Annotated in this window: 89 protein-coding genes and 1 pseudogene (2 of these 90 only partly in view); 47 read left to right on the top strand and 43 right to left on the bottom strand. The window is 45.7% G+C overall.

The features are described from left to right. Both HQQ92_RS13370 and thiI read left to right on the top strand, forming a co-directional pair. Positions 1-621, top strand: partial view of a flagellar motor protein MotB gene (locus tag HQQ92_RS13370; protein ID WP_028760688.1) — the 3' portion only. The gene continues 312 nt to the left of window position 1, outside the view; the window shows 621 of its 933 coding nt (coding positions 313-933); its start codon lies beyond the left edge, outside the window; it ends in the stop codon at positions 619-621. 449 nt (positions 622-1070) lie between these two features. Next, complete coding sequence (gene thiI, locus HQQ92_RS13365) at positions 1071-2525, top strand: tRNA uracil 4-sulfurtransferase ThiI (protein WP_028760687.1); 1455 nt, start codon at positions 1071-1073, stop codon at positions 2523-2525. A gap of 135 nt (positions 2526-2660) precedes the next feature. Here the strand turns inward: thiI and HQQ92_RS13360 are convergent, their stop codons facing one another. Continuing rightward, on the bottom strand, positions 2661-2897 hold the full coding sequence (locus tag HQQ92_RS13360; RefSeq protein ID WP_028760686.1) for a hypothetical protein: 237 nt from the start codon (positions 2895-2897) through the stop codon (positions 2661-2663). Between the two features lie 227 nt (positions 2898-3124). Between HQQ92_RS13360 and HQQ92_RS13355 the strand changes: the two genes are divergently transcribed. The 4 genes from HQQ92_RS13355 to rlmM all read left to right on the top strand — a co-directional run bounded on the left by HQQ92_RS13355 (position 3125) and on the right by rlmM (position 6375). After that, a complete protein-coding gene (locus HQQ92_RS13355; protein WP_173245987.1) occupies positions 3125-4036 on the top strand; it encodes a transcriptional regulator GcvA in 912 nt (303 codons plus the stop codon). Then, positions 4017-4691, top strand: a complete 675-nt coding sequence (locus HQQ92_RS13350) for an alpha/beta family hydrolase (RefSeq protein ID WP_173245984.1) — start codon at positions 4017-4019, stop codon at positions 4689-4691. The genes HQQ92_RS13355 and HQQ92_RS13350 overlap by 20 nt, the downstream gene beginning before the upstream one ends. 28 nt (positions 4692-4719) lie before the next feature. Further along, positions 4720-5112 carry a DUF423 domain-containing protein gene (locus HQQ92_RS13345; protein ID WP_011918954.1) on the top strand — a complete coding sequence of 131 codons (393 nt, stop codon included), beginning with the start codon at positions 4720-4722 and terminating at the stop codon, positions 5110-5112. A 177-nt stretch (positions 5113-5289) separates the two neighbouring features. After that, positions 5290-6375, top strand: a complete 1086-nt coding sequence (gene rlmM / locus HQQ92_RS13340) for a 23S rRNA (cytidine(2498)-2'-O)-methyltransferase RlmM (RefSeq protein WP_028760683.1) — start codon at positions 5290-5292, stop codon at positions 6373-6375. 220 nt (positions 6376-6595) lie between these two features. On the opposite strand, the gene HQQ92_RS13335 is transcribed toward rlmM, so the two are convergent. After that, the gene (locus HQQ92_RS13335) at positions 6596-7603 is read right to left on the bottom strand and encodes an isocitrate dehydrogenase (protein WP_028760682.1); all 1008 of its coding nucleotides are present in this window, start codon (positions 7601-7603) and stop codon (positions 6596-6598) included. A gap of 254 nt (positions 7604-7857) precedes the next feature. Here HQQ92_RS13335 and HQQ92_RS13330 point away from each other — a divergent pair, with 254 nt between their 5' ends. Further along, positions 7858-10692: a prolyl oligopeptidase family serine peptidase gene (locus HQQ92_RS13330; RefSeq protein ID WP_173245981.1), complete on the top strand. Its 2835-nt coding sequence runs from the start codon at positions 7858-7860 to the stop codon at positions 10690-10692. Positions 10693-10791: 99 nt separating this feature from the next. On the opposite strand, the gene HQQ92_RS13325 is transcribed toward HQQ92_RS13330, so the two are convergent. The 5 genes from HQQ92_RS13325 to HQQ92_RS13305 form a co-directional block, all read right to left on the bottom strand. After that, complete coding sequence (locus HQQ92_RS13325; RefSeq protein WP_028760680.1) at positions 10792-11214, bottom strand: DUF3192 domain-containing protein; 423 nt, start codon at positions 11212-11214, stop codon at positions 10792-10794. 110 nt (positions 11215-11324) lie between these two features. Then, positions 11325-12131 carry a flap endonuclease Xni gene (xni, locus tag HQQ92_RS13320; RefSeq protein ID WP_049821740.1) on the bottom strand — a complete coding sequence of 269 codons (807 nt, stop codon included), beginning with the start codon at positions 12129-12131 and terminating at the stop codon, positions 11325-11327. Positions 12132-12152: 21 nt separating this feature from the next. Beyond that, entirely contained in the window at positions 12153-13508 is a 1356-nt protein-coding gene (ppnN, locus tag HQQ92_RS13315; protein ID WP_028760679.1) for a nucleotide 5'-monophosphate nucleosidase PpnN, read from the bottom strand. A 56-nt stretch (positions 13509-13564) separates the two neighbouring features. Next, complete coding sequence (locus tag HQQ92_RS13310; protein WP_173245978.1) at positions 13565-15121, bottom strand: GGDEF domain-containing protein; 1557 nt, start codon at positions 15119-15121, stop codon at positions 13565-13567. A gap of 151 nt (positions 15122-15272) precedes the next feature. Next, positions 15273-17435, bottom strand: a complete 2163-nt coding sequence (locus HQQ92_RS13305; protein WP_173245975.1) for a lipopolysaccharide assembly protein LapB — start codon at positions 17433-17435, stop codon at positions 15273-15275. 134 nt (positions 17436-17569) lie between these two features. Between HQQ92_RS13305 and HQQ92_RS13300 the strand changes: the two genes are divergently transcribed. Continuing rightward, positions 17570-19381, top strand: a complete 1812-nt coding sequence (locus HQQ92_RS13300) for a M61 family metallopeptidase (RefSeq protein ID WP_173245972.1) — start codon at positions 17570-17572, stop codon at positions 19379-19381. A gap of 170 nt (positions 19382-19551) precedes the next feature. Here HQQ92_RS13300 and rdgC read toward each other — a convergent pair whose 3' ends face one another. Then, positions 19552-20466 carry a recombination-associated protein RdgC gene (gene rdgC / locus HQQ92_RS13295; RefSeq protein ID WP_113941038.1) on the bottom strand — a complete coding sequence of 305 codons (915 nt, stop codon included), beginning with the start codon at positions 20464-20466 and terminating at the stop codon, positions 19552-19554. Between the two features lie 291 nt (positions 20467-20757). On the opposite strand from rdgC, the gene HQQ92_RS13290 reads away from it, so the two are divergent. From HQQ92_RS13290 to HQQ92_RS13270, 5 genes are all read left to right on the top strand, one after another. Further along, positions 20758-21726 (top strand): porin, encoded by a 969-nt coding sequence (locus HQQ92_RS13290; protein ID WP_168823290.1) that lies wholly within the window; start codon positions 20758-20760, stop codon positions 21724-21726. A gap of 186 nt (positions 21727-21912) precedes the next feature. Next, a complete protein-coding gene (gene phoB, locus HQQ92_RS13285; protein ID WP_006085167.1) occupies positions 21913-22602 on the top strand; it encodes a phosphate regulon transcriptional regulator PhoB in 690 nt (229 codons plus the stop codon). Between the two features lie 80 nt (positions 22603-22682). Beyond that, positions 22683-23981 carry a phosphate regulon sensor histidine kinase PhoR gene (phoR, locus tag HQQ92_RS13280; protein ID WP_173245969.1) on the top strand — a complete coding sequence of 433 codons (1299 nt, stop codon included), beginning with the start codon at positions 22683-22685 and terminating at the stop codon, positions 23979-23981. A gap of 481 nt (positions 23982-24462) precedes the next feature. After that, positions 24463-25434: a PstS family phosphate ABC transporter substrate-binding protein gene (locus tag HQQ92_RS13275; RefSeq protein ID WP_113941039.1), complete on the top strand. Its 972-nt coding sequence runs from the start codon at positions 24463-24465 to the stop codon at positions 25432-25434. 613 nt (positions 25435-26047) lie between these two features. Then, positions 26048-27901: a M1 family metallopeptidase gene (locus HQQ92_RS13270; protein ID WP_173245966.1), complete on the top strand. Its 1854-nt coding sequence runs from the start codon at positions 26048-26050 to the stop codon at positions 27899-27901. 1016 nt (positions 27902-28917) lie between these two features. On the opposite strand, the gene HQQ92_RS13265 is transcribed toward HQQ92_RS13270, so the two are convergent. After that, the gene (locus HQQ92_RS13265; RefSeq protein ID WP_028760673.1) at positions 28918-29403 is read right to left on the bottom strand and encodes a glutathione peroxidase; all 486 of its coding nucleotides are present in this window, start codon (positions 29401-29403) and stop codon (positions 28918-28920) included. Positions 29404-29555: 152 nt separating this feature from the next. Between HQQ92_RS13265 and HQQ92_RS13260 the strand changes: the two genes are divergently transcribed. The 3 genes from HQQ92_RS13260 to HQQ92_RS13250 all read left to right on the top strand — a co-directional run bounded on the left by HQQ92_RS13260 (position 29556) and on the right by HQQ92_RS13250 (position 32257). Continuing rightward, positions 29556-30926, top strand: a complete 1371-nt coding sequence (locus HQQ92_RS13260; RefSeq protein WP_028760672.1) for a magnesium transporter — start codon at positions 29556-29558, stop codon at positions 30924-30926. Positions 30927-31017: 91 nt separating this feature from the next. Further along, positions 31018-31551, top strand: coding sequence for a GNAT family N-acetyltransferase (locus HQQ92_RS13255; RefSeq protein WP_173245963.1), 534 nt, complete (start codon positions 31018-31020; stop codon positions 31549-31551). 166 nt (positions 31552-31717) lie between these two features. Then, positions 31718-32257 carry a YfaZ family outer membrane protein gene (locus tag HQQ92_RS13250; protein WP_028760670.1) on the top strand — a complete coding sequence of 180 codons (540 nt, stop codon included), beginning with the start codon at positions 31718-31720 and terminating at the stop codon, positions 32255-32257. Between the two features lie 62 nt (positions 32258-32319). Here HQQ92_RS13250 and HQQ92_RS13245 read toward each other — a convergent pair whose 3' ends face one another. Continuing rightward, complete coding sequence (locus tag HQQ92_RS13245) at positions 32320-33171, bottom strand: DMT family transporter (protein ID WP_105249758.1); 852 nt, start codon at positions 33169-33171, stop codon at positions 32320-32322. 245 nt (positions 33172-33416) lie between these two features. On the opposite strand from HQQ92_RS13245, the gene HQQ92_RS13240 reads away from it, so the two are divergent. Together HQQ92_RS13240 and HQQ92_RS23755 are read left to right on the top strand one after the other, a co-directional pair. After that, positions 33417-35090 (top strand): diguanylate cyclase, encoded by a 1674-nt coding sequence (locus tag HQQ92_RS13240; RefSeq protein ID WP_173245960.1) that lies wholly within the window; start codon positions 33417-33419, stop codon positions 35088-35090. Between the two features lie 181 nt (positions 35091-35271). Further along, the gene (locus tag HQQ92_RS23755) at positions 35272-35490 is read left to right on the top strand and encodes a hypothetical protein (protein ID WP_251071060.1); all 219 of its coding nucleotides are present in this window, start codon (positions 35272-35274) and stop codon (positions 35488-35490) included. A 42-nt stretch (positions 35491-35532) separates the two neighbouring features. Here the strand turns inward: HQQ92_RS23755 and HQQ92_RS13235 are convergent, their stop codons facing one another. After that, on the bottom strand, positions 35533-38655 hold the full coding sequence (locus tag HQQ92_RS13235; protein WP_173245957.1) for an NAD(P)-binding protein: 3123 nt from the start codon (positions 38653-38655) through the stop codon (positions 35533-35535). Between the two features lie 237 nt (positions 38656-38892). After that, positions 38893-39054, bottom strand: coding sequence for a hypothetical protein (locus tag HQQ92_RS13230; RefSeq protein WP_006080915.1), 162 nt, complete (start codon positions 39052-39054; stop codon positions 38893-38895). Between HQQ92_RS13230 and HQQ92_RS23870 the strand changes: the two genes are divergently transcribed. After that, a complete protein-coding gene (locus HQQ92_RS23870) occupies positions 39053-39187 on the top strand; it encodes a hypothetical protein (RefSeq protein WP_263180925.1) in 135 nt (44 codons plus the stop codon). The two genes, HQQ92_RS13230 and HQQ92_RS23870, sit on opposite strands and share 2 nt — an antisense overlap. 155 nt (positions 39188-39342) lie before the next feature. Here the strand turns inward: HQQ92_RS23870 and HQQ92_RS13225 are convergent, their stop codons facing one another. From HQQ92_RS13225 to HQQ92_RS13215, 3 genes are all read right to left on the bottom strand, one after another. Beyond that, entirely contained in the window at positions 39343-40734 is a 1392-nt protein-coding gene (locus HQQ92_RS13225) for an RsmB/NOP family class I SAM-dependent RNA methyltransferase (RefSeq protein WP_173245954.1), read from the bottom strand. Positions 40735-40972: 238 nt separating this feature from the next. Further along, on the bottom strand, positions 40973-41641 hold the full coding sequence (locus tag HQQ92_RS13220) for a glutathione S-transferase family protein (RefSeq protein ID WP_173245951.1): 669 nt from the start codon (positions 41639-41641) through the stop codon (positions 40973-40975). A gap of 78 nt (positions 41642-41719) precedes the next feature. Continuing rightward, the gene (locus HQQ92_RS13215) at positions 41720-42346 is read right to left on the bottom strand and encodes a glutathione S-transferase family protein (RefSeq protein WP_173245948.1); all 627 of its coding nucleotides are present in this window, start codon (positions 42344-42346) and stop codon (positions 41720-41722) included. Between the two features lie 211 nt (positions 42347-42557). Here HQQ92_RS13215 and HQQ92_RS13210 point away from each other — a divergent pair, with 211 nt between their 5' ends. After that, a complete protein-coding gene (locus tag HQQ92_RS13210; RefSeq protein WP_173245945.1) occupies positions 42558-43154 on the top strand; it encodes a TetR/AcrR family transcriptional regulator in 597 nt (198 codons plus the stop codon). A 92-nt stretch (positions 43155-43246) separates the two neighbouring features. Here the strand turns inward: HQQ92_RS13210 and HQQ92_RS13205 are convergent, their stop codons facing one another. Beyond that, the gene (locus HQQ92_RS13205; RefSeq protein WP_173245942.1) at positions 43247-43960 is read right to left on the bottom strand and encodes a DUF2461 domain-containing protein; all 714 of its coding nucleotides are present in this window, start codon (positions 43958-43960) and stop codon (positions 43247-43249) included. Positions 43961-44310: 350 nt separating this feature from the next. Between HQQ92_RS13205 and HQQ92_RS13200 the strand changes: the two genes are divergently transcribed. Beyond that, on the top strand, positions 44311-46530 hold the full coding sequence (locus HQQ92_RS13200; RefSeq protein ID WP_173245939.1) for a TonB-dependent receptor domain-containing protein: 2220 nt from the start codon (positions 44311-44313) through the stop codon (positions 46528-46530). A 134-nt stretch (positions 46531-46664) separates the two neighbouring features. Next, positions 46665-47228 carry an alkylphosphonate utilization protein gene (locus HQQ92_RS13195; RefSeq protein WP_011790067.1) on the top strand — a complete coding sequence of 188 codons (564 nt, stop codon included), beginning with the start codon at positions 46665-46667 and terminating at the stop codon, positions 47226-47228. A 99-nt stretch (positions 47229-47327) separates the two neighbouring features. On the opposite strand, the pseudogene HQQ92_RS13190 reads toward HQQ92_RS13195, so the two are convergent. Continuing rightward, positions 47328-48534: pseudogene (locus HQQ92_RS13190) on the bottom strand (MFS transporter). Between the two features lie 230 nt (positions 48535-48764). Here HQQ92_RS13190 and HQQ92_RS13185 point away from each other — a divergent pair. Beyond that, positions 48765-49343: a MarR family winged helix-turn-helix transcriptional regulator gene (locus HQQ92_RS13185; RefSeq protein ID WP_173245937.1), complete on the top strand. Its 579-nt coding sequence runs from the start codon at positions 48765-48767 to the stop codon at positions 49341-49343. 125 nt (positions 49344-49468) lie between these two features. After that, positions 49469-50482 carry a succinylglutamate desuccinylase/aspartoacylase family protein gene (locus tag HQQ92_RS13180; protein WP_028760658.1) on the top strand — a complete coding sequence of 338 codons (1014 nt, stop codon included), beginning with the start codon at positions 49469-49471 and terminating at the stop codon, positions 50480-50482. A gap of 19 nt (positions 50483-50501) precedes the next feature. Here the strand turns inward: HQQ92_RS13180 and HQQ92_RS13175 are convergent, their stop codons facing one another. Then, entirely contained in the window at positions 50502-52529 is a 2028-nt protein-coding gene (locus tag HQQ92_RS13175) for a methyl-accepting chemotaxis protein (protein WP_173245934.1), read from the bottom strand. A gap of 207 nt (positions 52530-52736) precedes the next feature. On the opposite strand from HQQ92_RS13175, the gene HQQ92_RS13170 reads away from it, so the two are divergent. The 3 genes from HQQ92_RS13170 (at position 52737) to HQQ92_RS13160 (ending at position 54647) form a co-directional block, all read left to right on the top strand. Then, positions 52737-53363: a fumarylacetoacetate hydrolase family protein gene (locus HQQ92_RS13170; RefSeq protein ID WP_173245931.1), complete on the top strand. Its 627-nt coding sequence runs from the start codon at positions 52737-52739 to the stop codon at positions 53361-53363. 23 nt (positions 53364-53386) lie between these two features. After that, positions 53387-53998 carry a Crp/Fnr family transcriptional regulator gene (locus tag HQQ92_RS13165; RefSeq protein ID WP_173245928.1) on the top strand — a complete coding sequence of 204 codons (612 nt, stop codon included), beginning with the start codon at positions 53387-53389 and terminating at the stop codon, positions 53996-53998. A gap of 139 nt (positions 53999-54137) precedes the next feature. Continuing rightward, entirely contained in the window at positions 54138-54647 is a 510-nt protein-coding gene (locus HQQ92_RS13160) for a YgjV family protein (RefSeq protein WP_028760654.1), read from the top strand. 129 nt (positions 54648-54776) lie between these two features. On the opposite strand, the gene HQQ92_RS13155 is transcribed toward HQQ92_RS13160, so the two are convergent. The 4 genes from HQQ92_RS13155 to HQQ92_RS13140 all read right to left on the bottom strand — a co-directional run bounded on the left by HQQ92_RS13155 (position 54777) and on the right by HQQ92_RS13140 (position 60083). Next, positions 54777-55019: a hypothetical protein gene (locus tag HQQ92_RS13155; protein ID WP_006080930.1), complete on the bottom strand. Its 243-nt coding sequence runs from the start codon at positions 55017-55019 to the stop codon at positions 54777-54779. Positions 55020-55213: 194 nt separating this feature from the next. After that, positions 55214-57955 (bottom strand): family 20 glycosylhydrolase, encoded by a 2742-nt coding sequence (locus HQQ92_RS13150; protein WP_173245925.1) that lies wholly within the window; start codon positions 57953-57955, stop codon positions 55214-55216. Then, the gene (locus HQQ92_RS13145) at positions 57952-58794 is read right to left on the bottom strand and encodes an ROK family protein (RefSeq protein WP_173245922.1); all 843 of its coding nucleotides are present in this window, start codon (positions 58792-58794) and stop codon (positions 57952-57954) included. Before HQQ92_RS13145 ends, HQQ92_RS13150 begins: the two co-directional genes overlap by 4 nt. Next, on the bottom strand, positions 58791-60083 hold the full coding sequence (locus HQQ92_RS13140; protein ID WP_173245919.1) for an MFS transporter: 1293 nt from the start codon (positions 60081-60083) through the stop codon (positions 58791-58793). Before HQQ92_RS13140 ends, HQQ92_RS13145 begins: the two co-directional genes overlap by 4 nt. Positions 60084-60588: 505 nt before the next feature. On the opposite strand from HQQ92_RS13140, the gene HQQ92_RS13135 reads away from it, so the two are divergent. Next, positions 60589-61518 (top strand): AraC family transcriptional regulator, encoded by a 930-nt coding sequence (locus tag HQQ92_RS13135; protein ID WP_173245916.1) that lies wholly within the window; start codon positions 60589-60591, stop codon positions 61516-61518. A 9-nt stretch (positions 61519-61527) separates the two neighbouring features. Here the strand turns inward: HQQ92_RS13135 and HQQ92_RS13130 are convergent, their stop codons facing one another. The 3 genes from HQQ92_RS13130 to HQQ92_RS23945 all read right to left on the bottom strand — a co-directional run bounded on the left by HQQ92_RS13130 (position 61528) and on the right by HQQ92_RS23945 (position 66072). Beyond that, positions 61528-63084, bottom strand: coding sequence for a tryptophan halogenase family protein (locus tag HQQ92_RS13130; protein WP_173245913.1), 1557 nt, complete (start codon positions 63082-63084; stop codon positions 61528-61530). Between the two features lie 67 nt (positions 63085-63151). After that, positions 63152-65788: a TonB-dependent receptor gene (locus HQQ92_RS13125; protein WP_173245910.1), complete on the bottom strand. Its 2637-nt coding sequence runs from the start codon at positions 65786-65788 to the stop codon at positions 63152-63154. A 104-nt stretch (positions 65789-65892) separates the two neighbouring features. Beyond that, the gene (locus tag HQQ92_RS23945) at positions 65893-66072 is read right to left on the bottom strand and encodes a hypothetical protein (protein WP_309247079.1); all 180 of its coding nucleotides are present in this window, start codon (positions 66070-66072) and stop codon (positions 65893-65895) included. A 324-nt stretch (positions 66073-66396) separates the two neighbouring features. On the opposite strand from HQQ92_RS23945, the gene HQQ92_RS13120 reads away from it, so the two are divergent. The 3 genes from HQQ92_RS13120 to HQQ92_RS13110 all read left to right on the top strand — a co-directional run bounded on the left by HQQ92_RS13120 (position 66397) and on the right by HQQ92_RS13110 (position 69060). Beyond that, entirely contained in the window at positions 66397-67536 is a 1140-nt protein-coding gene (locus tag HQQ92_RS13120; protein ID WP_173245907.1) for a polysaccharide deacetylase family protein, read from the top strand. 213 nt (positions 67537-67749) lie between these two features. Next, positions 67750-68526 (top strand): hypothetical protein, encoded by a 777-nt coding sequence (locus HQQ92_RS13115; protein WP_173245904.1) that lies wholly within the window; start codon positions 67750-67752, stop codon positions 68524-68526. A 129-nt stretch (positions 68527-68655) separates the two neighbouring features. Then, a complete protein-coding gene (locus HQQ92_RS13110; RefSeq protein WP_113941065.1) occupies positions 68656-69060 on the top strand; it encodes a DUF3224 domain-containing protein in 405 nt (134 codons plus the stop codon). Positions 69061-69328: 268 nt separating this feature from the next. Here HQQ92_RS13110 and HQQ92_RS13105 read toward each other — a convergent pair whose 3' ends face one another. Then, a complete protein-coding gene (locus HQQ92_RS13105) occupies positions 69329-69883 on the bottom strand; it encodes a BON domain-containing protein (RefSeq protein ID WP_105249747.1) in 555 nt (184 codons plus the stop codon). A 276-nt stretch (positions 69884-70159) separates the two neighbouring features. After that, positions 70160-70615, bottom strand: coding sequence for a hypothetical protein (locus HQQ92_RS13100; protein WP_028760642.1), 456 nt, complete (start codon positions 70613-70615; stop codon positions 70160-70162). A 246-nt stretch (positions 70616-70861) separates the two neighbouring features. On the opposite strand from HQQ92_RS13100, the gene HQQ92_RS13095 reads away from it, so the two are divergent. The 3 genes from HQQ92_RS13095 (at position 70862) to HQQ92_RS13085 (ending at position 74290) form a co-directional block, all read left to right on the top strand. Next, the gene (locus HQQ92_RS13095) at positions 70862-72232 is read left to right on the top strand and encodes a sigma-54-dependent Fis family transcriptional regulator (protein WP_028760641.1); all 1371 of its coding nucleotides are present in this window, start codon (positions 70862-70864) and stop codon (positions 72230-72232) included. Between the two features lie 109 nt (positions 72233-72341). After that, on the top strand, positions 72342-73418 hold the full coding sequence (locus HQQ92_RS13090) for an L-dopachrome tautomerase-related protein (RefSeq protein WP_173245901.1): 1077 nt from the start codon (positions 72342-72344) through the stop codon (positions 73416-73418). A 212-nt stretch (positions 73419-73630) separates the two neighbouring features. Beyond that, positions 73631-74290 (top strand): hypothetical protein, encoded by a 660-nt coding sequence (locus HQQ92_RS13085; protein WP_173245898.1) that lies wholly within the window; start codon positions 73631-73633, stop codon positions 74288-74290. A 50-nt stretch (positions 74291-74340) separates the two neighbouring features. On the opposite strand, the gene HQQ92_RS13080 is transcribed toward HQQ92_RS13085, so the two are convergent. From HQQ92_RS13080 to HQQ92_RS13045, 8 genes are all read right to left on the bottom strand, one after another. Continuing rightward, complete coding sequence (locus HQQ92_RS13080) at positions 74341-76020, bottom strand: diacylglycerol kinase family protein (protein WP_173245895.1); 1680 nt, start codon at positions 76018-76020, stop codon at positions 74341-74343. A gap of 144 nt (positions 76021-76164) precedes the next feature. Beyond that, the gene (locus HQQ92_RS13075; RefSeq protein ID WP_028760637.1) at positions 76165-76359 is read right to left on the bottom strand and encodes a hypothetical protein; all 195 of its coding nucleotides are present in this window, start codon (positions 76357-76359) and stop codon (positions 76165-76167) included. Between the two features lie 24 nt (positions 76360-76383). After that, positions 76384-76560 (bottom strand): DUF1328 family protein, encoded by a 177-nt coding sequence (locus tag HQQ92_RS13070; protein ID WP_028760636.1) that lies wholly within the window; start codon positions 76558-76560, stop codon positions 76384-76386. A gap of 356 nt (positions 76561-76916) precedes the next feature. Then, a complete protein-coding gene (pfaD, locus tag HQQ92_RS13065) occupies positions 76917-78563 on the bottom strand; it encodes an eicosapentaenoate synthase subunit PfaD (RefSeq protein ID WP_173245892.1) in 1647 nt (548 codons plus the stop codon). A 130-nt stretch (positions 78564-78693) separates the two neighbouring features. Further along, on the bottom strand, positions 78694-84669 hold the full coding sequence (locus HQQ92_RS13060) for a beta-ketoacyl synthase N-terminal-like domain-containing protein (protein ID WP_309247078.1): 5976 nt from the start codon (positions 84667-84669) through the stop codon (positions 78694-78696). Continuing rightward, positions 84666-86966, bottom strand: a complete 2301-nt coding sequence (locus HQQ92_RS13055) for a PfaB family protein (protein ID WP_173245890.1) — start codon at positions 86964-86966, stop codon at positions 84666-84668. Before HQQ92_RS13055 ends, HQQ92_RS13060 begins: the two co-directional genes overlap by 4 nt. Further along, positions 86963-95122 carry a type I polyketide synthase gene (locus HQQ92_RS13050; RefSeq protein ID WP_173245887.1) on the bottom strand — a complete coding sequence of 2720 codons (8160 nt, stop codon included), beginning with the start codon at positions 95120-95122 and terminating at the stop codon, positions 86963-86965. The genes HQQ92_RS13055 and HQQ92_RS13050 overlap by 4 nt, the downstream gene beginning before the upstream one ends. Further along, positions 95119-95988 carry a helix-turn-helix domain-containing protein gene (locus HQQ92_RS13045; protein WP_173245884.1) on the bottom strand — a complete coding sequence of 290 codons (870 nt, stop codon included), beginning with the start codon at positions 95986-95988 and terminating at the stop codon, positions 95119-95121. The genes HQQ92_RS13050 and HQQ92_RS13045 overlap by 4 nt, the downstream gene beginning before the upstream one ends. A 648-nt stretch (positions 95989-96636) precedes the next feature. Between HQQ92_RS13045 and HQQ92_RS13040 the strand changes: the two genes are divergently transcribed. Both HQQ92_RS13040 and HQQ92_RS13035 read left to right on the top strand, forming a co-directional pair. Then, a complete protein-coding gene (locus HQQ92_RS13040; RefSeq protein WP_173245881.1) occupies positions 96637-97506 on the top strand; it encodes a 4'-phosphopantetheinyl transferase superfamily protein in 870 nt (289 codons plus the stop codon). An 88-nt stretch (positions 97507-97594) separates the two neighbouring features. Further along, positions 97595-98140 carry a hypothetical protein gene (locus HQQ92_RS13035; RefSeq protein WP_173245878.1) on the top strand — a complete coding sequence of 182 codons (546 nt, stop codon included), beginning with the start codon at positions 97595-97597 and terminating at the stop codon, positions 98138-98140. Positions 98141-98313: 173 nt separating this feature from the next. Here HQQ92_RS13035 and HQQ92_RS13030 read toward each other — a convergent pair whose 3' ends face one another. Further along, positions 98314-100302, bottom strand: coding sequence for an alkyl/aryl-sulfatase (locus HQQ92_RS13030; RefSeq protein ID WP_173245875.1), 1989 nt, complete (start codon positions 100300-100302; stop codon positions 98314-98316). Between the two features lie 123 nt (positions 100303-100425). On the opposite strand from HQQ92_RS13030, the gene HQQ92_RS13025 reads away from it, so the two are divergent. Further along, a complete protein-coding gene (locus HQQ92_RS13025) occupies positions 100426-101367 on the top strand; it encodes a LysR family transcriptional regulator (RefSeq protein WP_173245870.1) in 942 nt (313 codons plus the stop codon). Between the two features lie 82 nt (positions 101368-101449). Here the strand turns inward: HQQ92_RS13025 and queF are convergent, their stop codons facing one another. Then, positions 101450-102307 (bottom strand): NADPH-dependent 7-cyano-7-deazaguanine reductase QueF, encoded by an 858-nt coding sequence (queF, locus tag HQQ92_RS13020; protein ID WP_105249734.1) that lies wholly within the window; start codon positions 102305-102307, stop codon positions 101450-101452. Positions 102308-102366: 59 nt separating this feature from the next. Here queF and syd point away from each other — a divergent pair, with 59 nt between their 5' ends. After that, on the top strand, positions 102367-103017 hold the full coding sequence (syd, locus tag HQQ92_RS13015; RefSeq protein ID WP_173245867.1) for a SecY-interacting protein: 651 nt from the start codon (positions 102367-102369) through the stop codon (positions 103015-103017). A 95-nt stretch (positions 103018-103112) separates the two neighbouring features. Here the strand turns inward: syd and HQQ92_RS13010 are convergent, their stop codons facing one another. Together HQQ92_RS13010 and HQQ92_RS13005 are read right to left on the bottom strand one after the other, a co-directional pair. Continuing rightward, a complete protein-coding gene (locus HQQ92_RS13010) occupies positions 103113-103886 on the bottom strand; it encodes a Zn-ribbon-containing protein (RefSeq protein ID WP_105249732.1) in 774 nt (257 codons plus the stop codon). Continuing rightward, positions 103886-104269 carry a hypothetical protein gene (locus tag HQQ92_RS13005; protein WP_173245864.1) on the bottom strand — a complete coding sequence of 128 codons (384 nt, stop codon included), beginning with the start codon at positions 104267-104269 and terminating at the stop codon, positions 103886-103888. Before HQQ92_RS13005 ends, HQQ92_RS13010 begins: the two co-directional genes overlap by 1 nt. A 165-nt stretch (positions 104270-104434) precedes the next feature. Here HQQ92_RS13005 and HQQ92_RS13000 point away from each other — a divergent pair, with 165 nt between their 5' ends. Continuing rightward, complete coding sequence (locus HQQ92_RS13000; protein WP_173245861.1) at positions 104435-104842, top strand: DUF3192 domain-containing protein; 408 nt, start codon at positions 104435-104437, stop codon at positions 104840-104842. 11 nt (positions 104843-104853) lie between these two features. Here the strand turns inward: HQQ92_RS13000 and HQQ92_RS12995 are convergent, their stop codons facing one another. Beyond that, positions 104854-105087, bottom strand: coding sequence for a DUF2789 domain-containing protein (locus tag HQQ92_RS12995; protein WP_028760620.1), 234 nt, complete (start codon positions 105085-105087; stop codon positions 104854-104856). 150 nt (positions 105088-105237) lie between these two features. Here HQQ92_RS12995 and HQQ92_RS12990 point away from each other — a divergent pair, with 150 nt between their 5' ends. Both HQQ92_RS12990 and HQQ92_RS12985 read left to right on the top strand, forming a co-directional pair. Beyond that, positions 105238-105876 (top strand): GNAT family N-acetyltransferase, encoded by a 639-nt coding sequence (locus HQQ92_RS12990; RefSeq protein ID WP_173245858.1) that lies wholly within the window; start codon positions 105238-105240, stop codon positions 105874-105876. After that, on the top strand, positions 105869-106174 hold the full coding sequence (locus HQQ92_RS12985) for a DUF962 domain-containing protein (protein ID WP_131523812.1): 306 nt from the start codon (positions 105869-105871) through the stop codon (positions 106172-106174). Before HQQ92_RS12990 ends, HQQ92_RS12985 begins: the two co-directional genes overlap by 8 nt. A 1730-nt stretch (positions 106175-107904) precedes the next feature. Here HQQ92_RS12985 and HQQ92_RS12980 read toward each other — a convergent pair. Together HQQ92_RS12980 and HQQ92_RS12975 are read right to left on the bottom strand one after the other, a co-directional pair. Then, positions 107905-108291 (bottom strand): DUF3301 domain-containing protein, encoded by a 387-nt coding sequence (locus tag HQQ92_RS12980; protein ID WP_105249728.1) that lies wholly within the window; start codon positions 108289-108291, stop codon positions 107905-107907. Further along, the gene (locus HQQ92_RS12975; RefSeq protein ID WP_107946951.1) at positions 108288-109301 is read right to left on the bottom strand and encodes a DUF3549 family protein; all 1014 of its coding nucleotides are present in this window, start codon (positions 109299-109301) and stop codon (positions 108288-108290) included. Before HQQ92_RS12975 ends, HQQ92_RS12980 begins: the two co-directional genes overlap by 4 nt. 163 nt (positions 109302-109464) lie before the next feature. Between HQQ92_RS12975 and HQQ92_RS12970 the strand changes: the two genes are divergently transcribed. Continuing rightward, entirely contained in the window at positions 109465-109785 is a 321-nt protein-coding gene (locus tag HQQ92_RS12970; protein ID WP_173245855.1) for a YqcC family protein, read from the top strand. Next, a complete protein-coding gene (gene truC / locus HQQ92_RS12965) occupies positions 109772-110617 on the top strand; it encodes a tRNA pseudouridine(65) synthase TruC (RefSeq protein WP_028760614.1) in 846 nt (281 codons plus the stop codon). The genes HQQ92_RS12970 and truC overlap by 14 nt, the downstream gene beginning before the upstream one ends. A 121-nt stretch (positions 110618-110738) precedes the next feature. Here truC and HQQ92_RS12960 read toward each other — a convergent pair whose 3' ends face one another. Next, positions 110739-110933, bottom strand: coding sequence for a hypothetical protein (locus tag HQQ92_RS12960; protein WP_081729053.1), 195 nt, complete (start codon positions 110931-110933; stop codon positions 110739-110741). A 121-nt stretch (positions 110934-111054) separates the two neighbouring features. Between HQQ92_RS12960 and HQQ92_RS12955 the strand changes: the two genes are divergently transcribed. The 4 genes from HQQ92_RS12955 to HQQ92_RS12940 form a co-directional block, all read left to right on the top strand. Beyond that, entirely contained in the window at positions 111055-111519 is a 465-nt protein-coding gene (locus HQQ92_RS12955; RefSeq protein WP_028760613.1) for a flavodoxin, read from the top strand. Beyond that, complete coding sequence (locus HQQ92_RS12950) at positions 111471-112952, top strand: PTS transporter subunit EIIC (RefSeq protein WP_173245852.1); 1482 nt, start codon at positions 111471-111473, stop codon at positions 112950-112952. The genes HQQ92_RS12955 and HQQ92_RS12950 overlap by 49 nt, the downstream gene beginning before the upstream one ends. Positions 112953-113117: 165 nt before the next feature. Continuing rightward, complete coding sequence (purU, locus tag HQQ92_RS12945; RefSeq protein ID WP_173248665.1) at positions 113118-113984, top strand: formyltetrahydrofolate deformylase; 867 nt, start codon at positions 113118-113120, stop codon at positions 113982-113984. A 172-nt stretch (positions 113985-114156) separates the two neighbouring features. Further along, on the top strand, positions 114157-115343 hold the 5' portion of the coding sequence (locus HQQ92_RS12940) for an HD domain-containing phosphohydrolase (RefSeq protein WP_168823188.1). Its footprint extends 745 nt past the window's final position; only the first 1187 of its 1932 coding nucleotides appear in the window; the start codon lies at positions 114157-114159; its stop codon lies off the right edge, out of view.

The following is a 115343-nucleotide window of genomic DNA, read 5'->3' as shown; positions in this document are numbered from 1 at the left end:
TTCCAAGCGGGTGAAGACGATAGTGCGGGCGGCGTGCAGCAGCAAAATGGTTCTCAGCGGGGGGGCGAAGCGAGTGCTACGGCTCAAGAAGTTGCCGATGCCGTTAAAGCGGAAGCGGCAGCGGCGCAAGAAAAGATCAATCAGCAAGTGAAGAAGATGGCGCAGGAGCTGAATAAAGAGATCACCGATGGATCGATTGAAATTGAGTCATTAGGTCAGCAGATTATTATTCGTATACGTGAGAAGGGGGCATTTGCTTCTGGCTCAGGTTTCCTGCAGCCTCGATTTAAACCTGTGGTACGCTCAGTCGGCGAATTGTTAAAAGATGTGCCAGGTGTCATCACAGTGTCAGGTTACACGGATGATATGCAAATAAGCGATGAGCTCTATAGTTCTAATTGGGATTTATCCAGCAAACGTGCCGTAGCAGTGGCCCATGAGTTAGTACAGGTCAGCGGCTTTGATTCTAATCGAATGAAAGTGGTTGGTATGGCGTCTAACAATCCGATTGTGCCTAACGATTCTCCGGAAAATCGTGCCCGTAACCGCAGGGTTGAAATTGCTATTGAGCAAGGTAAAGCGAAGGAGTCTGAAGAAATTCAGATCGGTAATTCGCCTTAAGTGTTTAGATACTCCCAATCAAAAGCCGCAATAATCTTGCGGCTTTTTTATCGAGCTAATGTGGGCTTTTCCCTTTTTAGTTAACGTGTTATGCATCAAATCGCTGTGGTTGATTTAAATCCATTTGGGCTTTACGTTAATCACATTGAGTGTGTAATCCCTAAGTTTCCTTAACTATCCCTCAACGACTTATTGTTAATGATTCATCTCAAATCACTTATTTTAAGCAGGGCAATTCAAACTTCTCGAATAGGTTTTAGTGACATTATTTCAGCCTAATTAGCTGCCGTGATTTAGTCATTAATACGCGATGAATACGCCACAAATGTGGCCTGTGTCGCTGTTGGCTATGTGCGCTGAAACTCGCCTTTTTAGGTTGCTTGGGTATATAATCCCCCGATTATTCTTTTAACCAATTTTGCTGTTTTAAAATTGCCCGCGGAAATCCCATGAAGTTTATTGTAAAGCTGTATCCAGAAATCATGATGAAGAGCAAGCCTGTACGCATGCGCTTCACCAAAATGCTCGAAACTAACATCCGTAATGTGCTTAAAAAAGTTGACGAAGATGCAAAAGTGCAGCGTCAATGGGACCGCATTATGGTGATGGTACCAAAGGATAAGCCTGAATTGGCGCAAGCTTTCGGTGAGCGTCTGGCGTGTATTCCTGGCATTGCACACGTAGTGCAAGTGGATGAGTACAGCTTTGAATCTGTTGATGATATTTATCAGCAAGTCTTGCCTGTTTACCGTGACCAACTCGCGGGTAAAACCTTCTGCGTGCGAGTAAAGCGTACTGGCGATCATGATTTTAATTCTATTGAAGTTGAGCGTTATGTCGGTGGTGGCTTAAACCAGTTTACTGATGCGCTGGGCGTGCGTTTAAAGAATCCGGACATTACCGTTAATTTAGAGATTGAGCGCGATAATCTTTATATGGTGACTAAGCGTATTGAAGGTCTAGGCGGTTTTCCGATGGCAACACAGGAAGATGTATTGTCCTTGATTTCGGGTGGTTTTGACTCTGGCGTCTCTAGCTATCAATTTATTAAAAAAGGCGCTCGTACCCACTACTGCTTCTTCAATCTGGGCGGCGCACAGCACGAAATTGGTGTTAAACAAGTGGCTTACCATTTGTGGAAAACCTACGGTGAATCCCACAAAGTGAAGTTTATCTCCGTGCCTTTTGAGCCTGTTGTTGCTGAGATTTTAGAGCGTATCGATAACGGTCAAATGGGCGTTGTATTGAAACGCATGATGATGCGTACCGCGGCGCGTATCGCCGAGCGTATGGGCATTCAAGCCTTAGTTACCGGTGAAAGTTTAGGCCAAGTGTCTAGCCAGACCCTGACCAACTTAAACGTCATCGACCGTTGTACTGAGTTATTGATTCTACGTCCCTTAATCGCCATGGATAAGCAAGACATTATCAACGAGAGCCGTAAAATCGGCACCGAAGATTTTGCTAAATCAATGCCTGAATATTGCGGCGTAATTTCGCAAAAGCCGACGGTAAAAGCGGTATTAGCTAAGGTTGAAGCGGAAGAGAAAAAGTTCTCTGAGGATTTGATTGATCAGATCATCGCCCAATCTGTCACTATCGATATCAGGGAGATCGCAGAACAAATGGATACTCGGATTACTGAGACAGAAACAGTTGCCAGTATCGATACCAACCAAGTGGTCATTGATATTCGTGCCCCTGAAGAAGAGGAAAGCAAACCGCTGCAAATTGAAGGTATTGAGATAAAGCGCATCCCATTCTTCAAGTTAGCGACTCAGTTTGCCGATCTCGATAAGCAAAAGACTTATTTGCTCTATTGTGAGCGTGGGGTGATGAGTAAATTGCAGGCATTGTATTTAATCGAGCAAGGTTACACGAACGTGAAAGTGTATCGTCCATAAGTCGGGCGAAAACCTGCCCATTGCCGTATATCGTCAGTGGGATTGATTTGCTATTTAAGTACAAAAAAGCCGCATATTAATGCGGCTTTTTCTTTGCTCTTACTGAGCGCGACCTGAGTTTCAGTGTCGTTTAGGTTATTCGGCTTTAACGACTTGCTGATGAGATGCGACATCGTCTGTGGCAATCAGCAGAGTGGCTTCTTGTAGCACTTCTTGGTGCATTTTATTCATTGCAGCGGTTAAATCTGCAGTGATATTGGCTTGCAAGTCGCTTGTGTCAATGACGATTTCGTCAACGAGTACATTTGCACTGGCATTAAAGCTGAGTGCTGAGACTAATATTAACGCAAATGCCGATTTTAAATTGAACATAGTCGCCTCCGGGCTGACAAATTAACGCTGTCAGACATTCCCATCATCAACTTTGAGATTGTCTAACTTAGGTATTTCATAGCTATGGATGTTTCATCGCTATTGGTGTTTCGTTGATAAGCTGTTTCATTGGCGCAAAATTTAACCAAAAACGCTGGCCTTTACAAACGATTAAATGTAACAATACGGATTAGAAAAACTAATTAAAAAACGAGACTGAGATCACTATGTCGAGACGATTACCACCGCTTAATGCGGTTAAAGCTTTTGAGGCAGCCGCGCGGCATTTGAGCTTTACGCGGGCAGCGGAAGAATTGTTTGTTACACAGGCTGCGGTGAGCCATCAAATAAAGGCATTAGAAGATTTCCTCGGATTAAAATTATTTCGTCGAAAGAACCGTTCTTTGCTATTAACCGAAGAAGGGCAAAGCTATTTTCTCGACATCAAAGATATCTTTATTCAGCTTGCCGATGCCACCGACAGATTACTCGCCCGCAGTGCGATTGGTTCGCTGACGGTCAGTATGTCCCCCAGTTTTGCGATTCAATGGCTAGTGCCACGTTTGGCTAAATTCAGTGAGAAAAATCCCGATATCGATGTGCGAATTAAGGCCGTTGATACCGAAGCGAGTTCATTAACCGATGATGTGGATGTGGCTATTTATTATGGCTTAGGTAATTGGCTTGGGCTACGTGCGGATAAGCTCAGAAACGAAGTGCTTATTCCCGTGTGTTCGCCCATGTTGCTCAACGGTCCTAAACCACTCTCAAAACCGAGCGATTTAAAGTATCACACGCTATTACATGATATGAATCGTCACGATTGGCAGGCGTGGTTTAGGCAATGTGGCATTACCGATATTAATGTGAATCAAGGACCTATTTTCAGTCATTCGTCTTTGGTATTGCAGGCGGCGGCCCACGGTCAAGGGGTTGCTCTGGGTTACAGCGTGCTGGCACGCCCCGATATCAAAGCTGGGCGGCTTGTGTGTCCATTCCAAGAAGTCTTGGTCAGTAAAGATGCTTATTACTTAGTTTGCCAGCAAAACCATGCTGAGCTGGGTAAAGTGGTGGCGTTTCGTGAATGGATGTTAGACATGTTTGCCGAGGAGTCTCGCAGTGAGTTGTTGCCCGGATAAGCCGAGTTATGTATTAGAAGGGGAGCCTGCGAGTACTTTGATTTTATTGGCCCACGGTGCGGGTGCTAACATGGATTCTGATTTTATGCAGGCCATGTCGGCGGGATTCGTTGCTCAGGGCTTCCGAGTGATGCGCTTTAATTTTCCTTATATGCAGGCGAATGCAGTCGATGGCAAACGGCGTCCACCGGACCGTGCGCCTAAATTGCTCGCGTGTTTTACACATATGCTCGATATCGCCCACTCACAACCACAAGTTGAACGTGTGGTGTTAATGGGGAAATCCATGGGCGGTCGTATGGCGGCCCTATTAGCCTGCGATCCTGCATCAGCGGCGCGCATCGATAGGGTGATTTGTTTAGGTTATCCTTTTGTGCCACTCAAAGGCGGCGAGCCTAGATTGGAACCTTTGAATGAATGCCAAGTCCCAGTATTAGTCGTACAGGGGGAGCGGGATAAGTTTGGTGGCAAAGCGCAGATCCCAAGCTGGCCCTTGAAAGCTGAGATAGGATTGGTTTGGATAACCGACGGCGATCATAGTTTTGTCCCAAGAAAGTCGTCAGGCACCAGTGAAGCCGCTAACCTTGCACGTGCTATTGATTTATCAAGTGATTTTATTCGTGAGCTTGATGTTGAGCGAATAAATGTTGAATGAGTTAATCCCATTCCAGCAGGAGCGTTAAATGCGTAAAGGTTTATTGTTACTCGCCGCCGTGAGCGGATTCTTAGCCGTCGCTTTAGGGGCTTTTGGTGCCCATGGTTTAAAAGCGGTCGCGCCACCAAACTTAATTGAAGTCTTTAACTTAGGTGTGCAATATCATTTCTACCATACCTTTGCCCTCATCATGGTTGCCTTCTCGGGCCAATGGTTAACCTCGCGTTTACTGGACTGGTCGGCATATCTCTTTGTCGCAGGCATAGTACTATTTTCGGGCTCACTATATGGACTGGCCTTGTTTGGGACTAAGTGGTTAGGTCCTATTACGCCTATGGGCGGTGGTTGTTTCTTACTCGGTTGGTTATTATTTGCCGCCGCGGTATGGCGTCACAAAGTTATCGACGGTCATGAGTCTTAATCGCTGATGCTTATGTGAGTTAACAGGCTTAGGGTGCACCTAAGCCTTTTTTATTTCTCTAATCGCAATTCAAGGTTCAGCAGTAGGCAAATAGGGCATTTGTGGATTGAAATTGGTATACTGGCGCCCAAATCGATAGTCAGCCAATGCTTTGGCTTGGATTTCTCAGGGATCCCCATGAAAAACCTATTTTTATTTTGCCGCGCAGGCTTTGAAAAAGAATGCGCTGCAGAAATCCAACAGCGAGCCGGTGAGCTCAATGTGGGTGGCTTTGTTAAGGCCAACAATAACGACGCTTATGTTGTATACCAATGTTTTGAAGACGACGCTGCTGATACGTTAGTCAAACAATTACCTTTAGATTCGCTCATTTTCGCCCGCCAGATGTTTGCTGCTAGCGACTTGTTAGTTGACTTGCCTGAAAATGACAGAATAAGCCCAATCGTTGCGGCGCTCAGTGACGTCAGCAAAGCGGGTGAAGTGCGGGTTGAAACACCTGACACTAACGAAGCGAAAGAGCTCTCGGCTTTTTGCCGTAAGTTCACAGTGCCTTTACGCCAGCATTTGAAAAAGTCGGGCAGTTTGCTCGCGCAGGAAAATTCCAAACGTCCGATTATCCACGTGTGTTTTATTGGACCCGGCCGTGCCTATGTGGGTTATTCCTACAGTAATAACAGTTCGCCACATTTTATGGGCATTCCACGCCTTAAAATGGCGGCGGATGCACCGAGTCGTTCAAGTCTGAAACTCGACGAAGCCTTTGGCCAATTCGTGCCTAAGGAAGAGCAAGAAGAGCGTATTCGCAGTGGCATGAACTCAGTGGATTTGGGCGCTTGCCCTGGTGGCTGGACTTATCAACTGGTGCGTCGCGGCATGTTTGTGTCGGCAGTTGATAATGGCCCTATGGATGAAAAACTGATGGAAACGGGCCAAGTGAAACATTACCGTGAAGACGGTTTCCGTTTCGAACCGCAACGTAAAAATATCTATTGGCTGGTGTGCGACATGGTTGAGAAACCTGCGCGTGTTGCCGAACTGATTGAAGCTTGGGCGATTAACGGTTGGTTTAAGGAAGCGATTTTTAACCTTAAATTACCGATGAAGAGCCGCTATAAAGAAGTGACTGCTATCCTTGAGACCATGCAGACGATTCTTAAAGAGAATGGTGTGACGGATTTTAAAGTGCAGTGTAAGCATCTTTATCACGACCGTGATGAAGTGACAGTGCATTTATGGCTACGCCCTAATACCGCTTGGAATTAATTCCAGTGCTAACCCTGCGGTGATCTTGTTGTCGCTAGAATGGTAATTGTCACGCGGGTATAAAACCACGCAGGTTTAAAAGCTAGATAACAAAAAGCCCCAAAGGAAACTTTGGGGCTTTTTCGTGTTTACTCATTTGAGTTTCAAGCGCTTGCTTCTTTTAAGCTTTTACTTGAAAACGCGCGTTATAGGCTTGTCTTAAACGCGCTTGGCATTGAGATCACAGACGCTCAAGCACAGCTTGCGTGAAGTCAGTCGTGCCGTGAGTGCCGCCTAAATCGCGAGTCGTACGGTCGCCTTCTGCGATCACTGCAGATACCGCTTTACGGATTTGCTCAGCTTTGTCAGCCATACCTAAGTATTCCAGCATTTGGATAGACGCTAAAATCACTGAGGTTGGGTTTGCGAGGTTTTTGCCAGCGATATCAGGCGCACTACCGTGAACGGCTTCGAAAATCGCAGCATCACGGCCAATGTTTGCGCCAGGTGCCATACCTAAACCACCCACTAAACCGGCACACAGGTCCGATAAAATGTCACCGAATAGGTTAGTCGTCACGATCACATCGAAGTTTTCTGGGTTCATCACTAACTTCATGCACGTTGCATCGACGATCATTTCTTCTGTCTTGATGTCTGGGTAACGTAGGCTCACTTCGCGGGCCACTTTCAGGAACAGGCCTGACGTTGACTTCATGATGTTAGCTTTGTGTACAATAGTGACTTTCTTACGGTTTTCTTTACGGGCCAGTTCATAGGCGAAAGTGGCGATTTGCTCGGCACCTTGGCGAGTCACGATACTGGTTGCTTCGGCTGTTAAACCATCTTCAGACACTTTTTGACCATGGCCAGAATACATGCCTTCGGTGTTTTCACGTACTGTGATGATATCGATATTTTCGTAACGGGCTTGGGTACCTTTGAAAGACAGTACTGGGCGTACGTTAGCATACAGACCGAATTTCTTACGCAAGGTTACGTTGATAGAAGTAAAGCCTTCACCAACGGGAGTCGTCAGCGGCCCTTTCAGCGTGATACGGTTTTTTTCAATGAGTTCTAAAGTGCGTGCTGGCAGTAACTCGCCTTGCTTTTCAAGTGCAGTCAGGCCGGCATCGGCAAATTCATATTCAAAATCACAGCCCGCTTTATCAAGAATTTTTAAGGCTGAATCAATAATACTTGGGCCAATTCCATCACCTGGAATTACGGTTATCGTTCTTTTTGACATGGAGAAGTCCTTCCACGGTTCGTCGTTACTGCAATTGTCTGCCCCAGTGCTAACTGGATAGCAGGACTATGAATTTGGTATTTTTTCTGCCTATTATTTTAACCATCTTTGGTCAAACTTCACAGGAAATAGTGAGCAATATCACGATTTTTTATGTGGTATAACTTGTAAAAATACTGGGTTCTCACCATGATGGAGAACCAATGGTTAAAAAAGTCTACTTTAGTCTAACAAATATATAAAAGAGGAAGACATTGAAGTTAATCCCTATCACATCTCTGGTTTTGTTATCCCTTGGAGTATTGCCAGCAGTGCAGGCTGAAACCAGCACTAAACCGCTCACCCTAACAGACATTATGCATTTTGAATCCCTTGAAAAGCCGGTTATCTCAGATAAGGGGCAAGTCATCGCGGTCGAGTCTGCGCCCGATCGCGGGGATAGTCACGTCATTGTGAAAAATGTCCTGTCGCAGCAAAGCTATCAAATCGCGGGGGGGTCAGATCCCTTGGTGAACCACGATGGTCGTTATGTAGCTGTGGTGGTTAAACCGAGTTTGCTCACGCGTGAAACGAGTGATGCCAAGGCGAAGAAAAAAATCAAATCCGACATGGTGTTGCTCGATACTCAAACTGGCACGCAAACTCGCTTCGAGCGTGTGAAGGAATTTGTGTTCAGTGATGACGGTAAGCATCTGGCGATTGGATTTGAGGCTGATGAAGAGTCCAAAAAAGATGCTGGGCCTAAAACTACCGAAAAACTCGCTAAAGCAGGCACACAAAGCCCTGCGAATATTGATAAGCCAAAGGTCGATAAGTTTGACCAAGGTCGACGTTTTACGTTGCTCAGTTTAGAAGACCAAATAAAGCGAATTGATGTCGAGCAGGTTACTGGCTATGTTTTTGATAAGGCAAGCCGTAGACTCGCGCTGGCAGTGAACGATATCACCAATAAGCAACATCAATTGCAGTTAGTCGATTTAAACACTCACAAAAAAATCGTTGTCTTTGATTCGCTTAGCCAACAGATTGGTGCGTTAGCGCTGGCTAAAAATGGTCGTTGGCTTGCATTTACGCAGGGCAAAGACAGCGAGTTACCTTATGGCCGCAGCTATCAGTTATCGCTGGTCGATTTGCAGTCTGGCAAAATCAGTCCCCCCCCTGAGTCACCCGAGTGGAAACTTAATCGCTACACAAGTTTAAGCTTCTCATTGGATAGCGAACGGCTGTTCTTTGGCCGCGTACCTGAGGTGAGTCAGCAGCTCAGTTTGCAGAAGATCACCGAAGAAAATGACCTGTTCGATACAAATATTGTCACCGGACAGCGTGGGCTTAAGGTATGGCATGGGGATGATCCTCGTATTAAGCCTAATGAAATCAAGCAATATGAGGATGAGCAAAAACGCACTTACCTTGCGGTATTGCATTTAGGTTCGAATAACGTGGTGCAGCTTGGCGATAAAGCTGTTCCTGATGTGACGATTTCACAACATAAACGTTTTATGTTGGCCAGTTCAGATTTGTCCTATCGCAAGATGGCGACGTGGGCAGGGTTCTACCAAGATTATTATCTGGTCGATATTAATACTGGCAGTAAAGTGCCATTTTTGACACAACAGCCGAGTGATGCCGAGCCTACGCTGTCGGGAAATGGCAAGTATGTGGCTTATTATCAGCAAGGTAATGTGTATCTATATGATATTGCAGAGGATCGTCGCACTAATCTCACCAAATCCCTAAAGGTCAGTTTTGCCGATGAAGACCACGATTATCCATCCAGTGCTCCAGGATATGGTTTTGGTCCTTGGCTTAAAAATGATGCGGGTTTCTTGGTTTACGACAAATACGATGTTTGGCAGTTTAATACCGAATCTAAGGCGGGTTTTGTCTTAACCGCAGGTAAAGGACGCACCCAGAAAATTCAATATCGCCTTGAGGGCTTAGTCGATAATCCCGATGAGCCGACAGAGCTTGCCTATAACGCCACTGTGTTACTCCACGGTTATAGTGATAAAACCAAGGCCGATGGTTTTTATCAAGCCACCTTGGGCGAAGCGGGCGTGAAAACGCTGATGCAAGGCGAGTATAAGCTGACAGTATTGGGACGCAGTAAAGACGGCGATACTATCGTTTTTTCTAAGGAACGTTTTGACTTATTCCCTGACTTGTATACGGCCAGCTATAGCGCACCGCAAAATGCAGTTAAGCAAACCGATTTAGATAAGCAGCGTCAAGCCTTTAACTGGAGCCAATCCGAGTTAGTTCACTGGACAAATGGCGATGGTAAACCGTTAGATGGCGTGCTGATCAAGCCGACGAATTATCAAGCGGGTAAGCGCTATCCTGTACTGGTTTATTACTATCGCTTTATGACGGATAGACTGCATGCCTTCCCGCAGATGAACATTAACCACAGACCTAACTTTGCTTGGTACATCAATAATGGCTATGCGGTGTTCCTACCGGATATTCGCTTTGAAATTGGTTACCCAGGTGCGAGTTCGGTGCAAGCGCTCACGTCTGGCGTGCAAAAGCTGATTGAGATAGGTATTGCCGAACCCGATGCTATTGGTTTGCAAGGTCATTCTTGGAGTGGTTATCAAACGGCGTTTGCCATTACTCAAACTAAGATGTTTAAGGCGGCGGTTGCAGGTGCTCCAGTATCGAACATGACCAGTGCCTATAGCGGTATTCGCCACGGCACAGGCATTGCGCGTCAGTTCCAATATGAAACCGGACAGAGTCGTATTGGCGCAAGTTTGTTTGCCGCGCCGCAAAAGTACATTGAAAACTCGCCAGTATTTTATGCTGACCGTATTCAAACGCCTTTGATGATCATGTTTGGTGATAAGGACGATGCAGTGCCTTGGGAACAAGGTGTTGAAATGTACTTAGCCATGCGCCGTGCGGGTAAAGATGTGGTGTTCTTGCAATACGAGGATGAGCCGCATCACTTGAAAAAGTACCCGAACAAGCTCGATTACAGCATTCGCATGATGCAATATTTCGACCATTATCTGAAGGGAAAACCTGCGCCAGAATGGCTCAGCAAAGGTGAAGCCTATGTTGAGTATAAGGCCGATGATGAATAGGAAATTGGCTTAGTTGTTTTACAATTGAGTCAATTCGTTGATTGTCAAAATAAAAACGCCACCGATTCGGTGGCGTTTTTATTTAACTGTCAGTCGTATTTATTTACTGGTTAATGTCTCTTGGGCAGAGCTGAGGGCTGTGTCAGTATCAGCATCGAGATATTGCTTATAGGTATCTTGGCCCCAAGCAATCAATTGATCATTTTCAAAAATAAGTGGGGTACATTCCTCTTTCGTGGTTACACCGTCTGATTTTTCATGGTGAGTGCGATAAAAGAGCACCTGTAGCTTGGTTTCTTTTACGGCTTTGGCCTCTGAAAAGTCAGCTTTACCTAGTAACTGTTTTACTGAAACGATATTTTGCCCTAGCGCTAACTCGTTCATTTTTTGGCTGTTATAGGATTGTCTGTCCTCCCAACTCATGTCATCTGGCGTAGGTTCATAAACGAGTACCACCACAGCGACAAAGGCGACGTAGGCGGCGAAAATGCTACCGATGATTACCGAAACTTTTGATTTCATTTACAGTTATTCCTTTACCTCATTAAATGAGTCACGTTATTACGTCCATAAAATACGCTTTTGTTGTTCTAAGGTAAATGCGTTAATTGCAACTTTATATTAACAGATGTTTAGGCAGGATTGATTGGGTTTTCAGGCAGACAGTTATTATCAGGCAAGGAGTTCATCACGCGAAAATCTTTTAAATTAATATTGAGTGGCAGGTCTGTTTGTAACTGTGCGAGCTTATAGCTGAGTCTTGCCATCTCCTTACCTTCGGCAAGTTTTTTGGCTTGTTTAGCGCCTAAGTTAGATAGCGATGAAAACAAGGTTGGTAAGCTTCTAAAGGTTTTCAATAATTCGGCAGCCGACTTAGGGCCTATGCCCGCAATACCAGGAATTTTATTACCGCTATCGCCAGCTAATGCCATCAAGTCGAGAAATTGACTGCGTTCGACACCGAGTTTTTGTTCCAATGCAGCGATATCTAAGTACTGCTGATTAAAGTGATCCCACTGGCTGATTTGGCGATGATTAAGCTGACTAAACCCTTTGTCGGTGGACACTATAATGGCTTCACCCTGCGCTTTGGCGGTTTTTATCGCTAGAGTGGCAATCACATCATCGGCTTCAGCCGCCGCATAAATAGAGCCAATGTTCATCATGGTTAAGTGATCTTGCAGTGCAGCAAGGCCTTTTGCCAGCGGCTCAGGCATAGGTTTACGGCCTTTCTTGTAATCGGGGTAAAGCTGTTTACGCCATGAAACTTCATCCCCATCCCACACGATAGCCACATGGGTAGGGCGATGCACCCGCAGCAGTTTAGTGCACGCCAAACTGACGCGCTCTGTGAGGCTTTGCATATCGGATTCATCGGGGATCGCCGCATAAATGCGGCGAACCAAGTTGAGACCATCGATGATTAAAAACTTGTTCATGGGGTGTTGTTGCTTCGCTCTCTATTTCACTATTTGATAGCAAGGAATATAGGCGCTTCCTGGAAGCTTCATTCTTTGTTGTTGTACAAATGCACTTAAAAGTTTATCCATCATATCCATGAGCTTAGGATCGCCTTTTAATTGGAAGGGGCCATCACGCTCTATGTGCTTGATTGTTTCTGACTTGACGTTACCCGCCACTATACCCGAAAACGCTTTACGCAGGTTGGCGGCAAGTTCGGCTTTATTGGTTTGGAAGTGTAGATCTAAGTTTGCCATCACTTCGTGGCTTGGGATAAAAGGTAACTGAAACTCAGACTCAATCTTCAGTGCCCACTGATATTGGTAAGCATCACCCGTTGAGCGGCGATAGGCTTTTACTTGCTCCATTCCTTGCTTCATGATGCGTGCCACTTCAGTGGGATTATCTATGATAATTTGGTACTTTTTCTGAGCTTCGGGTCCTAAGGTTGAGGCAATAAACTCATCAATCTTAATGAAGTAATCTGCGCTCTCCGTTGGGCCTGTGAGTATCAGCGGGAAAGGCGTTTGTTGGTTTTCTTCGTTAAGTAAAATACCCAATATATAGAGCAATTCTTCAGCTGTGCCAGCACCGCCAGGGAAGATAATAATACCATGGCCTAAGCGCACGAAAGCTTCGAGGCGCTTTTCAATATCGGGTAAGATCACCAGTTCATTGACAATTTGATTCGGTGGCTCGGCGGCAATAATACTTGGTTCAGTTAAACCAATATATCGTGCATTTTTAATCCGTTGTTTGGCATGACCTATCGCCGCACCTTTCATCGGACCTTCCATCGCGCCAGGACCACAGCCAGTGCAAATATCTAATTCTCTCAGGCCAAGTTGATAACCTACCTCACGTGTGTACTGGTATTCAATGGCATTAATACTGTGTCCGCCCCAACAGACGACCACATTAGGGTCTTTCATCGGTGCTATCGCCCTCGCATTACGCAGAATATCAAACACCACATTGGTGATATGGTGGGCATTGGTCAGATTAATGTGTTTTAGTGAGTCATATCTATCACTGATATAAAGGATATCGCGTAAGACAGAGAACAGATGTTCCTGAATTCCCGTGATAATTTGACCATCGACAAAGGCTTGTTCGGGGGGATTGATCAGTTCTAATTTTACACCGCGCTCCCGTTGTAGAACGTTGATGTCGAAATCATGGTATTGCTCGAATAGGGCTTTAGAGTTGTCGGTTTTTAAACCCGCGGCAAGCACTGCTAAGGAGCAGTTGCGGTACAGTTGGTATAGGGCACTTTTGGCACTATTTTTGAGTCGATCAACTTCAAGTTGCGAAAGCTGATCCATGCTGCCTTTTGGGCTGACTTTTACTATCATTTACCACTCCTTCGTCATGACAGGAGTGATTAGAGGAGGCGTATAGTGGGGCTTAATTATACGTCAATCACAACCCTGTCTCTGCTTTCGTGTTTCGCTTTGTAGAGTGCTGCATCGGCGCGTTCAAAGGTCTCATGTATGAGTTCACTTCCCATAACTTGCGCAGCCCCTATAGATACTGTAACTGTAATTCTCTGATTTTTAAATTTAAATGGAATATTTTTTACTTTCTCGCGCACTCTGTTTAAAAGTTGAGCGATATCAGCAGGGGCCACATCAGGTAATAGCAGTACAAATTCTTCGCCGCCATAGCGGGCTACAAATTCTGTATCTCGCAGGGAGTTTTTCAATGCCATTGCTATAACTTGCAAGGTTTTATCACCTGTGCTGTGGCCAAAACTGTCATTGATGGTTTTGAAGTGATCGATATCGGCAACGGCAACCCACAACGGGGACTTATGCCGTTGATAGTTACGGTATTCTAGCTCCATGCGCTCTTCTAATGCAGCACGGTTAGGCAATTGAGTTAAGCTGTCGAGTAAGTTGAGTTTTTGTTGTTCAAACAAACGCTCTTTGTAGGTGTTAGCCTCACTACTTAACTCATTAAGCTCTTTGCGCATTGTCTCCATCGACTTGCGCAGCAGAGCTTGCTCTCTTTGCTCTAGGGCTTCTTTACGGGCTAATGCCGAGCGGATAGAGTTAAGTTGCTCTGTTAGTTGAGCTTTAAGGTCAACGACGTCTTCCACATCGATAATGATTTCACCTGCATTATCGACGCGGGTGTTAATCTCACGATTCAGCTGGGTTTTTAATTGGAAGCTACGTTGATTGTGATTGTAAGATTCGCTCACCACTTCACGCACCGCGGCTAAGGCATCATTGAGTGCAAACAAAAACTCTTGGGATGCCGATTTCTCGCGGGCGATGTTATCAAGCAATAACGCTAAAATGGTTTGGTAGGCTTCGAGCAAGCTATCAACTTCAATCTCAGAAGAGAGTACTTCTTTGATCACTAATACTTGGTCACGTTGATCTTTACGAAACTCGATTTCCGAAATCATCTGCGCCAGCTCATGGGCTAGTTGCCTGTGTTTTGGTAAGACATCAAACTTTTCAGATTCGCTAAATTGTAGCTGTAATATGGTTTCGTAGAAGCCAATGATTTGCTTAACTTTAGGTATATATTCCCACACAGTATGAAAAGGTTTTGCCAGATCTTGCTTGAAGTAATTGACTTCTTTTTTGAGCTTTTCAGGTGCAGAGTTAACGCGTTGGATCTGACGGATCACCTGTGACAAACCAGTACGACTCTCTTCGAGTTGTACCATCACATGGTGATATTGGCCTTTTAGCAGGCGCTCGACATCAACTAATTCTGGCAATGCCTCATCGACTCGCTCAAACGTATTTAAGTTATGGCGAAGTTTGGCGAGTTTATTATCCAGCTCAAGATTTTGCCCTTTACAGGCGAGACTTAAGTGACCAATAAATTGGAGTAATGTCTGTAACTTTGCATTTCTATCTTCATTAACTTCATCAAGGGCAAGTTTGGCCGAATGGAGTTTCTGTTGCAGCAAGGCAAGTTGTGAAACTGTAGCGCTTGAATCCTTCATCCTGAGTATTGTCCTAACTCTGCAAGGCTAAAAAACATGACAATCCTATGTCCAGATTAGCTGTTAACTCATATGATACTAATGTTATAACACTGGGCGTAGAGTGCAAATGCGATTTGCCTGTGACTCTGTGATTAATTACCGATATTGATCAAATATTTTCCAATAATTGCCTATCTTGGTTATTTTCCCAGCAAGGCCAGCGAATATCTTCTTTATTGCCGTTGGTCTCTAATCTGATTAATCCACGCTCAATGCCTTTTTCAAGGTGTAAAAATAACGGATTTGCAAATAAGCTCAAAGGAACAAAGTCGAGGGCTCTGAGAGCGACATAATAGTCGTTATTTCCACCTAAACTACGGGCACAGGCAAGCGCCATCTGCACTGTTTCAAATTTTAATTTCGCGGCCATTTTAATTTCTGATTTCGCTAAAAGTGGCAAATGCGCAAAGCCAAGACGGAAATGATGTGTGATTTGCTGTTGATCGAGTTTCAGGCGTACTTGGCTGAGTATTTGTGTCGGCTCAATAGGTTGCGTGAAACGAACCGCAAATACCCCTTGGCGTACCACATAAACAGATGCTGCGAGTGCATCCGTTAGATGATTGGCAATTTGCGCTGTTACTGCATCACTAAAATATTGGCCATAGTCCAGATCCGCCGTAAGTTGGGTGGGGAAGGCGATAATCCCGAGTGCCGTTGTGGATTCCTGACTTTGATTATGGCTTAAGTGCGCTAATAATGCGGCATACCCTAAATTGTGAGTGAAGGGTTCCTGTAGCGTTAATTGAGTTAATGCCGCGTTTTTAGCCGTTATTTTGCGACGATTTTGTAGCATGAAAATAATCACGAGCAGCAAGAGTCCGGCAATAAGGCTGCAAATGAGCAGTAGCGTGTGAGTGTTGTTGCTTTCTTTCACTGTCTCAACGAGTTTTCCCTGTAGCATGTTGAGCTCAAGTTTAAGCTGTTGCTCTGCAAGGGCAGAGGCCGACACTGGGGAGTCTTTATCTGTCTCCGCTGGCTTTTTACCTAGCTCAATGATACGGGCTTGGGCATCGATGGTTTTTGCTAATTCACCTAATTTTTGCGCCGCCGAGGCGATAAGTGTGAGTGCGGATTTTTGTTCATCGACCAGTTTTAAATCGACCGCGAGTGCTAATGCGATATCGGCATGGGCCATCATCAGCGGCCAATCTTGGTTGGTTTGGGCGATTTCACCAATTAAGAGTTCGTTATAAACTTGATAGTGATGGCTTTGTTTTTCTTTGAATATTTGATTGGCCATCAGTAAATATTTTAGGGCGTTAACATTGTCTTTAATATTTGAGTAGGCTTGTCCTAAATTATGGAAATTAAGCCCTTGTGCGATGTAGTTACCGCGTTTTGCATCTAATTGCTGGGCATTTAGGTAGTAATCAATCGCTTTATGCCAATCCCCTTGTTCGCCATAGACCATAGCGATCACTGTCATACAACTTGAAAGATAAGTGTCATTGCCCATTTTTTTAAATCCAGCCGCGGCTTCATGAGCGTTTTTAAGCGCTTCATCCCACTGCTTTAAATCACGATATACCTTAGAAAGTTGTAATTGCAGATTGGTTTTCATTGAAGGGTAATTAGAACGATTGGAGATCCGAATCGCTTCACTATAATGCTGTAATGATTTTGTAAGCTGCTGGTTAAAATTGTAATAAAAGCCAAGCCTCGCTTCAGCCGCCGCGATTAAGTAATCGTTTCTGAGTTTATAGGCAATGTCGCGGTATGTGTGGAAGTGCATCAGTGCAGGCACTTCCTGGCGGATCAATAAATGTAAGCCACCTAGATGTTCATGAATATTGTGTTTAAGAATTAATGCTTCGATGTCATAGCTGTCGTTGATGCGGGTGAGCGCTTCATTATAAAGACCAATCGCTTCTTGATATTTCTGTTCCGTACGGCCAAGGTAACGGCCATTTAACATGGCGACCATGGCAAGTTCGTAGGGCGATTGCGCCGCAGTCGATAGGAGTTCAATCAAGCTTTTTGCGTTTTGAAAATCGACCTTGGTTTTAACGTTTGGCTCCATATTGAGGCGGGCCAGTAAATACAAAATCTGTTCAAATTCGAGTGGATTGTAGCCTTGCTCTTGGGCTGCGCGCTCAAATTGGTCACGGTTTTGAAATGCGAGGGGAAAGGAAATCGTTTTGTTGAGTGCATCATACATTTGCTGCGGTGATTCTCTTAACTCAACCTCATCCGCTTCGAGATCTCGGCTTTGGACTGTAAAAGGTAGTGACAGCAACAGAGTAAATAAAATAACCGTGAGTTTTTGCATTTGAACTGTGATTCCTCATTCCTTTAGTCAAGGAACTTATTTTGTTAGCTTTTGTTAGCGCCTAATGAGGATGCTACATCGACTTGTTATACTTGGAAAAATCATAAGAAGCATAATAACAGAAGGAAGCAAGAGTGAAACCCAACAGACTATCAATCTTGATATTGAGCGCATTATTTTCGGGTCAAGTATTGGCCGATGTGAAATACCAAATCGACCTTATTAAACCCGAACACCATATTGCCCAAGTGAGTGTCACTTTTCCTGAAGTGAAGACGAACGATTTTACGGTGAATCTCCCTGTGTGGCGGACGGGCAAATATCAAGTATTGCCTTTGGCCGATGGTGTGCGCTTATTTAGTGCTAAAGATAGTCAAGGTCATGAACTGCAATGGAAGCGCACCGCGAGCGGTGAATGGCAAGTGGCGCTCACGCAGCCAACCCGTGTTACCGTCAGTTATCAATTGTACGCTAATGAATTAGGCCAAAGGGTGCGCCATATTGACGCGAGCCATGCCTATTTGGATGCTAGCGGTGTGTTCATGTACAGTCCGCAATTTCGCTCTGAACCAATATCCGTAGAATTAAAAGTGCCTAAAAATTGGCAAAGTTACTCTGGGATGTCATCGGGTAAGGCCGCTCATTCCTTTATTGCCCCTAATTATGATGTGTTGATCGACTCCCCGATTGAAACTGGTGTGAGTACTCATAAACAATTTAGTGCTAATGGTAAAAACTATGAATTGGTGTTTTGGGGGGAAGGTAACTATGACACGGACAAAATAGTAAAAGATCTTAAAGCCTTAAGCGGTCAAGCTAAGGTGATTTGGGATGATTATCCTTTTGATCGTTACGTTTATATGGTGCATGCAACGAGTGGTGCCAGTGGCGCGACAGAACATTTAAACTCTACTGTCATTCAACTGCCGCGCTTTAGTTTCCGTGAACGCAAGGACTACCTGCGCTTTATTAGCACTGCATCCCATGAGTTTATCCATACCTGGAACGTGAAGGCTTATCGCCCCGAGGGATTAGTTCCCTATGATTATCAACATGAAAATATGACGGAATTACTGTGGATGGCTGAAGGTTCTACCAGTTATTTTCAAGATCAGTTGCTGTTGCGGGCTGGAGTGATAACAGTTAAAGAGTTCCTCGAAGATTTAGCCAAGCGCGTCGAGAAAAACCAACTCAATCCAGGTCGTGAAACTCAATCTGTGGCAGAGGCGAGTGCAGGGGAGTGGAGCAGTATCGGTGGCGATTATGCCATTAACCACAGTGTAAATATTTACTCAGAGGGCTACTTAACCTCTTTAGCCTTAGATTTTTCATTGCAGCAAGACTCCGAGCTTAAGTATTCATATCGCGATGTGCACCGTCGTTTATATCAAGATCATCGCGTACCAAAAGGCTATGGTGTTAGTGATGTTCAGTACATTCTTAAAGACTTATCTGGCAAAGATTATGCGTCTTGGTGGCAAGCCAATGTGAATAGTCCCATGAGTTTAGATTTCCCAGAATTATTATCACAGGCAGGGTTAAATCTGTCCTATGGTAAAGATTCAAAAGCTGAGGCATTTGCGGGAATGACCTTGAGCAGTACCCATGGCTCTTTAGTGTTAGACCAAGTGTTGCGTAATGGTCCTGCTTGGCAAGCGGGCATAGTTGCGGGGGATGAAGTATTAGCGATTAATGGTCTCAAGGTGACTGCTGCGGGTTTCTATAAGCGCATCAAAGACTTTAAGGTTGGCGATAGTGTAGAGGTGATATTATTTAGCAACGATAAAATCAAGCAAGTACAGCTCATCCTTGGCGAGCAGCAAAGCGGTAAGCTAGTGCTCAAGGGGGATGCAAAAGCGACTAAACAGCAAAAAGCTTTCTTCAAGACTTGGTTAGGCATTGATTGGCCGTTTGACAATAAAGGCGAGTTAGCGACTAAAGCTTAATGTGGTTAGGACTTCATATTTAGCATCTAAATGCCTTTGTCTTAAAGCCACCTAAAGTAAAATCGTCACAAAAAAGGCGCAACCATTATTTTGATGGGGCGCCTTTTCTTATCTTGTACGGCTCAGTCTAACAAGCGAATTGCAGATCTCGTCTGCTTAACGATTTCTGCTTAAACTTGTGCGTCTTCGAGTCCACCAAGGGCGGCCACGAGTGCATGCATCAAGGCGACTAACTCGCTGCCCATTAGGGCAAAGTCTGCATCTAAACGGGCCATAGGATCGTCAGTGCCGACTTCATCGTTCCCTGCTCTAAATTCTTCAGAGAATTTAAGGCGCTTCACGCTGGCATCTGATTGCAATAATAGTGCAATCGATTGGCCGAAATGCAGCGCTAACTTGTGTACTTGCTTACCTGTAGCTAAGTGAGCTAACACTTCGTCTTCTTTCAAATCCTGCTGCTTAAAGCGCACAATTCCGCCTTCATCAGCTTCAGATTTTAGCTCGGCTTCGTCTTGCATTTCAAAGGGTAATGGTGCGCTGCCAAGTTTTAACCATTCAGTTAAATTGGATTCGACTGGCGCTTTAAAGCTCAGTGGGATCACAGGTAAACTGCCGAGAGCTTTACGTAATAACGCTAATAATTCTTCGGCCTTAGTGGCACTTGAACTATCAACGAGGATCATTTCTAGCTCAGGCAAAATCAAGGCGTGGGTTTGGCTTCGACGCGAAAAAGCGCGTGGCAGTAGGCTAGTGATGATTTCATCTTTTAGCGCATCTTTTTCTTTTTTCGCCAGTTTACGATTTTCTTCATCTTCAATGAGAGCCACTTTTTCTTCTAAGGCTTCTTTGATGACTTGGCCTGGCAGAATTTTCTCTTCTTTAGTCACGCAGATCAGATGGCGATTGTCAGCGCTATGGACCAAAGAACTGCCTTTTTTGCCTAACGCATTTGAGAAACCAAATTTACTGACATCTTGGCTTGAGCAGGGGGAGAAAGTGAAATCGGCCAACGCAGTTTCTAGCGCTTCGGTTTCGACGGCAAAAGGTTTATTGAAACGATAAAGAGTAAGATTTTTAAACCACATAAGAGGCGCCCATTGAAAATTAAAGTGGCAGTTTACGGCATAGTTTGGACGGGGTAAACCTGTGTTCAATAGCTGATTTTTAACGGAAGATCAGAATTCATTAAACTGTAACATAATAATTAGCTTAGCTGCAGCCTGCATTTTTACTGGGTTTTGTGCCTGGCTTCACGTCAGCTTTTTTGCTCGCCAACGTTAATGGTCACAATTGAAATAAAATTGAAACACATTCATTGCAAACTTTCGGTCGTTCCAAACCAATAACCAAGACGAACATAACGTCGAAAGGATTAAATGATGAACGTTTTTTGTAAAACTCTACTTGCTTCTGCGCTAGCTTCTGCAACTCTGGCTTCAGCTAATGCCGCTGAGCCACTGACTGTTTATGGTAAGTTGAATGTCACTGCTCAATCAAATGATGAGAAAGGTGATGCTACAACAACTATTCAAAGTAATGCTTCTCGTTTTGGTGTGAAGGGTGATTTTGCGCTGTCTAGCTCGCTGGAAGCTTTCTACACAGTGGAATATCAAGTTGATACAGGTGCAGCATCAAGCGATAACTTTACTGCACGTAACCAATTTGTTGGTTTGAAAGGCGCATTTGGTTCGTTCTCTGTGGGTCGTAATGATACCTTGTTGAAAATTTCTCAAGGTGATGTTGATCAGTTTAACGACCTTTCAGGTGACTTAGGTAAGCTGTTCAAGGGTGAAGTTCGTGCTGCTCAAACGGCGACTTACCTTACGCCTTCCTTTGGTGATTTTGTATTTGGTGTTACCTATGTTGCCGAAGGAAATGATGTAAAAGGTCAATTTGCTCAAGATGGTTTTAGCTTAGCGGCCATGTATGGTGATGCGAAACTGAAGAAAACACCCGTTTATGCATCTCTTGCTTATGACTCTGATGTGTCTGGATATGAGATTGTTCGTGCCAGCTTACAAGCTAAGTTAGCCGGTATTAAACTGGGTGGTATGTACCAGCAACAAGAGCAAACCTATAAATTTGATTCTGCAACGTCGATGCCAGTTGAAGTCACTGCAGAAAGTGCTAACGGCTATCTATTAAGCGCTGCCTATGATATCGATGCTGTTACTTTAAAAGCTCAGTTCCAAGATATGGAAGAACTTGGTGATTCATGGTCGGTAGGTGCAGACTACAGTTTAGGTAAGCCAACTAAACTATTCGCTTTCTACACGAACCGCTCGTTAGAAGCGTCTACAGATGATGACAAATACATTGGTGTTGGCTTAGAACACAAATTCTAAATCCAGCATTAAAACTCAATTAAGGAGGCATATAGCCTCCTTTTTTATTGCTATAAACAAACAGTTATATAAACTTATTATGACAAATATTACTACTATATAGCTCAAGCGGCGTGCTTATTCATAAATCTGTAATAAAAATGACTAATAATAGCCGTGTTGACATTCACTGACAGAAAATCACTTATGACTGCAAGGATATTGATAGTAGAAGACGAGTTGGCCATCCGCGAGATGCTGACTTTTGTAATGGAACAGCATGGGTTTACAACCTCTGCGGCGGAAGATTTTGATTCGGCCATTGCGCTGCTAAAGGAGCCTTACCCCGATCTGATTTTATTGGATTGGATGTTTCCTGGCGGAAGTGGTATTCAATTGGCGAAACGCTTAAAGCAAGATGAGTTTACGCGCCAAATTCCGATCATTATGTTAACCGCCCGCGGTGAAGAGGAAGATAAAGTCAAAGGCCTCGAAGTTGGCGCCGATGATTACATCACTAAACCTTTTTCCCCTAAAGAGCTGGTCGCACGTATTAAAGCCGTATTGCGTCGCAGTGCACCGACTCGTTTAGAAGAAACCATTGATGTACAGGGCTTAATGCTCGATCCTGTGAGTCACAGGGTGAGTGTGGGTGAAACTGTATTAGATATGGGCCCAACCGAATTTCGTTTATTACACTTTTTCATGACCCATCCTGAGCGTGTTTACAGCCGTGAACAGCTGCTCGATAATGTGTGGGGCACCAATGTGTATGTTGAAGACAGAACCGTTGACGTGCATATCAGACGCCTTCGTAAAGCCGTTGAAGAGTCTGGTCATGATCGCTTGATCCAAACGGTTCGTGGCGCTGGTTATCGTTTCTCTACACGCATTTAGTGCTGAATAACTGTTAGGCACAAGTTAGCTTTTACGCTATCTTGTGCTCCTCTTATTTAGCCTGATGTTTGGGTTTATTTATGTCTGACTCTTATTCAGGGTATCGGTTGTTTACGCGCTTAGGTTTATATCTACTGCTTTGCGCGCTAATAGGTTTATTGGTAGGGAAACTTCTCTGGATACTCTTTATCGGCACGCTAGGGTTAGTTTGCTGGCATTACCGACAATTATCACGGCTTAACTTTTGGTTATGGCGGGATAGGAAACTCACGCCGCCGCAGGGCAGTGGGAGCTGGGAAGGTGTATTTAACGGTATTTATCGCCTTCAAGGGAAGAATCGTCGACGAGTCGGTCAACTGGCCGCACTGCTGGCACGATTTCGTCAAGGTGCTGAGGCGTTACCCGATGCCGCTGTCGTGCTTGATTCAGAGCATAATATTTTATGGTGTAACAAGTTAGCGCAACTCATTCTCGGTTTTGTGTGGCCACAGGATAATGGTCAACGAATCGATAATTTAATCCGTCATCCTGATTTTTCTGCTTACATTAAATCCGCACAATACAAAGAGCCGCTGGAGTTACCTTCGCCAGTATCGGATAGGCGTTTGCTTGAAATCCGTATCATGGCTTACGGTGACAGGCAGTTACTGTTAATTGCGCGGGATATCACTCGTATACGTCAGCTTGAGGGAATGCGTAAAGAGTTTGTCGCCAATGTGTCGCATGAATTAAAAACGCCGCTCACTGTGTTACAGGGTTACCTCGAAATGATGCAAAGCATGGCTGAGCCTGATTCGATGAACGTCAAGCCGTTAGCATTGATGCAGCAGCAGACGCGACGAATGCAATCTATGGTCGAACAGCTATTGATGTTATCGCGAATTGAAGATGCGGCTGATATTAACCTCGAAAACACTGTGAATATGACGCAGTTGATGGAGGTGCTCAAGGAGGAAGCTAAGGCGCTGGCACAAGAGAAGTATGAATTGAGTTTCTATTGTGAGCCTGGACTTGATTCTCACGGCAATGAATTACAGCTGAGAAGTGCCTGTTCTAACTTGATTTCTAATGCGATTCGTTACACAGAACCTGGCGGGAAAATTACAGTGCAGTGGTGCAGTGTGGCTACGGGTGCCATCTTTAGCGTAACGGATACGGGTGAAGGTATTGCGGCTCAGCATATTGGTCGATTAACGGAACGCTTTTATCGGGTAGACAGTGCGCGCTCAAGGCAAACTGGTGGTAGTGGTTTAGGTTTAGCGATAGTAAAACATGCGCTTAACCACCATCACAGTAAGCTTAAAATCAGCAGTGAAGTCGGTAAAGGCAGTACTTTTAGCTTTATTATCCCTTTGCATCTTATCGAACGTAAGAAATAGTATGTGTGAGTGAAACATTTACAATAAATAATAAAAACAGGCCATTAGGGCCTGTTTTTGTTTCTAGGTTTATTGAGTCTTTATTATACCAATAGTATTAAATATCTGTTCATTCAGCGGGGATTCAACGCGCTTTAGACAAGGCGAATGCTTGAAGGCATAGTGGTGCTCTGTCGAAAGCCTTTAACGCAGTATAAAGCGCGTTGAAATCCGCCCTTCGGGAGCCACACAGGCATCCCACTCCGGTGTTGCATGAATGACCATTTCTGCGTCAATGCGCCTTGGATTGAAATGCCTGTGAGGCTCTGAACTGATTAGATATTTAATGTGATTGGTATTAATGACAGAAAAAAGCGATAAATAGTGCATTGTCATTTAAGTGTCATATCACGGACATAGAATTGTCATTGTAGCGATTGATACTGGCTGCGTCTGAAGAAACTTAAGTTACAAATTAGTTAGCTTACTACTGGAGCACATAATGAAACTGAAAAAGCTTGTCGGCGCGATTACTCTAACAGCCGCTGGTGTATTCTCTGCCACTGCGATGGCATCGATTGATCCATCTCTGCCTACTTATGAAAAAGCGAGCGGTGTATCTGGCAACTTATCATCTGTAGGGTCAGATACCTTAGCCAACATGATGACACTTTGGGCAGAAGAATTTAAACAAATGTACCCTAACGTCAACATTCAGATCCAAGCGGCGGGTTCTTCTACTGCGCCACCAGCGTTGACTGAAGGCACTTCACAGTTCGGTCCTATGAGCCGTAAGATGAAGCCTAATGAAGTTGAAGCGTTCGAAAAGCATTTTGGTTATAAGCCAACTGCGATTCGTGTAGCTATCGATGCTTTAGCCGTATTCGTGCACAAAGATAACCCAATCAAAGGCTTAAGCGTTGAGCAAGTTGATGGCATTTTTTCTTCAACTCACAAATGTGGTAGCAGTGACATCCAACGTTGGGGCGATTTAGGCTTAGACGGTAACTGGTCTGCCAAAGACGTTCAACTTTACGGTCGCAACTCAGTATCGGGCACTTACGGTTACTTTAAAGAGCACGCGCTTTGTAAAGGTGACTTTAAAGCTAACGTAAACGAGCAACCTGGTTCAGCTTCTGTTGTGCAATCTGTTTCTCAATCTCTGAATGCGATTGGCTACTCAGGTATCGGTTACAAAACTGCAGGTGTTAAAGCTGTTGCCATCGCTAAGAAAGGCAATGAGTTTATCGAAGCTACAGCTGAAAACGCGGCTAATGGTACTTACCCACTATCACGTTACTTATACGTTTACGTGAACAAGCAACCAAACAAAGACTTAGCACCAATGGAAAAAGAATTCCTGCGTTATGTATTGTCTAAGCAAGGTCAGCAAGTGGTAGAGAAAGATGGCTATGTGCCAGTGCCTAATAGCGTAGTTGCTAAAGATTTAGAGCAAGTAGGTATTCGTTTGTAAGTCAAATGGCTTGTTAATCAAGGACCTCCCAGGAGGTCCTTTTTGTTTTTGTGGTTTTAAATGTGTAATGATGTCGGGTTTATACCAAATTAAAGACATAAAAAAAGCAACCTAAGTAGGTTGCTGTAAATTCCAATTCGGAATCTTGGGACGGTCGCGCTAGAAACCATCTAAAGGAGAATGATGATGAACGAAGAAACTCATTACAAAGATTCGGTTCATAATATCTGACTCAGCATCATCAAATTAGTTCAGGGAAAGTGCGAAATATTTTAAATAATTTTGCATTTTGTTTTTATAAAAAGAGGCTGACTCGATTTTTGCCAAGTTTGCACGTCTCAATTTTAGCTGCTTCTACTGTGACTACCGATAAATCCAGCAAGCTAGAGATAGCTTATTGCAAACTCGGTACCTACACCCAAAGATGAACTGTTACAAAAAACTTGTTCCTAAGGAGCTCTAGAGCTCAGTTACGATTTGCCTCTGAGTAAATTTGCAGTCGATAATACCTCCCAATGATTAGTGATAAGTTATCAAGCCCGTCACTACAGCAAGGTAACTCATAACTCACTATTTAGAACATACCGCTCAAAACTTGAATATCGAGGCGACAGTGTTGCAACCAACTAAGAGTACATTAGCTGATGTAGCCCCTTGGGATTTAACCCGAGATTACCATTCTTTTGCGAATACCGAACAAGTGCAAGTGACCCATGTCTCTTTGGATGTCATGGTGGATTTTGACGCGCAGCGTCTTTTCGCTAAAGCGACGCTGTCCTTGGATTTTCTTGAGTGTGATGTAACAGAGCTTTGGCTTGATAGTCGAGATCTAACCATACTTGCTGTGACTTGCTTTAATGCTACAGAGGGGGTGAATGCATTAACAGAAATGGATGAAGAACCGCTCGACTTTGTGCTTAATGAAGCTGACCCCATACTCGGGCAAAAATTGTGTATCACTTTACCTGCATTTCTTTGCAGGCAGGTTTGTATTCACTATCAAACTTCGCCGTCTGCCCAAGGATTACAGTGGCTAGCGCCTGAGCAAACCGCGGGTAAACAGTTACCTTACCTCTTTAGTCAATCGCAACCGATCAATGCCCGCAGTTGGATCCCATTACAAGATACGCCTAAGGCGCGGATCACTTTTGATGCTAAGGTGCAAGTGCCCAAAGGCATGCGCGCCGTTATGAGCGCGATGAATCATCCCGATACGCCACTTAATGGTGTGTTTCACTTTGAGATGGAACAGCCTATTCCGACCCATTTAATGGCCTTGGCTGTGGGTGATATTGCCTTTCAAGCGATAGGTCCAAGATGCGGCGTGTATACCGAGCCGAGCATGCTAGCGGCCGCCGCAAAAGAGTTTGAAGATACTGAACACATGCTCGACGTTGCCGAGTCATTGTTAGGTCCTTACGTATGGGGCCGCTATGACATGATTATCTTGCCGCCGAGTTTCCCATTCGGTGGAATGGAAAATCCGCGTTTAGCCTTTTTAACGCCCACACTCATTGCTGGTGATAAAAGCTTAGTGTCAACCGTTGCCCATGAGTTAGCGCATTCTTGGACGGGCAATTTGGTCAGTAATGCGACTTGGCGTGATCTCTGGTTAAACGAAGGTTTCACGACCTATTTTACTAACCGTATTGTCGAGGCTGTCTACGGCAAAGAACAGGCAGAATTAGAATGGGTAATAGAGTTTGGTCGCTTAAAAGAAGAAATAGCGTCTTTGCCTACGGGTAAGCAAACTTTACCCGCTAATGTGCAGCAGGACGATCCTAATCTTGCTTTTAATCGATTTACTTATGATAAGGCTTCGATGTTTGTCCATGATTTAGAGCGCAGGCTAGGGCGAGTAGAGTTTGATAAATTTTTACTCACTTATGTGAATCATTTTGCGTTTAAAGCCATTACCACCGAAGTGTTTGTCGAGTACGCAAAACAAACTTTACTGCAATTACACGCAGATAAAATCACTGAAGCTGAACTACTAACGTGGATTTATGGTGAAGGCTTACCTGAGGGCTATTGCGGACCAACATCCATGAGTTTAGATAAAGTCGATGATGCGCTGGCGTGTTTTTTACAGGGAACAGCAGCGGGCCGATTAAGCGTTAAAGATTGGCGAGTGCACCATTGGCAATATTTTCTGACCCAATTACCTGAAGTCGTTAGTCAAGTTCAATTGATGGATCTGGATGAAACCTTCCAATTAACCCAATCGACTAATGCAGAAATTGCCTGTGATTGGTTTCGAGTCGCGATTCGTAATCATTATGATCCTGTGTTGCCGGCATTAAGTGCCTATTTAGTGCGTATTGGACGCGGTAAATTTGTGCGGCCACTCTATGCTGAGTTACAAATTGCGGGATATCACTCTGAATTAAAAGACATCTATACAAAGGCGCGTGCAGGCTACCATCCTTCGATTCAAGTTCAATTGGACAAATCACTCAGCTTATAGAAATTTAGGTAAAAAAAATGGCAACCTAAGGTTGCCACAAAGAAATCAGTGTGGGATACAAATAGAATTCAGTGCGCTAGCGTGTTTTCTATTGTGCCCCAAAAGGGAGATGATGATGAACGACCAACCAATTCGACTCAATGCGATAAAACAGAAACTGTGTCATTTGAGTGCATGAAACTGCGACTTCACATATTTCATTCTCAAGGTGCATTTAATCTTATCCGTTAATCCTTACCTATACTCAGAGTCGCCATTTTTAATTAAGTTCACTGATATCAGAAAAAAATCCCAAAAAGTTTAAAAAAGATTTTCTGGGACATTTTTCTGGGAATACTGAGTACTCACACTTAAGTGTTACATTTTTTTACATTAAAATCATGGGGATAAAAAATTAAACGCGTGTCAGTTTATTAATCTATGAGCTAGCGTTAGCGCTTGTTGAAATTTGAGTAAAAAAAATGGCAACCTAAGGTTGCCACAAGGAAATCAGTACGGGATACAAATAGAATTCAATGCGCTAGCGTGTTTTCTATTGTGTCCCAAAAGGGAGATGATGATGAACGACCAACTAATTCGACTCAATGCGATAAAACAGAAACTGTGTCATTTGAGTGCATGAAACTGCGACTTCACATATTTCATTCTCAAGGTGCATTTAATCTTATCTGTTAATCCTTACCTATACTCAGAGTCGCCATTTTTAATTAAGTTCACTGATATCAGAAAAAAGATAAAAAAAGTTTTTGAGAGATATTGCGTGCTCATACTTGGTTGTTACATTTGTTTTACATCTAAATTGAAGGGATAAAAAAAGGCAACCTAATGGTTGCCTAATGACCTATTCCTAGGTCAAGGGGACTGCGCTAGAAGCCCCTGGGAGATGATGAACATGAAAAAGACATTCACTGTTCAATACATTTGAGGGGCCTTGTACGGTTAAAGTTCCATAAAAAAAATTAAAATAAATCTAAATTTTTTATAAACTGCAAGATTTCAAATAGATAGTGATTAAATTATTTTAGCAAAGCAGCAATTTTACTTTCTAATGCTTCGGGTTTTGTCGTTGATGCAAATCTTTCGATTGCTTCGCCTTGGCGATTAACTAAAAATTTAGTGAAATTCCATTTGATACCTTGAGTGCCTAATACGCCGGGAGCGGCTTTTTTAAGGTATTGATAAAGTGGATGGGTATGTTCGCCATTCACTTCTATTTTAGAAAATAGCGGAAACGTCACGCCAAAATTCAATTCACAAAAGGCTTGAATGCCTTGTTCATCGGCTTTTTCTTGGGCGCCAAATTGATTGCAAGGAAAGCCCAAAATCACTAATCCTTTATCTTTGTATTCTTGATATAGCGTTTCTAATCCTTTGTATTGCGGTGTAAATCCACATTCACTTGCGGTGTTGACGATTAAGAGTACTTTGCCTCGATACTGCTCTAAACTTACCGCGTTGCCTTGAATGTCTGTTGCTGATTGGCTGTATATATTCGTAGTCATGTTCACCTCCGTAGGATCTTAGCTAAACAGCATAAACCTTAAAATAATTTTCAGCAATATAATTGCGCGCAATTTATTTTTGTGGGTTTGCTAATTTACTTAATTATCAATATAGTTACAGCAATTTTGTGGCTAAAGAAAAGGGCATCTGTGTGATAGAAAATGACGCAGAATACGAAACAAACATGCAAGCGGATGTGGGGCAAGTAGTTCAACAACTCACTGAAGTTGAAGGCGAAGAACAGGCTGAAGTGTTTAGTGAAATTCTGAATGACTCAGAACCTGGAACCATAGCCTTAGCGCTTGAGTCCTTGCCCTTGGATGAGCGTTATGAGCGTTGGCAGCAAGTTGAATTTGCTGACAGAGTGACTGTGCTGAGCCTAATGCGTGCCGATCCACGCATGGGGATCCTGAAGCGGATGCCTGACAATGAAGTGGATCTGTTATTTGCGCAATTAAGCCCTGAAGATTTAATTGAGTGGAGTGATTATCTTCCTGAAAGTTTTACCGATCGTGCCTTGGCCCAGATGGGCGAGCGTCAGCGACAACGATTCGAACTCTACGATCAATACTCTGAGAATGAAATCGGCCGCTATACCGATCATCAAATGTTGGTGCTCAGTGATAAGGCGACAGTTGCTCAAGCGCAGCGCTTCTTTCGCCGTATAGAGCTCGATTGTAACGACAATTTGTTTATCGTGGATGATCTGGATAAGTATCAAGGTACTGTTCGTCGTTATGATATTTTTAAACATAATCCCGATGAGTTATTGATTTCACTTTTGTCTGAGGACTGCCGTGCGTTATCCGCCGATACGAGTCTTTTGGAAGCGGCCGAAGCGATAGAGCACAGCCGCGAAATTGAATTGCCTGTGATTGATGAGTCCGGAGAGTTAATCGGTCGTGTGACGCTACGAACCGCAACGGCATTAGTGCGTGAGCATTATGAGGCGCAGTTGATGGCAACTGCGGGTATGGATGAATCCGACGACTTGTTCGCCCCTATTATGAAAGGTGCTCAGCGCCGTGCTGTATGGCTTGGGATCAATTTACTGACGGCTTTCCTTGCCTCAGCGACCATTGGTTTATTTGAAAATGTCCTATCGCAAGTGGTTGCATTAGCGGTGTTGATGCCGATTGTCGCTTCTATGGGCGGCATCGCGGGGAGCCAATCTCTAACGCTAATGATCCGCGGCATGGCCATGGGACAGATTTCGGCGGGTAACTTGTTTTCGCTAATGAAAAACGAACTCGGCATTGGCATAGTTAACGGATTTTTGTGGGCGATAGTGATAGGTTTAGTCTCTGGCTGGTGGTTCGGTGAAGCGACGATAGGTATAGTGATTGGCTGTGCGATATTGATTAATATGGCCGTTGCCGCTATTGCTGGGGTGATAGTGCCTATGGTGTTACAGAAGTTTAATCAAGACGCGGCGTTATCGGGTTCAGTGATCTTAACGACTGTGACCGATGTGGTGGGTTTCTTTACTTTCTTAGGTATGGCGACGTTGTTATATCTGTAGCGTGGGTTCTTGGGTGAGTTTGGAAGATGAATGCACGGCAATTTGGTGTGCATTCACCGTATGTTGGGAACATTAACGGTTTAATCTGGATATGAATAACATTCAGTTTGTTATAGGTAAAAAGCCGGAAGAATTAGCGCTGGCGGCACAATTAATTGATGGGCGTGATGATAATGCTCATCCGTTGGATCATCAGGTCTTTTTCCATTCCCGTGCGGTGATCTTAGCGAAAACTATCGAGGGTGAGATAGTGGGTTGCGCCGCGATAAAAGCCGGTAAAGGCACTGTTGGTAAAGGCACTGTCGATAAAGGCACTGTCGGTGAACTGGGTTATCTGGTGGTGTCGCCCTATTATCGGCGTCAAGGCATAGCTCAAGGTTTAACGCAAAAACGTATCGAAGTGGCTAAGGCTTTAGGGATATTGATTTTATACGCCACAATTCGCGCCGAGAACACGTCGAGTCAAGCTAATTTATTGAAGGCAGGTTTTCAATTTTGGCGTAATTATTTGAGTATCCGTGGCACAGGAAATACTGTGGGTTGGTATTACTTAGCTTTAAGCGTTAATGTCGATGCTGAAGCGATAATGCAGTCTTTAGTTGGCGATCGTACCCCTGTGGTCTAATTGTGTTGTAAGTGAAAGGACTTAGATCTTAATGTGTTTTTATCTTGTTTTACATTTGTATATTCCTCGCAAATAATCCCTCTTTATACGCAAATAGGCTGATTTTCTTTATTTATTCGGTATGATCCGCGGCTATTACCCACAGTCATTATTGAGGTGTTTTTTTATGGCTAAGTTCAGAGTAGCAAGTGTCTTATTATTGAGTGCAGCAGCGCTGCAAGTGAATGCGTCAGAATTTAATCTTGGGTTGAACAACGATGTGGTTTCAACTGAGTTAGAACTGCAATTGAACAAAGATACTAACGCGGTTTTGGGTTATATCTATGCGGATGAAGGCGGCCATATCGCTCAAGGTGCAATGCACATGACCCATGATGCGGGTGTGCATCACTTTGAGGTCGGTGCTCAGTTAAGCCAGCTTTGGTCTGACTATTCACCCAATGGCAGTGCTGTTTCTGTTGGTGGTCGTTATGCACTATCAATGGGACCCAATATTTCACTGCACGCCGCGGCTTACTATGCACCGTCTGTATTGTCATTTGGCAATGTTGATGGTCATTATGAATTAGACTCAAAAGTGCAATACCGTATAACGCCAAACATGGCACTTTATGTTGGTTACCGCAAGATTGCCTTCGAATACGATGATGCTCGCAATTTTACTTTCGAAGACGGTGTGTATATTGGCGGTAAATTCCGTTTCTAAGCACAAGGCATATTGATTTAGCTATATTGCGATCGTGATATCGAATTAAAGAGCCGGCGAGGTTAACTTCGCCGGCTTTTCCATTTCGCCTTTAGCTCACTGTAGCTTGGTAATATGGATGAGAAAATGACTAATCCAATCCCGATTAAAATCACTAGGCTGAGTTCTTCATCGAGTATCCACCAGCCTAACAAGGCTGCAAAAATCAATCCTGTATATTCTACTGGTGCCATTTGGCTCGCATCGGCACGTCGATAGGCATGGATGATGAGATAGGTCATAGCAATGTAAAATAGTCCCAAAGTCAGTCCCACTTGCGCCACTGGTAAACTAAATTCGGCGCCTTCGTATAAGGTCGCAGGTATCAGAAATATCATCGCAAAGGCATTAGACCAAAAGAGCATGGAAAAAGGATGTTCATGGGTCGAATAGGCCTTTAAAATCAAACTATTCAACGCTGATGTCATGGCACCGAAAAAGGCTAAACCTATGTACAGGTTAAATTCTGTTGGTTGGCTGATAAGCAAAATGCCGCTAAAGCCGATAAGACCTGCGACCGTGCGTCGATAACCAATACGTTCATTTAAAAAAATGGCCGATAGCACTAGCAGTAACAAGGGTGAGGTATAAATCACGGCTGTTACTGTTGCGAGCGGAAGATGCAAAATAGCGAGCATAAAAATGGCGTTGCCCAGTCCAATCAATAGCGCGCGGGCGAGATGTACTTTGTAAAAAGGACTCAGTTTAAGATTACCTTGTAAGTGCCACACAAAAGGCAGTACAAGCAGGGTGGCAAATAATTGCCTGTAGAGCACCAGTTGAAAAACAGGCGCATTGGTTTCAAGCAACTTAACCAATAGGTTACCGCTGGCAATCAGTAGTTGTGCGGCTAAAATCATCAATAGAGGCTGCATAGGATCCCAGCAAAAATAAGTCAGTATTAAGGTGTATCTTGAATTTCATGCCGCAGTTTGGACTTTGAGACTAAAATAGCATCATAAGGCATGGTATATCCGACTAATTTAGCCTAACTGATTGTAAAAAACTAAATGTAGCCATAAAGTTAACCTACAAATCCAACTATCGACTAAGATTGACAGCATTAGCATTTTCTTCATAGCTGTAAAAATGATCTATGGCCCTTTAACTAAATAAGCCGATGAACAAACTTAAACAAACTCTATTTGGGTGTTTTTTACTTTTCTTGTGGACATTAAGTCCCTCTGTATTAAGCGCTGAAATTGCGTTGGACTCCCCGTATTTGTTCCATGCTAAAGCGGATCAACAGCCTCCTGAGCGGTTTGAAACCGTGCCCCATTGGATGGGACAACTCGACGAAGCTAGTTCGGTCAGCTTAACCGGTGGCGATTATTGGATGATTACACCTGTGATGGTCAATCAACGTCAATCAAACTGGGTAGTGGATGCAAGTAATTCGATTATTGAATCCGTAGATTATTGGATACTCGGCAGTGACGGCAGCGTACAACATGCCCACAGTGGCTACACTGCTCCATACCAGTTTTTATTCGATTATGGCCGTAAGGTCACCTTGAATATGGGCACGGATTATTGGTTGGTGGTGAAGCTGAGTAGCCGTTATTACTCATCTCCCCCTGAGATAGCATTGCAAAGTGTGGCGGATCATCAACTTATGTCTGACCGTCTCGCAATGGCAGTGCTGCTGTGTTTAGGCGGATTATTGTTTATCGCTTTATATAATATTTTGATTTATATCTCTATTCTTGATAAAGCGTTTCTCTACTATGGTCTTTACGTATTTGCCTATTTTGGTGGCTGGGCACTGACTTTCCATTTGCCTGCACACTTATTTAATTTCCATTACCTCGAGTTGCATCATCTGTTTTTCATCAGTTTGCCCATTTTTAATATCATGTTTTACAAGCACTTCCTGCAGTTACCTAGTTACTCTCCGCGGCTGTGGCGTCTTAGTCAGTATTTAATGTTTGCCTGCATTGTGGCTCTGCCGACCAGTATTTGGTTGTTATCCTATACGGCAATTATTGCTTCTGTACTGATTATGCTATGGATTGCTTTAGCGATTACTTGCGGTAATGTGTGCTTGATGAAAGGCTTTGCTCCTGCGCGTTATTTTATTCTTGCCTTTACTTGCTTGCTGTTGCCTGCGGTGATTATTTTACCCGGAAATATGGGGCTCACTCCTGATTTCATTGAACATGCAGAGCTTGCGACTCTGATGGGCGGCACGGCCGATGCGTTGCTGCTGTCCTTAGCGTTAGCGAATAAGCTGAAATTACTTGCTGAGGAACGTAAGGCGCATATTGAAGAGTTAGCGATTGCATGGGAAAAGGCACGTTTAGATGGATTAACGCGAGTCGGTAATCGTTATGCTTTTGACGAATATATGAACTCACAATTAGGATTTGCCGATAAAGTCGTGCAACCGATGGCGTTAGCACTATTGAATATCGATAGTCTGAAAAGTGTCAATGAAACACTCGGCCATCAAGAAGGCGATAGATTATTGCTGTTGATAGTGCAGTTATTGCAAGCAACAGACTTAGTGCACATGAAGGTTTATCGTATTAGTGGTGACGAGTTTGTGATTGTGACGCCTTCTGCTGGTATCCAGTTATTACAGAGTGCTTTGAGTGGCTTAGGTGAAGAATTAGCAAGCCATGGTTTTAAAGATTGCCAGTGTAGTTTTGGGATGTCGTTAAACACTGAGGTCGCAGATCCCCATGAGTGGTTGCGTTCTGCTGACACTCACTTATATCAATCGCGTATGGATAAGCGTCGTCAAGAGTATGCAGATACTCGCGGTGTCGATGTGAGGCTACATTTAAGCTAGCTATTGAAAATTTAAAATAATCGTTTTATACCAATCACATTAAATAGCTAATCAGTTCAGAGCCTCACAGGTATTTCAATCCAAGGCGCATTGACGCAGAAATGGTTATTCCCTTTTAAGTCAATGCAACACTGGAGTGGGATGCCTGTGTGGCTCCCGAAGGGCGGCTGATGTTTACTACATGGCAACGCGCTTTATACTGCGTTTAAGGCTTTCGACAGAGCACCACTATGCCTTCAAGCCTTCGCCTTGTCTAAAGCGCGTTGAACTCCCGCTGAATGAACAGATATTTAATACGATTGGTATTATTAGAACATTGGAAAACATAAACGGTGTAGAATTTATCTGCGCCGTTTATGTTTTTATCTTAGATTTATTAGCTTCATCTTGCTTGGACTGAGCAGTGTCCAAGTTTGCGACTTAGCTAGATTTAAGGACGAGCTTAGAAGTCTTTTTCGCCCTTAATCACCGCAGGATGACCCGATATCGCTTTTGAAGTGTGCATTCCCGCCATCGTCGCCGCTTCGACGCAGCCCGCATTAAGGCCTGTCTTTATCCAATCGCCCGTCATATACAGGTTATCTATCCCTGTGCCATCTGTCGTGATGCGATACTGCGAGCTGTCTTTAACCGATAAGACATAACGCTCGGATGGGTCTACATTTGCGCGCCAATATTGGCTATCGAAGCGGGCAACACCTTGGCGGTCTTGTTCATCGTGTAACCATTCCCAAGGGAAGCTATCACCGACATTTTGCCAAAGTTTATGGATTTCGGTATTGAGTTGATGGATAGCGCCCGCTTTTGCTTCTAAGGTTTTCTGTTGTAGGAAATCTACATCCGAGCTTGGTGGATAGGCTTCGACAGGCAATGCCGAGCAAAAGTAACTGGCATTTTTAGGTTCTAAGCCGCGCCAATCTTCTTTGTCTAGCAGTTGGTTCATCGATGCCCAAGTATCGAAGGGTTCGGTGAAGCCCGATAATACGGGTTCCTCGCCATCTTCAGAGTAATTAGGCCAGCCTATCCCATTCAGATCTTGGTTCATCCACAGTTGATAGGCTTGAGTGGCGACAGTTTGCACCTTATCAACGCAAAGCTTGAGGGCTGGGCTTTGTGCCATGACTTCACTCGCCACATGGGGCACAGAACCTATGGATAGACCGAAGATCACTTTGTCGAAATCTACGCCTTTGACTAAGCGCTTTTTCGGCAGGGCTTTGCCAAAGTGAGTTTCATACACGCTGTCCCAATCGCTCCAGAAGTGTTCAAGATTGATATTATGGGCTTTAAGCAGTGCCGCTTGTTCAGGCTCAAGCTGCTCATAATTGGGCGTACTCGGCCAGCAAGCGAGACCTTTCACATCGACTAAAGGATCGTAGTTTGTGACAGTCGGCGCCAGAGCTACTTGCTCAGTGATCTCAATCGCTTGAATACTTTGATTGTGACATTCGAGATTATCAACTCGATTGAAGTAGTGGAAATTGACTCCGCGGCGTTTGAGCACTTCGTAAAAAGGTGTAAACACAACATCCCCCATGCCCGCCTGCATTTTCCACATCACGCCACCTTGATAGCACAGGGCAATACGCAGCATAGCGCGGATAATTGTGCCCGCTTCGACATTGGGTTTGTCGAAGTTCCCTTTTTCATAGGCAAACACTAAGTCGTAAAAACCACGCACTGGCGCACTGTCGACAGTGTACTTAAGGCTGGCGCCGTGTTTGGTTAACCATTCGCGATAATCATAGCCATTGATGGCGTCAAAGCCTTTTTCAAATACATCGTCGGCAAACATGCCCTTGAGGATCGTGAGCCCCAGATCGGCGGCTATATATAAGTGGCGCAGTTCGTCATTATTATCTAAATGTCCGCTAAAACGTTTCACGAGTCTTTGATGCAGGGCATCGACAGCTGATTCTACAAGACCATCGTCACTTTCACTGTGTACATGCTCATCGCACTCGCGGCCAATCATTTGATTGAAATGGCATTCAAGCTTATCGCCGAGCGCGTCGAGTGATTCTTTGGCATCTTCGACCGAATCTTCTAACTTATCTTTTAAACGTTCAAACCAGCTGCTATCGAGCCAGTTTTTAGGTGTTCCCATGGCTTTTTCATCTGCATCGAGCAGGTCATCCATGTCTTTGAGCCATTCCTTTATCCACGCAAAGGCGACTTTAACGACTTTCCAGAAGGTGAGGGTTTCGGTGCCATCACCTGGGATGCCTGGTAGCATTGGGAAAGTGATTGGCCAACTCACAGAACGGCCATCAACTTCTTCCTGTAAGACGATGAAGTTATGGGGTTTAAAGGCATCAAAAAAAGTCGCAAGCGGCGCGTTTGCTGGCCTATCCAATTCCTCATACGCTTTACGCATTAGGGCAAACGCGTTTTGATAGAAACCAAACCAAATGTGTAAACCATGTTCTTCGATGCGTTGTCCCATAGCGGCATTGCGGCCACTAGCCCCTTTACCACCGATACGCCAGCCGAGTTGATAGACATCAATCTCATATTGATTCTGCCAGCCGGGTTTGTCGGTTAGATAACAGGCTGCTGTCATTGCCGCGACACCGCCACCGAGAATGGCTATTTTCTGTTTTTTGATTTCGGAGTTATCGACTAATACCTCGCCGGGCGGCACTTCAAAATCGAAGTTCACATGGTAAGGGAGTAAAACGTGCTGCTCACCAATCTCGACCCCGAGCGTATCCTTTAACGGGAAGCTGGCATTATCAAAAATGGTCGCGACAAAATCATTTTTTAGCAGGGCAACACTGTGCACTTTATTCACTTGGGCTGGCGCGGCAACGATGGCTTGATAAATGGCTTTTTGCCCTGACGAGTCGGGGAACTGTTTTAGAAATACTTGATCGATAGCGGGTTTAAATAACAGATGAAATAGCTGCTCTTCGCCAAGCTGGTCAAGTTCTGGAATAAAATCGGTTTGTTCTTTAAAGAGTTGCCAAGTTTGAGCTATCGCTTCAAGGGTTGAAAGCTGTGCCTCGGGTTTGGCATCGCAATTCACTTCAATTAATGGATGCAGGGCAAGTTCGGTTTCGGGTGAGAAATGTAAAAAACTTTTGGTCTCAAGGGATAATCGCGTCAGAGGCTCGCCAACCGCTGGCATAGTGTATTCACATAAATACTTAGGATAACCAAAGAGTTCTCTGCCATTAATTAAGGCCATGGCATCGTTCACCCAAATGTGTAGTGGCTGAAAATACACTTGGCTGATTTGTTTACTGTCGCTGCTATCTTGGCGCCCGACCATGACCCAAGTGATGATGTCCGTTTCTTGGATCCAGCCCTTAGCTCTGTCCTCTGGATAAGCGGAATATGCTTTTTCAATTTGAGTGAAGGTTGTCAGTACGTAGGGAGACAGCACCTTAAAATACATTGCGCTACAGGCAACTTGATTCAGGGTTTTATCGATAGAGCGTTGCAGGTTTTCCTGTTTCCCCTTAAGAAAAAAACCGTACATATCGGCTTTATTTAGCACTAAGGGCGAGTGCATCAACATACTGCCTTGGGGATAAATAAAGTCGGGGCGCTGTTTTTCCATGGCGTTCATCCTTAAATTTCAGTGTAAGTCCAATGATTTGGGAGTTATAGCCCAAAAAGCATAGGGCAAATAAGCAATTAAGCCCATTGATTTTACACTGGAATGATTAAGTATTTGAGAGAGGATAACGGGGTTGAGTAGCAAGTTGGATATTATCCAACTTGCTCAGATTTGGCAGGTTTAGCACAGAACGAATTTGTAAAACAAACCCGTGAGAGCAAGGGTACTTAGATTTAGTTACTTCGATTTATTTTGGTAGAAATCCACCTCTGTATTATCGTCCGAGTAACGTCGCTTAGTATCTCTGCGGCGCTGTTTCACGCGTTTATTCTTTTGCTTACCTTTGACGTTATCGCCCCATGGCGCATCATCGTCGTCAAATTCATAGGAGTGTGACATGGTCAAAATTCCAAAAATACCTGTGCCATTCGCAGCACCCGATCTTTTTACCCAAAGGAGAGATGAAGCTAAAGCGAAATATTTCATCACTGATGGTGAAAAGTTTTGTCCAAAGGCTATATCTTGCCACTGAAATGGCCGTATCTGAGATTTTAATGGGGAATATGTGGATTATCATTATGATAATTAAAGGATAAGTGTAATTATCATCGGAAATTATATTATATGATTGAAACTGGCGCCCAGAATGAAAGGCGCCAAGTTTTGATACAAAATAATGAGTTAGTGTTACTTGACGCGCAGCATACGCGTGACAAACATACCATCACTATTCGCTTCAAAGGGCCATACGGTCAACATTTCTGTTTGTTCACCCGTAAAAGGATGGCGTATTGGCGTGAGCGTGAACTCTGGATGTTGCTTTAAAAACGCCGTCACCACGTCTTGGTTCTCGAGCGGCGACAAGGAACACGTGGCGTAAACGAGGATGCCGCCCGCTTTAACTGCGCTGCTACTACGGCTTAAAATATCGAGCTGTAACGCGGCTTTATCGGCCACGGCTTCAACACCATCCAACCAACGCATATCGGGATTACGTCGCCAAGTGCCAGTACAACTGCACGGGGCATCGACTAACACACCGTCGAAATGATCCGCAGATACCGGCAGGGCATCGCTCTTCCAACGGGCAACGCTAATGTCGTTAAAGTGGGCTCTTTGGGCACGTTTAGTCAGTTCTTCTAGGGCATTGGAGCGAATATCCGACGATATAATGCTGCCCGTAGAGGGTGTTTTATTATCAGCAGCCTTGGCCAACATCAAAGACCGCAGCTGCAGGGTTTTTCCGCCAGCACCACTGCAGGCATCCCACCAATGGTCATCGGGTTCTGGCGCGCAAATTTGCCCTATGACCTGTGAAGCCAAATCTTGGATCTCAATATTACCGTCTTTATACAGGGCTATTTCATTAAGATTCATACTCTTGCTGCCAAGGTTAATGGCATCGTTAAAGTAATGACCATAACTAGCATCGATACCTATCGCTTGCAGCTGCGCCGCCGCAGCTTGACTCGTGATCCCTTGCGCGCGGCCCCAAATCGGCGGGCGACTGGACATAGCTTCAATTAATTGGGTTTGCTGCGCAGCATCAACAGGACACACTTGCCAGAACCAGTCGGGTAATAAATCCTGTGGTTTAAACTCAGTCGCGGGAAATAAATGCTGTATCAGTGCCAGTTTGTCGTCGAGATTGTCAACGGCAAGTGCTTGAGCGTGCTGATAATCGATAGGCGACTGCGATAACTCATGCCAAGCAGTGGCGATATCTTGCCAAGCATGGGCTTCCAATAACGCACTGGCGCTTAGGCTGGCAAAATAAGTCGCTGATTCTTGTTGATCGCCTACTCGCTGAAACCAACCCCACCAACGAAATAGACTAAACAAAGATTCACGGATGACTTTACGATCCTTCGAGCCGTGTTTTTTATGTTCTCTAAAGTAGTTGGCCAGAATACGGTCGGCGGGCATTTTACTGCTTTGAATTTCATCGAATAATTGCTTAATTGTACTGGCGTAACTGAGTGCACGTTTTTGCGCTGGAGTGCTCGCCTCTGCATTTAACGCTGACGATGTGTTTGAGTTGGATGCCTTGTCGGAAGAGAAGCTGCTTGGATTACCCATAAATTTAGCCTGAATTATGCTCTCTGTGGCAGCGCCTTATGTAGGAGGCATAACTGTAACAGAGGGGAAAAATAAGTGGCGCAGAGTGTAGCAGTTTTGCCCGATAACAGGCAGAAAAAAAGCCCCAAAGTCGCATCAACTTGCGGGGCTTTTTGTGGTTGGGTCACTGAGACTCATAGTGCATTCAGTACCAAAGGGTTATTTGCAGGCTATCGCTCAATTACCGCTTGGAAGGTGATTATTTCGTCACCATCTTTTGGATTTGCTTAGCCCGTTCTTCATCACTCATTTCCACCGGTGGTGGCGTGACTATGCCTTTTTGGCACGCGGGTCTGAGTGCTAATTCATCTAACCAACGTTGCAAATGTGTCAGACCTTCCATATTGATGCCGCTCCACTCGTGGATCCGCACCCAAGGCCAAGTTGCGATGTCGGCAATCGTGTATTCGTCACCAGCAAGGTATTGATTTGTAGCTAGTTGAGTATTCATAACCTCGAATAAACGTCGACCTTCTTTTTGATAACGTTCTATTGCTGCAGGGATTTTTTCAGGGAAGTACCTAAAGAATACGTTGGCTTGTCCCATCATGGGGCCGACGCCGCTCATTTGGAACATTAACCATTGGATTACCTGTGAGCGCTTTTTAGGATCGGCTGGCAGGAATTTACCTGTTTTTTCGGCGAGATACAGCAGAATCGCACCCGATTCGAATACCACAAAATCCTCGTTATCGCGGTCGATAATGGCGGGAATGCGACCATTGGGATTGATGGCGATAAACTCGGGCTGTTTTTGCTCACTGGTGCTGAAATCTAATTTATGGACGCGATATTCAAGTCCCATTTCTTCCAGTGCGATGGAAATTTTAAAACCGTTAGGGGTCGCGGCTGTGTATAAATCTATCATGATGATTCCTTAAGGTTATAACGCTTATAGCTACTCACTTTAGTGCCCATGAATATTCATCATCAGGCATTAGCGCCGCTATTTTTTAGGGGTTAACGATACTATGGCAGGACGCTGCGCCATAGTGTTGAACCAAGCCTTGAGATGTGGCAAGCTGTCAGTGACTTCAATATCTAAGTTCTTAATAAAGCTGATAAAAACGTAAGTCGAAATATCGGCAATACTGAATGCATCGCCTGCAACAAAGGCTGACTTGCTCAATTGTTGGTCTAAGCTTGGTAGGAAGTCAATGACCCTTTGGCGTGATTCTGCGCCCCAAGACTCGACACAATTTTCCCTGTCTTTATAGACGCCGCTTAAATTACGAAAGGCTTGAAACCCGACCATTAATCCTTGTAACTCTATGATGCGTTGCCACATTTCTACTGTGGCGCGCTCAAGCGGTGTATTACCAAACAGTGAAAGCTCACTCGGGTGGACCTCTTCTAAATAGCGGCAAATGGCAACTGATTCACACAGGTAGCTGCCATCATCGAGTTCGAGCAGTGGAATGCGACCATTTACACTTTTGGCTTTAAACTCGGCGCTTAAATTTTCCCCTCCACGGATATCGACGTTCACTCTTGGCACTTCTATGCCTTTTTCCGCAAGAAAAATACTGACGCGGCGTGCGCTGGGAGTCGGAGCTAATTCGTAGAGTTTCATCTAAAGTCCTTTAGTTTTTATCAGTGCTTTATGCTCGATTCGGGCATATAAGGCTTTAACGGAACGTTCGGTTAGGTTAGAATTTACGCTATATCTAAACGATCAGTCAAGAATGATTTGCCCCTCAACTTTCTGCAGTAAAGAGAAGAGTGGTAAAGAGGAATTGTAAAGCTGATCGTGAACGCGTATTCAAGAGATTAGGTCGCAGGCTATGGCACGGAGTTGTAATTTTGATCGGCAAGAAAAACTCATATTGGCGATGGAGCTTTTTTGGCAAAAGGGCTTTGCCGAAACCTCGATTTCCGCTCTCGTCGGCCATTTAGGCATTAATCGATTTAGTCTCTATAACAGTTTCGGCGACAAGCAGAATCTTTATCGCGAGTGCCTCAGTTTCTACCTCGATAACTACTCCTTTGGCGCTTCAGATACTTTGCTGCATGAAAAAGCGGGCTTAGCTGAAATAGAAGCTTATTTAGCGCGCTTTGTTGCTTTGCAGCGGGAGCAAAAGTATGGCTGTTTTATGCAAAATGCTGTGCTCGAAAAGAGCCTTAACGATGAAAGTGTGCTGCAGGAATGTCAGCGATTATTTTGTCGATTACAGACCTCATTCACCCAAGTGTTACAAGTTTGCCAAGCGCGTGGAGAGCTATTAGCCCATGTGCAATCACATCAAGTTGCTGCTTTTTTAGTGCTGCAATTACAAGGGATTAGAGTGTTAGGCAAGGCGGGCGAATATGAGTTATTAGACAATGCGTTTGTTGTATTGCAAGACTATTTACGTAGTTTGAGTACTAATCAGACGGCATAACTGTAAATGACATAGTTTGATTGGCCTAGGTTTTGCCTAGGCCATGTTTTTAGAAATCTATTTTTTAAAAGTCTATTTTTAAAAGTCTATTTCTAGAAATCCAAGTCCAGCGCAAAACACAGATAGGCCATCAGTTGAGTGCAGTATGCAAACTGCTCGGTACAAAAACTGGCTGCATCTGGGCGGCAGAGTTCCTCAAAGGCGATATTTTTAACTGCGATAAAATCTTTTCGTTTTAGCTCTATCAGCATAGGGTGGTTTTTATCAAATCCCTTTGGTGGTCTAGTTAAGCTATCGCCATCCATATTAAATCCATGACTTTGTAAGGTTTGTAGCGCCTTTTTATAGCCGTTGGGATTCTCATCGATACAAGTGCGAATGGCATTTAAGGCTTTCGATTCTGGGTGCCAAATCCCTGCGGCAATAAAACAGCCATCTTCGGCAATGTGTAAATATAGTCCCGGCGCATGCACGTCTTTGCCCTGAAAATGGCGAAATTGAATGCCAACATTGGTTTTATAGGGCGTTTTATCTTTGCTGAAACGGCTGTCTCGCTGGGGACGCATCAAGCTGCCGCCGACTTTTTTGGGTACGGCAGTGAGCCTAGGCGAGAGGGCGAGGATACTGGGCTGCATTTGCTCGATAAACTGCAGTGCAGGCGTTCGCACTGTTTCTTCGTATTCCGCCTGATGGGCTTTAAACCAGTCGCGGGAGTTGTTTTGTGCCAGTTGATTTAAAAATTGCAGGCTCGCCGCGCTGAACGTTGCACCAGTCGCGATGGGGATTTTAGTTGTTAGAGTGGCCATTATCAGGGAACCTTATTAATGCAGATAAACCGAGCACAAGCAGTATTAATGCCGATTGAGGAGCAAGGTGAGTTGCTGACATATCCTCCCGTATCGCCCGCTCGTTCTTACTCACGATAGTTAAAACACGATAGTTAAAACACGATAGTTAAGACTGCCAAGTTGGGTGCCAATACTGCCATCCTTCGGCAAGATCTTCACTTAAATTTTTGCATTGTGCCGCTTCTACCTTGTTTTCAATAAGTCGGTTATTTACACGTAAAGCTAAGTGAGAACTATTCTTATCTTGTTCGTTAGTGCCTATAATGCCGCCCTATTTTTAGATTGGTTTGTTAATAGGATGACGTTGAATGGGTTGCCTGCCTAAATGTGATAAGTGGAAAGCGAATAGAAATCTGTCGCTCATGGGATTATGTATATTGCCCTCAATGCCGTTGTACGCCGCTGAGGTATTGGGCGAGCCTAAGGTTGAGCCGATTGAGATCCTGCAGGTTCATGGGCAGCAATATCGCAGGGCCATCACAGTCGCTAAACCCGGTGAAGCGATTATTTCCATGGAACAAATCGAGGAGATGCAGGCGACAACTTTCGCCGAAGTGATCGATGATATGGCGGGGGCGCATGTCGATGGTGGTACCCGCAGCGGCGGTGAGCGGATTAATATCTGGGGCTTTGGCGAGACTGAAGATTTTAACGTTTATGTGGATAATGCTCCGGTGGGATTTGAGCAGTATCGCTACGGCTCATTTTTCCTCGATCCTGACCTCATCAAGCGAGTGGAAGTGATTAAGGGTGCCCATGATGTGCGCTCGGGCAATGGGGGTTTTGGTGGTGCCATGTATGTGGTCACTAAATCGGCCGATGATTTTCTTAAATATGATCAATCACTTGGCGCGCGGGCCAAAACCAGCTACGCCAGCAATAATGACGCTATGGGTTATACGGGGACAGTTTATGGCCGCGTGAATTCACATCTATCTGGCTTGCTGCATCTTACGCGTCGCGATGCGGGGGATGTCACTTTAGCCAATGGTGAAGAGTTTGAATATTCAGGTTATGAGCAAAATAACTACCTAGGTAAGATGGATTACGCGCAGGGCGATCACCAATTAGCCTTGAGCGTGACCCATTATCTTGATGAGGGCCGCAAACCTTGGGCTAATCGCCGTGGCCCTATGCCTGCAATTTCGGACTACAACATCAAAAAGTACGGTTCCTACGAGCAGGCTTTGTATGCCACAACCGCCTACAACACCTATGAAGATAACACTTGGTCGGCTAATTATCGCTATTCGCCGAGTAATCCCCTGATCGATACCCAAGTGGTGATTTCCCATTCGGCGAATGCACGCCACTGGGTAAGACCCGATATCGCGTGGGAGAAAATGACGGTTTCCGTAGGCAACTTCGGTCACGAATCTTGGCTAGACTATAAACGTGACTACATTGATATCAACAACTTGAGCTTGATTGGCGATCATGAGATCACCACAGGATTACAGTACCGTAGTCTTGACCGCACTTCGTTAGTGTTTAACAAAAGTTATGAAACAAATCCCGAGAAAAACTTTGGCTGGTACACACCTTACTACCAACCTGAAGGCCGTCAAGATACCTATGCTGCCTATATTCGCGATGCAATTCATCTTACTAATGACTTAACTGTGACTCCCTCGCTGCGATATGACTTTATCTACAGCATAGGTCGACCAAATATTGCACCAGATTACAACGATATTGCTGCGGGCCATGATTATAGCTCAACCCATCATTCGGGATTCTCACCAAGATTAGGCATAGATTATCAACTGACAAATCACGCTCGGTTAAACTTTGATTACGCTTATAGCTTGCAAGCCCCTGTGGTGGATGAGATTTATGCCGTGCAATACGCTAAAGCCAGCATTACCGGCACGAGCCGCGACATTGATGTCGAACGCTTACATGCCTTCAAATTAGGCCTAATGACGCAGCATCAGCATGTACTTGCCAATGAGGATGCCTTGTCGACGCAAATCACCCTGTTTGCCAATTTAGGTCGTGATGATATTGCCCAGCGCCGCGGAGCTAAGTCTGATAAAAACCAGTTAATTCAAAGTGGTTACACAAATCTTGATGGTTACCATATTTACGGTGCCGATTTTGAAGCCCAATATCGCTATCAAGATGTGTTCAGTGATCTTGCGGTTTCATGGCTGCAAGGACAGCACAATGGGTCACTCAGAGATAGCCAAGATGACGATGAATATTTAGCTAACATAGCCCCGCTCGATATTCGTCTGCGTTTAGGCATGTATATCACAGATGACATTTCTATCGCTTGGCAGGGCGCTTGGTATGATGCGCAAACCAATGTTCCCCACGGTGATATCTTTAATGCCGAGTCGCCAAGCGAGAATTATTTCCTACAGAATGTGTATCTCGCCTATGAACCTCAAGCCATCTTAAAGGGATTAAGTGTGCGTTTGATGGTAAAAAATCTTACGGATCTGCAAGTGGTGCCGTTTCTCTCCGATGGGATACCCGCCGCAGGGCGTGATGTTCGTTTGAGTTTAGCCTATGAATTTTAAAGACTAATCACCAAGGCTGTGTGGACTAGGCATATATAGCTCATAAAAAATAGGGTTATATTGCCTCAGCCCCCTGCCGAAAAATGCCAGTTTATGGCATAATCCGCGTTTTACTAGGCATATAGAACAGAAAAATGACTGAAAATGAATTGCTAAGTCGCTGTGGCGGCAAGTGTGAACTGTGTGGCAGCGAGCTTGAACTCTCTATTTATGATCTGCCAGCCTCCGATGGCCGTGACAATGAGATCATGATTTGTGAAACCTGCAGTGGCCAAATTGCGGCACCAGATACCATGGACATGAACCACTGGCGTTGTCTGAATGACAGCATGTGGAGTCCTGTACCGGCAGTTCAAGTGATGTCATATCGTATGCTTAAGCGCTTAAATGGCGAAAGCTGGGCGCAAGATTTGCTGGATATGCTTTACCTTGAAGACGATTTAAAAGCGTGGGGTGATGCCGAAGTTGCCGCAGCAGGTGACGATGCGACGCCAACGTTAGACAGTAATGGTGCAGTGCTCAACGCTGGTGATACTGTGGTCATCATCAAAGACTTAAACGTGAAAGGCACTAGCTTTGTGGCTAAGCGTGGCACAGCTGTGCGTAACATTGCTTTGACCAACAACCCAGAGCATATCGAAGGCCGCGTTAACGGTACTCGTATTGTGATTCTGACGTGCTTCGTTAAAAAGTCTTAAGTTTCGCTTAGTGTGAGCGCGATTTATTTAGCTCAACACAAAAAAAAACCGCCATGATCGTTAGCCGACATGGCGGTTTTTTTATGTTGAGTTAGGTAGTTAAGATACGCAGCGGGTGGTTTGATATTGGCGTGCATAGCCCTGCGGATTAAATTGCCAAGATAATATCCACGCGATCACACTTAAGCCACCGAGTAATAACCAAGCACTGTTAAAGCTGTTGAAATTATCGCGAATTAATCCGGCAATCCAAGGCGAGATAGCCGCTATGGTATATCCCACACCCTGCACGAAGGCAGTTAATTTACCTGCTAACATAGGATTTTGTTGATGATCCATAGTGACAATCAGCCCGAGTGGAAAAAATCCCGCCAATACCTAATCCTGCAAGTCCCGCCCATAAAAATAGTGATACTTGAGGGGCGAGTGCCAGTCCCATAAAGCCAATGAGTTGTAGTAAGCAGAGTAGGGCTATGATGGCGCGTCTGTCCGTCGACTTGCTGGCAAGCCAAGGAAACACTAAGCCCGCGATCACTTCCATGCTGGTTAAGAAACCTAACACTAATCCAGATTGAGTTTGGCTATAACCTAGCTCGACTGCGTAGGGGGCTAACCATGCAAGTACGCAGACATAACAACTTGTGCCTAATGCAAAAAATATCGCCAATAGCCAACTGCGACGAAAACGCCAAAAGTTAAGTTGCAAAGCTTGCTCTTTTGCTTGGCTCGGTAATGCGGCTTTATGTTTAATCAGGAGCCACAGCACGAGTGCGAATATGCCTAGCCAAGTCCAATGGCCTAGACCCGCGCGCCAACCTAAGTTCATCCCGATAAAAGGCGCGCTACTCGCCGCTAATGCGGCGCCACCCATAATGGCGGTGACGTAAAGCCCCATCATTAAGGGGACCCGTTCACCGAAATTAAGCTTAATCATGGCGGGCATTATGGTTTGAATGAGGGCGATTGCGACCCCTGCCAGTAATGCCGAGCAGATAAGCCAATTGGCATCTATCGCCCAAAAGCGCATTGCAGTTGCGCCGATCAGCAGTAGCAATGATCCTGTCATTACGGTATTGAATCCTAAACGTTTGGCGATACTAAAGCCTGCAAAACAGCCCAGTCCCATTGCGAGCACGGGCAGCAATGTCAGCATAGACGCTAAGGTAAAACTTAAACTGATATCCTTTTGTATGCTGGGCAGTAAAGGCCCAACCGAGGCGAGAATGGGCCGTAGATTTAGACCAATAAGGATGAACGCGAGTCCGAGCAGCAATAAATTCGCTTTCTCTGTCAGGGGGGATCGCATGGATTGTCTCCAAAAATAAGCTGAGTTTGATTTGCTGAAAAAGTGATTTGTAGCAGCATTTAGCATACTCATGATGATTTCCTTTCAACAACAGTAGGTTGAAACTACATCACTACAATTCAAAAAGAATCTCTTTCAGATGTATCTTGATGTAAAGATATTTTAATTCTGCGAGAAAATGACTAAGATGTAAAGAATGATGTAAAGAATCTTTATATTGAGATAAACCTATGACAGCTAAAATGACGCTAACTAATGCCAGTCCTGCGGATACTAACGCGAGTTCTACGGATAAAAAGAAAGCGGATTCGAATACCAAAGAAGATGGCCTCGATAGAATTGTTGAACAGTGGCAACAGCAAGGGGTGAGTGAGGATTTGATCCCTATGGCTGTGCTCGGGCGAATCGCTCGTTTAACGAAATATATCGAAGTGGTACTGCTGCAATGCCACGCCGAATTTGGCTTAGGTCAGGGGGAGTTCGATGTGCTCGCGACGTTAAGGCGCTCGGGAGAGCCGTTCACACTCTCGCCTTCGCAACTTTATCAGAGCATGATGCTAAGTTCTGGCGCTATGACCAGTCGTTTAGACAGACTCGAAAATAAGGGGCTGATTGAGCGGGAGCACAGTAAGGAAGATCGCCGCGCCGTCCATGTCTCGTTAACTGCTGAGGGTAAGGCGCTCATTGATAAGGCATTACCGCAGCATATTCAATGTCAAAGTGCGTTGTTCGCGGGCGTGAGCGTTGAAGATAGGCCTGTGTTGCTGCAGATTTTAAAATCTTGGCTGAACCAATTTGAGCCGCAATAATTCGTTTAAAATTCCACTTTAGTCTTTAAAGTAGGCTGATATGCAATAGCGGATTACTTTGGCAAAAATGCGGTAAACATGAGCCAACCGCGCGGGATAACATTTGATAGAACAAGGGAGTTGCCATGGTAAAAAGACGTGAAGCATTTGAATTAGCGGGAAAACGAGTCACAGCTGGGACGCAATTAGGGATCAAGCTGCCAGCCGCTAAGTTGTATACCGATACGCAACTCGATATTCATGTGGAAGTGTTTCACGGAGCCAAACCTGGCCCGACTTTACTGGTTTGTGCCGCTATTCATGGGGATGAACTCAATGGTATCGAAATTTGTCGGCGTTTATTAGCCAGAGTGAATCCCAAGAATCTGACGGGCACGTTAATTGTGGTGCCAATAGTTAATGTGTTTGGTTTTATTCAGCAATCCCGTTATTTACCCGATCGGCGCGATTTAAATCGTTGCTTTCCTGGTTCTAGCAAAGGGGCGCTCGCAAGCCGTTTAGCTAATCTGTTTGCCACTCAGTTATTAGTTCATGCAACCCATGTGATTGATTTACATACAGGGGCCGTCCATAGGGATAATTTGCCGCAAATTCGCTGTGATACTAATGATGAGACTATGCTGGCCATGGCGAATGCCTTTGGTGCGCCGCTTATTATGCATTCTAAAGCGCGCAGTGTTTCTATGCGAGGTTATGCTAATCAACAGGGCATTCCTTGCATTTTATATGAGGCTGGAGAGGCGTTACGTTTTAGCGAGTTGTCGATAAAATCTGGCCTCAAAGGTGTGCTCAATGTGATGCGCAGTTTAGATATGCTTAAAGGGCGAGTGAGTAACAAAGGCGCGAGTGTCAGTGCTATTCGCAGTTATTGGGTTCGCAGTGAATCCGATGGTTTAGTGAATATGAAGCTTAAACTTGGCCAGCGGGTGACTAAGGGTTATATCATTGCCCATATCGTCAGTCCCCACGGCGGTGACAGTGTGGCCATTCGCGCGCCAACCGACGGTATTATCATAGGAATAAGTAATATCCCTGTGACTAACGAAGGTGAGGGTATGTTTCATATCGCCCAGTTCGAAGGTGACGAGATTGAAATTGCCAACGAACAGCTCGATGAATTCCTGATGGAATATGCCTAGATTCTAGGTCCCATCACCTCTATAGTTTAAACCGTTCCACTGAGCTGGTGAGTGAATGGGCAAGCAGAGTGACTTCGTTGCTGCGTTTGGCCATGTCCATAGCTTCATTGGCATTTTGGTCTGCAGATTGTGCCGCCTCACTCATGCTCGACTCAATCCGCTGGCTGTAATCTAACTGCTCGTGGGCGGCATGGGTGATTTCTAGACTCATTTTATTGAGGGTATGTAAGGTGCTTTCTATGTGAGCGATAGCATCCTGCAGGGTTTGGCTTTGTCCGACACACTCATTTGCTTGATTTTGCCCTGTAGTAATCGCATCGGCTGCCGTGGACGTTTCTTTTTGCAGGGCCGTGATCATGGTTTGAATTTCGGCGGTGGCGGCTTGGGTGCGTGAGGCAAGTGATCGCACTTCATCGGCCACGACGGCAAAACCCCGTCCATGTTCCCCCGCTCTGGCGGCTTCAATGGCGGCGTTCAGTGCCAGCAAATTGGTTTGTTCGGCAATGCTGCTAATGGTGGTTAAAATGCTGCCAATATTATCGCTTTGAATGCTCAAGCGAGACATGACTTCAACTGAGCTACTTAAACGGGCGCTCAGTTCGGCAATTTTATTGCGATTATCATCGGCAATTTGCTTCACTTGATTACCGTATTTCGAGGCTTGACTGATTTGTCTCGCCGACTCACTGGCCTGTTCTGTCACTAGATTTGAGCTAGTAAACATCTGTTCTGCCAAGGCTTTCGTTTCATCGACTCGACTGATTTGCGCCGTTGCGGCATTGGCGATGCGCTGGCCTTGCTCATTGGTTTGGGTGGCAGAGCTGTCCAATGAATGGGCATTTTGGCTGATATTGGTTAACAGCTTGGCAAGATCGTCACTCAAGGTATTCATGTTATCGATTAGGGCACCAAATTCATCGTTATGGCGTTTATGAATGCGTTTAGATAAATCCCCTCGAGCGATACTGGCAAGTGCGCCGTTCACTAAGGCCAAAGGATTGAGCATGGCCTTGGAGGTGAAGAAAGAGATAAAGCTCACCATGACGATAAATACCAGTGCTAGTACAATCGCTAAGGTTTGACCCTGTTGAATATCATTACTGGCGATGGTTTGCAGGCTGGTAAATCGGCGGTCGGCTAAGTTGATTAACTTATCTAAGGCGAGATTATTCGCATTAAACTCTTTATCGGCATCGAGGTAATGTTGCTCTGCTTGTCGTTGTGCCTCAACTACGGCTTCCTGCACTTTATAAAGTTCGGCAGGCGATGCGAGTAAGGTATTGATAATCGCATATTCTTGCTCGAATGTTTGCAGTAGGCCTAAGGTATCAAGCCCATCAGTTTGTTGTTTTAAAAAGGTAAAGTTAGTGGTGAGATTTCCCAGTAAAATACCGACATCCTGTTGGTGCGATTGAATAACATCCAAACTTTGAGTGTGGATCAGTTCCCCCATAGTGTTGGCTAGCGTATAGAGCATGTCGTCAATGCGAGTACCTGTGCCGACAATTTCTTCGAGTAAAGTGGGATTATCGGGGATGGAAAGAGTTTCGAGATCAATCATCGCATTACTGGCGTTGGTCTTGGCATGGTTAAAGCGCTCAAAGAGTTGCAGGTACTGCCGTTTTGCTTGTTCATTGGCGAGTTTAGCGCTAAACATGGCTTGGCTTTGCTGCAAATAGGCTTGGTATCTTGCCTGCGCTTCGTTTAGGGATGTTTGCATCTTCGGTTGATCTGCAACTCGCTCAATTAACTCATTTTCGATACTTTGATATTTCTTCTGCAGCGCGGTAAATGCTTGCTGACTTTTGGTTAAGGCGGCAGTGTCTTGCTGACTATGGGCCAAGGTGGCAAGGCGTGACATTTTTAATAGCACTAGTTGTAAGCTATTACTCTGCTTTTGCACGGGTACGGCTAAGGTTTCAATATTTTGATAGGCGGTTTGCACTTGGGAGAGTGAATAGTAGAAAAAGCTACTACCAGCGATGAGCAGCGCGCCAATTGCACTAAAACTAAAGATGATTTTTTGTTTTATGGTAAGCGTTAACATAGTGCGAAAACCTCTTCTATGACTGTCCCTGTAAAATGGGTTTATTAATGGTTAGATCGCTGTTTTCGTTGAAATATTGATTTAAGTGTAGCAGAGTTCGTCATAAGTACAGTGATTAGTTCAATTGAACGTTTAGATTTAATTTAGGTTAACTAATTGGTTTTATTATTTAAAATAATCTCAACCCTATCTTGAAAAGGATTAAAGATGAAATCAGTCGTGTTAGGTGAAAACCTTATCGTACCGACAAAAATTCTCTGCATTGGGCGTAACTATGTTGAGCATATCCATGAATTAGGTAACGAAATCCCCGTGGATATGGTGGTATTTTTAAAGCCCAACTCGGCCATTTCGACTGTGCTTCATTCTGAGCATCAAGGGGAAACCTTGCATTATGAAACCGAGCTGTGTTTTATGTTTCAAAATGGCCGTTTCAGTAGCGTCGCCGTCGGTTTAGATCTCACAAAACGTGATTTGCAAACTAAGTTAAAAGCTAAGGGATTACCTTGGGAGCGAGCAAAAGCCTTCGATGGTGCTGCGTTATTCAGTCCGTTTGTGGCGATTGATGATGCAGAGGCACAGCTGCATTTCACCTTGAGTATCAACGATAACTTGGTTCAAGAGGGGCATATCGATTTAATGATTTACAAACCTCAGACCATATTGTCCGAGCTACAGGCATTTATCAGTCTCGATGAGGGCGATATCGTAATGACAGGCACGCCCAAGGGCGTGGGAAGCATTCCCGCTAAAAGTGTATTTAACGTCACGCTGAGCCGTGGCCTGCAAGCGAGTGCTGAACCCTTACTCGAATGGCAGTGGTTAAGTGTTTAGTGATAAATCGCTGAGTTGCTCGCATGATTGAACCTGATGACGTAAAAAAGACTGCCGTATTGCTGGTGCCAACTTGCCAGCCACTGCAACAATATTTGATTGCGTTAGGGGCGAGTCAAGCTGCTGTTGAACGTTACTTACCACAGTTTAAAGCGTTGAACGTGCCGGCGGGAGAGGTGCTTCTTGGCCAAGGAAATGAGCAGTCACAGGCATATTTTGTTGTGGATGGTATCGTGCGCGCTTGCCATTATACTCAGGAGGGCACAGAGCGCTGTAAGGAGTTTTATTTCGAGGGTGAATTGTGTTTTTTGTATGTCAGTTGGCTTAAGCAAATTCCCGCTCGTTACCAATTAGAAGCTTTAAGCGCCTGTAAACTTATCCAAATGCCATTATCCGTGTTGGATGATACTTCGCTACAGTCAGTGCAACTTGGGTTACTTAAACAGCAATTATTGTATAAAGAACAAAAGGAAGCCTTTTTACTGCTGCACACACCTGAGCAACGTTATCTGTATTTACGCGAACATTCACCACTTTGGCTTGAGCGGTTAAGCCAAGGTCAGCTAGCTAATTATATTGGCATTACGGCAATCAGTTTGTCGCGTATGCGTCGACGACTTCAAGACTCTCTTTAACGGTTTTTGCTCCCAGTTAACTTAAGTTAATGCGCTAAATCGCGATTCCCATGATGCTGCGCCTTAAGTTGCGCTCTCAAGTCTACAAAGCTTTCAATCAGAGTGCGCATTATTACTTAAAGCGAAGGAGCTTAATAAGTTGACTGCGTTTACTTTGTCTCAAATTTTGGTGGCGATAGCCATTATCTTCGATCTGATTTCATTTCAATTTAAGGCGCGGGAGCGGATAGTCGCCTGCCTTTTTGTGTCTGGCATCTTGATTTCAATTCATTTTTGTTTGCTGGAGCAATGGACTGCCGCAGGCTTAATGGGCATAGCCACAGTGCGTTATCTCACCAGTATTTTTACCACCTCAAAAGTAGCCCTATGGTGTTTCTCTATTGCTGCACTTGTGATGAGCATTGTGACCTTTAATGGGGTAACGACTGTGATCAGTTGTATAGGCACCTTGTTTCAAACCCGCGCCGCATTCTGTCAAAGGGATAAAGATCTCAGACTGCTTATGATAGTCGGAACCAGTTTTTGGCTCGTTCACAATGCCTTAGTGGGATCGCCTGTGGCAGTGTTAATGGAGGTACTCTTTATTGGCAGTAATTTGGTGGGCTATTATCGACACTATTTTCGTGGGCAGCTTAAGCAACTGCCGTGATTAGTTTAAATAATCTCATTGATAATTAAAAAGATATTTACTTTATAACGGCGAATTACAGTGACTGTTGTAATCGTCGCTTGGCCGTCGATGTGAAGCTAATGCCAGTATGGGTTGGCTCTGGAATGATTAGAGTCCCGCGACGGCTTCCATATCGAGTTCGATATCTGTGCAGCCCTTAGCACAGTAAATTCCTGCGGCTTGTTCAGCTTTTGCCTGCTCTGGCAATATCACTTTAAGTGTCTGTTTACAGCTAGGACATTGCACTGGCTTACCTTTAAATACCCGTTTAATGAGATTTTTCTGTTCATTGAACGAGGTCGCTGTGGTTTGGTTTAACACGGCAAAGGGGCTAGTAGAAGCAGTTGTCATCGGTTGGCGGATCCTTAGGCTTGATAAAGTATTATCACGAGAGTGTCATCGCGAATAGCGAGATTATAGCCTGAGTTGCGCTGTTATTGAAAAGCCTCAATGTAAGCTCATGCTTAACCTATCGACCAGTGGTATTAATAGTCAATTAACGCATCGGCCATCACATACGATGGCCGACATTGTGCGAGAAACGACTAGAGGGTGTTTTGCCAAGTCGATGGGCGAGAGTAACGCGCGCCATCTTTGACTCTGGCGCGGATGTGTTTGACATCATTAAGCTTGAAAGCTTGGCGGTAGCTTAGCCAAGGTCCTGAGTCGAGTTGGTATTCCAACTCGGCATTGGGATATAAGCTATTGAGCACTAACTGCTGATGTTCAACACGTATTCCAGGCGGTGCTATGCGATAGAAAACTCCCGCTTTTGCTAACTTAGGTTGCACTTTATTGGCGTAAACCGCGGCGAAGGTTTGCCAATCCTGTTTGAGGACTTGCTCGGCTTGGCCATTGAGTTGGCGGGCAAAATGTTGAGTTTGCTGACTATAAATTTTACCTTGATAATCATAGGCTAATTCCCATGGTGCCTTATGCCATGCCCGTTCGGCGAGGGCGACCATGCGCGGGAATAACATGTATTCTGCTTGCTCGTCCGATTGCACCATTTCGCTCCAAAGGTGCCCCTGTAAGCCGTAAAACCTGTGTCCCGGTTTGAGCTGGCTGTGGCTATCGTCCGACACAAATGGCTGATTTAAGCTATTGTGCCAACGCTCGGCATGTACAGGCAGATTATCGGGCATAAAGCTAAACACCTTAAAACTGTCTATTGCCCTCGAGGCCCAATGATTGCCGCGCTCATCTGGATGGCTAGCGTAGGGGAAATCGAAATAGGTGACTTCTGGCGTTGAGATAACGACCTTCCAGCCAAGGTTTGCTTGCTTATGGGCGATTTGATGGCCATTGTTTGAAATCTGCGACCAAGCGTTAGACTGCACTTGGGCTGGCATGTTTTCGGGGCGCACTTCACCCATGCCATCATTCCAACCAGCGGCAATAATCCCTTTCTCTGCCAACATGTTAGCAACGCGCTCGATAAAGTAACCATTGAGCGAATGCAGTCCGGTTAACTCATCGGCTTTTTGTTTTTTCATTGCGATACACGCGGGGGATTCTACCCAAGCGCCCGCGGTTTCATCGGCGCCTATGTGGTAATGTACTAAGGGAACACCCGCGGCGTGGTGCATCTTTTTAACTTCATCAATCACAGTATCGATAAAGTGATAGGTGCTCGGCAGACACACATTGAGTGTGTTGTCGTGGTAATACTGAATCGACGAATATTGGGTTTTATCTGCAAATTCAGTTAGTAAAAACTCCTCCGCCTTAGCTTTGTCTCCCTTGGCGAGGTAATGGTGATAACGCGCCTCCATGGATTTTATCGCGGCGCGGGAATGCCCCGGCATGTCCAGTGAAGGGATCACTTCGATATGGTGAGCATCAGCCAGTTGTAATATTTCTTGGTATTGCGCCACGGTTAAGTAGCCATCGACGGGGTTTACGTCCGCTATGCCGCTGCCCAGTTGTGGCAATAAACAGGTTTGCTCGGTTAAATCGAAACAGCGTTTTGCGCCCACATCGGTCAGTTCAGGTAAGCCGGGGATGGCTAAACGCCAGCCTTCATCGTCGGCTAAGTGCAAATGCAGCTTATTGATTTTATAGGCGGCGAGCTGTGGGATAATGCGTTTAATAAAATCGAGCGAGTGAAAGTTACGAGCTAAATCGATATGCAGGCCGCGAAAGGCGTAGCGAGGTTGGTCTTGGATCTCGATGGCGACGAGTTGATCGTCACTTAAACTGATCAGCCCAGCTAGGCTTTGTAGGCCATAGAAGAGTCCTGCTTCACTGCCCGCTCGAATACTTATTTGCTCAGCTGTTATGGTTAACCGATAGGCTTCGCTGCTTTTAATTTCACTATCATGGGCTCCAGTGCTGGCGACTTTAGGAGCTTGAGTATCGAGTTGCAATAATAGCGCCGTGCCTTTGTCCTTGGCCGAAAAGCCTAAAGAATCGAGGTAATCAAATGCCGCCTGCCGTCCCTTAAAATCGACAGTGGCAGCCGTGAGTCGATAACCTTTAGCAAGGGATAAAGGCGCTGAGTTTAGGCTTTGGCTATGAAGTGGCGTGGGGATGAGTTTGCCGCTAATGTCAGGTGCTTTGTCTGCGGCGAAGGCTTGATATTGCTCTGCTAAATACTGGCCATCGGCAAAGGGGGTTGCATCGTTTTTTGCCAGTAAGAATTGTTTCTCGGCATTAAAAGGCGCGAGGTAGTCTTGCTCAGCTAAACCCGTTTCTGGATCGCGCCTTGTTTGAGTGCTCTTTATGACCTGCGCCTTATCGCCCATAGCGACAAAGAAGTTTGGCATAAACTCGGAACGGGTGATTTGGCTGCCTTTGCTATAAAACTCAATACGATAAACTTGATTGGCGACGAATCCCTTAAAGCTGGCTTTAGGAGTGATTTTATGTAAATCGCCATTGATATGCTCAATGCTAAAGTCACCCGCATCGACGAAATAAACGGGCGATAATTGGCTGAAATAAATTTGCCAGTCGCCGTGATTTAACTCTTCGCTGGATAACTTGTCGTTCGATAGCTGAGTGGGCAAGGTCAGCTCAATGGCAGAGCGATAGCATTGGGCTTCTTTAGCGGGACAGGTTTCAAGATAACTAGCGGTTAGCTGATAATTTAATTGGAGCTTATCGGCCAATTGATTCAGCGCGACATGATTTGCCTCCTGCACAGCATTGGCGGCCTGTACTGATGGCATCGCAAGTATTGAAAGCACCGACGCCACGGGAAGCACTGCCATCATGCCGCTGACTAAGGCCGTCTTAATCCTCTGCCACTTTATTATCCCTTTCTGTGTTATTTGTCCTTTCACTTAGCTGAGTCCTTTTGTTGTAAAAACCACTGCGCGGCACCTATGAGGGCTGCATTGTGATGTTGGCTGGCTGAAATCGTCAAGTCTGTCAGTTGCGGGCCATAGACTAAGCTTTGCAATTTCTGTTTAAGCGCTTCAATAAAAAAGGGAAAGCTTTGGCTGACTGAGCCGCCAAGGATGATATCTTTGGGATCGTATACCAGTAAGGTTTGGGCGATCATGTGCGCCAAGTGTTCGCCAAAATGGGCGAAGGCTTGTAGCGCTTGGCTGTCACCTTCACAGGCTTTTTGGTACAAATGCTCGCCACTCATGTGATGATGAGTGGTGAAGTATTGCCCCGAGCAGTAGTGCTCAATAATGCCATCACGATAACTCAAACTACCTATTTCACCTGCGGCGCAATGTTTACCCGAATACAACTGACCATTAAAAATCACCCCAGCGCCTACGCCAGTGCCTAAGGTAATCCCGAGCATGTCTTGATTGTGATTGAGTACAGCTTCGCCGAGGGCAAAGAGGTTAGCGTCATTATTCACAACAACATCCATTTCAAAGGTATTTTGCAGTTGCTGGGCTAACCGCGTTGCCGTTAGTGCTGGGATGTTGAGCACTTCGAGTAAAGTGCCGCTGTGCATATCCACCATACCGGGCACCCCGATGGAAACTCCATTGGTTTCAGGCGTGAGGTGGCTGTGGATACAGGTCACGAGGAAATCGAATAACTGTTCGAAATTGCCATCGGCGGGAACAGGATACCGCCAAGTGTCGAGTAAGGTTTTACCTTCCACCTGTGCCAACATCAGTTTAGTTCCCCCAAGATCTAAACATAGGACGCTCATAATAGCTTGTTGCCTCTCGTGTTGTTTGTTGCCATCGGCTCGTCATTCTTTGAGGCCGCTTTTGTTGAAAATAATGTGGTGTTTTTAATTAAGGGACGAGCCGTTAGGGCGACATAGCCTATGTATGCCATAGGAATTAACAGCACTAACATCCCGAGCCGTAATTCGCCGGACAGCTCACTGATAACACCAATGATCGGCGAGATAAACGCGCCGCCGATAATGCCGGTACAGAGAATGCCGGCGAATGATCCATGATCTTGAGTGCGCGAATTAAGCGCCAGCGAGAAGATCACCGACCACATGATAGAAATGAAAAAGCCAACCAATGGGAAACAAATTAATGTTAGTTGGCTCGGTCCCCAAATCGCCACCAGAAAACAAACCAGTGAACTAAGGGAAAAACTGAGCAGCAAGATCTGACTGTCGATAAGTTTAAGTAGTAGCAAACCGAGTAGGCAGCCGAGCGTCATGTAAAACCAAAAATCGCTAACCACATTGGCGCCGACACTTAAGGTGTCAAGACCATGATATTGCAGCAAAAAGACTGAGATACTGTTAGCAAGCCCTTGCTCAAGCGCAACGTAGGCGGCGATAGCGAAGAAGAATTTCAAAACGGTTTTATCTTTGAAAAGGCGTAAATGGGTCTCGAGGGCACCTGCCGACTCATCTGCCAGTTTATTCACTTTGGGCATCTTCACTAGGCTGGCAAAGAGCACCATGGCGAGCGCGACCACGGCGAATAACCAATACATGGCGAGCCAACTCATGTTCTCGGGCAATAGCTGTTGCACATAGTTGGCTGATGCAACACTGGCTTGATCTAAGGCGACAAAATGCTGATACACCAGCGGCGCTAAGGTCGCGGCGCCGCCAAAGGCAAGTTGGGCCAGTACGGAGAAAAAGGCAAAATGCTCTGGCCCCGCAGCTTGTCGCAATAAGGGATTCACTGCTACCTGCAATAAACTCATGCCAGTGCCAATACAAAACAGGCTAAACATGGCGATGCTAAAGGTGGGCAGACACACAAAAGTCACGGCGCCGATAAACGCGAGGCTAAAGGCTAAGATGATCACCCGCTTTTCACCGTACTTGTCCACCAAAATCCCCGCAGGAATCGATGTCACGCCGTAGGCGATAAAAAACGCAAAGGGAAATAACCCCGCCAACGTCAGGCCGATAGCATAACTGTCAATTAACGCAGGGAAAATCGGCCCCATGCTGTTGGTCATCAAAGAAATCACAAAGAAAGTGCAGAGAACAAACAGAATGATGAGTTTGTGTTTCATGTGCTTAGCCAATTGAATTAAGTGAAATTCATTGTGGCTTGACGCTCGCCTTGGTGGTGATACGAATGGTGCCTCTGTCGATACTTTTCTCACATAGTCAAATCGTGTTTGCGCTGATTGGGCTGATTTACATCAGGTGCTGTAAATACTTGCTGTAGATAGTGGGCAGCAGATAGCTGCTGCGGATGAGCATAGAGAAAACCATGTTTTAGCCTCTGCTGATAACCTATTTACTTGTAAAATAGTTACCTTTAATTAACATTGGATAGAATAGTATTGTAGTGGCGGATTTTAGTATCACTGCAAGGCTGACTTGCTATAGACAATAGTGCGCGAAGGCACAGCTATTTCGCCGCGCTGATAGGTCAAGGCTGGCATTAAAAATAAGGTCTAAGTAATTGAATAATTTAACAGGTTGGCATAACGGCTAGCTTGAGTGAATGGCGTTGAACTATAAGAGCTGATTGAAGCTAAGGTAAAGGAATGAGCAACTGGAGTTTAATGGATGAAACCTCTGTGTGAAAAAGTGATCCCCGATGAAAACAGTTCTTGGCGTTACTTTCGTTATGAATGGGAGCACATGGATCTCAATTGGCATTATCACCCCGAGTACGAAATCTGCTTAACCCTCAACAGTTATGGTATGCGTTATGTGGGCGACCATATTGCCCGTTATGGCGATTATGATTTAGTGATCATAGGCCCAGATATGCCCCACGGCTGGCAATCCGAGGCGAACCTTGGTGTTTCAACTGACGAGATATCAAATGGCAACGCGCTAAAAGACGGCACTTCGAATGCGAGGGTGCAGGAAGTCGTTTATGTGGCACAAATTCCAGCGGTCTGGCTACACCAAATTGTGAATGAGCAACGTGAGTTAGCGTCTTTGCATTCACTTTTGACCCATGCCAAACGAGGTGTGTTGTTTAGTGAGGAAACGGCGCGTAAGGCCCATAGTGTGTTTATCGCGATGGAGACGGCCAATCCTTTTAGACGCTATATTTTGTTATTGGAATTATTAGCGTTATTACAACAGGATAGTCAGCAAGAACTCTTGTCGAGCACCTTGTTTACCCACGGTAGTAAACTCGACTTTACCGTGAAAAAGCTCGATAAAGTGATTGAGCATATTTATGACAATTACACTCAGGCCTTGTCGGCACAGGATTTGGCAAAGTTAGCGCACATGAGCACCAATCATTTCCATCGATTCTTTAAAAAACGCACCGAGAAAACCTTAACTGAGTTTATCAATCAACTCAGGATAGCTAAGGCGTGCAAGTTACTGCTGTCAAATCAAAGTCCGATATCAACCATCAGCGATCAGTGTGGTTTCAACAACTTATCTAATTTTAATCGGCGTTTCATTCAATTTAAAGGTGTCACGCCGAGTCGTTTTCGTCAGTGCTTTAGCAGTAAACAAAGGGCAATTTAACCATTCTTATCACGGATGCTTAGGCTGAAAATACTGCTCCACTAAGGTTTGGCTGTAGCGTATCGCTTGCGCCGTGATCTCCGCTGAAATCGGCTCAAATGGGCGCTTCAGTTTTGGGTCGCGGTAATCCATTCCCGCTAACAGCGCATACCAAGAAGGGCGAAAGTAGGCGAGTTGCTGATCGTATTGGTAAAGCAGTAAATCAAAGTCTTCCCCTTGATACCAAGCTTGCAATAGTTGCGTCAGCCTTTGGGAAATGGTGACTTTTCTCGCCGCCAACCAATAGGGTTCGCTGCGCTGGCTGGTGACATAATGGGCCTGAATATAATCCTTTATGCCGAGCACTAACTGCATGACCGCCTGATTGAGTGTTTGTCGACTTAAGGTCTCTGCCTGCTTATTCAATTGATAGCGCTCGAATAACGACATAAATTTTTCAAGGGTAAATTGGGTCATCATGATCGACGTGGCTTCGAGTGGTTCGATAAAACTTTGCGCGAGTCCTATCGCCAAAACATTGTTGTGCCAAGCCTTGTCACTGACACCGACCCGCATCTTGAGAAACCGTACTTGGGTTGATTCAGGCAGATTAACACTGTGCAACAATTCCTTGGCTGCGGCATTGGCACTGAGGTGGCGACTGCTATAAACATAGCCATTGCCAAGCCTGTGGGTAAGGGGGATTTGCCATAGCCAGCCCGCACTGAGCGCCGTGGCGCGGGTATGGTACTTGGCTTGCTGTGCTTGGGTTTGCAATGCATGGTTTTGTAGATCATGGGTTTGCTGTGTTTGAGCGGAGTCCATTAATGCAGGTACAGGAACAGGTACAGTGACTGCGCTGTCGTTGGGCAGTTCATTGGCGAAGGATTGAAAGGGTACGCCTAGGGTTTTATGAATTAACTTAGCGCTAAAGCCGCTGGCATCGATAAAAAAGTCGGCGTTAAGTCGTTCGCCATTCGCCAGCATTAAGGCGTCTATATGTTGGTTTTGGGTTGTTGAAACTTCAATGACATCGCCGATGAGGTGTTTTACGCCGCGTTGGCAGGCATAATCTTTTAAGTAATTGGCCAGCTCAGTGGCATCGAAGTGATAGCCGTATTCGTTAGCGCAGGGCATTGTTTTATTCGGCCTTGGGCTGAGATTGTGCTTGGCCAATACGCCGCTGGAGAAAAATGCATCGGGTTTAACGGCATTCCCATGCCCTCGGCGTCTTGCATTGGCGTTGATAAAGAAAACTTCAGCGGGTTTCACATCCATTTGACAATAGAAGGGGTGAAAGTATTGCTGCCCGTCCCCATTCCAGTTGATGAAATCGATGCCAGTTTTATAGCTGGCGTGACATTGTTCCATCCAATCTTTTTCGCTAATGCCTAAGTTGTCCATAAAGCGTTTTAAGTGTGGCGTTGAACCTTCACCAACGCCTATGGTGCCTATGTTGTCCGATTCCAGTAAACAGAGCTCAATGGCGGCAAATACGGGGTTATTCGCGAGGGCGGCCGCTGCCATCCAGCCTGCGGTGCCGCCGCCTAAGATAATGATTTTTCTGATTGCTTGCTTCACTTTCATGATTTATACCCTCTGCATTACCAACGCAAAAAGCCGACCCTAAGGTCGGCTATGCTGTGACTCAAGATTAAAATTTGTAGCTGGCACCGACGAAATAACGTGAACCAAATTCGATGGTGTTTTGGGTTAATCCGTATTTAACATCATAGGATTGCACCACTTCATTGGTTAAGTTAACCCCTTCGAGTGAGATATCTAAGTTTTCCATTGCATGCCAAATAATCGAGGCATCCACTTGTTGATAGCTGTCGTTTAACACGTTTTGAATATTACCTACGCCTAAGTATTCTGAACGCCAGTTATAGGCGATACGGGCGCTGAACACATCATCTTCGTAGAAGAGTGAACCGTTGAAGGAGTTTTCTGATACGCCTTCAATCATCTGCTCGGTGCCATCTGGGCGAGTGCTTTTACTGTCAACATAGGTGTAGTTGGTTAAGAAGCCAAAACCGCTTTCAAAGTTATGTTGTAGCTGGATTTCAAGCCCAGTAACAGAGCCGCTACCGCCATTGGCTGGGGCTGTGACACGGCATTTATCCCACTCGGATTCTGATGCGCCGCAACCTTCAATGTATTGAGTAGACTCAGTGACAAACACTACGTTATCAATATCTTTGTAGAACAAGGCTGCCGACAGCATAGAAGATTCAGTGAAGTACCATTCGATGCCAAGGTCAGCTTGATTCGCCTTATAGGGTTTTAAATTGGGATTACCGCCGGTCGCAGTACCAAAGTTTTTCGCTATCGCTAACCCAGGTTTAAGATCGCTGTAGTTGTTACGTGCCATCACGGCAGAGGCCGAGGCACGTAGGATTAGATCTTCTTGTAGATCGAAGGCGACGTTGATACTCGGTAACCAATTATCGTAATTAACGGATTCATTGTAGGGTTTGCCATCGGCAAAACCGGTTGAGGTTTGGTCTGTGTTAACGTAACGCAAACCAAAGTTACCACGGTAGAATTCGCCGCTGAAATCCGCTTGGGCATACAGGGCCAACATATCCTCTTCGACAGTGAAGGTGTTACCGAGATCGGCGACTTCCACTAACTCGCCATTGGCGTATTTCTCGCTGATAAATGCCCACCATTTGTCTTCATCTAACTTGGCATAGGAGTCGAGTATATTGCCGCCACTCTGGGAATGCAGGCCAGATAGCACGCCATCGCTCCAGTTGGCAAGATTGCCATTGGGCACGAAACCTAGGATTTCTGCGGGGTTACGGTTGAAGGCATTACGCTCGAAATCACTGGTGTTGTACTTAATCCCGACCGCAATTTTATTAATAAAATCATGATCGAGTTGATATTCGAAATCGGATTGTGCGTAGGTGACTTTATGATCTTGCACTGTGGTTTCGTAGTTGGCTTCCTGCGCATGCTTGAACTGGCTAGCATCGTTGGCATCTAGGCTCGTGAGCACCACTTGATAGGGACCTGTGGCATCGTAACTAAAGCCACCATCGACACTGCCTTGACCATTAGGGAAGGCGGGATCGCCAATTTTGCCGCCTTGGTCCGTCGCAGGGATCCACCAAGAAGATGAGCCGCCTTGGGTGCCGCCATCTGAGGTCGATTGGCCAATGACGCCGCTAAGGGTGAAACTGTCCCCGACGTATTTTCCGGTTAAGTTGAGTACGTCAGACTTCATATTGACCGCGTGGCGTACCACAGGGTTATAAATAATCGACGCATACGCTGGCAGAATCGTTGCCGATGCTGTGCCGCCTTGGGCGTTATTTACTACGTTGGTGGAGCCCGAACCGCGGGCGCCAACGGTTAAGAAGTTATGGTTTACGTGGGGGATATCGAGTTCAAAATTAAAGTAATCTAAGGTGAACTCTGTTTTTTCAGTCGGTACAAATTGCAGTGTAACTTGGGCACTGGTCCTTTCACGTTCGGCCCTAAATGTCTGTGAGCCAATCCCCCACGCCCCGACAGTTGATTCTTGGTCTTGTGCAGGATCGGCAGCGAAGTATTCATAGTAACCGCTGAGCGATTCTAATACATGCCGACCACTGGTGAGTTTTTCTACTGAGTAAGCGCCTAAAATACCAAATTTTTCATCGTCATTTTTCCAGCTTCCGACGAAAGATCCACTCGGATCTGTTTCATCGTACAGGCTGCTTTGGCTCAACTCACCCGCCACTTGATAAGTGTGAGCATCGAGATCTAAGGGCTTACGGGTTTTGAGATCGACAGTGCCGCCCAGCGCACCTTCTTCAAGGCTAGCGGTTGGCGTTTTGTGGACTTCAACCGCACTGACTTGCTCGGCTGACAATAATTCCATGTTGAAGGTACGAGTGGCAGGACCAAGATCATACCAAGAGGTGCTGGCAACGGTTTGACCGTTCAGCAAAATACGACTCTGTTCTGGCGCTGTACCGCGAATGGTGACCCCACTCACTTCACCGTATTGCCTATCGACCGTTACCCCAGAAATGCGCTGCAGCGCATCACCAATGTTTTTATCGGGAAACTTACCGATATCTTCCGAGGTGATGGCATCGACCGTGGAGTCGGCGAAGCGTTTGGTATTCATAGAAGCTTCAATCGAGCGACGTATGCCGCGTACTTGGATCACCTCAATATTTTCTGCGGTTGCCTCTTGTTGCTCCGCCGCGATTGCGGTTGAGCTCATCCCGAACAAGGCGTTAGCGATACATAATGCGAGCAAAGAGCTCTTAAATAGTTGACCTTCTGACATGTTATTGCATCCCTGTAGTGCTTTTGTGTTGTTTTTTTCTCCAGTTAACTTACCTGTTATCGAATTGTTGATGCGGTACTTTTCACACTAGGATTGGTATTTTTCTATTGTCTTTGAAGCCTTGGGTAAGGGGGATAGTTAATACCAATCGTATTAAATATCTGTTCATTCAGCGGGAATTCAACGCGCTTTAGACAAGGCGAAGGCTTGAAGGCATAGTGGTGCTCTGTCGAAAGCCTTAAACGCAGTATAAAGCGCGTTGAAACCCGCCCTTTGGTAGCCACACAGGCATCCCACTCCGGTGTTGCATTGACTTAAAAGGGAATGACCATTTCTGCGTCAATGCGCCTTGGATTGAAATGCCTGTGAGGCTCTGAACTGATTTGATATTTAATGTGATTGGTATAACTGGTGCAAAGGCAGGATTTATCGACTTAGCGTAGAAAAGTATGGCTTGTTGCTAGGATGGTATAACTAATGCCGGCGGGATTACTCACTATAGATAAGCTAAACGGATGAGTGAACTCGCTGTCTACAGGTTATGAATTAACCAGTGCGTAAAGAGAACTAACTTATTCATCTTTAAACATTATTTATAGGATGAAATCATGAAACTGAAATCGATAGCCGTTGTAGTTGGGCTTTGTGTTGCGAGCTTGAGTACTGGCTTAAGTGCGGCCTACGCCAGCGATAAAACCATTTACCTTACCTTTGATGATGGTCCAATTGACGCGACCTTAGGGCTGTTAGATGCGTTAAAGGATGCCAATATTAAGGCGACGTTCTTTATTAATGCGTTTCATATGTATGGCGAAGGGGATGAAAACGAGGCGTTAGCGGCTGTCGCCCTACAACGCTTGCTAGATGATGGTCATATTCTGGCAAACCACAGTTACGATCATATGCTGCATAACTGCACTGATGGCGTGCAATCTGGGGCGGCATATTGTAATCAAGTTGGACTCTGGCCTGTAAAATCCTATCAAGATGCGGCCACCGATTTCACCTATTTTGTGACGAACACGGCCAAAGTGGTTGAACTTATTCCTAATGCCGCCAGTTATCCCAATAACAAGATGACTAAGTTGGCACGTTTGCCTTACACCAATGGTTGGCGAGTGACCAGTAAACTCAAAGGCGACGGCTTGTGTGCGACATCCGATACTGTGCCGCCTTGGGATCCTGCTTTTGCTTGTACCGCAGAAACCTCGACCAACAGTTCGCAAGTTGCGGTGCAAATTCAAAACATGCTCGCCGAGAGTGACTATAAAATATTTGGCTGGGATCTAGACTGGGGACCTGAGGATTGGGGCGTTGCCTTTCCTGCTGAATCCATGACCGATGGGGTTGAGCTGGTGGCAAAAGTCAATCAAGTGATCAACACCTGTGCGGGCACCACAATGAACCCTCTTAACAGTCGCACGCAGAACTTAGATTGCAGCGATGGTTTGCACGACGGTAAAGTGGTGATCTTGACCCACGACTTCCTGTTTGAGAATGCTCACCGCGGACAAGGTGCAACCATCAACTTGCCTAAAATTAAGCGTTTTGTTGAAGAAGCTCAACGTCAAGGGTATCGTTTTGATACGCTAGATAACTATGCCCCTGCTTGGCAGGATCAGCATAATTATCAACTACCTGAGTTTGTGTCCTATCAAGATAAAATCTATTCCTTAGTGCAAGCGCATTTCTCCCAAAGCAATTGGCAACCAAGCCAAACCCCAGCCTTGTGGAAAAACGAAAAGTAGTGATGTATTGGGCTGAGTATTTACTCGGCCCATCATATTGGTCGAGTAAAAGGCATGTTGCTGAACTTAGCCTGACAAAATTCAAAATAGCGGCATTTTTTACACTTTACCCACTTCGCTTTAACTCAGTATCTGTAATACTGCTCCGACATTGATTTGAAGTTTATCGGTGTTAGAAAAGTAGCGCATAACGAGCGCGATTGGGGAGAGAAGATGAGTACGTTTGTAAAATTAACCATAGCGGCAACCTTAGTGGTATTAGCCTTACTTGCTGCGGGTATTTACCGTTTCAACATGACCAATGATGATATTTATATGGTGATGGAAGATGGTAAGGTCATGCAATACGATGAAGCCATGGCGCATGAAAAAACTCAGGCTCAGGCGAATGAGATCGAAACTGTGACACCTTTTGAGGTAAAGCCTGTGGCGAATGCATCGGAAGTGATGCTTAAACTCTTTAGCTTAAATACCGCCAATCCTGTTGAAATAACGCTGCCTGAGGGCGGCAAGTCCGTTGCATTGACTCATTTTATTAAGATCAAACAAACAGAGTTTGCTATGGGCGACTACCAAGATGGTGAGGTAAAAGGTCGAGCATTACTTGATTACTTACGCATTACACCGTTAAATTTCGATCCCGCTCTAGAGCCGGACACCCAAAGTGACGCACCGATTCAAGATGATCCTAAAATGCAAACTATGCCCTTTGTGGCGCCCTTTATTGTGACGACTCAAGGTTCAGGCGTATTTTGGTATCTTGGATTGTTTAATCTGGATTTTAAGCACAATAGCTTGAAACACTTAGGCAGTGTCATGCTTGGCGATCGAATCGAGGTGGATAGTATTGAACCTGTTTATCCTTTTGAAGCCCCATTTAAAATTGCTGTGACTTATCGTGATAGAGCGTCTGACCAACCCATGTCTGAAAGCCCTGAAATAGTCAAAACCATAGAGATGATAGTGAGTGAGACCAGCATACATAAGTAACGTGTAAATGCCATTATGGATCTGCGCAGGCTTATGCTAAGTTGTTTTTCGGTCTGTGGGTGATGTTTGCTTCAGTAGCAAGCGTTAGCTGGTAATCGATCAGCATAAGATTTCGACAAGGAGAGTGTCATGCAAGTTAGCAAAATCACTGGGAAATTTGATGTTAAGCTCACTCCTGATAGCCCCTATGCTACTGGCATTGGTGGTGTGACCCTAGGGCGTATGGGCTTAGATAAAACCTTTTATGGCGAGCTTGAGGGGCGCAGCAAGGGGGAAATGCTCAGTGCTATGACGTCAGTCAAGGGCTCTGCTGGCTATGTGGCCATTGAACAAGTGGTTGGTAATTTGTGCGGTAAGCAGGGCAGTTTTGTATTACAACATTTTGGCATTATGACCGATGGACAAAATCGTCTGATCTTAGAAGTGATACCCCATTCTGGGGCGGGGGAGTTGCAGGGGTTAACTGGCACTATGACCATCAATATTGAGAATGGCCAACATTTTTATGCATTCCAGTTTGGCTTTGAAGCTTAGTTTGGCTTTGAAGCTTGAATAACGCCTGTGTTTTAGCTCAGTTTTCTGTAACTCTTCTCCTTTATGATCATTCGAGTCATCTTAATTCACCCCTCTTAATTTAAGCGAGTAAGTCTTTTCGATTGAGTCTGAAAATGGACATAAAAAAAACCAGCTGAGGCTGGTTTTTTTGATTCTTTTTTCATAAAGCACTATCGAACCTTTAGTCTAGATCGGCGTGCTGTTACTTAAAATACGTTTAATTTAAAAAATGCCGTTGTCGCGAGAGTTAAGACACTTTTTTAACCACTTTAATTTTATCAACGACCTTTTTCACATCGTCGGTATTTTCGGCAATTTTCAGTGCTAGTTGACGTTCGGCATCGCTGGCAACTTCACCTTTCAATGTCACTATGCCATTGGCAACATCCACATTAATTTGGGTGCCGGATACGTCAGTTGAAAACAGTAAACGCGTTTTGATGACTGTGGCAACTTTAGAGTCAGTTAAGGTGGCAACAACTTCACTGGTGCCTTCTTTTTCATTCATCACAGTGAGTTGGTTATCGACATCTTTCACCCCATCTAAGCTCTTGATGAGCTCTGTGGCGAGGGCTTTATCCACACTGCTTTCCACTTTACCTGTTAACGTCACTTTACCATCTTTGACATCTGTAATGATGTCGAAGGAATTGAGATTCGTGTTGAGCAGTAAAGTGGTTTCTGCTTTACCATCGATCCACGCATCCTTGGTTCCGCCTTTCCAATCTTGGGCGGCAGCCACATTTAAACTGATTGAACCGACAAGTAAAGCCACTAGTACTGATGCTGTTGTAGTTTTCATAATCATATCCTCCGTTGTTTTCTCGAAGCTAGATAATGCGCCAATCGTGCCAATGTTTTTAAGGTAATGATTTTTAATGTTTAAATTGTTTTATCTGGCGTTTTTATACCTTGGCATTTTCCTTTAGGTCGGTCTTTTTTACCGACAAAATGTAATTTTTTCTGGCATGCTGAGCCATCATTCGAGCATAAAAAACCGCACTCATCAGTGCGGTATTATGTCTGTAATAAAAGTGGAGGGGAGTCGGTTAAATATGGCTCACTTAGCGACAGGGAATTAATGGTGATTGAGCGATCCCGTACCGTCGTAACTCATTTGCAGCCAAGCGGCGCCTTCTGCAAGTTGGTTTGCAAGTTGTGGCTGATGCGCTTGCCTTACTGCTTGTTTTATTTGGATTAGCACTTGCTGTTCTATGTCGACAAGGGCGGTCATAGCCTGCGAAATTTGGCACTGTTGCAACAATTCTGTTGCTTGAGTATAAGTGACGGGCACGGTGTGACTTAGGCCATTAATTGGCTCGTCAGCCAAACGTCTCAGCTGTTCAAACCGAGTTAACATTCGTTGGTGGATGTTAGCTTTGGCGGAAAAAACACGCTTAAGATTATAGTCTTCGACATACCTCCTCGCTTGGTTGTAAAATGTGAGTCCTTCCTGATTCAGCTTGATGATTTCATCGATCAACATGATATCGGCGCGGATATCAGTCTGATGTTGCACAACATTAGACTTCATTATGGGCCTCCTAATGCCAGTGTTCGACATAGATTGTTTAACTGCTTGGGTAAACTGATTTTGTTTCGTTCAGCTACCATGCATATTCTGTTCTCGTTTTTAATGATATTTTAACAGGCTGATTTTTAGACTGATATTCTCAGTTCATCGAGATATCATCTTAGAACATCGGCAACTATTACCGTTGCTGTTGTTAAAATTTCATGGCTGACATACAGTAGTTTTTCATACAGGGAGTAGATACGCATGGCTCGACTGACACTTTTTTATCACTTGCAGGATGTTGGCGCCGAGCAAGCAATCATCGAACTTGCTGGCGCTGCAGACTTTAATAAGCTACGCAGTGTCGATGACTTGCCTTGGATAGAGCAGCTAGGGGCAAATCACGTCGATGTTGCCATTATTGAGTTATCCAGTCTTAGTCGTGAAGATTACCTTGTGCTGCTAGATAATGCGGCCATGTCAAATATTGAGTTTATTTTTCTCTCCGACGGTCAGCCAAACCCCAATCTTGATCAGTTAATGTCTCATTTTGCGGGTTACCACTTTCGCAAACCTTACGATATGCCGCTAATCAGCGAAATTTTTGCTGATTTTGCACAGTATTTAGCATCATCGCCTAATCGACTGCATCCTTTTGCTAGCGAGCTAGACCAGTACGGTTTGCTTGTTGGTTCATCTGCTCCTATGCACAAGCTATATCGCACAATTCGTCGCGTCTCTGCGACAGGCAGTAATGTGCTGATTATTGGGGAAAGTGGGGTCGGGAAAGAACTGGTTGCTAATACCATACATCTTGCCAGCCCTAGGGTAAACGAGCCTTTTATTGCAATTAACTGTGGTGCATTAAGCCCTGAATTGGTCGACAGTGAGCTGTTTGGTCATGTCAAAGGCGCATTTACGGGGGCGAATCGCGATCACAAAGGCGTATTTGAACAGGCTGAAGGCGGGACCTTGTTTCTCGATGAAGTCACCGAAATGCCGATTGATCATCAAGTGAAGTTACTCAGAGTGTTGGAAAATAGCGAGTATCGTCCTGTGGGTGGTGACAAAGTGCAACGTGCAAACGTACGTATTGTGGCAGCGACTAACCGTGATCCCATAGTGGCGATAGAGGCAGGGCTATTTCGAGAAGATTTGTACTTTCGTTTGGCTCAGTTTCCCATTCGCGTTCCGCCCTTACGGGAACGTGGCGAAGATATTATTGGGCTTGCGCAGCATTTTCTTGCCTATCGTAACGTGGCCGAAAAGCAGAATAAGAGCTTAGCTGAAGACTGTATTCAGATGATTGCTAAGTACCCTTGGTCTGGTAATGTGCGCGAATTAAAACATGCAATTGAGCGAGCCTATATTCTGGCCGATCAGGATATTTTACCCAGCCATTTACAGCTACCTCAGACGAATGAAGTGGGTTTATGTGGTGGTGAGCAAGTTGTTATCCCCCAAGGCATGCGCTTAGATGATTTAGAGAGAATCGCTATTTATCAAGCACTAGAAACCACTCAAGGTAATAAAACGGATACCGCCGAACAACTGGGGATCAGCGTTAAAACCCTCTACAACAAGCTCAGCAAGTACGAGCAGCAAGTCGAGACCGGTGAAACGACTGCTGAATAAACATTAATTATCAAATTAATATTGAAACAGAGCTAAACTTTATACTCTTTTTTTTGTAAATAATAACTCCTATTCTACAGCCCTTAAACAGAAAAAGCGGAGATAGAATATGAAACATTTATTAACAACAGCATTATGGCTTTCTTTGACAGCCAGTAGTTTTGTGAACGCCACCCCAGCAGTAGGAAGTCTTGAAACAGTCGCTGAATTGCCAATACGACCTGGCAATGTCAGCGTCACTGCACAAGGTCGGATTTTTGCCACAGTACATCCATTTGATACACCATCAGGTTTGCAATTGATTGAAGTTAATCGTGAGACCAACGCTTATAAAGCTTGGCCTTCAATGGATTTGCAAAAAACATCGACAGCCAATACTGCTCAATTTGATACCTTATTAGGTATTGCTCAGGACAAGGCTGGACACCTCTGGACCGCAGATATGGGGTTAGAATTAGGCCAGACAAGGATTTGGGGATTCAACATTAAGGACGGCAGTCTATATAAACAAATCGTCCTACCACAAGCTCTCGCGCCTAAAGGCAGCTTTATGCAGGATCTGGTTGTCGACTCTCAAAAAGGCTGGATTTATTTAGCCGATATCGCCAACCCTGGCCTCTTAGCGGTGCGTATCGACGATGGCCATACAATACGTTTTTCAGGTCATAGCTCGCTGCAGGCCGAAGCGGATGCAGTAATGAACATAGATAACAAAACAACATTGTTTAATGGCAAAGTCGCTAGTGTAGCGGTCAATCCAATCAGTTTATCTGCCGATGGAAGTACACTCTATTATGGTGCAATGAATGGTACTCACTGGTATCAGTTATCGACTGCAGCTTTACAAACAGGCAATAATGATAAAATTATCGCCACGGTAAAATTAGTCGGAGCCAAGCCTGTATCAGATGGCGCTGCAACGTCCAAACAAGGTAATCATTACTTTACCAATTTGAACCACAATGCCATTTCCATGCTAGATAACAAAGGCACACTAACAACAGCGGTCAGTTCTCCACTACTGGATTTTCCTGATAGTGTGCAATTTGGTGAAACAGGCTGGTTATATATTTCAGTGAACCAATTGCATAAAGCAAAAGCCTTTAATGGAAAAGCCGAAACAGCCAAACCGCCTTATCGTATTATGCGACTCTGGACCGGTGAGGATACTGCTGCGGGTCAATAACACCTTAGCTGCAACTGCAAAGTTGCAGCTTATATTTGCAGTATGAGTTATATCGCAACTGTTTATTTACGTTGATGTGAGTCTTTGGTTTAACTCGAAAGCGTCTAGAAATGAGTTAGGTGTTGATTGTGCAAACTATCAATGCCTCTTATTGTGACTGGCACAGGTCAATATTGAATGGTGAGATAATTTTGGAACAAGGAACAAGTTCAGTGAAACTCAATCAACCTTCTAAAAATGCATTTTATATTCAAACTCTGAGTACTCAGTACCGACCTCTATTATGGCTGTTTGCTGCTGGGTTATTACTGCTTGGTTTACTCTGCGCCAGAGCAACCTATTTACAACCCGATCCGATACTACAGCTCGTTCTCGGCTGGGTAACACTGTTTCTATTGTTACCCGTGTTACCGACTGCGTTTGTTCAGCAACAGTGTTGGTTAGATGCCGAGCAACAGCAATTGTGGCTCGGTAAAGGTTTATTCAATGGGAGGTATATGGGATTGTGGCGGTGGCGTTCCTATGCTTTTTCGGACATCAAAGCAGTGCAACTTTATCAGCTGCAAATCACCCGCTGGCATCAGATCAGCCGCAATCGCCAAGCGGAAGATACTGTCCAACATTATCTGGCTTATTTAGAATTGCATCAGCCCAACGGTGCTCAATTGATATTGGGTGACAGTACTGATAGAAAGGAATTACAACAAGTTCTACAGCAATGTGCGCAGGCAATAGACTGTAAATTTCAGGATTTTAGTAACACCACTCAAAAATCACTTCCCAAAGGTAGTGAATTTAATTTCATGCGGGTACTGGTTCTGCTGGTTATATTTATTTTGTTGAATATTTTATATTTTTTGTTCGTTCTATAAATTCTCAGTCATCCAGCCTAAAAAGTTAGGCTGGATGTCCTCCACAACGATCACTCATCTTGCTCTGTGGTTTCCTGATAAGGAACAAACACTTTAAGAGATGCTGGCTGGACTTCAATAGTGAGATCCGCTGGCTCAAATACTTCACCATCAATCACATATTTACACTTAGGCTGGCTGCTGATAGTGACCTTTTTAGCATGGGCATGATGGACTTTACTTGCACTCGCTTGTTGATCTCGCACACTCTTATTGCCTTCTTTTACCCATCCCGCAATCGCTAATTCAGCGAGGCTAAGCAACTGCTCTTTGGGTTCATCGCCAGCATCCAACCAAGTAATGTCGAGCAAACCGTCGGTCATGTTTGGTTCGCCATCGCCCTGCGCCAACACGCTGGTAAACGGTGCGGCATTGGCAACGATTAGGCTATGGGTCGTTAATGTTGTGGGTTTTGCATCATCTAAGCTGAGTTGGATGGTTAAAGTGATATCGGCATTCACTGCGCGCCATAAGCCATCGAGGTAGGCAAACTGGCCGAGAGCATTTTTACGCTCACGGTTTGCGGATTCAATCATTTGTTGCTCAAACCCTATGCCTACAAGCAACAACACTAACTCCTCATTACAACGCGCGGTATCAATGGCTTGGCAATGCCCTTGAATAATATTATCCAGCGCCTGAGAGATAGGAATAAGCTTACTGCCTAAACCAAAGAGGGCATGGCTGAGGGCATTAGTTGTGCCAAGAGGAATGATGCCTAAGACGATATCCGTATCAACGATTTGAGAGGCCACTTCAGTCACAGTACCATCGCCACCACAGGCGATAATGATATCAGCGCCTGCATTACGGGCTTGCTCGGCGAAGACATTTGCGGTTTCGTCTGCTGTTGTGAGTTTTAAAGTCAGGTCAAAATAGGCTTTGAGTTCATCTTGGATTTGCTCGCTGTATTCTTGCCATTTCCCGCCACCAGAAACTGGGTTGGCGATAATCCACGCCACTTTGTGGATGTTAATTTTCCCTTGACTAAGCATGCGATCGAGCGCGCGTAATTGCCATTTGTTTAAGCCAGCGGTTTTGCGGATTTGCTTTATCTGTTGCAGTACTTCGGCGAAGTGCTGTTGTTTATCTTTACAAACCAAATAAGCGGCGAGTACCAGCACTGAGCGGCCACGACCCATTGCACAGTGGATGAGTACCTGTTTATTGGCGCGCACTTGGCGGTGCAGCCAGTTAACGGCTTGATTGAGTTGGGCACTGGTCGGTACGCTATGGTCGAGGATGGGAATATTTAAATACTCGATATGATCTTCAAATTGCGACCAATCTAAGCCATCAAATTCAGCGGTGACATCCAGAATGGCAGTGATCTTATTGGCTTTAATCGTTTCCAGATCTGCGGAAAAGAGTCTACAGCCGAGATACAGATGTTCATCAATCCTCTGCATGGGTGGTACTGAATCGTATTTTCTGGCCCAGTGGTTATAGAGTCGACTGCCTAATAAAAAGGGAATAAAACCCCAACGAATATACCAAGGAATAGTGCCATCTTGGCGTTTTCTAAAAATACTGGCGAGATTAAACCAATAGGCTGAACCGACTAAAAACAGTGACAGACTTGTCCATGCACAAATGAAAGTGAGCAGGGGAGAAGTGTCTGTTACTGCAAAATAGGCTAACAATACTGCACCTGCAGTGTACAAATATTTGATGTGGATCTTCGTTAGCATGCAAGTCCTCCAATGCCATTGTTCTTGGTTAAAATCGTTGCACTTGAATGGATAGATGTCGAGATGAGAGATGCAGAAATGAGCGAGTCTAAACCAAAAGGGTGGCAGTAGACGAGTCTATTGCCACCCTAAAGTGAGGTTTGTTTAGCACTTAGTATCTTTAGCTTTAACACCTTCTTTGACTTCTTCACAGGCATCTTCGATGGCATTACCTGTATCAGTCATTACTTCATCGATTTTTTCGCCCGCGTCTTCGGCTTTGTTATCACTACAGGCCGTTAAACCTAGGGCGAGTAATAATGCGAATGCTGCACTTGTCATCAGGGTAAATGGTTTCATATCTATCTCCTTTTCTAAAAAAAATTATAGTCGCGGTGATTTGCCCTTAAGGGCATTGATCAGCAGAGAAATCACTAATAACACAATAAATATGAAGAAAATGATTTTCGCTATTCCCGCCGCTGCGCCAGCAATCCCAGCAAATCCTAACAACCCGGCAATCACGGCAACAACTAGAAATACTAATGTCCAACCTAGCATAATAACCTCCTGCCCTTGTATTAATCCTTCGCATGACCGTTTGTGTCACTTGTAAGGTAACGGCTAATGGCTCTTACTTGATTGCGATCTTAATGCCAACTTTAAAAAATTTTAAGTAGTTAATTGATTTTAAATATAATTTAAATCATTTTATTTAAAATGGTGTGAGTGAATTAAAAGAGGGGTAGGCAATTTTTACCTAAGCTTCGGTAAGAGTTTCAGCCTAATACGTTGAATCAAAGACTGTGAGCTGATGTCGTTCATAAGTAAAGATAAATAAAAGCCGACACTGTGAGTTTGTGTCGGCTTGAAGATATTATGATCTTATAATACAAGATGATAGGAGCTAAATACGTTTAAAAACGATTTAATGGTTTCCAGCGTTGCAGGCTAACCGGAATGCTCGCGCCTTGGGATAACAGCAAGTTAATGCGGGATTGATACGCCGCGCCCACCATTAAATGTTTGGCTAAATCCACCGCATTACGGGCCTTATAGTCATCTAAATAACTGCCTTTCGCCCACGCATTAAATGCGCCGAGCGCTGGGCCTGCCCAAATTTGGTAATCCATTTCGCGGCCGACTTCACCTGTGTTTGACCAGCGGCTCGAAAGACCCAAATACCAGCGGAAAATCAGCGCCATCTTACGTTTGGGGTTATCCAATGCACGCTCGATTTGCTTAGGATCGCGCTCGTTAAAGTGGGCGACAGTGCCCGCCCAAATATCATCGAGTGATGAGCGGAACACTTGCTCTTCGAGCTTTTTACGCTCGTCCACAGGGATGGCATCAATCGAATCGTAACGGGTGTAGATCTCATACAGCTTATTGGCGCGCATCGGGAACAGAGTGCCGCGCTTAACCACTTGTAATTTCACGCCCATTTCGAACATATCGGCGGCAGGCGCCATAGTCACATCGGCCATTTCTGTGGTGGCGAGCAACTTACGTGTGTGTTCACTCGCGCCCGCTTCGACGCAGGCTTGGTTGATTGAACCTGTGACGATAAAGGCCGCGCCCATGTTGAAGGTGGCTAATGCAGCATCGGGAGTACCGACGCCACCGCCAGCGCCCACACGGATGGGCGTCTTGTATTGATACTTAGCTTGGATTTCATCTTTGAGCGCCAAAATCGTCGGTAATAGCGTGACTAATGGACGATTGTCGGTATGGCCGCCTGAGTCGGCTTCGGCCGTGATGTCATCCGCCATGGGCACGAGTTGCGCCATCACCATTTGGTCTTGGCTGATAAGGCCGTCACTCACTAATTGCTGGAGGATTTTGGCCGGCGCTGGCTCCATAAACTTAGTCGCGACTTCGGTGCGGCTGATTTTTGCGATGACTTTGTTGCCAATGACTATTTCGCCATGTTCGTCGCGGCTCAAACCTGCTGCGCGGTAATAAACGATTTGCGGCGTTAAACCTAAAAATGCCGAGGCTTCGACCGTGCGCACTTTATGTTTTAAGAATAACTCAACACTGCCGCGCTCTAATGCGGGCTCACTTGGGCTGTGAATTAAATTAAAGGCGTAAGGACCATTGGGTAGCGCCGCTTGAATGCGAGTAATGGCCGCTTCAACGCGGGATGGGATTAACCCCGCCGCGCCAAACGAACACAAAATGCCCGCTTGGCCCAGCGCGATAACCAGTTCTTCCGAGGCAATACCGTTGGCCATAGCGCCAGCGTAGTAAGCGTATTTAACCCCGTGTACGCGGCGAAAATTACTGTCGCCTAAACTTTGGGTGCCAAGGGCGGGCGCAAAGGCGCTGACGGGGTGTGAGCCCAGTGGCGCTTGGCTGTCGCTTGTGGTGACTTCGGCCGTTTGCGCTATGCCTAAGCCTTTTTCGCTGTGATTCACTAAGTAGCAGGCTTGGCTTAAATCTTTGAGTTTTTTGCCTAATGAGTCGATATCAAAGCTCAGCGCGGCATCGTTGACTTGCCACGGCCAAGGGCTGAGTTTTTCGTTATTGCTATTGAATTGATCTAGAGTATGGCTAGTCATAGGTGTTCTCATTTTATTTGTGCCGCCTTGGTGATGTGGATAGCCAAGGCGGCGCAACTATTTGTTATTTGTTATTTGTTATTTGTTATTTGTTATTCGAGATTAGCGTCTTTCTAACAGCGTAAACTCGCTAGGCTTCTTCAATACAGATGGCGATATCTTTAGCTTCATAAATCCGCAGACCATCTTTACTCAAGTTGGCATCGCCCATAATGATGCGTTTGCCATTGTCGTCTGTCACGCTGGTAATGTGCACATCCAGTGACATCTGCTTGTTTAATGGGTTAATTTGACCGCGATACTTCCATTTGATATCCGATAAAATCTGCCCGAATTTTGGATTGTTAAAGCCCGCGCCAAGGTCTTGGTCAATCGCATAGGTTTGCATCAGCTCGATAATGGCTTCAACCCCTAATGAGCCTGGCATCACAGGATCTTGATGGAAATGGAATTGGAAGAACCAATCACTTGGGTCAATGGTGCGCTCGGCGTATAAATAGCCAAGGCCCGCTTTACCGCCGGCTTTCACGATTTCAGCCTTGTCGATAAAGTTAAGTTGACCGCCCGCTAAACGGTAATGTGGTTGACCTTTTGGTGCGTTAAAGCTGCGATGTTGTTTATCTAACAGATTGATTTGGCTATCGGCGGCTATGCCATTTTGCACATGCCAAGGCTGAGTGATCTTGCCGTTGTCTATGCCTAACTGGTTTTTCAGCGCATCGCCCTTGAAGTAACCAAATACCGCTTTACCTTGGTAGAAAGGCTCGCCATCGCAGCTTAATTCAAAACTAAAATTCTGGATGATGTTACTGCCAGCAATCACAGTCGATAACAAACGTGAGTCGTTCACTATGGTTTTGCCACGTAAATCCACATGGCGCAGCAGCTTACCGTTGCCGTCTAAGTTACGGAAGAACAGCTCTTGGCCGGGGAAGCCCAATGTGGTGCCCATATAACCTGAGATAAAACCGTTTGGCTGCAGTGATATTTCCATCAGCACAGAATAGGGCATAACGGCGTGATGGCTGTTTTTATCATAATACCAAGCGTTTGCTGGCACTTCGTATTCAGCGATACACGATGATGGCTTTTTCAGCTCGCCGCGTTTGCCGTCAATCGCAATGACGCGAGTCGTGAGCTGCAAATCACCGCAAGGCGTGCGCGGTGGAATAAGGCCGCGATAGATGCTGAAATCGGGGCCGAAGCAGTTTTCGATGTCGCCAGTGGCAAATTCGAACATGTGGTACGGCGTGAACGGCAGGGTATCGGGCACGCGGTTAGCATACTTTGAATCCGCAGGCGCGACTGGAGCAGGCACATGCTTAAGCGGCACTACGCCTTTATTGGTTGGCGCAGTTAAATCAGGCAACTGTGCCATCAGTGGCGCCGCTAACGATACTGATGTTGTTGAAACCAACGGCGCAGCCGAAACAGCATTTTTAGCTACATTTCTAGTCGTATTGTTAGCTGTGCTGTTGGCATTATCCGCGAGGTAGCGGGTGCATTCGGCTTCTTCTTTGATCATCACCCCAAGGTTTTGGAAATCCACTACCACTTTGCCATTGAGCAAAATATCGATATTCGCCTTAGCATACGGGCGCGGGCTCATACCGATTTCGGTGATTTCCATGCGATAGGTGAGCAGGCCAGATTGCGGCAAAACTTGACCGCGACAGCGCACTTTTTGTGACGCATTTTCGAGCGGTTGGAAACGACCATCTTTAACTCCGAGGTGCATACCAATATGCAGCATAAAGAATTGCAGTAATTGACCACAACCTTCGGCCATTAATGACCCCGCCATCACTTGGTCGCCCTTGAAATGACACGGGAAATACCAATGATCAGCTTCGAGCTGCTTATGGCCTTGAACTGAGCCTAAGCCCCACGCGCCGCCATGCACCTCAAGATTGCTGACCTGTTCAATCATCAGGAATTTTTCGGATGCAAAACATAGTGAGGGCTGCAATCCATATTGGGCTTGATGCGTCGCATGGGCGCCGCCAAAACAGCCACCGATATCGGCGCCGAGCAGTTTATGGATTTGGCTGTAATCAAATTGGTTTTGCGCGCAATCAAGCAGCGGATTAAAGCGCTGTTTATTCGGATTATTCAAGGCGAGGTTGCGCGCTTTGATTTCAGCTTCGGTGTGAATAACACCTTTGCCGTCGGCCAGCTCTTTATCGGTGAAGAAGCCGGCACAGCCGCCATCCATTTTCAGGATCAGCTTGTCGCCCACGAAACATTCGTAGGAGAAGAAGAACAACAGGGTATCGCCATTGCGGGCAAAGTGATTGATGGAAATATCGTAGCGCAGGGTGTCGCCACCGCGCGGTAAGTCGCCAAGGAAGGTCAGGGTGCAATCGAGCAGGCGATAAACGCGCTCGCCCTTGTTTTCAAAATCGATACCTAAGTAGCTGATCAGCATCAAGTCGCATTGACCCGATTCGACCGCCACGGCCCAAGGGATTTGGCCATCGACCAAATACGGCGCGTCCACAGGAATATCGTATTCCGTGGTCATAGTGCAAGGCTGATATTGGTTCATCTGGGCGTTTAATTTCGTTACCCGAGATACCAGCAAATAGTCAGTCGTTGGCAGGCGTACACGACGCGAATAGCTGTCGATAATGGCGTAATCTGGGCCAAATACTTTAGCAATATCACCTTCGGCGTACTCGACTAAATCTGCATAATCCCAAATGCAAGGCTTGCTTATCGGTGTTGGCGGCGTGTACTCAGGCACTTTTGCATGATTGGGATAAAGCGCAGGATGTGGAAGAACCGCTGTCGCAGATGCTTGAATTATGGCTTGCTGTTGTACTGGCGCAGCTTGGCCATTGACGGCTAACTCGCTGGCAAGCTGGGCTTTCATCAAGGCCTCGGCTAGTTTCAAGCCTTCAGCACGGCTTTGTAAAAAGGCTAAATGGGCTTCACGGGCGAGTTGCTGATTGCTTAAAAATGCCGCGTCTTTTAGCTCTGCTTGAGTGGCGTTTTTATTGGGCGTGCTTAGGGCATTCATTGGCATGCTGCTTAATGTCTCTTTTTGTTGAGCCGTGGTTGGGCTGCTTGTTGCAAAGCGACTCGTGTCTTTGCTCGCTATTTGGGCCAAATGTTTGCGTTGGCTGCGCGCTGGCAGTGCTGTCATGGCTTGGGCTTTTTGTTGTATAGCATCAAGACCTGCGAGCGGCGTATCCAGGATATGCTGATAGATATCGCGGCCACCGAGCGTTACTTGTTTTATTAAGTGTTTTTGCTCTGAAAGCGTTAAGTCTTGTTCAAGCCTTTGCTGCAAATTGTATGCTTGCGTGGCACTTTGGCTGAGCAGTAACTGCGAGCATTTACCTTGGCTAAACGTGGCAACGAGCGCGTGCTGCTGAGCTTGAGAAGAATGCTTGTTAAGTTGCGCTTGATTTTTAAGCTGCAACAGCGCGCTCAAAATACTCGCCATTCCCGCAGCAGCAAAATTGTGGCCTAGGGTATCAGCGGCTTGGCTGCGCTGGTTCACACTCGGCAACAGGGTATTGAGTACCAACTCTGAATCGGCAAGTTGCTCAACAGAAATACTGTTTTCAATCAAGCTAATCTGGCTGCTATTCACCTTGGCTTGGGTTAACAGGTCATCGCAAATGCGCGCTGTGTTGCTATTACCTTGTATGTCACAAATCGCGCCAAATACTTGGCCGCTGATGTGACCATAACTGTCGCCATAGCTGCTATTGGCATTAGCATTGTCAGCGGCATTACTTGGCTGGGCTGTACTTGATTGCGCTGTCGTGAGCACTAATGCGCCTGCACCTTCACCGACTTTCCAGCCAGTGTCAGTCGCATTAAATGCCACTGGCGATACGGCATTTTTGAGGATCACTTGCTCTAGACTGCCACTTAAATCGACTGCGGCGATCACTACGGCATCTAAGGATTCTTGGGACAAGAGGTTCTCGGCCACATCGATACAGCGGGCGACCGATTGCTCCGCCGCTGAAATGGTAAAGGCAGGGCCGTTAAAGTCCCAAAGGGATGCGATACGTGACGCCATGATGTTGCCAATAAAACTGGTGTATTGGTTCAGTTTGGCGGCATCGAGCACACTGTCCATGGCGATTTTTTCAAGGGCGAGATACTCGGCTTGTGTGAGTGTTATCCCTTGTTTTTTAAGACTGTCTGCCAGTTGAGTGTGCAGATTTACGCGGCCACGGAACTGGTGTAATTCCAGTTCGGTTTCCATCGCTACTAATACAGCAACCTTGCCACCGGGCTTTAAGTTGGCATCACGAATCGCTTCATCGGCCACTTTGATCAGCAGCAGTTGCTGGGAGATCAGGCGGTCGTCTTCATTGGGCGGCACTTTAAAGCGCAGGAAGTCAAAATCGAACTGGTCGATATACGCGCCCTGCGGGACAGAAGGCAAACCAAAGTTAGCTAAGATCTCAGGATGTTTATCTAAGCCTTTCCAGCGTTTAGCGGGCAGCGGGATAAAGGCATCTTGCCGAGCATGAATCGTGTTATCCAGTGCATTTATGGAGGATAAAGGCCCGAAGTGTGATGCTAAGCCAATGATATTTAATGGTGTATGTTGGTAGCTTACTGTGGCAGCACTCTGCTGACGCTTACTACTGGTATTTGCCGCTGCATAGGATTCCAGCAATAAATGCGCGTTACAGCCGCCAAAACCAAACACGGAAACACCCGCGTGGCGGCGGTCATTGCCGGCTTTATCTGGCCAAGCATGCAATTCTGTTGGCAGATTTTTAGCGCTAAACAAGCCCTTAGGCGAAGATATCGGCGCTGATAAGTTAATACTTGGCGGCAGTCGACCCGAGCGCATGGCAAAAATCATCTTCATGATCCCCGGCATGCCCGCGGCTGTGAGTAAATGGCCTAAGTTGGATTTTGCCGAACCGATCAGCGGTACCGCAGAGCCCGAGAGTTTGTCCTCAAAAAAGCGTTCCATCGAAGCGAGTTCGACCTTATCCCCAAGCGGCGTGCCTGTGGCATGGCATTCAATCACTTCGATATTGGCAGGCAGTGTGTTTGCGGCACTATAGGCGCGCTCGAAGGCTTGCACTTGGCCCTTGCTGTTGGGGCTTAATACAAACTGGCCTTTACCGTCGTTCGACAAACCAATGCCGCTGACGACGGCATAGATGTTATCGCCATTGCGCTCGGCATCCTCCAAGCGTTTTAAGACTAACACCCCTGCGCCTTCTCCGGCGAATAAGCCCTTGCTGTTACTATCAAAGGGCGCTGAAATACCGTGATCTGGATAGGCGTGGAAAATCGAGAATCCCATGTTGATAAAGAAGGGATCGGCGCCTGATACTGCGCCCGCAAGCATCATATCTGCCTTGCCTGTGGTCAGGTAATCGCAGGCGAGTTTGAGCGCATAAACCGAGCTGGCGCAGGCGGCGTCCAGACTCAACTGGGTGCCACCCAAACCGAGTGCATCGCTGACCAGTTTTGAGGCTGTGTGAGCAACGGCGCCATTGGCGATGTTTAAGGTTTGGCTATTGGCATTGAGATCGTTAACTGAGTTGCCAAAATCAGCCAGCTGAAATGCGCTTTGATTAAGTTTGTTTTGCAGCGCCTTTTCAACGGTCTGATGATACAGAGGCAAAAATAATTCATTGGATCGGGCCGTGGGGAACGACAAGGTTCCCATTACGATACCAGTGCGCGCCAGTACGGCATCGCTTGGGGCAATCCCTGCGTCTTGCAGGGCTTTACGACTGCAATCGAGTGCCCATAAAAAGCTTTCATCTAAACCGTCAAAGGCGGACTCAGGCAGTTGATAGCCCCTAGCATCAAACTTAAAGTGTTGAATGTAGCCGCCCTTATCACAGTAAAAACGGTCAGATTGTCCCTGCACACCTTGGTAATCGGCGGGATTGGCATTGAGCTTCTCGCGGCTGATTTGGGTGCGTGAGTCTTTTTTATCCAGCAGGTTTTGCCAAAAGGTTTGAGGATTATCGGCATCAGGATATTGAGTCGCGAGGCCGACAATCGCAATTTTTGACGCACTTTTTGATGCGCTGTTTGACGCACTTTTTGACAAAATCATAGGCACGGTAGTTTTATCAATAGTAGGGGAATGCTGAGAACTCACAGGGGTTCTCCTTTTGGTGATACTGCTGATGATAAAGGGGCTGCGTTAGTGCTTAATGGCTGAATAAGCGGCGCGAGCGACAACGGTACTCTGTGGCTTATCAGCTGAGCTAAACACTTGAGTAAGCTGGTAATCGCATCGGCACCCTTGGCATTGCAGGCAATGGCTGCTGTAGTTGCGTTCTCGGTGCTTTGGCCTGCATGGGCATGGCTGATTTTATCTATGAGTGTGCTGGTTTGCCTATCGGCACCCACTTCGACAAATAGTCTTGCGCCTTGCTCAGTGGCATTTTGAATGAGCGCACTAAAGTCGAGCTGCGAACAAAAGGTATCGGCAATCGCGCGGCCAATGCTTGTGCTATCAAGGGTGACTGGCGCAGTTTGCGCTGCACTGATAAAGCGGATCGGCGAGTCTTGCGCCGCCGCTTTTAGCGCCTCAGGTTTTAATGCCTCGGGATTTAGCGCCTCGGGTTTTAGCGCTTGAGTATAGAAATCTTGTACTTGCCCGTGGACTAACATGGCAGGCGCAGTATGCATTGCCGTGACGCGATTGGCAGCAATGCCGCGTTTGCCTAACTTGGCAAGTAGGGCTTTACAGCTCGCTTCGCAGCCTGCAATGACACAGGTATCACCTTGAATGATGGCTAAATAAGCGCGAGGGAACTCTGGCAGTAATGCTTTGATTTCATTGCTACCTGAGCGTACCACAAAGCTGTTCCACACTATGGATTCATTATCCTTAAGTTGCCACGCTCGGCGGACTGCGGTTAGCTCGCCAGAAATGGCATGGTTGAAAATATCGCTATTTTCTGTGGCGTTGATCATAGCATGGGGCGTTTGCCACACATCTAGGCTGGCCCACATGGCTGCTTCGCCCATTGAGTAACCGAGCGCCATTTTTGGCTTAATATTAAAGACTTGGGTCAACAGTTTAGTGAATAGATAACTGGCGCCCACGCCACTAATCGCTTGCTGGCTTAAGCTCATGCCCGCTGCAGTTTTTACATCTGCGGCATAAATCTGCGGTGATTGCAGCATGGCGCTTAAATCGCCTTCACGTTCTAGCTGGTGATACAGCGCGGGGAAATACTCATGCAAGTTATTGAACATATTGGCGTAAACAGTGCCAACGCCGGGGTATACAAAGGTAAGTCCTGCATCCCCTAGCGGCTTAGCGGTGAAACAGCTACCCGCTGGCGTTTTAAAGTGTTGACCATGATGACGAACAGCATCACTTTCAAGGGCCGAAAGCATAGCTTTGGCTTCAAGTTTGAGGTCATCAATCGATGCCGCCATCAAGACTAATGCCAGTGGTGCGTTGGCATCATAGCGTTCAAACCAAGGTTTGAGATATTCCGCGTGAAAGCCTACGCCATTTTCCAGAGTGTTAACTAGTTGCAATACTTGCGCGATGAGTGAATTAATATTGTCAGCACTTATCGGCACAAACAGCCGGTTTTCATCAACAAGAGCTTTGGGTGCGATAACTTGTGTGCCTTGGGTCAGTACTAGGCTTTGGCAAATATCTTGGCCTGAATCCAGCAAGGTATCTGCTGGGTTTGATCTTGTTGCCGCTAGATTCTTTGCTACAAGATTTAGACATAAAACCCGCGCTTGATGTTGGTCGCTAAACCAATAGCCAGTTTGATGATTTGTGTCGTTTGTCTGTTTTATATCAGTAGTGCCTTTAAGCGGCGCTTGTGTTCGCGCCGCGAGGGCGGTTACGCCTTGGCGCAGCGCAACAAATGCCTCGTTGAGAGTGTTGGCGACGAGCTGATGCTGAACGGTTTGTGCAGGGCTGCGCTTTGCCGCCACTAACGCCGCATTTGCAACAGCCGCTGCATTAGCAACACCTGCATTTACAACACCTGTAGTCTCATTGCCAGCGGCAAAACCAGCAATAAACGCGTGGGCGTGAAGACGCAGTTTGGCGGCGCGTAAACCATCAAGCAAATACAGAGACTGGGGCAGATTGCCATCATTGAATTTAAGTTCAACGAGCTTGCCTTGCTCAATGGCTGTTGTTGCTTGGCTTAATAACGCAGTGAGCGAGCTTTGCTCATGCACTGACGGTTCATGAGCTGTCGATTGGTTGGCGTCGGCAGCGCAAATCTGAACTCTTTCACGTTCCGCAAACGTCCCTAATACTTGGGCTGAGTGAGAGTCAAGATTGACCGCATCGCCAAGCAACACTGCAATACGCAGTGGCTTGGCAAGCTTTTCGGTCATAGCTGTGTCAGCTATCGACGTTTCAGTTTGGCTGCTATGTAGCGTTGCTAAAGTGTGTGCTAAGTTCACTCGACTTTGGCCTCCACGCTTTCAATGGCTTTATTAGCAACTTTATTGGTTAAGAATGCACCGTTAAGGTTTTTGCTGATGGTGACTTTGGCGTTGTTCATCTCGCAGCTTAAGCGGCCATCTTGATGATACAGCGTGATATTGGCTTCAAGGGCACGGCCAGAGTGTTTCACCACCTCGAGCACTAAATGACCTTTATCGCCAAAGGCAAACGGCGCATGGGAGATAAACTCACCAATGCTTGATGGCAAACTCGCCGCGCCATATTTGAGTCTCGCCCACACCAGCATCGCCTGTAGCAACAAATCTTCTGCAAAAGCTTGTGAGCCTTTAGGCGTGAGATTAGGCACAAAATCCCCGCAGTCTGCTAACGCAACATGGGGAAGACTCACCTTGGCGACTAAGCTCGCATCGTCAAACTTCACCACAGACTCAATACCTTGCAGTCTCGGGCCGTGGAAAAGCGTGCCGTCGCTGTAAAGGCTGCTCGCGGTTGTGATGGCAGAAAGTCTTGCCAAACTGTGCGCGTCAAAAGCAGTTGCTTTGCAGTTATCACTCGCCGCGTCATCAACAGCATCATCAACGACTAGGATGGCCTGATATTGCGGACGACCTTCAAAGCTGATTAAGGCATTGAATTGTCCACTCAAGCACTCGTCAGAATCTTTCGCGGCTTTATCCGTTAACGCAATCGGTGCAAGTTCAAGTTCCAGCGTGATGGGGGCTGCACTTTCTAACACTCCATTTTGTAACACGGCAGTGTCGAAAATAATGCCCTTCAATAGCTTGTAGCTTTGCACTTTGACTGGTTGCTTAAGCACATCAAAGGCGGCTTCACGCATCCACTGAATCGCGCACACAGTGGGTAATACGGGATTACCATTAATGCAGTGATCTTCAATAAAGATCATTGCCTTAGGGTCCAGTGCGCGCTGCAGTTTTACAGCGCTTATATTTACTGCGCTTGGATTTAAAGCGTTAAGCAAAGCATGCGGATCCGACGAGTCAGTGGTCAGATCCGCTTCAGGCTTTTTTAGATTACTACCTTCAGTCTCTTGCACTTTATTAGAAGTGTCGTCATGAGGTGCGCTGCCTTGCATGTCAGTACCAACCAGCAATTGTGCGCCTGTGTTGCTCAGTAATTGGCTCGCAAATAACTCAGCACCCGCTTTTAACGGGATCACATAAACACCGCGATCCATAAACATCTTTTTCAGCGCAGGATTCACCATGCCGCCGTCCCACGGACCCCAATCGAAGCTCATCACTTTGGCATTTGGCAGTTGCTGCGCCAGTTGCAGTGCGGCTTTGTTGAGTATGTCGTTGGACATGGCGTAATCGCTTTGGCCAGTATTGCCGTAAAAACCCGCCGCCGAAGAGAATAGGGCAATCAGTTTTAATTTATCTAAATCCAGTGCGGCAAGTAGATTGCTTATACCTGTGACCTTAGTGCCATACACCCGTGCTAACTCATCTAAGGTTTTGTCTTGGATGTGTTTATCGGCGAGTACGCCCGCACCATGGATGATGCCAGTAATAGGCGACAACTCGGTGATCGGCACTATCGTGCTGGCGATCGCATCTGGATTGTTAACATCGAGACTTAAGTACTCGGCGCTCGCGCCCACAGCGGTAAAGGCTTCTAGTGCGGCTGCAATTTCTAGGCTGCTTTGAACTGGCCATACTAGGGCATCCACTTGTTTTGGCGTGGGTTTCTCGCCCAAGCTTTGAATGTGGGCAATAGCTGCGGCTTTAAGTTGACTGTTATTCTTACCCTGTGCCCAAGCGGGAATGGCTTGTTGGCTGCTTCTGCCAGCAAGGATAAAGTGCGCCTTGCTGCGTTTGGCTAAACTTAGCGCACATTCAAAGGTCACGCCTTTTGCGCCACCGGTCACCAGTATTTTATCTGCACTCGTCAAGTTTGCCGCGCTGTGGCGGGTATCAGCCTTGCCAGCAACTAAGGTTACACGCTCAAGTGCTTGGGCTGCGCCTTGGCTAACACCGACTTCCAATACGTTATCGGTTGCAAAGAGCTCAGCGATCACTGCATTGGCCAGTTGCTTGGTATCAAGTGCTGGCGCGATATCTAAGGCGCGGCAATGCACGCTTGGCCACTCGTGGCTCAAGGTTTTCGTTAGACCTGCCAATGCTGCTTGGTTTAGCTCGCTGCGGGCAATTTGGCTGTGGTTAAGATAACCAAAACCACCGTCGATACGACTGACACTGATAAAACTACTACCAGTATTGGCGGTCGCTGCTGTTGTTAAAAACGGTTGTAAGTGCTTGGCGAACAAGAACGCTTGCTCGACGGATGCCTTGGCGGCACTGGACAACACTAAACCTTTCGCATCGGCTGAGGTTTTATGTTGTGGTTGCAGATGAATAAAGCCTGCAACTGTACCTAAGCTTTTGATTTCATTAATTACTGCACCAATGCTGGCATCGTCAATCGCCGCCAATGTGAAGCTGGCAATGTGGCTATTGAGCGGTGATGCACTGGCCACAAGGTTTTCTGGCGAGCGCACAACCGCAACAGTTAGACCTTGAGCATGCAATTTTTCAGCAAGTACGCCAGCATTGTGACCATCATCGCTAATGATAATGCAGGCATCTTTAGCAAAAACGCGTGTTAGAGCTTGTTGCGCTGATTGCTTTGACGATTGCTGTGGCGATAGTTGCGCTAGCTCAGCTGCCGCTGGCAACTTTTTTAGCACCACCTCACTGTGTGGCGGTAAATCGATAGTAGGTTCAGGCTGAACGACAGCGCTAACTGGCGCGGCATTCTGGCTTACCGCGTTTTGGCCTAGCTTGCCTTGCATATAGCTAACGATTTCACCTAAGGTACGACACTCGGCCAGATCTTCAGGATTGAGTTCAGGCAAACCCGGTAGCTCGTCTTGCACTGTGCCTAAAATTTCAACGCGCTTGATGGAATCGATACCTAAATCGGCCTCCATATCCATACTGAGTTCTAGCATTTCAGTGGGGTAGCCAGTCTTGTCGGCCACTACTGACATCATGGTTTGTTGGACAAGTGCAGCACTTAAGCCGTTATTTGTTGTAGCGGTAACAGTGACTTGCGCTGCTGTTGTAGTTGAAGTCGAGCCAACCGCAGGTAGTTTGCTGTTCATGTAGTCAACGATTTCACCTAAGGTGCGACACTCGGCCAGATCTTCTGGACTGAGCTCTGGTAAGCCCGGCAGTTCGTCTTGCACTGTGCCTAAAATTTCAACGCGCTTGATGGAGTCGATACCTAGATCAGCCTCCATATCCATGCTCAGTTCCAGCATTTCAGTGGGGTAGCCTGTCTTGTCGGCCACCACAGCCATCATGGTTTGTTGCACTAACGCAGCGCTTAAACCGCTGGCGGCAGGCGCGGCAGTTGTCACATGAGTTGCTACGATAACTGCGCCCGCTGCAGGCAGCTTGTCATTTTGTGTAAGCTTACTTTGCATGTAGTTAACGATTTCACCCAAGGTGCGACACTCGGCCAGATCTTCAGGATTCAGCTCAGGTAAACCTGGTAGCTCATCTTGCACTGTACCTAAGATTTCAACGCGCTTGATGGAATCGATACCGAGATCAGCTTCCATGTCCATGCTGAGTTCCAGCATTTCAGTGGGGTAGCCTGTCTTGTCGGCTACCACTGCCATCATAGTTTGTTGCACTAACGCAGCGCTTAAACCGCTGGCTGCAGGAGTTGTTGGCGTTGTTGTAGAAACTACAACTTGGCCAGCCGCTGGCAATTTGCTGTTCATGTAGTTAACGATTTCACCCAAGGTACGGCACTCAGCCAAATCTTCTGGGCTGAGCTCTGGTAAACCCGGCAGTTCGTCTTGTACTGTACCTAAAATTTCAACGCGCTTAATGGAATCGATACCTAGATCGGCTTCCATATCCATGCTGAGCTCCAGCATTTCAGTCGGATAGCCTGTCTTGTCAGCCACCACAGCCATCATGGTTTGTTGTACTAACGCAGCGCTTAAACCGTTAACGGCAGGTGCGGCTGTTGCCACTTGAGTTGTCACATTTGCAGCAGTAATAGGCGCTACGATAATTGAACCCACTGCTGGAAGCCTGTCATTTTGTGTAAGCTTACTTTGCATGTAGTCAACGATTTCACCTAAGGTACGACATTCGGCCAGATCTTCTGGGCTGAGCTCAGGTAAGCCCGGCAGTTCGTCTTGCACTGTGCCTAAGATTTCAACGCGCTTAATCGAATCTATACCTAAATCGGCTTCCATATCCATGCCAAGTTCCAGCATTTCAGTGGGATAGCCTGTTTTATCGGCCACCACAGCCATCATGGTTTGTTGCACTAACGCTGCACTTAAGCCGCTCGTTGCTGTTGCCACAGGTGTCACTTCTGGCATCACTACAGCAGGCATGACTAATGCAGGAGCGGCAGGCGCGACTTGTACAGTCACAGCAGGTGAATAAGCAACGGGAGCGGTTTGCACAACAGGCGCAACAGATGTGCTAACCGCTGGTCTCGTCGCAACAGCTTGAGTCGCTACTGGTGCAGCATTGTGTGGCAATGTTGTTGCAGCAACAGGCGCTGGAACTGGCGCAGTTGCTCGTGGTTGACTTGCAACCACTGGGGTAAAGTTAATCGGCGCATTGTTTAGCATGGCCAAGGCTGCTTGGCTGCTACTGCTTTGTAGCTGCATAAATTCGGCGTGGCTTTGCAGGGTTTGCGCTTGATGCTGGTGGAACATTTCCATCGAGCGTTGCAGGCTTTCAGGGATTGCAATGCCAAGGCTTGCCATCTTGGCTTGTTCTGTCATCAGTGTCGTGAAAGTATCGCCGTATTGCTGTGGGATAGCTAAAAACTGTTGATGCAACTGCGCCGCTTGAGATTGTGCGCTGAAAAATGCCGTTAACGCATCGCCGCTGACGCTTGCTGTACTTGGATTCAATTGCGCCGTCGCTTGTTGCTGGTGATTGCTTAAGCCTTGCGTCACGCTTGGGGATGTTTGTTTCATTTCAACAGTTGCCACTTGATTCGCTTCCACTTCTATTATTTTTTCAACAACTTTTTCGACGATGACTTCTTTCTCAACGATTTTTTCGACTTCTCTTTCGACAACCGTTTCAACGATGCGATCCACATATTGCACTTGGCTAGTCACGCTGCCTGTGGTGAGGGATTTCGCCATCTTAGCTTTGGTCGCAGCACTAATATGGTTAGTTGCTGTGAGTTTGATGTTCATCGCCGATGGCGCTTCACGCTCGGCAATTTCTTGTGACGTTACGGCTTGATAGGGGTCAACCTCAGTTAACGCCACACCGGCTACCGCGAGTTGCACTGCGGCTAAGCGTAATTGACTGTCACTGTCGCCCTTAGGATTCGGGTTCATGCTGACAAGGCAAAGCTCATTTAAGTGTTCGCCTAAGGTATTTTCAACTAACTTTTGCAGTATGTTCTTAGGGCCAAACTCAACAAACACACGGGCGCCAGCGTCATACATGGCCTGCAGTTGTTCGCTAAAGCGAACTGATTGCAGCATGTGTTGTTTGAATTCTGCTTTAATCGCTTTGCCATCGCTTGGGTGCAATTGACCTGTGCTGTTGGCATAAAGCATTACTTTTGGTGCGCTAAATTTTGCTTTATCAATGGCTTTGGCAAAGGGTTTTTGTGCGTGTCCAACCAATGGGGTATGGAACGCGCCTGAGACAGGCAGGGCAATTGCTTTAAAGCCCAGTTCGCTAATGGCTTTCGCGGCCAGCTGAGTTTGCTCTGTGCCACCTGCGATGACTAATTGCGTCGGCGCGTTGTAGTTGGCAATTTTAACGCCATCAAACTGGGCTAAACAGCTATTAAGCGCATCGATATCATTCTTTTGCTTCAGAATGATGGCGAACATGGTTCCTAAATCAACTTGAGTCCCAGTATCGCTCGGCACTTGCGCCATGGCATGCCCACGGGCGAAGGCCAGTTCGACGTAATCTTCATTGGAAATCACGCCTGCCGCGCAAAGGGCTGACAATTCACCAAAGCTATGACCCGCCACCATATCGGGTGCAAAACCCGCTTGCGTTAATAGCGAATATTGCGCCATTGAAACCGCGCCTATGGCGCTTTGGGCGAACATGGTATTGGTCAGCGCCGCTTCTTGGGCTTTAACTGCATCGGCATCGAATGCCGGAATAGGGTAAAGGATGTTCGATAACGGTGTTTGATCGTGGTGAGCAAATACCTTATCGCTGGCCGTCACTTGTTGGCGCATTTCAGGGAAATGGCAGGCGAGTTCGCGGCCCATGTTCAGGTACTGTGAACCTTGACCGGCAAACAGGGCGGCTACTTTCTTTGATTCATTCTTGGCCACTAAGGCATGAGAGCGGTAGCTGATACCAGAAGGTAATTGCCACGCCTCGCTTGCACTGGTTTCTAGGTGCCCGCTTTCTAAATGCGCACTGCTTTCTAGATGAGAGATGGCTTGATTTAGCTGAGCTTGCAGCTGAGCGATATCCTTAGCCACAAAACCTAAACGGGCATCTGTGCTTGCCAGTGCGCGCAGCGGATATTGCTGAGCGATAGCGTTTAGGCTCGCAGCGCTGCTCTTATTCGCGTTTGCACTCGTGTTCACGCTTTGGCTCAGCGCAGCTTTTAACTCGCTAAGCAGCGCGTTTTTATTGGCTGCGGCAAATAATAGCGTCTGCGGCACACTGCGCTGACGATATTGCTCATCGCGGCTGTGCTCAGGTTTGTATTCTTCTAATACAAGATGGAAGTTCGTGCCGCCAAAACCAAAGGAGCTTACACCTGCACGGCGCGGCGTTGCATCGGCGCGCTGGAACCATGGGCGAGTTTCGGTATTTAAATAGAATGGTGAGCTTTCGATATTCAGTTTTGGATTAGGCTTGCTAACGTTAATGGTCGCAGGCAATACCTTGTGGTGCAGCGCTAGCGCGGCTTTGATCACCCCAGCAGTGCCTGCTGTGGATTTAGTGTGGCCCACTTGGGATTTTACTGAACCTAACGCGATATGTTGATTTGTGTCGTTGCCTTGGGCAAATACTGATTTTAAGCCATTAAATTCAGCCACATCACCTGCGGCAGTACCCGTGCCATGGGCTTCAACTAAGCCAATGCTGTGCGGGGCAAAACCAGCATCGTCGTAAGCGCGCTCCAATGCTTTAGCTTGGCCCTCAGGGCGCGGCGCATAAATACTCTTAAACTTACCGTCCGATGAGGCGCCAACGCCTTTGATGACGGCATAAATTCGGTCGCCATCGCGCTCGGCATCTTCAAGGCGTTTAAGCGCGACCATGCCGATCCCTTCGCCGATCATCATGCCTTTTGAATCGATATCAAAGGGTTGAATGGTTTCATTGGTGGTGAAGGCAGGCGTTTTTGAGAAGCTCATGTACATGGACGGCGAGTTGTCAGTACAGACACCGCCGGTTAACATCATGTCGCTGCGACCTTCGGTCAGTTCAGTTAGCGCCATACGCATAGCGGCAAGCGAGCCCGCACAGGCAGCATCGACCACACAGTTCATGCCGCCAAAATCAAACCGGTTGGCGATACGGCCTGCAATCACGTTGCCTAAGGACCCTGGGAAAGAGTTTTCTTCCCAGTGGATATATTGGTCTTGGAACTTTTTGATCAGCATTTCGCTGTCTTCATCGCTCAGGCCGCTGCTTTTGAATACTTTTTTAAGCACTGGATATTGCAGGCGCGAGTTCAAGCTCTGACTGATTTTTTGACCACCGCCCACACCTAGGGTGATGCCGATACGATCATGATCGTAATCGGTGGGCAGATTGGCGTCGGCAAGCACTTCTTTGGCGACAATCAGCGACAGCAGTTGCGAGGTATCTGTCAGCTCAAGAATATTGGGCGGCAGACCGAATTCCATTGGATTGAAGTCGACTTCTGGTAAAAAACCACCGCGTTTACAGTAGCTTTTATCGGCTTTGCTTTTGTCGGCATCGTAGTAATCTTCGGCGCGCCAATGGGTATCTGGGATGTCAGTAATGGCATCGATTTTTTCGCTGATCAAATCCCAAAATTTATTTAAATAACGCGAGTTAGCGAAGATGCTGGCCATGCCGACGATGGCAACGGGCATATCTTTTAAACGTTTGTTGAGTCGTTTATCTTTTTTTGACTCAGTCGCAGAATTAGGTACAGAAGGGGTATGGCTCATAAAGAGTCTCCACGGGTCGACCTGGATACGGTGACCTTGTTTTGGGATTCAGCCGCGTTTGTCTTTGGCGTGCCATGGGCACCGGGAAAACGGGCTAAGAAGGTGTGATAGTTGCGAACAAGCAACTTTCGTAAATGAAACGGCCCATGTCTGAGGACATAGGTGATATATCTATTGGTCGCTTGGGTATTACTGTCTTGATAAATATCGAGGTAAATCCAATCACTTGCTGTGTCTACGCCTAATAGTACTGAGCTTGGAGCTTGTTCAGTGAGCTGCGGCGGTATGGTGAGTGAGACCACTTGCACCACAGTATTGCCGTCGGTACTCGGCAATGCGAGCGCCTTAGCCAAGGTTTCTGGATTGACCGTATAGGTTTGGATATCGCTGCCTTGAGTCACAGGCAATTGATTAAAATAGCGTTCGGGGACTTGCGGTGCTTCAAATTCATCGAGCCGCGATATGCCATATCGCTTTAAGCAACGGGCAAGGCCGGAGCGCGACACATTGGGATTAATAAAGGTTTGGGTAACCTGAAGTAATCTATCTAAGGTGAGTTTGAGTTGATAGCGTAATCCCACCACCACATATTCTTCCATCGGCGTGAGCGTGGTATTGAGGTGGTGAGGCGTGTTCGAACTGTTGCTAATGGACTCACGCTTCCGCCATTTACGCACCGTTGCCTCGGTGATATTTAAAATTTTTGCCAGCTGGCTGACGCTCAGATCCGATTGCTGGATAAAGAGTCGCATTTCAGGCGTGGTGGTGGCGTTTCGATGCCGAGGTGCGCTGTCTTTTTTCGCCGCTTGAGTTGTGCTCTTGGGGGCGTAAGACGGCGCTTTAGATTGAGAGTCGCGAGCTGCCATTAATAATAATTATCATCCGACATAATCTATTGGGACTGAGAAGCCATTTTGGCTGAGTCAGCTGTGGCACTCTTGAAGAACATAGTGACACTCATCGTAAAACCTGTGCTTATCATCTGTGTCACTTAATGGGGATGCAGATTACCTGAGGTTTCGGGTCGATACAATCATCTGGGACTGGAATTTATTGGCTTTCGTTGAGTAATGGTATTTTCTGTGCGTTATGTTGGGTTTTCGTTGACCGCTTGGGCTTTTTAATACTTTGATAGTGGAAGAATTAAATTTTTAGGGGCGATAAAGACCGCTTTTTTGAGTTAGCGGGGTAAAATAGCCCAATATTGGCTTAAGCCTCCTCTGCAAGGAATCAGACTGTGCGGCTAAACCTGTTAATTTGGGCGCAAAACCTTGGCGCAATTGCAGCAAAAAATTTGCGCATAGGATGGCGTTCAGGGTCGTTCTAAGAATTGCTCTAATTAGAGTGCTGCTAAGAATTGAACTCAGGCTTAGTTGAAACTATTTAAGATGCATAATGAACTCAGAGAATGATGAACCAAGACAATACCCAGATATGAATGTTGCTAAGTGCTCTCCAAAAAGCCAGACAATGATAACCATCAGCCGCAAGGCTTTGTCCTGCAAGGCTCTCAAATGACCGACTCCAGAACATCTAGCAAAAACGGCGTGAATGTGGATCTATTTTTTATTCCACTGAGTGATATTTCATTGCCGCAAACATCACTCGCTCAGTCTTGGTTAAGTGATGATGAACTCGCCAAGGTCGCGCGTTATCGCGATCCCAAGGCGCAAATGAAGGGATTACAGGTCAGGGCAGCGTTGCGGGCCGTGTTATCTCGCTATGCGGATTTATCGCCACACGAGTGGTGTTTTGAATATGGCGCTAAGGGTAAGCCGAGTTTAACGGCAAAATTGCAACAGCAAACGGGGCTTGAGTTTAACTTAAGCCATAGCGGCGATTGGTTATTGATTGGTGTGGCTCAGTTTCATGGTGTTGAGTCTGGTTTATTTGGGGTCGATATTGAAAGATCGCGGCCGAAGACGGATATCTATCCAATCCTAAATCACTATTTTTCCGCCCAAGAAACTGCGGCTTTATTAGCTCTCGCCGATGAAGCGAGTCAACGGCAGCGCTTTTTCGATTTATGGGCGTTAAAGGAGTCCTATATCAAGGCGACAGGTCTAGGTTTAGCGCAGTCGCTTAAATCCTTCGGCTTTGATCTAAAGCCATTCGAGCAATTGGTGGCCGGATCGGTTGAGCTTAGATGCCAAGATGCAGCGTTGATGCCGTTCTATGGTGTGGCGCCTTTGCTGAGTGTCTATCCTAATATCCCGCTGCAAACCATTGATGCAAGTTCATTGTATTGGCAAACCTATTTTGGGCGTTTGACCGAGGAGTACCGTTTTGCCGTGAGCTTAGGGCATGCTGGTAACACCGAGATTTCCATAATGCTAACGGCGCAACTGAGCAGCATAGAAGCCTTACTTGCCAATTATGGTTAACTGGTCTTATTCATCTTCGGTTAAACATTGCTGGGTATAGTCACGCCCATAATATTTTGAATTTGAATGAAATAAATGAGGTTTAACAATGAAACGGATTAAGTGCCTAATACCTGCCACTATGATGGTGTTGCTATCTGGTTGTGGTTATTTTGGTGGCGATGAAAAGCAGCAATTGGAGCAGGCTTGGTTAGCCCAAGATCCACAGTTGCAGCAAGTGGTTGAGCAAATTCGTGCCAATGGCTTAGATGTTGTGGCTCAAAGCGCGGCAGCAGGCACAGTTTCGGCCTGTGTGGCTGAAAAACTCAGCCAAGATCCGCTGGGTAAGTTAGTCAATGTTGAAGGCTCGCTGGTGGAGTCTGCTAAAGTGGCAGAGCTGCTGGGGGACTTACAGAAAGTAATGGAGCAAGACATCAGTTTTGATCAGGTCGCGAGCTTGCTACAAAAGGGCGCCGATGCGGCGACCTATGCTAAAAGTCTTATCGAGCAACAAGGTTTAGATCAAGCCTTACAAAGTCTTAAGCAAATGGTGACCGCGAGTGAGCAATTTGCCCAGCAAGACTTAGGCGCGCATTTTCAGCAGTTATTGCTTGAGTGCAAAACTTCAGTCCCAACGCCAGAGTCTGCGAATTAATTATCTTACTTTAATCTGGCCTTTAAGGAGTGCGCGAGAGAGAACATGTCGTGAAAATGGCTATCCGTACTTCACTCTTTTGCTTACAGAACTCGACTCGCCAAGTGTCAGAATGGTTAGTGCTAGTGTAATTTTTCCATAAAAAGCCCTGAAGATTCAGGGCGTTGATTTGGTTATTTCGTGCTTGGTAGTGGGACGATTTCAAAGCTTTCATCGAACTTTACTAAGGTCGACGCTATCTTACCGAAGGCATCTTTATCACCCTCTAACTTGGCAGTACCCTTAGCCAGTAACTCTTTAAGTGTGACTTTTCCGAGTAAAATCCCCGTAATATAGCGTTTATCAATATAAAGATTGGCATCGGCCTCCATCGGTTTATCAACCTTAATATTGCTTAAATTACCGTTACTTAGTTCAACATAGAGCGTTTCTTGGGTGTCGGGGTTAATCACATTAAGCCTGATTAGCCCAAGTTCAGCAGCTTTGAGGCTATCGACTTTTACGGCGAGGAAGTCAAATAGGGTCGATATTTCCATTTCTCCTAAAATATCTGCAGAGGCCGATTTAGGCGCGCCAGGTTGAATGCCTACGCGTAACTCTTGGGCGCCAGTGAGGTAAATGTTGCGCCAGCCAGCACCTTCGGCTTGATAACCCAGTTGCTCATAGGTATCGGCAAGTAATTGTCTTGCCTCTTTATTATTAGGTTCTGCCATCACGACCTTATTGAGTGCGGTGGCCACAAAACGGTATTCGCCTTGGGCATAGTCGGCTTTGGCGTGTTTCACTACGGCTTTAGCTCCGCCCATATACTCCACAAATTTTGCCGCTTCATCTTTTGTCGGTAGTGGGTTTAAGTTGGCGGGATTCATATCGAAATAGCCAAGGTACATGTTGTACACGGCTTTGGCATTATGGCTGTAGGTACCGTGGTAACCATTGGTGTACCAAGTATCGCGCACAGCCTTAGGTATAGTTGTTTGAATAGCATCGCCAATATCTTGAATACCCACGCCATTATTGGCTAAACGCAGGGTTTGATTATGCACTAGGCCATAGTTATCCCTTTGCATTCTTAAGTATTGGTTTATATCAGTATTGCCAAATACGGGGGCTGAGTGGGCAGTGAATATAACCTGTGCATCATTACCAAAATGAGTCAGTAATTCGTTGATATCCTTAGACCATTTTATCGCATCTCGGACTTTTGCCCCGCGTAAGGTATAAATGTTGTGCATGCCGTGGTAGGTGAGCTCTGCGGTCCACAATGCTTTCATTGAGGGAATATAGGTGGCCATTTCCGAGGCGGCTTCTGTGCCTGAGGCATCCATAAACACCATGTCGATACCATCAATGGTGAGTGTTTCCCACTTGTCTTTGGCATTTAAGGTGACATCGGGTTTAACGTAGGTCACTTCGCCTTTGGATAATCCCTTAGCAAGTGCGGCATCGACAATGCCTTGATCGTTTCGCTCTAATGTTGCGCCGTATTGATAGGCGGCGCGGCGGCTCATGGCATTACCAGCGAGGACGTTTTCGTCGACAATTTCTTTGGTGATGTTATTGGAACCATAGACTTTGACGTTTGGGAACATGTCTTTGATGGCGCGGGATCCGCCAAAATGATCTCCATGACTGTGGGAATAAATCATTGCGACTACGGGTAAGTCATTGCCCTCGGGCAAGTGTTTAAGCGCAAACTCAAGGGATTGCTTTGCTGACTCTTTGGTCAGCAGTACGTCATAAAGGATCCAGCCTGTTTTACCGCGGATAAGGGTTAAGTTCGATAAGTCGGTGCCACGCACTTGATAAATGCCATCTGTGACCTTGTATAAGCCGTTAGACACCATATTCAATTGGGCTTGGCGATAAAGTGAAGGGTTTACTGTGTCTGGGGTTTTGTCGCCAATAAAGCTGAAATCGGCACGTAAAATGGCTGCTGTTGGTTCATCTAGTTCAGCAATAAGATTTTTAGAAAACTCTTCAAAGGCTTTTTTATCGGCAAAATTAAGGCTTGCTGCCGTGGCTTTGTTTACCGCAATGGTTTGCTCGGTGGCAGGCTTTCCCTGATAGTGCAGGCTAATATGTTCATGCTCGTGTTCCGCGGCCACGGCGCTTAAAGAGAAGCTGGCGATAATACTCATTGTCATCAAAGATTTTTGCATTATTTTACCTACCAAAAAGTGGGATAGTGTCGTTGATGGTTTGAGTATAGCCAGCTTGTGTATTTAGATAACTCGAGTTAGCTTGGGTTGTAATATTCATATAGTGAATGAGTGCGCTCCCTTATGCCGACACGAAAGCCATTAGATTTAAATTTATTACGCGTGTTTATGGTGGTTTACCGTACTCGTTCATTCACCCAAGCGGCGCAGGAGTTAGATTTAACTCAGTCTTCCGTGAGCAATGCGATAAGCCGGTTCAGGGCTTGGGTCGGGGAGTCGCTGTTTAATCGAGTTGGACGGGGAATTGAGCCTACATCGGTGGCACGGGAGATGTACCGTAAATTTGAGCAGCCCATGGCGGATATTGAAACCGTATTACTGGGGTTTGAGCATTTTGATCCCAACTCGAGCCAGCGGCGCTTTTATGTATATGCTAATGAGTCGGTTATCGAAGCGCTGCAATCAGGCGTGCAGGCTTTATTACAGAATGCGGATATTGAAGTCATTTTCCGCGAGTCGCCGCCGCAGGAGGATGAGCTATATCGCGATATTTTGCTTGAGCGGGTCGCCGTTGCCATAGACATTAAGCCCGCGCAGCAAAGTTTGCTCTCGAGCAAATTACTCTTCACCGAAACCCTCGTTTGTATCGTCAGTTTGCAGCATCCTCGTATTCAAGGTGCTATCACCCATGGGCAGTATTTTGAGGAGAAACACGTCTTTTTAAATATGCGGCGTTTTAATTTGACTGCAGGGGATTTGTTTACCGAAGGCGTGTTACCAAGGCGCAAAATGTACAGTGAGCAATCATCTTTATTGAGTATGTTTGCAACTGTCGGCAAAAGTGAGACGATAGGCATAGCGCCTTTGCGGTACGCCAGTCAGTACGCTGAGATGTTCGGCTTACAGATTTTACCTATGCCCCTGAAAACTCGGCCAATTGATTTGTATATGGTGTGGAGCAGTAAATATACCCAAAACCCGAGCCATCAATGGCTACGGCGTTTATTGCTCAATGCGAGTGCAAACACTGTGAATAAAAAAGCTCTGAATCTAGCGAGCAGCTAGGGCTAGCGATTCAGAGCTTTGTTGCAGTTTTTAAATTTTATTTTCTATCTCAGATTGTTAATCTAATAGCCTAAGAAGGTCATTACTGTCTTGCGAGTCTGTGGCTTTCGCCAGGTTGCTCGAAGTCACTGCGATAAGGGTTGATATCTAAACCACCGCGACGCGTGTAGCGGGCGTAAACCGTCAATTTAGTGCAATGACAGAAACGTTTTAAATCGACGAAAATTCGCTCGACACATTGCTCGTGGAATTCGTTATGTTGGCGGAAAGAAATCAAATAGCGCAGTAGTTTCTCGCGATCGATTTTAGGGCCTTGATAACGGATCATCACGCTGCCCCAATCGGGTTGCGAAGTGATCAAACAGTTGGATTTCAGCAGGTTTGAATTAAGCGTTTCCGCGACCGTTTGCTTATCGTCTGTACTGTTAACTAAGTAATCAGGATTAAAACTATAATCGCTGACTTCAATATCGAGATCGTCAATACAAGTGCCAGGTAACTCAATAATACGCTGAATACCAAAGCTTTTGGGCTCGATAATCTTAACGCTAACATCACCTTGAGCACACTGACTTAAGTCTTGCACTAAGGTTTTTTGCAGTGAATCTAGGCTATCAAACTTGGTTTGATTAAAGCTATTGAGATACAGTTTGAACGATTTCGACTCAATCAGATTCAGGCTTTCATAACTTAAATGAAATTCAGCTATGGCCACCATAGGCTTACCTTTGGCATTTAACCAAGACAGCTCATAACCCGTCCAGATATCGGCACCATGAAACGGTAACGTCCCAGTGAGTGCAATAGCATTACGGTTTAGTGAGCGTGGAACCCCTTGCAGCAGCGACGCATCATACTCGGCTTGGTAGTCGGTGGCTTTACCTAAAGTCAGGCCAACAAGCGCTTGCGCATCACTATAGGGATCGTGATTCTGTGTCATCAATACTGTTTCCATGTCAAAATAGGCGCACATTATACCTGAAATTGGATTGTGCTTAAGTGTCTTGTCTGCCCGCACTCGATAAATTTTTGCAAAACTATCATCAAGCTTACTTAACGAGTTTAGGTGAACTACCGCGTTATTACCCACAGGGTGAGCCTTCTGTGTGTATTCAAGGCGAATTTCAACCGGATCTTGAACAGGCCGTTCCTTGGCAGCCAGTGAAACGCAAAGTTGAAGGCAGTTTCGCCAATGTAGAGCATGCACTGGAGTTAACTTTATGGCCAGAGATCAATGATTTTTACGGTCATTATTTCTCCGCCCCAGTATTATTTGACTCTAAGTGGGGCACAGGGGAGTTACTGCAAGTCTGGAATGATGACGATTTTAACTGCCTGCAACAAAACTTGATTGGTCATCTGATGATGAAGAAAAAACTGAAGCAGTCACCGACTTGGTTTATCGGTCTGTTAGATGAGGGAGATAAAATGCTCACCATCAATAACAGTGATGGTAGCGTATGGATTGAAATCCCTGGTGAAGTGCAATCTGAGCAATTGTCCTCGAGTTTGACTGCGTTTATTGAAGCATTATCGCCACGGATAGCACCACCCGTTAAACATGAAGAACTACCTATGCCCGCATTAGAACATCCTGGTATTTTCGCCAGTTTTAAACGTATGTGGCAAAACCTTTTCGGTAAACGTTAACTTCTGTGAGCGACATTTTTATTATCAACCTAAGTATTAACTCAACCTAAGCGTGGCTTATCTTAGGTTGAGTTCTGCAAGGGGATAAACAGATGTTATTGATGATCCCAAGACAGATTCGACACTATGCGGCAAGGCTCGCAGCGAAAATGGAACATATCCAATAAAGGTTCATCGAGTTTCCAATCATGACTGCCACAACGTGGGCAAGGTCGCGTTTTTTCTGTGGCTAAATCTTGGCCGCCAACGCGATATAAGTAGTAATAGGTCGGGATCTGAGTGAGATATTCGATACGACCGCGCAAATCCCAACCTCTGCGAAATAAATCACTGTCAGGACTCGATAATTCCTCTAGCGCGGCAAATTCTGCCTTAGTGGCCGCCGCCATTTGCAGCTCGTCGCAGGCTTGCCATTCGCTCTGCCAACGGATAATACGTTTATGATCGCCATTAAAGGTTGCGGGTATACGGTACAGGGGAATGGGCAATAAATTGTCGCCGCTGCGTAGGGGCGAGCACATATGCACAAAACTGGTGTATAGCAGTTGCCAGCTGGGTGTTTCGGTATTACTTACTTCAGAATTGATATCCTGACCAATAAACTTTTCCCGCGGCGCGAGTAGTTTAGCGTCGGTTAATTCTACTAAGGCTTTTTTGACCCAAGGGCTGTGATATTTGTGCGCTAAACTGCTTTTCTCTGGCATCAATAAACGCACTCTAAACTCACCATCATTAAAGGCGACCGCAAATTCTCGCCCTAAGATTTGACCATTAGCTCGATAGGCTTCAAGGAGCTGATTAATGGCCTTCTCGGCGGCAGATATCGTGGTGTCGGCGAAGCATTCGAAGCGCAGTTCAGTGACAAACATTAAGCTGTTTTTCCTTGGATTTCTAATAAGTTGATGCGTTGTTTAAGTTCAAGCAGTTCGTTTTTTAATTGCATTATTTCTGTTTTTTGCTGCTCAGCATGACGTTCAAAATACGCCTGTTGCATCTGCAGGCGCTCGGCGAGCACTGCAAGGGTTAAGGTATCGTTAGTTGCGGGAGTGTCAGTTGTAGGGCTGATAGTTTGCAACTCAGCTAAACGCTCGCGATCCGCCTTAGGCATAGATTTAAATTGCTGTAAGCCTTGGATCAATATAGGTAAAGGTAGGCTACTACCTAAACGGGTTTTAATTAAGGCAAGGTTCGGTACTTTACCGCAGGCTTCGAGCGAATGTGCGGCCGCTAATACTTGGTCAAGGGGACTCATAATTAGCAAAATTCCTTAATTTGTTGAATTGTTTAAACCAATTTTTTAAATAATAATTAATTTTTTCATTTAAAAACAGTGTGTTGTCTTGTGGCATTTATTTTGCTTATTGTCCAGCCGAAATACCATTTTTTAAGCTTCAATAATAATTACACAGGATGTCACATGATGAACCATAAATTGAATAACAAACTTATCGCCATCACTTTTTTAGGGCTCGCAAGCTTAGGTCTTAGCGGCTGCGTGGTCAATGTCGGTGATGGAGAATCGGGTTGGGATAGCAGCGAATCTTGGGAGAAAGTGCAGGATAAAAATCGCACTAACTTAACCAAACTGAGTTTAGGTATGCCTAAAGACCAAGTGATGATCTTAATGGGCACCGCTGATTTTAGTGAAGCCTATATTCAACAAAGTGCTCAACAAGATGAAGCCAATAAAGAAGTCTTAGTGTTGTTTTATCGTACCCAGCGTAATAATGGCGATGGAAAAACCACTAAGGATGAATGCACGCCTATCGTGCTGAGCAACAATGCCTTAGTGGGTTGGGGTGAAACGGCTTACGGTAAAATCTGAACCAACGAGTCTTATCGTTTACGTAGCTGAGTGTCTAATTGCTCAATGGGCTCAGTCCAGAGGGCATCGGCTTCTAAACCTTCAATGATAAAGCTCTTTTGGGCAGGGGTCCAAAAGGGCGCTTGGCTTAAATGGATGTGATGGTCGATATCATGGGTTGCAATAAACTGCGCTATGGCCTCGTCGCTACTGTCTAAACCGAGTTGCTCAAACAAGTGGCTTAAGTCTACTGGAGTTGTATCCATCATTATTTCCTTTTCAGTATAGTGCCTTCGTTTAGAGTAAGCGCCTGATTGAAAAATGCAATCTATGATTAAAATTTGCACTTTTTAGTTTCCTTGGTAGATTAACAGTTACGCATAAAAAAGTGTGAGCTAAGTCAAGGAATGCTAACGATGGACAATGAAATTCTGGAGGACTGCCGCGCAGTCTATTTGACCGCGGAAGACTTACGCATTGCCGCTTCTATTCTCTATAACGCTTACCATGATGATCCTTTTTTTGTCGATTCACTCTTTACCTCAGACAAAGCCGCTTATGAGCAAAAATTGCGCGCCGCAATCAGGGAAGAACTCAATACGTTATGGCAACAAAAACAAGCCCTCATTGGTTTATTCGACCATGAAAGACTCTTTGGGTTAGCCTGTGTAGTTACTCAAGAAGTGCCTTTAGGGGAAGGGCGTTATTGGCATTGGCGCTTAAAGATGTTGTTAGGTACAGGTTGGCAATCGACTCAAGCACTAATGAACAAAGAGTCCAGTATTATTGAACTTTTACCCAGTAAGCACTGCGGTATTTTGCAGTTTATTGCTCTTGCACCAAATGAACAGCACAAAGGACTTGGACATAAGTTAGTGCAAGCTGTGGTGAGTTGGTGTGATGAACAGCCTGATTTGGATGGCATTGGTGTGTTTATCGCTCAGGAGAAACACTTGCAACTGTTTACTCAGCATGACTTTGTATCCATAGGCGAGCTGAGTATCGGCAGTGTCCATGGCCAGCTTTTATTCTATTCGGTTCAACAAGATGACTAACTCTTATAAACGTTTCGCCGATTTTTATCCTTTCTATTTATCCCAACACCAGCACCCGACTTGTCGGAAATTACACTTTGTTGGCAGTTGTTTAGTTCTGCTGCTGATTGGCATTGCCTTGGTTTCACAAGCCTGGTGGCTATGTTGGTTTATTCCTATTGTTGGTTATGGTTTTGCGTGGGTGGGACACTTCGTATTTGAGAAGAATCGACCCGCGACATTTCAGTATCCTTTTTACAGTTTGATGGCAGATTGGGTGATGTTTGCGCAGATGATTCGCCGCTTTTTTAAACGTTAAAAAAACTGCTCGAGTGAGATGCCCATGCCCGTGTGAGAGATCGCTTACAAACGTTGTAGGACATAATGTTTTCTTTTTGATTGTTTTTTGTCCTATAATATTTAATTTTAAATAGAATCATTGGGTTGTATTTGTTTTTCTTTGGTTGGTCCGTAATTAATTTTGTAGTCCGTTCTTTGAGCCGAACAAAAAAGTTAGGGTTAACGTAGAATTCACTCATGGCCAAAGCAAATGGATAGCAAGGAAAGCGAAACAGGCCAAAGGGACGCAAGAAGCAACGAATTAAGATTTCAAGGTTGAAATCGCTGACGGTAGGAAAACTGTCATTCGCCTCGGATAGGCTAAGGAAAAGCAGGATTGCTTTTCAAGGATGATTAGGGACAGTGAGTTGTATCGTCAGGATGATGAATTTCAGGAAGAATACAGGACACGCTTAAGGATTAAGCATGAACTCGAAACAGGATGTGTCGAGATAAGGATAAAGTATAAGGGTGAACAGCTTGTACTAATCTATGGAAAATAAATTTTGCAGGATGCAATAGGAATACGTCATAGGAAGTGACAGGCTCTGTAAAAAGGATTTACAGGTCAAGGGACTGAGTGTTATCTCACGTAAGTTTGATACACAGGGACGAAAAGGGATTACAGGGACGACGCAGGACGCAAGCAGACGCATGGATGGTGCAGGGAGCACAAATCGAGCAGGACGGCTTACAAAGGATAAATGGGGCGCACTTTAGTTGCGCCCTTTTCTTTGGTTCATTTTCAGCATTAATCTGGCTTTGCCAAGCTATAACGCTATTCACACAGACTTTATCTTAACTCTGCTTAAAGACTTCTCACCGTAAAGCATGTTCACCAGTCCTACTTCTCTTATTGCCCAATGATTTACTCTCTGTGTTGTCTGTGTTCTGGTCATGCGCCGAATGCTTGTCGAATTTTGAGCGATAGCGGTTTATGCATAAGTCCTCAGGGGAGACATCTAGCGTTTTGCTTACTTTTGATTCGAATTGCCATCTTCCGTGTAAGAGATCTCCTACAAGTATGTAAGTAATTTGTAGGTTCAAAGGATGGTTATGTCTTGGGGGTTGTTATTATTTATATTCATATCAGTAGGTTAACCTGTTTGTTATCAGTTGAGCTCACCATTTTTGTTAACATTTTAAATAATCCACAATGAGTACTTTCGTTGGTTGGCGTAGAATTCATCTTGTAGAAGGAATTGCGGGCAACAGGATGTTGGCGATCAGGATGATCGAACAGTGACTAAGGAATGTGACTTAAGGAAAGATAGGGATATAGGCCTTTCAGGATGAAAGAGAGCCAATACCAAGGAAGGGAGACTATCAAGGATTGATAGACTCATTGCATAGGATGGCAATGGCACAGGGAGTGCAATTGAATGGATGCAATACCCGTTTCATGGATGATGATGGAACCGCTCAGGAAAGAGCAAGCTTGGGACTGGATGACCAAGAGATAGGGAAGTACATGAGTACAAGGACCTCAAGGATTGAGCAGGGATGAAGCAGGACGCAGATTGACGCATGGATGGTGCAGGGAGCACAAAAATAGCGGGATAGCTTAACAGAGAATAGGAGGGCGTGGCTTTAGGGCCGCGCCCTTTCTTTTTTAACTTTTACAGTGAGTTATTTTGTAGCACCAGAGAATGACTGATTATTCTCAATTCTGGCTCACATTTTATTTGAGCCAACATTGTCGATAAAAGCTTAATGGCATTTGCCTGAGTTACAACCACTTTGCGTACCACACCCGCCAAACTTACCCTGTGACGTCGGCGCTTCATGCCATTCGGGCTCTGGGAAGATAGGCCATTCAATCTTTTGAATTTTCTTGCCTTGCATCCAAATATGGCCACGGTATTGGTTAATGCCGTCGGTGCTGAATTCAAATAAATATTTCGCCTTCCAGCAGATCCCCGTCGTGCCGCCAATGCTAGGGCGGGCAGTTTCCATAGCAATGGCTAACAGTTGCACTTTTTGTCGCCAACATTCTTTTTCGGCAAAAATACGGCTCAACTCTGCCATTTGGCGTAGTTGCCAAAAGAATGCGGCAATCACGACGAGGCCAATAATTAACAGTAAATCTGACATCATTTGCTAGCTGCCTTAAACAAACCACCTATGGCTTGTGATAGTTGAACACTTCGATTGGGATTTCTTAATTCGCCTAGTAGTTGATTGCGCAAACTAGGAATTGCCACAATATCAGCAAAGACCTGATTAAAAAAGGCTTGGGGCTGCAGTGCCAGAGCTTCTAAGTAAAGACTGCGACTTGAATCTTGTTTTAATACCGACCAGTTACGTCCGGCAATGCTGATGAGGGCATTGGTATCTAAAGAGGATTGGCCGTGTAGATGCGCAAACGCTTTTTGGCTGTGTTTGGCGCTAGAAGCCAAAGCGCGAAGGAAATAGGCTTGGTGTTCTGGCGCTGCGTCTTGAAGTTTCGCGAGAATCTTATCGGCGAGAGTGTCGCTAATCAGTAAGTGTTCAAGACATTGGCATAGGGCGATTTGCACTTCAATGGCGGCTGTATTAAAACTCGATACCAAGTGCTGCTCATGATCAAATTCTTTTGCGCGTACACACACATCGGCTATGCCTTGCATCCCAATATGTTGCCATTGTGATGGGGCAACTTGGCCTGACAGATATTGCACGGCAAACTCGTATTGTGATGAAGCGCGTTGGCCAAGTTGTTTACGAACGAGTGCGTTAAATACGGCCAGTTTTTCCTGGCTTGGCTTGAAATTAAAGGGATTATTTGCGAGTCGTTCTTGCTGCTCATCACTGAGCGGCTGAGTGGGATCTTGCCCTAGTGCCGCTAATATCATTTCGATAAATTGTGAGCGAGGCGCGGGCGACAGTAATCCTTGCTCATCTAACGCCAGTTTTAGAAACCAAATAAAGTGCTGCTGGCTAGCATCCCAAAAGACAATAGCAAATTGTGCATGCCCTTGAATGGGATAAGGATAAGGGGCTGACAGAGATTCGATTTGGTGAAACGCGAGCATATCAATATGTTGCACCCTACGGCCAAGATCATACACTTGGAACTGGGTTTTGGCTGTGGTTAAAAACTGGCTTAAAGTTGTAATTTCAGTCATTTGGCTGCCATATCAATCAAAGAGGCTCAATAAATTGGCGCCATTATAGGGGGAAGTGCGTCTGGATGGTATGATTGCGGCACTTTAATCGACCTATTCGGCCAGTGAATTGTGGGAAGTTTTCGAATCACACAGGGCTAATATGAGAATGGATCTGAAAGCTATGTTATACAGTCAAACCCAAGCTAAATTGGCTCAGATTACTCACGCGCTGCAAGCGGCCGAGTTGTGGTCTGAGCAAGCGCCTTCTGCCGCAGCAATGGCAAGCACAGCACCTTTTGCCTGTGATCTTATGCCCCTTGAGCAGTGGCTGCAGTTTATTTTGCTGCCTAGAATGCAGACTTTAATCGAAACGGGGGCGCCATTGCCGACGCAAATTGCGATTGCCCCTATGGCTGAACATGTTTGGCAGGATATGCTCCCGCGCCAAACTTTAATTAGCGTATTGAATGAATTGGATATGTTGTTAAATGAATCAAGATGATATCTGGCTTGAAACGCCTGAAAATGCAGTGAATGTATCCCAAGAGGATGATTTAGAAGAGCAGGCGCCTGAGATTGAAATTCTTTATGAAGATGAGCACTTAGTGGCAATTCATAAACCCGCAGGCTTATTGGTCCACCGCAGTTATTTAGCGCGTCGGGAGCGATTTTTTGCCATGCAGCTGACCCGTGACTTAGTGGGCTGCCATGTGTTTCCTGTACATCGTCTCGACAGGCCGACATCCGGCGTGCTCTTGTTTGCCAAGAGTAGTGAAGTGGCCAATGCTCTGTGTGAGCAATTTGCTTCCCATACGATTGAAAAACAATATTTGGCTTTAGTGCGCGGTAATATGCATGAGAGCGGTATTTTAGATTATGCGCTTAAGGTTGAGTTGGATGAATTAGGCGATAAGAATGCCGATCCTAACAAAGCCGCGCAGGAGGCTGTGACGGCTTATGAGCCATTACTCAATACTGAAATTCCGTATCCGTCAGGTCGATATCCCACTAGCCGATTCGCACTGGTACGCTTGAGTCCTAAAACGGGGCGTAAGCATCAGCTTAGAAGGCATATGGCACATTTACGCCACCCCATCGTCGGTGATACCACCCATGGCGACGGTAAGCAAAATGCATTTTTTCGTGAGCATTTCAGTATTAATCGCCTGTGGCTTATCGCAAAAAAACTCACCTTTACACATCCAATAACTCAAACTCGGCTCAGCATAGAAACCGAGCTCGAGTCCGAGTGGGAAACCGTGTTTGTCGAGTTAGGTTGGGACGAGGCGACCTTGAGTCAGCAAGCTGAGTTATTCATCGCCCAAGAGGCGTGAACAGCAAGCGGCCAATGCTTGATATGGTGATATCAACTTAGCCGCGTGAATAAAATTAAGTGCATTCACTTTGCTTTGTTATTGAAACTAAAGTCATCGAATTTAAAACGAGGTTGATTGCTTAATCGGGGAGTTGTGGCGTTTGTGCTGTTTGTGGCCGCAGCTCTTGCATCATGACGGCTAAGGTTGAGAATCCAGACGTGAGTGCAAGTGGCGATATGAGATTTTGCTGGGCGGAGTGGAAGTAGTTTTTACGTCGAATATGGGTTGTTTTGTGGTGCTGCTTGAGGTGTTTTTGGCGGGTGGACTGTCGCATTAGATATTTTCTCACGCTCAATGGCTTGATTTATAAAAAATTTGCGCCTTAGCTTGCTCATACGCTGAACAATAAAGTAAGGTCAGCCTAATAAGGTTTACAACGCGATGTGGAGTGTATCATGAAAAAGGTGAATCTGGTGTTTGGCACTGTATATGGTAGTGCACAATTTGCCGCTGAAACCCTAGAGAAAGAAATGCAAGTTTTAGGTTATGATGTCACATTGTGGCAACCTAATGAGGTAGTAAGCTTTATTCCTCCTCAGGATGAATTGTTAGTGGTGGTGACTTCGACGACCGGACAAGGGGACTTACCCGATGATATTCAGTCTTGGTACCATAATCTTAAACATCTAGCACCCTATTTACCTGAGCTTAGATACAGTGTGATAGCTCTAGGTGATTCAAGTTATGAGACTTTCTGCGGTGCAGGTAAGTCTGTAAATGCACTCTTGAGTGAACTTGGCGCTAAGCCGTTGGTGGAATTACTTGAAATTGATGCCTGTGAAACCATGGAACCTGAGGTTGAAGCGATAAAATGGCTAAAACGCTGGAATCAAGTCGTCAAAACCGAGCTCGTCGCTTAGGTAGTTTCGTCAATCTACAGTGGTTTAAATTTGCCCAGCGCTTAAGCCAAGCGCTGCTTATTCCTATTGCCATTTTACCCGCCGCTGGGGTTATGCTCGGCTTAACCGTTAGTCCAATTCCTTTTATGCCCGAAGAGCTGACAGTGCTGATGCTGGCGGTGGGCAAACTCATTTTCGCCATTATGCCGATGTTATTTGCCGTGGCTGTCGCTATTGGTTTTTGTCGCGATCAAGGCATTGCCGCCTTTTCGGCAGTGTTTGGTTATGGGGTGATGACGGCGACGTTAGCCGCACTGGCCGATTTGTATCGACTTCCAACCCAACCTTTATTAGGAATGGATACCTTAGATACTGGGATTGCAGGTGGCATGATGCTCGGTGGTATCACTTGCCTCGCAGTCCGTTGGAGTCAATATATTCGCTTGCCTGCGATTTTCTCTTTCTTCGAGGGCCGTCGCAGTGCATCTTTACTTATTATTCCCCTAGCGATGAGCCTAGGTTATGTACTCGCCCATGTGTGGCCACCCTTAGCTTTATTGATTGAGCGCGTATCTGACTGGGCGGTTTATCAAAAACCGGCCATCGCCTTTGGCGTTTATGGCGCATTAGAGCGGTTACTTATTCCCCTTGGCTTACATCATATTTGGAATGCGCCTTTTTACTTAGAGGTGGGCCAATATCAGTTATTGGGGCATGAAGTCGTTCGTGGTGAGGTGGCGCGCTATTTAGCGGGCGATCCGCAGGCGGGAAACCTTGCCGGTGGTTATCTGATTAAAATGTGGGGATTACCGGCGGCTGCACTGGCAATGTGGCGCTGCGCTGATCCCTCTGAGCGGAATCGCGTGGCGGGCATTATGCTCTCGGCGGGGGCGGCCAGTTGGTTAACTGGGGTGACTGAACCTATCGAATTTGCTTTTATGTTTGTGGCGCCGATTCTATTTATTATTCACGCCTTACTCACTGGGCTTGCTTATTTTGTTTGTATTATGCTGGATATTCACCACAGCATAGTATTTTCCCAAGGGCTGGTGGACTTTACGCTGCTATTTCCATTGTCCCGTAATGCCAGCTGGTTTATTTTCCTTGGGCCTTTAACCGCCATAATATATTACCTGTTGTTTAGACTGAGTATTTTAGCCTTTAATTTGAAAACTCCCGGTAGGCTTGAGCATAACGACAGTAAAGGACCCAAAGAAAGTTTACGGGCGATTATTGCGGCGCTCGGCGGGCGTGAAAATATCGTTGAACTTAATGCTTGTTTGACACGGTTACGCTTGAGCGTACACAAGCCTGAGTTAGTCAATAAGGTGCGTTTGAGTCAGTTGGGTGCTAAGGGCGTGATTGTTATGGGCAAAGGTGTGCAGGTGGTTTATGGCACTAAGGCCGAAACCCTGCGTAAAGTATTGCAGCGTTACTTAGATACTCGCCGCTAGGATTGTGTTTTTACAAAATTAACTGCTTAATTTTTACATTTTATTGATTCAAGCCTCTGAAATATCATTTTTATTTTCGCATTATAGGGTTTTCATACTGTTCAGCATGATTTGCTATGGCAAACTCGATGTAGGGACAATATAGGAGAGCCAACTTTGCAACAAATGACTGAAACTCGCGGCAATACTCCGCCATCCATAGAACGTAAAATCTTACTGACGGATTGCGCTGATGCCCAAGGCCTCATCGCTAAAATCACCAGTGTTTGTTTTACTCATAAACTGAATATCATCAAAAACAGTGAGTTCGTGGATAATGCCCAAGGGCGTTTCTTTATGCGAACTGAGTTAGAGGGCATTTTTAACAGCGAACAGTTATTGCAGGATCTGCGTGACGTGCTGCCTACGCAAAATCATATGACGTTAGTTAGCGCAGGTAAAAAACGTATTGTGGTGTTAGTCACAAAGGAAGCGCACTGTTTAGGCGATTTGTTAATGAAAGCCTATTACGGTGGTTTAAGTGTCGAGATTGCCGCTGTGGTGGGCAACCATGATGCACTACGTGAATTGGCAGAGAAGTTTAACATCCCCTTTCATCTGGTGAGCCACGAAGGCTTAGACCGAATTCAACACGAGCAAGCACTGTTGGCCGCAGTATCACAATATGAGCCAGATTATCTGGTGTTGGCTAAGTATATGCGGGTGCTAACTCCAGATTTTGTGGCGCAATATCCTAATCGCATCATCAACATTCATCATTCTTTTTTACCTGCTTTTATCGGGGCAGCACCCTATCGCCAGGCCTGGGAGCGCGGGGTGAAAATTATCGGTGCGACGGCGCATTTTGTGAATAATTGCCTCGATGAAGGGCCGATCATTAAACAAGACGTGATTCCCGTCGACCACAGTTATAGCGCCTTAGAAATGGCACGTGCTGGGCGTGATGTTGAAAAGAGTGTATTGAGTAAAGCGCTGCAATTAGTGCTGAACGAACAAGTGGTCGTGTACGGCAATAAAACGATCGTTTTCTAAGATGTAGGTGAGTCGTGGCAATGGCATGACATTCAGCGGCGTTTATTTTAACCCGCGTCGGTCATGAAATCAGCTATCATTATGTTTATTGGAGATTTTATAGTGCTCACATTGGGGTGAACATAGCGGTATAGTGTATTGCCCATGCTCGAATTACAGGTCGGAGTGCTGGATGTCAACTCGTCAAAGCCTTATCGTTGGAATGAAAGACTTGCCCGATAGTTTGAATTTATCTTGGGCACAGCTAGATGAGCAGTTTTGTGTGCTACGGATGAGCCAAGCCTTTTACAGCCGTTGCAAACGCTCTGCGGCGCAAATCATTAATCAACCCATTAGCCAATTGTTTAGTGCTTTTAATGCTGAACTATGCGCCGATATAGTGAGGCGACGCGGCCAAGAAATCGGTTTTCAATTACAAGATCATCGCGGCATACGTGTGCATCTCGCGCTGCATTCTTTACCTGAAATGGGATGGTACTTGATTCTATCCGACATCAATTTTGAAGATCCGCAGATGAAGGAGTTGCACTCGGATTATCGTCGAGCGATTCAAGCCAGCGATGCTTGGTTGCAACACATAGAAGATGTGATTAAATCCTCCCAAGAAGAAGTATTTAAAGTTGCAGTTTCTAAAGCGATGTCGCTCACTGGCAGTCGATATGGCTTTATTCTGTTGCATAACGAAAAGTTAAAAACACTCACACTCGCCGCGCGTTCTGAGTATCCCCACGCAGAGGCTAATCAAGCCGATTTTGTTGAAGATAATACCCAAGTGTCAGAACTTGAAAGCCGCGTATGGCTCGAATGTGTGCGAGATTATAAGCCGATCATCCAAAATCAAACCGACTCCCAAAGGCGCTTAGGGGATTTGCCCTTAGATAAACTGCTACTTGGAGGGCGTTACTTGGCGGTGCCGATTTTATTTCGCAGTCGCTTAGTGGGCATGCTGTGCGTGGTCGACCGTAACGAGCCTTATAGTCGTAATGATGCGAGATCATTACTGACTTTTGCCAGCATTTTATGGCACAGCATTGAACTACCACGCACATTACGCGCAGTATCCCGCCAGTCCAAAATCATTAAAGCGCAAAAAGAGCAATTATCTCAATCGTTAACCCAGCTTATTAGTGCTATTTCTGAGGCATTAGAACTGAAAGATGCCTATACCGCAGGGCATCAAAAGTCGGTGGCGCAATTAAGTTATTTGATTGGTGAGAAATTAGGTTTAGACCCGCTGCGTTTAGAAGGGCTGAAGATTGGTGCCTTAGTTCATGATATTGGTAAGTTAGCGATTCCATCACAGATTTTGACAAAACCGTCAAAACTTTCAAAAGAAGAATACGCATTAATACAGACCCA

The sequence above is a fragment of the Shewanella sp. DC2-4 genome (assembly GCF_013248875.1).
Lineage (GTDB): Bacteria > Pseudomonadota > Gammaproteobacteria > Enterobacterales > Shewanellaceae > Shewanella > Shewanella oncorhynchi.
This window is presented reverse-complemented; position numbering and strand designations above follow the sequence as displayed.

Coding starts and splice junctions, on each gene's coding strand:
- HQQ92_RS13255 (WP_173245963.1), top strand. CDS start 31,018: ATGAATAACATTCAGTTTGTTATAGGTAAAAAGCCGGAAGAATTAGCG.
- HQQ92_RS13345 (WP_011918954.1), top strand. CDS start 4,720: ATGCGTAAAGGTTTATTGTTACTCGCCGCCGTGAGCGGATTCTTAGCC.
- HQQ92_RS13050 (WP_173245887.1), bottom strand. CDS start 95,122: ATGAGCCATACCCCTTCTGTACCTAATTCTGCGACTGAGTCAAAAAAA.
- HQQ92_RS12970 (WP_173245855.1), top strand. CDS start 109,465: ATGTTATACAGTCAAACCCAAGCTAAATTGGCTCAGATTACTCACGCG.
- HQQ92_RS13115 (WP_173245904.1), top strand. CDS start 67,750: ATGAGTACGTTTGTAAAATTAACCATAGCGGCAACCTTAGTGGTATTA.
- HQQ92_RS13145 (WP_173245922.1), bottom strand. CDS start 58,794: ATGAGCGTCCTATGTTTAGATCTTGGGGGAACTAAACTGATGTTGGCA.
- HQQ92_RS13000 (WP_173245861.1), top strand. CDS start 104,435: ATGATGAACCATAAATTGAATAACAAACTTATCGCCATCACTTTTTTA.
- HQQ92_RS13010 (WP_105249732.1), bottom strand. CDS start 103,886: ATGTTTGTCACTGAACTGCGCTTCGAATGCTTCGCCGACACCACGATA.
- HQQ92_RS13205 (WP_173245942.1), bottom strand. CDS start 43,960: ATGGCCACTCTAACAACTAAAATCCCCATCGCGACTGGTGCAACGTTC.
- HQQ92_RS13200 (WP_173245939.1), top strand. CDS start 44,311: ATGGGTTGCCTGCCTAAATGTGATAAGTGGAAAGCGAATAGAAATCTG.
- phoR (WP_173245969.1), top strand. CDS start 22,683: ATGTCTGACTCTTATTCAGGGTATCGGTTGTTTACGCGCTTAGGTTTA.
- purU (WP_173248665.1), top strand. CDS start 113,118: ATGACTGAAACTCGCGGCAATACTCCGCCATCCATAGAACGTAAAATC.
- HQQ92_RS13075 (WP_028760637.1), bottom strand. CDS start 76,359: ATGAAACCATTTACCCTGATGACAAGTGCAGCATTCGCATTATTACTC.
- HQQ92_RS13090 (WP_173245901.1), top strand. CDS start 72,342: ATGAAACATTTATTAACAACAGCATTATGGCTTTCTTTGACAGCCAGT.
- HQQ92_RS13220 (WP_173245951.1), bottom strand. CDS start 41,641: ATGATAGATTTATACACAGCCGCGACCCCTAACGGTTTTAAAATTTCC.
- xni (WP_049821740.1), bottom strand. CDS start 12,131: ATGAACAAGTTTTTAATCATCGATGGTCTCAACTTGGTTCGCCGCATT.
- HQQ92_RS13040 (WP_173245881.1), top strand. CDS start 96,637: ATGACCGACTCCAGAACATCTAGCAAAAACGGCGTGAATGTGGATCTA.
- ppnN (WP_028760679.1), bottom strand. CDS start 13,508: ATGATAGTAAAAGTCAGCCCAAAAGGCAGCATGGATCAGCTTTCGCAA.
- pfaD (WP_173245892.1), bottom strand. CDS start 78,563: ATGACTAGCCATACTCTAGATCAATTCAATAGCAATAACGAAAAACTC.
- HQQ92_RS13275 (WP_113941039.1), top strand. CDS start 24,463: ATGAAACTGAAAAAGCTTGTCGGCGCGATTACTCTAACAGCCGCTGGT.
- queF (WP_105249734.1), bottom strand. CDS start 102,307: ATGACACAGAATCACGATCCCTATAGTGATGCGCAAGCGCTTGTTGGC.
- HQQ92_RS13215 (WP_173245948.1), bottom strand. CDS start 42,346: ATGAAACTCTACGAATTAGCTCCGACTCCCAGCGCACGCCGCGTCAGT.
- HQQ92_RS12990 (WP_173245858.1), top strand. CDS start 105,238: ATGGACAATGAAATTCTGGAGGACTGCCGCGCAGTCTATTTGACCGCG.
- HQQ92_RS12960 (WP_081729053.1), bottom strand. CDS start 110,933: ATGCGACAGTCCACCCGCCAAAAACACCTCAAGCAGCACCACAAAACA.
- HQQ92_RS13360 (WP_028760686.1), bottom strand. CDS start 2,897: ATGTTCAATTTAAAATCGGCATTTGCGTTAATATTAGTCTCAGCACTC.
- HQQ92_RS12950 (WP_173245852.1), top strand. CDS start 111,471: ATGGCTAAAACGCTGGAATCAAGTCGTCAAAACCGAGCTCGTCGCTTA.
- HQQ92_RS13045 (WP_173245884.1), bottom strand. CDS start 95,988: ATGGCAGCTCGCGACTCTCAATCTAAAGCGCCGTCTTACGCCCCCAAG.
- HQQ92_RS13265 (WP_028760673.1), bottom strand. CDS start 29,403: ATGACTACGAATATATACAGCCAATCAGCAACAGACATTCAAGGCAAC.
- HQQ92_RS13175 (WP_173245934.1), bottom strand. CDS start 52,529: ATGTTAACGCTTACCATAAAACAAAAAATCATCTTTAGTTTTAGTGCA.
- HQQ92_RS13125 (WP_173245910.1), bottom strand. CDS start 65,788: ATGTCAGAAGGTCAACTATTTAAGAGCTCTTTGCTCGCATTATGTATC.
- HQQ92_RS13095 (WP_028760641.1), top strand. CDS start 70,862: ATGGCTCGACTGACACTTTTTTATCACTTGCAGGATGTTGGCGCCGAG.
- HQQ92_RS13110 (WP_113941065.1), top strand. CDS start 68,656: ATGCAAGTTAGCAAAATCACTGGGAAATTTGATGTTAAGCTCACTCCT.
- HQQ92_RS13130 (WP_173245913.1), bottom strand. CDS start 63,084: ATGAAAGTGAAGCAAGCAATCAGAAAAATCATTATCTTAGGCGGCGGC.
- HQQ92_RS13245 (WP_105249758.1), bottom strand. CDS start 33,171: ATGCAGCCTCTATTGATGATTTTAGCCGCACAACTACTGATTGCCAGC.
- HQQ92_RS13005 (WP_173245864.1), bottom strand. CDS start 104,269: ATGAGTCCCCTTGACCAAGTATTAGCGGCCGCACATTCGCTCGAAGCC.
- HQQ92_RS23870 (WP_263180925.1), top strand. CDS start 39,053: ATGGTCAAAATTCCAAAAATACCTGTGCCATTCGCAGCACCCGATCTT.
- HQQ92_RS13185 (WP_173245937.1), top strand. CDS start 48,765: ATGACAGCTAAAATGACGCTAACTAATGCCAGTCCTGCGGATACTAAC.
- rdgC (WP_113941038.1), bottom strand. CDS start 20,466: ATGTGGTTTAAAAATCTTACTCTTTATCGTTTCAATAAACCTTTTGCC.
- HQQ92_RS13025 (WP_173245870.1), top strand. CDS start 100,426: ATGCCGACACGAAAGCCATTAGATTTAAATTTATTACGCGTGTTTATG.
- HQQ92_RS13140 (WP_173245919.1), bottom strand. CDS start 60,083: ATGAAACACAAACTCATCATTCTGTTTGTTCTCTGCACTTTCTTTGTG.
- phoB (WP_006085167.1), top strand. CDS start 21,913: ATGACTGCAAGGATATTGATAGTAGAAGACGAGTTGGCCATCCGCGAG.
- rlmM (WP_028760683.1), top strand. CDS start 5,290: ATGAAAAACCTATTTTTATTTTGCCGCGCAGGCTTTGAAAAAGAATGC.
- HQQ92_RS13195 (WP_011790067.1), top strand. CDS start 46,665: ATGACTGAAAATGAATTGCTAAGTCGCTGTGGCGGCAAGTGTGAACTG.
- HQQ92_RS13355 (WP_173245987.1), top strand. CDS start 3,125: ATGTCGAGACGATTACCACCGCTTAATGCGGTTAAAGCTTTTGAGGCA.
- HQQ92_RS12975 (WP_107946951.1), bottom strand. CDS start 109,301: ATGACTGAAATTACAACTTTAAGCCAGTTTTTAACCACAGCCAAAACC.
- HQQ92_RS13210 (WP_173245945.1), top strand. CDS start 42,558: ATGGCACGGAGTTGTAATTTTGATCGGCAAGAAAAACTCATATTGGCG.
- thiI (WP_028760687.1), top strand. CDS start 1,071: ATGAAGTTTATTGTAAAGCTGTATCCAGAAATCATGATGAAGAGCAAG.
- HQQ92_RS13335 (WP_028760682.1), bottom strand. CDS start 7,603: ATGTCAAAAAGAACGATAACCGTAATTCCAGGTGATGGAATTGGCCCA.
- HQQ92_RS13080 (WP_173245895.1), bottom strand. CDS start 76,020: ATGCTAACGAAGATCCACATCAAATATTTGTACACTGCAGGTGCAGTA.
- HQQ92_RS13100 (WP_028760642.1), bottom strand. CDS start 70,615: ATGAAGTCTAATGTTGTGCAACATCAGACTGATATCCGCGCCGATATC.
- HQQ92_RS13310 (WP_173245978.1), bottom strand. CDS start 15,121: ATGAAGGATTCAAGCGCTACAGTTTCACAACTTGCCTTGCTGCAACAG.
- HQQ92_RS13180 (WP_028760658.1), top strand. CDS start 49,469: ATGGTAAAAAGACGTGAAGCATTTGAATTAGCGGGAAAACGAGTCACA.
- HQQ92_RS12995 (WP_028760620.1), bottom strand. CDS start 105,087: ATGGATACAACTCCAGTAGACTTAAGCCACTTGTTTGAGCAACTCGGT.
- HQQ92_RS13325 (WP_028760680.1), bottom strand. CDS start 11,214: ATGAAATCAAAAGTTTCGGTAATCATCGGTAGCATTTTCGCCGCCTAC.
- HQQ92_RS13170 (WP_173245931.1), top strand. CDS start 52,737: ATGAAATCAGTCGTGTTAGGTGAAAACCTTATCGTACCGACAAAAATT.
- HQQ92_RS13030 (WP_173245875.1), bottom strand. CDS start 100,302: ATGCAAAAATCTTTGATGACAATGAGTATTATCGCCAGCTTCTCTTTA.
- HQQ92_RS13230 (WP_006080915.1), bottom strand. CDS start 39,054: ATGTCACACTCCTATGAATTTGACGACGATGATGCGCCATGGGGCGAT.
- HQQ92_RS13250 (WP_028760670.1), top strand. CDS start 31,718: ATGGCTAAGTTCAGAGTAGCAAGTGTCTTATTATTGAGTGCAGCAGCG.
- truC (WP_028760614.1), top strand. CDS start 109,772: ATGAATCAAGATGATATCTGGCTTGAAACGCCTGAAAATGCAGTGAAT.
- HQQ92_RS13240 (WP_173245960.1), top strand. CDS start 33,417: ATGAACAAACTTAAACAAACTCTATTTGGGTGTTTTTTACTTTTCTTG.
- HQQ92_RS12985 (WP_131523812.1), top strand. CDS start 105,869: ATGACTAACTCTTATAAACGTTTCGCCGATTTTTATCCTTTCTATTTA.
- HQQ92_RS13105 (WP_105249747.1), bottom strand. CDS start 69,883: ATGAAAACTACAACAGCATCAGTACTAGTGGCTTTACTTGTCGGTTCA.
- HQQ92_RS13155 (WP_006080930.1), bottom strand. CDS start 55,019: ATGACAACTGCTTCTACTAGCCCCTTTGCCGTGTTAAACCAAACCACA.
- HQQ92_RS13305 (WP_173245975.1), bottom strand. CDS start 17,435: ATGCAAAAACTCACGGTTATTTTATTTACTCTGTTGCTGTCACTACCT.
- HQQ92_RS12955 (WP_028760613.1), top strand. CDS start 111,055: ATGAAAAAGGTGAATCTGGTGTTTGGCACTGTATATGGTAGTGCACAA.
- HQQ92_RS13120 (WP_173245907.1), top strand. CDS start 66,397: ATGAAACTGAAATCGATAGCCGTTGTAGTTGGGCTTTGTGTTGCGAGC.
- HQQ92_RS13135 (WP_173245916.1), top strand. CDS start 60,589: ATGAAACCTCTGTGTGAAAAAGTGATCCCCGATGAAAACAGTTCTTGG.
- HQQ92_RS13165 (WP_173245928.1), top strand. CDS start 53,387: ATGATTGAACCTGATGACGTAAAAAAGACTGCCGTATTGCTGGTGCCA.
- HQQ92_RS13235 (WP_173245957.1), bottom strand. CDS start 38,655: ATGGAAAAACAGCGCCCCGACTTTATTTATCCCCAAGGCAGTATGTTG.
- HQQ92_RS23755 (WP_251071060.1), top strand. CDS start 35,272: ATGGCAACGCGCTTTATACTGCGTTTAAGGCTTTCGACAGAGCACCAC.
- HQQ92_RS13290 (WP_168823290.1), top strand. CDS start 20,758: ATGATGAACGTTTTTTGTAAAACTCTACTTGCTTCTGCGCTAGCTTCT.
- HQQ92_RS13070 (WP_028760636.1), bottom strand. CDS start 76,560: ATGCTAGGTTGGACATTAGTATTTCTAGTTGTTGCCGTGATTGCCGGG.
- HQQ92_RS12980 (WP_105249728.1), bottom strand. CDS start 108,291: ATGATGTCAGATTTACTGTTAATTATTGGCCTCGTCGTGATTGCCGCA.
- HQQ92_RS13225 (WP_173245954.1), bottom strand. CDS start 40,734: ATGGGTAATCCAAGCAGCTTCTCTTCCGACAAGGCATCCAACTCAAAC.
- HQQ92_RS13035 (WP_173245878.1), top strand. CDS start 97,595: ATGAAACGGATTAAGTGCCTAATACCTGCCACTATGATGGTGTTGCTA.